At 54.6% G+C, this 111,629-nt stretch carries 111 protein-coding genes, 3 tRNA genes and 2 pseudogenes (1 of these 116 only partly in view); 66 read left to right on the forward strand and 50 right to left on the reverse strand.

What is annotated here, in order from left to right; translation table 11 throughout:
- The 4 genes in view from ABLV75_RS23870 to ilvD are tightly spaced (at most 52 nt apart) and all read right to left on the reverse strand, a layout consistent with a single transcriptional unit that may run on beyond the window.
- Positions 1–617, reverse strand: the 5' portion of a protein-coding gene (locus ABLV75_RS23870) for an aldolase/citrate lyase family protein (RefSeq protein WP_004103500.1). The gene continues 145 nt to the left of window position 1, outside the view; 617 of the gene's 762 nt are visible here — the first part of the coding sequence; its start codon is at positions 615–617; the stop codon falls past the left edge of the window.
- Position 618: 1 nt separating this feature from the next.
- Positions 619–1,515, reverse strand: coding sequence for an NAD(P)-binding domain-containing protein (locus ABLV75_RS23875; protein ID WP_004103498.1), 897 nt, complete (start codon positions 1,513–1,515; stop codon positions 619–621).
- A gap of 11 nt (positions 1,516–1,526) precedes the next feature.
- Positions 1,527–2,831 carry an FAD-dependent oxidoreductase gene (locus ABLV75_RS23880; RefSeq protein ID WP_004103496.1) on the reverse strand — a complete coding sequence of 435 codons (1,305 nt, stop codon included), beginning with the start codon at positions 2,829–2,831 and terminating at the stop codon, positions 1,527–1,529.
- Between the two features lie 52 nt (positions 2,832–2,883).
- Positions 2,884–4,596, reverse strand: a complete 1,713-nt coding sequence (gene ilvD / locus ABLV75_RS23885) for a dihydroxy-acid dehydratase (protein ID WP_004103495.1) — start codon at positions 4,594–4,596, stop codon at positions 2,884–2,886.
- Positions 4,597–4,868: 272 nt separating this feature from the next.
- Here ilvD and ABLV75_RS23890 point away from each other — a divergent pair, with 272 nt between their 5' ends.
- Positions 4,869–5,582 (forward strand): GntR family transcriptional regulator, encoded by a 714-nt coding sequence (locus tag ABLV75_RS23890; RefSeq protein ID WP_004103492.1) that lies wholly within the window; start codon positions 4,869–4,871, stop codon positions 5,580–5,582.
- Positions 5,583–5,782: 200 nt separating this feature from the next.
- Here the strand turns inward: ABLV75_RS23890 and ABLV75_RS23895 are convergent, their stop codons facing one another.
- From ABLV75_RS23895 to ABLV75_RS23925, 7 genes are all read right to left on the reverse strand, one after another.
- The gene (locus ABLV75_RS23895; protein ID WP_004103490.1) at positions 5,783–6,502 is read right to left on the reverse strand and encodes a dienelactone hydrolase family protein; all 720 of its coding nucleotides are present in this window, start codon (positions 6,500–6,502) and stop codon (positions 5,783–5,785) included.
- Between the two features lie 3 nt (positions 6,503–6,505).
- Positions 6,506–7,624, reverse strand: a complete 1,119-nt coding sequence (locus tag ABLV75_RS23900; RefSeq protein WP_029779349.1) for a mandelate racemase/muconate lactonizing enzyme family protein — start codon at positions 7,622–7,624, stop codon at positions 6,506–6,508.
- A gap of 9 nt (positions 7,625–7,633) precedes the next feature.
- Positions 7,634–8,515, reverse strand: a complete 882-nt coding sequence (locus ABLV75_RS23905; protein WP_004103486.1) for a D-hexose-6-phosphate mutarotase — start codon at positions 8,513–8,515, stop codon at positions 7,634–7,636.
- 4 nt (positions 8,516–8,519) lie between these two features.
- The gene (locus tag ABLV75_RS23910; protein WP_004103484.1) at positions 8,520–9,659 is read right to left on the reverse strand and encodes a mandelate racemase/muconate lactonizing enzyme family protein; all 1,140 of its coding nucleotides are present in this window, start codon (positions 9,657–9,659) and stop codon (positions 8,520–8,522) included.
- A 17-nt stretch (positions 9,660–9,676) separates the two neighbouring features.
- Complete coding sequence (locus tag ABLV75_RS23915; RefSeq protein WP_004103483.1) at positions 9,677–10,957, reverse strand: MFS transporter; 1,281 nt, start codon at positions 10,955–10,957, stop codon at positions 9,677–9,679.
- A gap of 87 nt (positions 10,958–11,044) precedes the next feature.
- Entirely contained in the window at positions 11,045–11,755 is a 711-nt protein-coding gene (locus ABLV75_RS23920) for an SDR family oxidoreductase (protein WP_004103482.1), read from the reverse strand.
- Between the two features lie 14 nt (positions 11,756–11,769).
- A complete protein-coding gene (locus ABLV75_RS23925) occupies positions 11,770–12,543 on the reverse strand; it encodes an SDR family NAD(P)-dependent oxidoreductase (protein WP_004103480.1) in 774 nt (257 codons plus the stop codon).
- 253 nt (positions 12,544–12,796) lie between these two features.
- Between ABLV75_RS23925 and ABLV75_RS23930 the strand changes: the two genes are divergently transcribed.
- Both ABLV75_RS23930 and ABLV75_RS23935 read left to right on the forward strand, forming a co-directional pair.
- Positions 12,797–13,447 (forward strand): GntR family transcriptional regulator, encoded by a 651-nt coding sequence (locus ABLV75_RS23930; protein WP_004103478.1) that lies wholly within the window; start codon positions 12,797–12,799, stop codon positions 13,445–13,447.
- A 19-nt stretch (positions 13,448–13,466) separates the two neighbouring features.
- Positions 13,467–13,961 (forward strand): very short patch repair endonuclease, encoded by a 495-nt coding sequence (locus ABLV75_RS23935; protein ID WP_004103475.1) that lies wholly within the window; start codon positions 13,467–13,469, stop codon positions 13,959–13,961.
- On the opposite strand, the gene yedA is transcribed toward ABLV75_RS23935, so the two are convergent.
- Positions 13,936–14,847 carry a drug/metabolite exporter YedA gene (gene yedA / locus ABLV75_RS23940; RefSeq protein ID WP_004103473.1) on the reverse strand — a complete coding sequence of 304 codons (912 nt, stop codon included), beginning with the start codon at positions 14,845–14,847 and terminating at the stop codon, positions 13,936–13,938. The genes ABLV75_RS23935 and yedA overlap by 26 nt on opposite strands.
- 183 nt (positions 14,848–15,030) lie before the next feature.
- Here yedA and ABLV75_RS23945 point away from each other — a divergent pair, with 183 nt between their 5' ends.
- The 3 genes from ABLV75_RS23945 (at position 15,031) to dgcQ (ending at position 17,972) form a co-directional block, all read left to right on the forward strand.
- On the forward strand, positions 15,031–15,942 hold the full coding sequence (locus ABLV75_RS23945) for a DUF808 domain-containing protein (RefSeq protein ID WP_004103471.1): 912 nt from the start codon (positions 15,031–15,033) through the stop codon (positions 15,940–15,942).
- 75 nt (positions 15,943–16,017) lie between these two features.
- Positions 16,018–16,197, forward strand: coding sequence for a DUF2158 domain-containing protein (locus tag ABLV75_RS23950; protein ID WP_004103469.1), 180 nt, complete (start codon positions 16,018–16,020; stop codon positions 16,195–16,197).
- A gap of 107 nt (positions 16,198–16,304) precedes the next feature.
- Positions 16,305–17,972 (forward strand): cellulose biosynthesis regulator diguanylate cyclase DgcQ, encoded by a 1,668-nt coding sequence (gene dgcQ / locus ABLV75_RS23955; RefSeq protein WP_004103468.1) that lies wholly within the window; start codon positions 16,305–16,307, stop codon positions 17,970–17,972.
- A gap of 329 nt (positions 17,973–18,301) precedes the next feature.
- Here the strand turns inward: dgcQ and yodD are convergent, their stop codons facing one another.
- Positions 18,302–18,517, reverse strand: a complete 216-nt coding sequence (gene yodD, locus ABLV75_RS23960; protein WP_004103467.1) for a YodD family peroxide/acid resistance protein — start codon at positions 18,515–18,517, stop codon at positions 18,302–18,304.
- A 132-nt stretch (positions 18,518–18,649) separates the two neighbouring features.
- Between yodD and dsrB the strand changes: the two genes are divergently transcribed.
- On the forward strand, positions 18,650–18,838 hold the full coding sequence (gene dsrB, locus ABLV75_RS23965) for a protein DsrB (RefSeq protein WP_004103466.1): 189 nt from the start codon (positions 18,650–18,652) through the stop codon (positions 18,836–18,838).
- A gap of 41 nt (positions 18,839–18,879) precedes the next feature.
- Here dsrB and rcsA read toward each other — a convergent pair whose 3' ends face one another.
- Entirely contained in the window at positions 18,880–19,503 is a 624-nt protein-coding gene (gene rcsA / locus ABLV75_RS23970) for a transcriptional regulator RcsA (RefSeq protein ID WP_004103465.1), read from the reverse strand.
- A 456-nt stretch (positions 19,504–19,959) separates the two neighbouring features.
- On the opposite strand from rcsA, the gene yedD reads away from it, so the two are divergent.
- Positions 19,960–20,376 carry a lipoprotein YedD gene (gene yedD, locus ABLV75_RS23975; RefSeq protein ID WP_160885925.1) on the forward strand — a complete coding sequence of 139 codons (417 nt, stop codon included), beginning with the start codon at positions 19,960–19,962 and terminating at the stop codon, positions 20,374–20,376.
- 38 nt (positions 20,377–20,414) lie between these two features.
- Here the strand turns inward: yedD and amyA are convergent, their stop codons facing one another.
- Positions 20,415–21,902: an alpha-amylase gene (gene amyA / locus ABLV75_RS23980; protein ID WP_004103463.1), complete on the reverse strand. Its 1,488-nt coding sequence runs from the start codon at positions 21,900–21,902 to the stop codon at positions 20,415–20,417.
- A 202-nt stretch (positions 21,903–22,104) separates the two neighbouring features.
- Between amyA and tcyJ the strand changes: the two genes are divergently transcribed.
- From tcyJ to sdiA, 5 genes are all read left to right on the forward strand, one after another.
- Positions 22,105–22,905, forward strand: a complete 801-nt coding sequence (gene tcyJ, locus ABLV75_RS23985; protein WP_004103462.1) for a cystine ABC transporter substrate-binding protein — start codon at positions 22,105–22,107, stop codon at positions 22,903–22,905.
- Between the two features lie 95 nt (positions 22,906–23,000).
- Positions 23,001–23,987 (forward strand): D-cysteine desulfhydrase, encoded by a 987-nt coding sequence (dcyD, locus tag ABLV75_RS23990; protein ID WP_004103459.1) that lies wholly within the window; start codon positions 23,001–23,003, stop codon positions 23,985–23,987.
- Positions 23,988–24,002: 15 nt separating this feature from the next.
- Complete coding sequence (tcyL, locus tag ABLV75_RS23995) at positions 24,003–24,671, forward strand: cystine ABC transporter permease (protein WP_004103458.1); 669 nt, start codon at positions 24,003–24,005, stop codon at positions 24,669–24,671.
- Entirely contained in the window at positions 24,668–25,420 is a 753-nt protein-coding gene (gene tcyN / locus ABLV75_RS24000; protein WP_004103457.1) for an L-cystine ABC transporter ATP-binding protein TcyN, read from the forward strand. Before tcyL ends, tcyN begins: the two co-directional genes overlap by 4 nt.
- Before the next feature lie 292 nt (positions 25,421–25,712).
- Entirely contained in the window at positions 25,713–26,435 is a 723-nt protein-coding gene (gene sdiA / locus ABLV75_RS24005) for a transcriptional regulator SdiA (RefSeq protein ID WP_004103456.1), read from the forward strand.
- 67 nt (positions 26,436–26,502) lie between these two features.
- Here the strand turns inward: sdiA and ABLV75_RS24010 are convergent, their stop codons facing one another.
- Positions 26,503–26,727: a DUF2594 family protein gene (locus tag ABLV75_RS24010; RefSeq protein WP_004103455.1), complete on the reverse strand. Its 225-nt coding sequence runs from the start codon at positions 26,725–26,727 to the stop codon at positions 26,503–26,505.
- A gap of 463 nt (positions 26,728–27,190) precedes the next feature.
- On the opposite strand from ABLV75_RS24010, the gene uvrY reads away from it, so the two are divergent.
- From uvrY to ABLV75_RS24050, 8 genes are all read left to right on the forward strand, one after another.
- Positions 27,191–27,847 carry a UvrY/SirA/GacA family response regulator transcription factor gene (gene uvrY, locus ABLV75_RS24015; RefSeq protein ID WP_004122102.1) on the forward strand — a complete coding sequence of 219 codons (657 nt, stop codon included), beginning with the start codon at positions 27,191–27,193 and terminating at the stop codon, positions 27,845–27,847.
- Entirely contained in the window at positions 27,844–29,676 is a 1,833-nt protein-coding gene (gene uvrC, locus ABLV75_RS24020) for an excinuclease ABC subunit UvrC (RefSeq protein ID WP_004103453.1), read from the forward strand. The genes uvrY and uvrC overlap by 4 nt, the downstream gene beginning before the upstream one ends.
- Positions 29,677–29,733: 57 nt before the next feature.
- Entirely contained in the window at positions 29,734–30,282 is a 549-nt protein-coding gene (gene pgsA / locus ABLV75_RS24025; RefSeq protein WP_004103452.1) for a CDP-diacylglycerol--glycerol-3-phosphate 3-phosphatidyltransferase, read from the forward strand.
- 151 nt (positions 30,283–30,433) lie between these two features.
- Positions 30,434–30,509: transfer RNA gene (locus ABLV75_RS24030), tRNA-Gly, on the forward strand.
- Positions 30,510–30,547: 38 nt separating this feature from the next.
- A tRNA-Cys gene (locus tag ABLV75_RS24035) sits at positions 30,548–30,621 on the forward strand.
- A gap of 13 nt (positions 30,622–30,634) precedes the next feature.
- A tRNA-Leu gene (locus ABLV75_RS24040) sits at positions 30,635–30,721 on the forward strand.
- Positions 30,722–30,921: 200 nt separating this feature from the next.
- Complete coding sequence (locus tag ABLV75_RS24045; RefSeq protein WP_004103451.1) at positions 30,922–31,809, forward strand: dihydrodipicolinate synthase family protein; 888 nt, start codon at positions 30,922–30,924, stop codon at positions 31,807–31,809.
- Between the two features lie 66 nt (positions 31,810–31,875).
- Complete coding sequence (locus ABLV75_RS24050) at positions 31,876–32,544, forward strand: YecA family protein (protein WP_004103450.1); 669 nt, start codon at positions 31,876–31,878, stop codon at positions 32,542–32,544.
- Positions 32,545–32,570: 26 nt separating this feature from the next.
- On the opposite strand, the gene tyrP is transcribed toward ABLV75_RS24050, so the two are convergent.
- Entirely contained in the window at positions 32,571–33,782 is a 1,212-nt protein-coding gene (tyrP, locus tag ABLV75_RS24055; protein WP_004103448.1) for a tyrosine transporter TyrP, read from the reverse strand.
- A 194-nt stretch (positions 33,783–33,976) separates the two neighbouring features.
- Here tyrP and ABLV75_RS24060 point away from each other — a divergent pair, with 194 nt between their 5' ends.
- A complete protein-coding gene (locus ABLV75_RS24060; RefSeq protein WP_004103446.1) occupies positions 33,977–34,216 on the forward strand; it encodes a YecH family metal-binding protein in 240 nt (79 codons plus the stop codon).
- A 37-nt stretch (positions 34,217–34,253) separates the two neighbouring features.
- On the opposite strand, the gene ftnA is transcribed toward ABLV75_RS24060, so the two are convergent.
- A complete protein-coding gene (gene ftnA / locus ABLV75_RS24065; RefSeq protein ID WP_004103444.1) occupies positions 34,254–34,751 on the reverse strand; it encodes a non-heme ferritin in 498 nt (165 codons plus the stop codon).
- A gap of 419 nt (positions 34,752–35,170) precedes the next feature.
- Here ftnA and ABLV75_RS24070 point away from each other — a divergent pair, with 419 nt between their 5' ends.
- On the forward strand, positions 35,171–35,809 hold the full coding sequence (locus tag ABLV75_RS24070) for an RpiB/LacA/LacB family sugar-phosphate isomerase (protein ID WP_004103442.1): 639 nt from the start codon (positions 35,171–35,173) through the stop codon (positions 35,807–35,809).
- A 49-nt stretch (positions 35,810–35,858) separates the two neighbouring features.
- On the opposite strand, the gene ABLV75_RS24075 is transcribed toward ABLV75_RS24070, so the two are convergent.
- Positions 35,859–37,280, reverse strand: a complete 1,422-nt coding sequence (locus tag ABLV75_RS24075; RefSeq protein ID WP_032704701.1) for an MFS transporter — start codon at positions 37,278–37,280, stop codon at positions 35,859–35,861.
- A gap of 208 nt (positions 37,281–37,488) precedes the next feature.
- Here ABLV75_RS24075 and azuC point away from each other — a divergent pair, with 208 nt between their 5' ends.
- Positions 37,489–37,572 carry a stress response protein AzuC gene (azuC, locus tag ABLV75_RS24080; protein WP_014229869.1) on the forward strand — a complete coding sequence of 28 codons (84 nt, stop codon included), beginning with the start codon at positions 37,489–37,491 and terminating at the stop codon, positions 37,570–37,572.
- Between the two features lie 79 nt (positions 37,573–37,651).
- Entirely contained in the window at positions 37,652–37,903 is a 252-nt protein-coding gene (locus ABLV75_RS24085; protein WP_004103438.1) for a DUF2766 family protein, read from the forward strand.
- Positions 37,904–37,949: 46 nt separating this feature from the next.
- On the opposite strand, the gene ABLV75_RS24090 is transcribed toward ABLV75_RS24085, so the two are convergent.
- The gene (locus tag ABLV75_RS24090) at positions 37,950–39,461 is read right to left on the reverse strand and encodes an MFS transporter (protein ID WP_032704871.1); all 1,512 of its coding nucleotides are present in this window, start codon (positions 39,459–39,461) and stop codon (positions 37,950–37,952) included.
- 283 nt (positions 39,462–39,744) lie between these two features.
- Entirely contained in the window at positions 39,745–40,287 is a 543-nt protein-coding gene (locus ABLV75_RS24095; RefSeq protein ID WP_016808317.1) for a non-heme ferritin-like protein, read from the reverse strand.
- A 547-nt stretch (positions 40,288–40,834) separates the two neighbouring features.
- On the opposite strand from ABLV75_RS24095, the gene ABLV75_RS24100 reads away from it, so the two are divergent.
- The 6 genes from ABLV75_RS24100 (at position 40,835) to otsA (ending at position 47,593) form a co-directional block, all read left to right on the forward strand.
- Positions 40,835–41,392 carry a DJ-1/PfpI family protein gene (locus tag ABLV75_RS24100; RefSeq protein WP_004103431.1) on the forward strand — a complete coding sequence of 186 codons (558 nt, stop codon included), beginning with the start codon at positions 40,835–40,837 and terminating at the stop codon, positions 41,390–41,392.
- Between the two features lie 288 nt (positions 41,393–41,680).
- The gene (locus ABLV75_RS24105; protein ID WP_004103429.1) at positions 41,681–42,661 is read left to right on the forward strand and encodes an arabinose ABC transporter substrate-binding protein; all 981 of its coding nucleotides are present in this window, start codon (positions 41,681–41,683) and stop codon (positions 42,659–42,661) included.
- 61 nt (positions 42,662–42,722) lie between these two features.
- Positions 42,723–44,237 (forward strand): L-arabinose ABC transporter ATP-binding protein AraG, encoded by a 1,515-nt coding sequence (gene araG, locus ABLV75_RS24110; protein ID WP_004103427.1) that lies wholly within the window; start codon positions 42,723–42,725, stop codon positions 44,235–44,237.
- Positions 44,238–44,251: 14 nt separating this feature from the next.
- Entirely contained in the window at positions 44,252–45,232 is a 981-nt protein-coding gene (araH, locus tag ABLV75_RS24115; RefSeq protein ID WP_004103425.1) for an L-arabinose ABC transporter permease AraH, read from the forward strand.
- Between the two features lie 158 nt (positions 45,233–45,390).
- Positions 45,391–46,194, forward strand: coding sequence for a trehalose-phosphatase (gene otsB, locus ABLV75_RS24120; RefSeq protein WP_004103423.1), 804 nt, complete (start codon positions 45,391–45,393; stop codon positions 46,192–46,194).
- Positions 46,169–47,593, forward strand: coding sequence for an alpha,alpha-trehalose-phosphate synthase (gene otsA, locus ABLV75_RS24125; RefSeq protein WP_004103421.1), 1,425 nt, complete (start codon positions 46,169–46,171; stop codon positions 47,591–47,593). The genes otsB and otsA overlap by 26 nt, the downstream gene beginning before the upstream one ends.
- 28 nt (positions 47,594–47,621) lie before the next feature.
- Here the strand turns inward: otsA and uspC are convergent, their stop codons facing one another.
- Positions 47,622–48,050 carry a universal stress protein UspC gene (uspC, locus tag ABLV75_RS24130; protein WP_004103417.1) on the reverse strand — a complete coding sequence of 143 codons (429 nt, stop codon included), beginning with the start codon at positions 48,048–48,050 and terminating at the stop codon, positions 47,622–47,624.
- A gap of 365 nt (positions 48,051–48,415) precedes the next feature.
- On the opposite strand from uspC, the gene ABLV75_RS24135 reads away from it, so the two are divergent.
- A complete protein-coding gene (locus tag ABLV75_RS24135; RefSeq protein ID WP_004103413.1) occupies positions 48,416–49,999 on the forward strand; it encodes an MFS transporter in 1,584 nt (527 codons plus the stop codon).
- 4 nt (positions 50,000–50,003) lie between these two features.
- Complete coding sequence (locus tag ABLV75_RS24140) at positions 50,004–51,143, forward strand: glycoside hydrolase family 88 protein (RefSeq protein WP_004103411.1); 1,140 nt, start codon at positions 50,004–50,006, stop codon at positions 51,141–51,143.
- 76 nt (positions 51,144–51,219) lie between these two features.
- On the opposite strand, the gene argS is transcribed toward ABLV75_RS24140, so the two are convergent.
- Complete coding sequence (gene argS / locus ABLV75_RS24145) at positions 51,220–52,953, reverse strand: arginine--tRNA ligase (RefSeq protein ID WP_004103410.1); 1,734 nt, start codon at positions 52,951–52,953, stop codon at positions 51,220–51,222.
- 229 nt (positions 52,954–53,182) lie between these two features.
- On the opposite strand from argS, the gene ABLV75_RS24150 reads away from it, so the two are divergent.
- On the forward strand, positions 53,183–53,752 hold the full coding sequence (locus ABLV75_RS24150) for a VOC family protein (protein WP_004103409.1): 570 nt from the start codon (positions 53,183–53,185) through the stop codon (positions 53,750–53,752).
- A 76-nt stretch (positions 53,753–53,828) separates the two neighbouring features.
- Positions 53,829–54,572 carry a copper homeostasis protein CutC gene (gene cutC, locus ABLV75_RS24155; protein WP_004103408.1) on the forward strand — a complete coding sequence of 248 codons (744 nt, stop codon included), beginning with the start codon at positions 53,829–53,831 and terminating at the stop codon, positions 54,570–54,572.
- A gap of 298 nt (positions 54,573–54,870) precedes the next feature.
- Here the strand turns inward: cutC and cmoB are convergent, their stop codons facing one another.
- Genes cmoB through ABLV75_RS24180 form a run of 5 tightly spaced genes read right to left on the reverse strand, consistent with a single transcriptional unit; the run spans position 54,871 to position 58,503 of the window.
- Positions 54,871–55,893: a tRNA 5-methoxyuridine(34)/uridine 5-oxyacetic acid(34) synthase CmoB gene (cmoB, locus tag ABLV75_RS24160; RefSeq protein WP_016808312.1), complete on the reverse strand. Its 1,023-nt coding sequence runs from the start codon at positions 55,891–55,893 to the stop codon at positions 54,871–54,873.
- Positions 55,890–56,633 carry a carboxy-S-adenosyl-L-methionine synthase CmoA gene (gene cmoA / locus ABLV75_RS24165; RefSeq protein WP_004103405.1) on the reverse strand — a complete coding sequence of 248 codons (744 nt, stop codon included), beginning with the start codon at positions 56,631–56,633 and terminating at the stop codon, positions 55,890–55,892. The genes cmoB and cmoA overlap by 4 nt, the downstream gene beginning before the upstream one ends.
- 39 nt (positions 56,634–56,672) lie before the next feature.
- On the reverse strand, positions 56,673–57,068 hold the full coding sequence (locus ABLV75_RS24170; RefSeq protein WP_004103403.1) for an MAPEG family protein: 396 nt from the start codon (positions 57,066–57,068) through the stop codon (positions 56,673–56,675).
- Positions 57,069–57,121: 53 nt separating this feature from the next.
- Positions 57,122–57,940: a DUF72 domain-containing protein gene (locus ABLV75_RS24175; RefSeq protein WP_004103402.1), complete on the reverse strand. Its 819-nt coding sequence runs from the start codon at positions 57,938–57,940 to the stop codon at positions 57,122–57,124.
- On the reverse strand, positions 57,937–58,503 hold the full coding sequence (locus ABLV75_RS24180; protein WP_004103401.1) for a hydrolase: 567 nt from the start codon (positions 58,501–58,503) through the stop codon (positions 57,937–57,939). The genes ABLV75_RS24175 and ABLV75_RS24180 overlap by 4 nt, the downstream gene beginning before the upstream one ends.
- Before the next feature lie 269 nt (positions 58,504–58,772).
- Between ABLV75_RS24180 and aspS the strand changes: the two genes are divergently transcribed.
- From aspS to ruvB, 7 genes are all read left to right on the forward strand, one after another.
- Positions 58,773–60,560, forward strand: coding sequence for an aspartate--tRNA ligase (gene aspS / locus ABLV75_RS24185; RefSeq protein ID WP_004103400.1), 1,788 nt, complete (start codon positions 58,773–58,775; stop codon positions 60,558–60,560).
- A gap of 1 nt (position 60,561) precedes the next feature.
- A complete protein-coding gene (nudB, locus tag ABLV75_RS24190; RefSeq protein ID WP_004103398.1) occupies positions 60,562–61,005 on the forward strand; it encodes a dihydroneopterin triphosphate diphosphatase in 444 nt (147 codons plus the stop codon).
- Positions 61,006–61,154: 149 nt separating this feature from the next.
- Positions 61,155–61,895 carry a YebC/PmpR family DNA-binding transcriptional regulator gene (locus ABLV75_RS24195; RefSeq protein WP_004103396.1) on the forward strand — a complete coding sequence of 247 codons (741 nt, stop codon included), beginning with the start codon at positions 61,155–61,157 and terminating at the stop codon, positions 61,893–61,895.
- Between the two features lie 154 nt (positions 61,896–62,049).
- Positions 62,050–62,571, forward strand: a complete 522-nt coding sequence (gene ruvC / locus ABLV75_RS24200; RefSeq protein WP_004103394.1) for a crossover junction endodeoxyribonuclease RuvC — start codon at positions 62,050–62,052, stop codon at positions 62,569–62,571.
- 113 nt (positions 62,572–62,684) lie between these two features.
- A complete protein-coding gene (locus ABLV75_RS24205) occupies positions 62,685–63,347 on the forward strand; it encodes a hypothetical protein (protein ID WP_004103392.1) in 663 nt (220 codons plus the stop codon).
- 123 nt (positions 63,348–63,470) lie between these two features.
- Positions 63,471–64,082: a Holliday junction branch migration protein RuvA gene (gene ruvA, locus ABLV75_RS24210; RefSeq protein WP_004103390.1), complete on the forward strand. Its 612-nt coding sequence runs from the start codon at positions 63,471–63,473 to the stop codon at positions 64,080–64,082.
- Positions 64,083–64,090: 8 nt separating this feature from the next.
- The gene (gene ruvB / locus ABLV75_RS24215) at positions 64,091–65,101 is read left to right on the forward strand and encodes a Holliday junction branch migration DNA helicase RuvB (protein ID WP_004103386.1); all 1,011 of its coding nucleotides are present in this window, start codon (positions 64,091–64,093) and stop codon (positions 65,099–65,101) included.
- A gap of 207 nt (positions 65,102–65,308) precedes the next feature.
- Here ruvB and znuB read toward each other — a convergent pair whose 3' ends face one another.
- On the reverse strand, positions 65,309–66,094 hold the full coding sequence (gene znuB, locus ABLV75_RS24220; protein ID WP_004103384.1) for a zinc ABC transporter permease subunit ZnuB: 786 nt from the start codon (positions 66,092–66,094) through the stop codon (positions 65,309–65,311).
- Complete coding sequence (znuC, locus tag ABLV75_RS24225) at positions 66,094–66,846, reverse strand: zinc ABC transporter ATP-binding protein ZnuC (RefSeq protein ID WP_004103383.1); 753 nt, start codon at positions 66,844–66,846, stop codon at positions 66,094–66,096. Before znuC ends, znuB begins: the two co-directional genes overlap by 1 nt.
- A gap of 78 nt (positions 66,847–66,924) precedes the next feature.
- On the opposite strand from znuC, the gene znuA reads away from it, so the two are divergent.
- The 3 genes from znuA (at position 66,925) to lpxM (ending at position 70,299) form a co-directional block, all read left to right on the forward strand.
- Positions 66,925–67,869 carry a zinc ABC transporter substrate-binding protein ZnuA gene (znuA, locus tag ABLV75_RS24230; RefSeq protein WP_016808309.1) on the forward strand — a complete coding sequence of 315 codons (945 nt, stop codon included), beginning with the start codon at positions 66,925–66,927 and terminating at the stop codon, positions 67,867–67,869.
- A gap of 15 nt (positions 67,870–67,884) precedes the next feature.
- On the forward strand, positions 67,885–69,207 hold the full coding sequence (gene mepM / locus ABLV75_RS24235) for a murein DD-endopeptidase MepM (protein WP_004103381.1): 1,323 nt from the start codon (positions 67,885–67,887) through the stop codon (positions 69,205–69,207).
- Positions 69,208–69,324: 117 nt separating this feature from the next.
- On the forward strand, positions 69,325–70,299 hold the full coding sequence (lpxM, locus tag ABLV75_RS24240; protein WP_004103380.1) for a lauroyl-Kdo(2)-lipid IV(A) myristoyltransferase: 975 nt from the start codon (positions 69,325–69,327) through the stop codon (positions 70,297–70,299).
- Positions 70,300–70,370: 71 nt separating this feature from the next.
- On the opposite strand, the gene pyk is transcribed toward lpxM, so the two are convergent.
- Positions 70,371–71,813: a pyruvate kinase gene (gene pyk / locus ABLV75_RS24245; RefSeq protein WP_004103379.1), complete on the reverse strand. Its 1,443-nt coding sequence runs from the start codon at positions 71,811–71,813 to the stop codon at positions 70,371–70,373.
- A gap of 125 nt (positions 71,814–71,938) precedes the next feature.
- Entirely contained in the window at positions 71,939–72,808 is an 870-nt protein-coding gene (locus ABLV75_RS24250; protein WP_004103378.1) for a MurR/RpiR family transcriptional regulator, read from the reverse strand.
- Between the two features lie 361 nt (positions 72,809–73,169).
- On the opposite strand from ABLV75_RS24250, the gene zwf reads away from it, so the two are divergent.
- The 3 genes from zwf to ABLV75_RS24265 all read left to right on the forward strand — a co-directional run bounded on the left by zwf (position 73,170) and on the right by ABLV75_RS24265 (position 77,356).
- The gene (zwf, locus tag ABLV75_RS24255) at positions 73,170–74,645 is read left to right on the forward strand and encodes a glucose-6-phosphate dehydrogenase (RefSeq protein WP_004103371.1); all 1,476 of its coding nucleotides are present in this window, start codon (positions 73,170–73,172) and stop codon (positions 74,643–74,645) included.
- A gap of 220 nt (positions 74,646–74,865) precedes the next feature.
- Positions 74,866–76,677, forward strand: coding sequence for a phosphogluconate dehydratase (edd, locus tag ABLV75_RS24260; RefSeq protein ID WP_004103369.1), 1,812 nt, complete (start codon positions 74,866–74,868; stop codon positions 76,675–76,677).
- 37 nt (positions 76,678–76,714) lie between these two features.
- Positions 76,715–77,356 carry a bifunctional 4-hydroxy-2-oxoglutarate aldolase/2-dehydro-3-deoxy-phosphogluconate aldolase gene (locus tag ABLV75_RS24265; RefSeq protein WP_004103368.1) on the forward strand — a complete coding sequence of 214 codons (642 nt, stop codon included), beginning with the start codon at positions 76,715–76,717 and terminating at the stop codon, positions 77,354–77,356.
- Between the two features lie 53 nt (positions 77,357–77,409).
- Here the strand turns inward: ABLV75_RS24265 and purT are convergent, their stop codons facing one another.
- Positions 77,410–78,588, reverse strand: coding sequence for a formate-dependent phosphoribosylglycinamide formyltransferase (gene purT / locus ABLV75_RS24270; RefSeq protein ID WP_004103366.1), 1,179 nt, complete (start codon positions 78,586–78,588; stop codon positions 77,410–77,412).
- A 135-nt stretch (positions 78,589–78,723) separates the two neighbouring features.
- Between purT and ABLV75_RS24275 the strand changes: the two genes are divergently transcribed.
- The 3 genes from ABLV75_RS24275 (at position 78,724) to ptrB (ending at position 82,108) form a co-directional block, all read left to right on the forward strand.
- Entirely contained in the window at positions 78,724–79,086 is a 363-nt protein-coding gene (locus ABLV75_RS24275) for a YebG family protein (protein ID WP_004103364.1), read from the forward strand.
- 148 nt (positions 79,087–79,234) lie between these two features.
- Complete coding sequence (locus ABLV75_RS24280; protein WP_004103363.1) at positions 79,235–79,915, forward strand: DUF533 domain-containing protein; 681 nt, start codon at positions 79,235–79,237, stop codon at positions 79,913–79,915.
- A 132-nt stretch (positions 79,916–80,047) separates the two neighbouring features.
- Positions 80,048–82,108: an oligopeptidase B gene (gene ptrB / locus ABLV75_RS24285; RefSeq protein WP_016808307.1), complete on the forward strand. Its 2,061-nt coding sequence runs from the start codon at positions 80,048–80,050 to the stop codon at positions 82,106–82,108.
- Positions 82,109–82,114: 6 nt separating this feature from the next.
- On the opposite strand, the gene exoX is transcribed toward ptrB, so the two are convergent.
- The gene (gene exoX, locus ABLV75_RS24290) at positions 82,115–82,774 is read right to left on the reverse strand and encodes an exodeoxyribonuclease X (protein WP_004103360.1); all 660 of its coding nucleotides are present in this window, start codon (positions 82,772–82,774) and stop codon (positions 82,115–82,117) included.
- A gap of 78 nt (positions 82,775–82,852) precedes the next feature.
- Positions 82,853–83,083, reverse strand: a complete 231-nt coding sequence (locus ABLV75_RS24295; RefSeq protein ID WP_004103351.1) for a DNA polymerase III subunit theta — start codon at positions 83,081–83,083, stop codon at positions 82,853–82,855.
- 135 nt (positions 83,084–83,218) lie between these two features.
- Here ABLV75_RS24295 and yobA point away from each other — a divergent pair, with 135 nt between their 5' ends.
- Genes yobA through ABLV75_RS24310 form a run of 3 tightly spaced genes read left to right on the forward strand, consistent with a single transcriptional unit; the run spans position 83,219 to position 84,822 of the window.
- On the forward strand, positions 83,219–83,593 hold the full coding sequence (yobA, locus tag ABLV75_RS24300; RefSeq protein WP_004103348.1) for a CopC domain-containing protein YobA: 375 nt from the start codon (positions 83,219–83,221) through the stop codon (positions 83,591–83,593).
- A 4-nt stretch (positions 83,594–83,597) separates the two neighbouring features.
- Entirely contained in the window at positions 83,598–84,467 is an 870-nt protein-coding gene (gene copD / locus ABLV75_RS24305; RefSeq protein ID WP_004103346.1) for a copper homeostasis membrane protein CopD, read from the forward strand.
- Between the two features lie 16 nt (positions 84,468–84,483).
- Positions 84,484–84,822: a YebY family protein gene (locus ABLV75_RS24310; RefSeq protein WP_004103344.1), complete on the forward strand. Its 339-nt coding sequence runs from the start codon at positions 84,484–84,486 to the stop codon at positions 84,820–84,822.
- Between the two features lie 386 nt (positions 84,823–85,208).
- On the opposite strand, the gene ABLV75_RS24315 is transcribed toward ABLV75_RS24310, so the two are convergent.
- From ABLV75_RS24315 to ABLV75_RS24345, 7 genes are all read right to left on the reverse strand, one after another.
- Entirely contained in the window at positions 85,209–86,168 is a 960-nt protein-coding gene (locus tag ABLV75_RS24315; RefSeq protein ID WP_004113762.1) for a spore coat protein U domain-containing protein, read from the reverse strand.
- A gap of 11 nt (positions 86,169–86,179) precedes the next feature.
- Entirely contained in the window at positions 86,180–88,513 is a 2,334-nt protein-coding gene (locus tag ABLV75_RS24320; protein ID WP_265776819.1) for a fimbria/pilus outer membrane usher protein, read from the reverse strand.
- A 2-nt stretch (positions 88,514–88,515) separates the two neighbouring features.
- Entirely contained in the window at positions 88,516–89,280 is a 765-nt protein-coding gene (locus ABLV75_RS24325; protein ID WP_004113760.1) for a molecular chaperone, read from the reverse strand.
- Positions 89,281–89,297: 17 nt separating this feature from the next.
- Positions 89,298–89,816, reverse strand: a complete 519-nt coding sequence (locus tag ABLV75_RS24330) for a spore coat U domain-containing protein (protein WP_023321220.1) — start codon at positions 89,814–89,816, stop codon at positions 89,298–89,300.
- A 22-nt stretch (positions 89,817–89,838) separates the two neighbouring features.
- The gene (locus ABLV75_RS24335) at positions 89,839–90,390 is read right to left on the reverse strand and encodes a spore coat U domain-containing protein (RefSeq protein WP_017145644.1); all 552 of its coding nucleotides are present in this window, start codon (positions 90,388–90,390) and stop codon (positions 89,839–89,841) included.
- 578 nt (positions 90,391–90,968) lie between these two features.
- Entirely contained in the window at positions 90,969–91,112 is a 144-nt protein-coding gene (locus tag ABLV75_RS24340; protein ID WP_142447463.1) for an Ecr family regulatory small membrane protein, read from the reverse strand.
- A gap of 111 nt (positions 91,113–91,223) precedes the next feature.
- Positions 91,224–92,168 (reverse strand): VirK/YbjX family protein, encoded by a 945-nt coding sequence (locus ABLV75_RS24345; protein ID WP_265776820.1) that lies wholly within the window; start codon positions 92,166–92,168, stop codon positions 91,224–91,226.
- Between the two features lie 165 nt (positions 92,169–92,333).
- Between ABLV75_RS24345 and pphA the strand changes: the two genes are divergently transcribed.
- Positions 92,334–92,987, forward strand: a complete 654-nt coding sequence (gene pphA / locus ABLV75_RS24350; protein ID WP_348855191.1) for a protein-serine/threonine phosphatase — start codon at positions 92,334–92,336, stop codon at positions 92,985–92,987.
- On the opposite strand, the gene ABLV75_RS24355 is transcribed toward pphA, so the two are convergent.
- From ABLV75_RS24355 to yebS, 5 genes are all read right to left on the reverse strand, one after another.
- Entirely contained in the window at positions 92,984–93,175 is a 192-nt protein-coding gene (locus ABLV75_RS24355) for a YebW family protein (RefSeq protein WP_004103330.1), read from the reverse strand. The two genes, pphA and ABLV75_RS24355, sit on opposite strands and share 4 nt — an antisense overlap.
- A 98-nt stretch (positions 93,176–93,273) precedes the next feature.
- Positions 93,274–93,513 (reverse strand): YebV family protein, encoded by a 240-nt coding sequence (locus ABLV75_RS24360; RefSeq protein ID WP_004103329.1) that lies wholly within the window; start codon positions 93,511–93,513, stop codon positions 93,274–93,276.
- A gap of 115 nt (positions 93,514–93,628) precedes the next feature.
- A complete protein-coding gene (gene rsmF, locus ABLV75_RS24365) occupies positions 93,629–95,062 on the reverse strand; it encodes a 16S rRNA (cytosine(1407)-C(5))-methyltransferase RsmF (protein ID WP_348855192.1) in 1,434 nt (477 codons plus the stop codon).
- A gap of 78 nt (positions 95,063–95,140) precedes the next feature.
- Positions 95,141–97,774, reverse strand: a complete 2,634-nt coding sequence (locus ABLV75_RS24370; RefSeq protein WP_016808295.1) for a PqiB family protein — start codon at positions 97,772–97,774, stop codon at positions 95,141–95,143.
- A complete protein-coding gene (gene yebS / locus ABLV75_RS24375) occupies positions 97,743–99,026 on the reverse strand; it encodes a membrane integrity lipid transport subunit YebS (RefSeq protein WP_348855193.1) in 1,284 nt (427 codons plus the stop codon). The genes ABLV75_RS24370 and yebS overlap by 32 nt, the downstream gene beginning before the upstream one ends.
- 132 nt (positions 99,027–99,158) lie before the next feature.
- Between yebS and ABLV75_RS24380 the strand changes: the two are divergent.
- The 4 genes and pseudogenes from ABLV75_RS24380 to htpX all read left to right on the forward strand — a co-directional run bounded on the left by ABLV75_RS24380 (position 99,159) and on the right by htpX (position 103,624).
- A pseudogene (locus ABLV75_RS24380) lies at positions 99,159–99,672 on the forward strand (GAF domain-containing protein).
- Between the two features lie 81 nt (positions 99,673–99,753).
- Positions 99,754–100,437: an RNA chaperone ProQ gene (gene proQ / locus ABLV75_RS24385; RefSeq protein ID WP_004103320.1), complete on the forward strand. Its 684-nt coding sequence runs from the start codon at positions 99,754–99,756 to the stop codon at positions 100,435–100,437.
- A 19-nt stretch (positions 100,438–100,456) separates the two neighbouring features.
- Positions 100,457–102,505 carry a carboxy terminal-processing peptidase gene (gene prc / locus ABLV75_RS24390; protein ID WP_004113745.1) on the forward strand — a complete coding sequence of 683 codons (2,049 nt, stop codon included), beginning with the start codon at positions 100,457–100,459 and terminating at the stop codon, positions 102,503–102,505.
- Positions 102,506–102,742: 237 nt separating this feature from the next.
- Positions 102,743–103,624, forward strand: coding sequence for a protease HtpX (htpX, locus tag ABLV75_RS24395; protein WP_004113743.1), 882 nt, complete (start codon positions 102,743–102,745; stop codon positions 103,622–103,624).
- A gap of 72 nt (positions 103,625–103,696) precedes the next feature.
- On the opposite strand, the gene ABLV75_RS24400 is transcribed toward htpX, so the two are convergent.
- Positions 103,697–105,070 (reverse strand): MFS transporter, encoded by a 1,374-nt coding sequence (locus ABLV75_RS24400; protein WP_004103315.1) that lies wholly within the window; start codon positions 105,068–105,070, stop codon positions 103,697–103,699.
- A gap of 177 nt (positions 105,071–105,247) precedes the next feature.
- On the opposite strand from ABLV75_RS24400, the gene kdgR reads away from it, so the two are divergent.
- Positions 105,248–106,039, forward strand: a complete 792-nt coding sequence (gene kdgR / locus ABLV75_RS24405; RefSeq protein WP_004103314.1) for a DNA-binding transcriptional regulator KdgR — start codon at positions 105,248–105,250, stop codon at positions 106,037–106,039.
- A gap of 45 nt (positions 106,040–106,084) precedes the next feature.
- Here kdgR and ABLV75_RS24410 read toward each other — a convergent pair whose 3' ends face one another.
- Complete coding sequence (locus tag ABLV75_RS24410) at positions 106,085–106,324, reverse strand: YobH family protein (protein WP_004103313.1); 240 nt, start codon at positions 106,322–106,324, stop codon at positions 106,085–106,087.
- A gap of 159 nt (positions 106,325–106,483) precedes the next feature.
- Between ABLV75_RS24410 and mgrB the strand changes: the two genes are divergently transcribed.
- From mgrB to rlmA, 6 genes and pseudogenes are all read left to right on the forward strand, one after another.
- Complete coding sequence (mgrB, locus tag ABLV75_RS24415; RefSeq protein ID WP_041146201.1) at positions 106,484–106,627, forward strand: PhoP/PhoQ regulator MgrB; 144 nt, start codon at positions 106,484–106,486, stop codon at positions 106,625–106,627.
- A gap of 74 nt (positions 106,628–106,701) precedes the next feature.
- Positions 106,702–106,992 (forward strand): YebO family protein, encoded by a 291-nt coding sequence (locus ABLV75_RS24420; protein ID WP_004103312.1) that lies wholly within the window; start codon positions 106,702–106,704, stop codon positions 106,990–106,992.
- Between the two features lie 612 nt (positions 106,993–107,604).
- Positions 107,605–107,749: pseudogene (locus tag ABLV75_RS24425) on the forward strand (DUF2627 domain-containing protein).
- 12 nt (positions 107,750–107,761) lie between these two features.
- Positions 107,762–107,971, forward strand: coding sequence for a transcription antiterminator/RNA stability regulator CspE (cspE, locus tag ABLV75_RS24430; RefSeq protein WP_001062678.1), 210 nt, complete (start codon positions 107,762–107,764; stop codon positions 107,969–107,971).
- A gap of 190 nt (positions 107,972–108,161) precedes the next feature.
- Positions 108,162–109,907 (forward strand): peptidoglycan glycosyltransferase FtsI, encoded by a 1,746-nt coding sequence (ftsI, locus tag ABLV75_RS24435; RefSeq protein WP_049591827.1) that lies wholly within the window; start codon positions 108,162–108,164, stop codon positions 109,905–109,907.
- A 60-nt stretch (positions 109,908–109,967) separates the two neighbouring features.
- The gene (rlmA, locus tag ABLV75_RS24440; RefSeq protein WP_024274396.1) at positions 109,968–110,768 is read left to right on the forward strand and encodes a 23S rRNA (guanine(745)-N(1))-methyltransferase; all 801 of its coding nucleotides are present in this window, start codon (positions 109,968–109,970) and stop codon (positions 110,766–110,768) included.
- On the opposite strand, the gene mntP is transcribed toward rlmA, so the two are convergent.
- Positions 110,765–111,331 carry a manganese efflux pump MntP gene (gene mntP / locus ABLV75_RS24445; protein ID WP_024274395.1) on the reverse strand — a complete coding sequence of 189 codons (567 nt, stop codon included), beginning with the start codon at positions 111,329–111,331 and terminating at the stop codon, positions 110,765–110,767. The genes rlmA and mntP overlap by 4 nt on opposite strands.
- Positions 111,332–111,629: the final 298 nt, after the last annotated feature.

The following is a 111,629-nucleotide window of genomic DNA, read 5'->3' on the forward strand; positions in this document are numbered from 1 at the left end:
GCGGCGATTTTGCGAATACAGCGCTCTATGGTTGCCAGCACATCGGGATGGTTGAGATCGTGTCCATAACCCATCGAAACGGCCAAATCCCCCGGCCCGATGAAGTAGACGTCGGCCAGCCCGGTGGCGAGGATCTCATCCAGGTTTTCTACCGCTTCTATTGTTTCAATATGTACCGATAGTATCCGCGAGGCGTTGGCTTCAGCCAGATAACGCGCTTTATCAGCGCACATTCCGTAGCTGGCTGCGCGCGGCAGGAAGGCAACTCCGCGTTCGCCCTGCGGGGGAAACAGCGTGGGCAGGGCGGCGGCGCGGGCATCTTCTACAGTATTGACCAGCGGTACCTGTACGCCATCGGCGCCGAAATCCAGCGCTTTGCGCATATATTCAGCCCGGTTGTATGGAACGCGCACCAGGCACGGCACCTGCTGACAATGAGAGGCGCGCACCATATCTTCCACCGTTTCCGGGTTCATATTGCCGTGCTCGTTATCGATAAGCACAAAATCAAATCCGATGGCAGCGGTAAATTCAGTTATTGCTGCTGAAGGGAAGGTAACAAAGCAGCCGTGTAACGGCCCGTCGCGGAGCCGTTGTTTCAAATCGGGAAAACGCATGTTAGCTCCTTGCTTTGACCTGGATGCCGGAGAGCTGCTCAAACACTTTTATGATGTTGGAGTGATCTTCGTTGCCAACGCCCTGCGCTATGCAGGTTTTATATAATTCGCGCACCAGGCTGGCGATTGGCATGGGGGAGTCAATACCCTGGCTGAGCTCCATTGCCAGATTGAGATCTTTGTACTGCAGACGAGTCATAAATCCGGGCTCGAAGTTACGCTCCAGCAGCAGGCTACCGCGAATATCCAGCGCGCCACAGCGGGCGTATCCGGCGGAGAGCACCTCGACGATTTTGGCCGGATCGACGCCAGCCTTTGCCCCCATCACCAGCGATTCCCCCAGCGCAGCCATAGTGGCGGCGGCCAGAACCTGGTTACAGGATTTCACCACCTGGCCTGCGCCGTTGTCGCCGACATGAGTGACGCGGCAGCCAAGCACTTCGAGTACCGGTTTACAGCGTTCAAAGACTTCGGTTTCGCCGCCCACCATAATTGACAGCGTACCGCCTTTCGCGCCTTTATCACCGCCGCTTACCGGGGCATCAAGCATTCGTGCTCCCAGCGACTTGATGGTGTCAGCAAATTGCTTTGTCGCCAGCGAAGAGATGGTGCTCATATCGATAACGACTTTACCTTCACGCAGCGCTGGTGCCAGGCCATTTTCACCGAACAGGACATCTTCCACCTGCGGCGTATTCGGTACCATGGTGATGGTGATATCTGCCGCTTCGGCGACCGCACGAGCGGATGCCTGACCGATAGCGCCATCACGGGCAATCTCTTCCACATCCTGCGCCACGATGCTGTAAATATGGACGCTGTAGCCTGCTTTCAGCAGATTGCGTACCATCGGTTTGCCCATAATGCCCAGACCAATAAAGCCTAAAACTGGTTTCATCTGTATCACCCTTAATAAGTTTGGTATTCAATAATGCTGCGCAGCTCCGCAACATCGATATCTGCGAATGCGCACCCTTCGCGATGGCTTAACCAGGCGGCCGTTCCGGCTGCGAAGCCCGTCAAAAAGCATTGCGCGGTGACGCGGGCCGAGGCCAACGCCTCATGCTCGGCGCTCAGCGTACGGCCTGCTGTAATTAGGTTGGGAACGTCTTCTGGCACCAATGTGTCGTACGGAATGTCGTACCAATCATTGTCGAGGTAGAACATAAAGATGCCGTCCTGGCCGTGTGCTTCGATGCACCAGGCGCTGCTGGCAACTTTGCGTTCGCTTTTGCGCGCCTGGAAAACATCGTCGTTGGTCAGGCGGTAGCGACCTGCAATGGTCCGACTCTGGCGGATGCCAATTTGCGCCGCGACATCGTTCAGGCGCGCCTGCTCGAATCCAGGAACCCAGGCGCGTAGGAAACGCTCGTATTCGCGTACCTGTTTGCGTCCCTTCAGTTCGGCAAACGTCAGATCCTCTGCGCAGGTGGCGTCAATCGGTCTGCCATCGTCGCGCAAAATGCTGGTGACGTTGCACATCACTTCGTCGGGGCGAGGTGAGGGCAGCAGATAGATATGCTTGCGCGGCAGGTGATATCCCTGTGCCTGCGCAGCTTCAACCCAGGCCTCCAGTTGGGCGACCGGGTGGCCAATGCCGCGTTCGATATCGACATTGCTCATACGAAACACCATGGTCGGATACTGGACCATACCGTTGCGCCCGCAGGTGTACGGGACGCCCGCTTTGACGCAGAGATCGCCATCGCCGGAGGCATCGATAAAGCGGCGGGCGGTTATTAACTGGCGTCCGCTTTTGTTCTCAATAATCACACCGAGCAGCTGATTGCCATCCATTACTACGTCAGTGGCAAGGGTGTGGAATAGCACCCGTGCGCCGCTGTCGGAGAGTAAATCGTCGGCCACCTCTTTCCAGGTGTGCGGCTCATGGACGACCAGCCGCGTTTCGCCAAACGGGAACGGTTCGCTGACGGCACCCCGGTGTTTCAGATGCTGGTAAAATTCACCGGCAAAACCGTGCACCAGCTGCTTATGGGGGCCTTTGCCGGAGGTAAACAGGCCGCAAATCGCGCCCGACATACCCGCTGTCGCCATACCACCGCAAAAACCGTAGCGTTCAATCAGCAGGGTATTTTCCCCAGCTCGCGCAGCGGCGGTGGCTGCCGCAACACCGGTTGGACCACCACCCACTACCAGAACATCAACGTCGTAGGTGACGGGGATCTTGTTGGCGACTTCGTGCCAGGTTTGCATGACGTGCCTCCTCTGTCATGAGGGTGAGACAGTCACCCTCATAATTTAATGATTAGTCGATATTTTTCGCGTGGATGCGTCGTTTCCCCAGCACTGCGCCCTGCGCAATCGGCTGGACCAGTTGGGCATATTGCGACAGATAGGTGCCGCTTCCGCCGCCCAGCGGCAGAGGTTTGGGCTGCCATTGCGCCAGACGGGCATCAATCACTTCCTGCGGAACATCCATATTGATGCTGAGGTCGGTGAAGTTGATATGTACGGTTTCGCCTTGTTCTATCACCGCCAGGGGCCCGCCTGCGGCGGCTTCAGGCATTAGTTGGCCAACGATAATTCCGCGATTCAGGCCCGAGAGTTCACCATCGGTGATCACCGCTACGTGCGCCGCGATTCCCGCGCCGTTGAGGGCTGCTACAAAGCTACAGGCAAACACCGTACCGGGGCCGCCAGCTGGACCCATATTGCGCAGAACAATCACGTCGCCTTTCTGTATTTTCCCTTCGCTCAACGCTTCAATGGCTTCGTCTTCACCTTCGTAGATATTGGCTGGACCGGTAAATTGTTCCAGCTCTCCCGGTACGGCGGAGAGCTTAACAATCGCGCCGTCCGGAGCGAGGTTGCCGCGCAGGATGGCGACGCCAGGGCGCTGGCTGACCGGGTTATCCAGCGTGCGGATCACCTCGTGATTTTTTACTACCGCGTCTTTAATGTTTTCACCGACGGTTTTTTGCGTGACCGTTAGTGCATCCAGATTGAGGAAGTCGCGCAGCTGATTCATCACCGCCGTAGTGCCGCCCGCCGCTTCCAGATCTTCAGTGCGGAAGGGACCGTTAGGGCGAACAGAGGTCAGCAACTTGATGTCTTTTCCGTATTTTTCATACAGGCTGACCACATCGATGGGGAGTTCCGCCTCGGTGGCAACCGCAGAAAGGTGGCGAACAGTATTGACTGAACCGCCGACCGCCAGCACGGTCATCACTGCGTTCTGAATCGCTTTTTCGGTAAGGATGTCGCGCGGCAAAACCTGTTGCTGAGTGAGTTCGACGATCCGCTTCCCGGCGGCCTGGGCGTACTCTTTTACCTTACGACCGTTGGCCCAGATCGGTGAGTTGCCCGGCAGCGTCATGCCTAATGCTTCGGCGACGATATGCATGGAGTTAGCGGTACCCAAACCGGCGCAGACGCCCGGCGACTGGATTGCGACATCGGTCATGTCGGTCAGTTCTTTTTCGCTGATGGCACCTGTTGCCAGCGCGCCAACCTGCTCGTAAACGTCATCAATATCGAAGAACTGATCGTCGAATTTTTCATTTGAACACTTGCCGCCCACCTGATAACCGCAGGTCAGCAGCAGGGAAGGGACATTCAGCCGCGCCGCCGACATCAGATGCGCTGGCGTGGTTTTATCGCAGGAGGAGAGGCAGATCATCCCGTCCAGCACCGCGCCTTCCATCATGCATTCCACTTCATTGACCATCAGGTCGCGGGTCGGCATCAGATAACGCGCTTTTTTCCCGGCGCTGGTGACGAAGTCGCTGGGGGCGACGGTGCGCACTTCAAACGGTAGTCCGCCTGCATCGCGGATTGCCTGCTCGACGATCCGGCACAGTTCATCCAGATGGACATAGCAGCAGGAGAGTTTGTTAGAGGTATTAATGATCGCGATCTTCGGTTTATACATGTCTTCTTCGCGGATCCCCATGCTGCGCCATTGCGCACGACGTACTGCCCAGCGGGTGGATCCCGGCTTGAAATTGCTTCTGTACATCTTGAATTCCTTTATCGGGTTGTGGTTTTACGATCCGAAATATCCTCTGTTTGGGTTGGTTGTCCAACCAATTTTTAAGGGAAATGTAATTAAGATCACATAACGGAGGATTTTTAGACGTTTTTGCCCATGAAGATGGAAAAATAGCGCACCTGGCAGTCAATAGTGGTACAGTGGTCCATCCAATTTATGATTGCAGTGATTGATGGCGACGCCGCGCAGGGAAAATAACCGCTTGTAAGCGCGAAACGTCGTTGGGAAGAGGTAACGGTATGCCGGACAAGAATAAATTTACGATGATCCCTATTAAGCGCACGGATGTTTTTCAGACGATCATTCAACACATTACAAATCTGCTCGACAGTAAGCAGATCAAACCCGGCGAGCGGCTGCCCTCGGAGCGCGAGCTTGCCGAGATGCTCAACGTCAGTCGCACGTCGGTGCGCCAGGCGCTGAAGGTGCTTGAATCCTCCGGGCGTATTGAGACTCGTGTGGGGAGCGGAACCTTCTTAACCGAGCCACCGGCGGTGTCGCTTAGCGATACTCATAGCCTGTCGAAGCTGATTGAAGGCGGGGTAACGAAAGAGTTTCTGCGCAATCTTATCGTGGCGCGGACCTCTATTGAACGAGCCATCTTTGAAGACTACGCCTGGCGCGCTAATAAAACGGGGATTAATCAACTGCGGGAGCTTATCGAGTTTAACCGGGAAAAGTTTTCGCGTCAGGATTGTGATGACGATGATAGCGCGCTGGATCTGAGCTTCGAGAAAAAAGTGGCGCAGCTCGGCGGTAACCCTATTTTGATCAACATGCAGGAACAGATCCATCATCTTTGGGTACTGGCGTGGAAACAGTATGGTTTTACTCCAGAGCAGACTCAGGTGCTGCATGAAGAACACTTAGGCATTCTGGATGCGCTGGCGGCGAAAAACTCGCAGCGGGTGGCGGATCTGATTGTGCAGCATGTAGATAAAGAGATTGACTGAGCTGGCCGTCATATGTGATTTTTCCCGGCTCGCGCTGCGCTTAGCCGGGCTACAGGTTCCCACTCGTCTGCGGGCGTGGTTTTTTCCCTGGCTCGCGCTGCGTTTAACAGGGCCACAGCTATCTGTAGATGGGGAGCCCGGATAAGGCTTTTACGCCGCGACCCGGGGATTCCCGGTATGACTGTACTGAGCTAATGTTGCTAAACCGGCAGAACCCGGTGGAAAAAATCGATGCCCGCCTCAACCGATTGCTGGTTGATTTTATGCCCCGACAGCGGATCGATAAGACAGGTGAGGTCGCCACTGCCGATGGCCTCTCTGAGGCGTTCAGCATATTTAACATCAACAACGGTGTCCTGCTGACCGTGCCAGACAAACAGCGGACGCTGCGCCAGGCGTTCTTCTTTCCCGGCAATGTCATAAGGTGCAATCCCATGCAGGCAGGCTGCCAATGCGCTGGCCGTTGGGGGATGGATCTCGCTTATTGCCTCGGTAAAATAACCACTTGCCATATAGGCTGCTCCGGCCTGAATTTCCGGATACTGCGCCATCGTCCCCAGTACAGCGAAACCGCCCATCGAAGTGCCCATTACGCCCAGTCGTGAAACATCACCGAGCTTTTCCTGCTGGCAAGCGGCCAGCAGCGCGGGAAATGTCTCTAACGAGTGCTGTAAAATTGACCAGAAAGAGGCGTCGCGAAGTGTAGTATCATCCCTGGCGCTATGCATCATCGCCTGCGGACACACCACGCTGTAGCCCGCCTGCGCCAGCATATATCCCAGATTGGCATCCAGTTCTCTGGATGCCATGAAGCGATGAAACAGAATGATAAGCGGCCTGTCACTGGCTGCGTCATCATCTGCCCGGAACCAAAGTACAGGTGTTTTTACCAGCAGGCGGTCTGAAATAACGATATCCATTGATTATCCCTGTGCAACCAGATGCCGTTCCAGCACATCGAAATCCGGATTAAAACCGAGACCCGGCGCGTTCGGCAGATTCATCACCGGCTGGAAGCGCATAAACGGATGCAGCGTTTGTTCGAACATCAGCCACGGCACTTCCAGCGGAACGGGCTCTGGCATCACGCTGAGCAGGTGAGCGCTGGCGAGCAGGCCAGGGCCGTAGTAAAAACAGTGCGGCAGCAGGCTGACGTTTTCATGCTCGCGCGCGCGTTTGATAATCTCCAGTACGGCGGAAATACCGCCAATTTTGGCTACGCTCGGTTGCAATACATCAACCGCGTCTAAGGCCATACTGAGCGCGAACTCCTCACTGTTATTGAAATTTTCGCCCGCAGCAATGTGCGCACCCGTTGTCTGGCGCAGATAGCGGAGCTGGCTTAAATTTTCCGGCGGAAAGGTGGGCTCTTCCACAAACGCGACGCCAGCCGCCTGCAGCTGCGGCAGGATGTGCTCCGCCTGCGGGACATCCCACGCGCAGTTGGTATCAACCATCAGGGTGATATTATCCGGCAGCGCCCTGGCGACTTCAGCAATTGCCAGGGGATCTCGTTCGTGCAGTTTTATATGTCTGTATCCCTTATGAATTAAAGGGTTAATACAATCCATTAATTTAGCGACATCACCATCGAAGCTGGTCAGGCTGGGATAGAGTTCCACCTGCGCACGGGTACCGCCGAGCAATTGCCACAGCGGCAGGTTCTCTGCTTTAGCGCGCAGATCCCACAAGGCGATATCCAGCGCGGAAAGCGCATACATCATCACCCCGCCGCGACCGTAGCTGTGAAAAGCGTAATGCGCTCTCTGCATTAACGCCGCCGGGTCAGCGCATTCCTCCCCCGTAAAGAAGGGGGCGAGGAGACCGCTGAGCAATGCCATGCTGGCCGGGTTACAGGCGTGGCCAAACGCCTCTCCCCAGCCCGTCAGGCCCGTATCGGTTTCGACTTTCACTAACAGCGAATCCAGCGTAGGATGCAGCGCCCGCGCGGCGTTAAAGCGCCCCTCTTTGTTGGTAGTGCGCGTCAGTGCTGGCGTATAAGGCAAACGGACCAGAAAGCTTTCTATGTTCGTAATACGCATAAAGTGTCCTTAATGATGTGATAGCGCGAACTGCACGCCTATTGACGCCGGATGTTGAGGCGTGCTGACAAGGGGGCTGTCGATAGCCGCCGTTTCAAGACAAACAAAGTTCTGCCAGCCATCGTCCGACATGTCGCTTATCTGTTCTGCCCGCTGCTGCCAGGGATTCCATACCACTACGTTGCTGTTATTAACATGGGTAAGCGTCAAGGTTCTGGCGGGCGTGACAAGTGCAGTTTGTTTTTTTGCCTGAGGGAAGATCGTGCCAAATTCCCCGCTGAGCGACAGGGGGGACGGCAGATTCTGCACGGGTTCCCCGGCGACCGTGTCGTAGCCTTGCATGCCCACGCCATAAATCTGCGTCGCTCGTATATCCGGCGTTGAGAGGTAGCTATGTAGGGCTGCGGTGGCGCTGAAACTCCCGTGGGCAGTGAGCAGCAATTCGCAAACCTCTGCGGTGAAGGTCAGCGTCATCTCCAGTTGAAAAGCGTGATCCCAGAGCTGTCGTGTTTGTGGAGTGTCATTGAGCGTCAACGTCAGCGCGAACGACGTTTTGTTGTTATCAAGCGCCGTCAGTCGCCACGGTAAAATGCGGGCAAAGCCGTGAAACGGTTCGCCGCCGAGATCGGTAAACCACGGCCAGCATACCGGCACGCCGCCGCGAATGGGCACGCCGATTTTAAACGGTGTGCAGTCACTCAACCACAGTACGGGGTATGCCTGTCGGGATGGTTTCCAGGTCAATAAATGCGCGCCCTGAAGCGCAATTGCGGCCTTGCAGAAGGGCGTCTGAATGACCACAACCTCCAGTTCATCCATTTTTCGCCGGGTAATACCGGGACTTAACGTCTCCAGTACCGGCAGGGTAAACAGCTGTTTAATCAGGCTCATTGGTTCAGACATCCGTGCGGGTAGTAATATTTTGCTGCCGAAGCTGCGTATCGTTTACGGCATAGCGCGCCAGCGTCCGGCTGTCGAACTCAATGCCGTGTCCTGGCTTTTCACCAGGGCGAATTGTGCCGTTCATTACCGGGCAAGGCGTCGTGATAATGCCCATTTCGCTCAGGCTCGCGCCTTTTAGCCCCTCAAACAGCTGGATATTGGGCAAGCCGCAGCCCAGATGCGCGATAAGCTCCATACCAAAATGCGGGATCACGGGAACGTTGTGGCTTTCGGCTAATTTTGCGATCTTCACGAATTCAGTAATCCCGCCCACGCGATAAACATCTGGTTGGATGTAGTCGCAAGCTTCTTGTCCAATCCAGTGGGCGAACTGGTATTTGGTGTACAGGCTTTCTCCCACGGCTATGGGGACCGGACATTTCTGGCGTAGCAAACGGTGGCCGTTGATATCGTCGCTGAGTAGCGGCTCTTCCAGCCAGTACACACCGGCATTTTTGAGTACCGCCATTCGGCGCACGGCATCGGCGGAAGACCACTTCTTGTTGGCATCCACGGCGATGTTGATCGCGGGTCCCACAAATTTGCGTACCGCCAGCAGACGCGCCAGATCGTCTTCGACGTTCTCACTACCGATTTTCATTTTGACCGTACGGTAGCCCGCGGTCAGAAACCCTTCCATCTGTGCGAGCAGGGCATCAATCGAGAGATGCAGGTTGACACCGCTGCCGTAACCGGGAAGCGATTCCCGGTAGCCGCCGAGCAGGCGGTAGAGCGGCTGATTTAGCTGCTGGCCAATCAGATCCCACAGCGCGATATCCACTGCGGCGATAGCGTGCGTTGTGATGCCCGCTGAGCCAATATCGTGGCTCTCCAGCCACATGCGGCTCCACAGTCGCTCGACGTTAAGCGGATCTTCGCCAATCACTTTGGCGACAAGATAATGGTCAATCAGGTTCTTAAACGCACTGCCGCCGATGCCCGTGCTGAATGTCCAGCCGGTACCCGTATGCCCGGTATCGCTTTTTAACCACAGCACGACAAATTCCAGACTGGAGAAGGCGTAGTTCGACGACCCCCAGTTTTCGGTAAGCGGCACGCGGTACAGCCCGGATTTAAAATCAATAATTTTCACGCTCTTCTCCTCCGGGATCAGGCCAGGGCTTTATGCTCATCGCGCTGGGCGGCTTTTTTGACGAACAAAGCCACTACGGTTGCACCCAGTACGCCGAGGCAGCCCGCAAGAATAAAGGCGGCAGAATAGGAGCCGGAGCCAACAATAAAGCCGGTGACGGTTGGCGCGACGATGCCGGAGATATTGGCCAGTCCATGCATCAGTCCGCCAGCGCTGCCAACGTACTCTTTCGGCGCAGCGTCCTGAATGAGTGTCCAGTAGGCCGGGGCGGCGATTTGCATAAAGCCGAAGGCGATAGTCATTAGTGTGACAGCACCCATGGCGGTCTGCGTCTGGCTGATCAGCCCTACGCAGATAGAACAGATGCCGAAGCAGGTCACTAGCACTACTTTACGGGAGAAAAGCTGCTTGCCGGTTTTACGGTAAATAAAGTCGATAATGAACCCGCCGGATACGTAGCCGAGCGTTCCGGCAACCCAGGGCAATACGCCGACCAGACTCATGTCTTTCAGGCTGATCCCGGTAGTATCAACAAGAAACGTCGGGAACCAGTTCATAAAGAAAAACAGGACATAGTTAAAGCAAAATAGCGACAGGGCGGTAGCCAGAATTGAGGGCTGGAGGATTGCGCTCCACATGGAGGGGGCAGGCGTTCCCGGTGCGGTCTGCGGAGCCACGTCTTCTTCTTCGCCTTCAATAAGCTGCGCTTCTGCCGCAGAAACGCGTTTGTTATCACGCGGCTTATCGGTCGCGATCAGCGCCCAGATGATGGCCCAGGTAATACCGATAAACGCAATAATGATAAATGAGATCCGCCAGTTAAACGTCAGGCACAGAAAGCCCACTACGGGGCCGGAAATGGCACCGCCCAGCGGGCCGCCGGCCTGGTTAATGCCGACCGCGCGTGCGCGCTCATTGAGCGGAAACCAGTTGTTGACCACTTTATTGGCCGTTGTGGAGATGGGGCCTTCTCCGGCGCCGAAAAAGGCGCGGGCAATAAACATGGTCCAGAAGTTAAAGCAGCCCGCTGTCAGGCCGCAGATAATTGACCAGACGGACATCGACCAGCAAAATACCCGCTTGGGGCCGAATTTATCGGCCAGTACGCCGCCGATAAAATTAAATAACGCATAGCCAATAGAGAAACTGCCAAAAATAATCCCTTTTTCCTCAGGCGTTAGATGAAAGTCTTTGGTAATAAAGGGCATTGCGTAAGCCAGCGCGGAACGGTCGAGGTAGTTAATAACCATCGCCAGCGTCAGCATAACTAAAATGACACGACGGAATTGCGTATTCATAGAGATACCTTTCACTAATATAGGGTTAGCGGTAAAAACAATGCACAATTTTCGTAATAATTATTTTTTATTATTATTTGAGGTTTATCACTCCCTGATGGGATCCAGGTAACGTATTTTCCGGGTGACATAAAAACCACCGTCAAGCGTTAACATCGCGCCATTAAAACTGTGAATTTGCGGATCGGTTAACAGCGCGCAGGTTTTGGCTATCTCCGTTGCGCCAGTATATTCCAGCAGCGGAATACCATCATCTTTATGTAACTCTCTGAGCTGCTCGACGAACGTTTTTTGCTGCGGATCCTCTCTGGTGAAACCGCGAAACAGGGTGTTGATTTTTATGCCATAGGATACCAGTTCCTGAATGCCGGAGCGGCAGGTATTCATCAGCGCTAGCTGGCTGGCGGCACCGTAAGAATAATACTCCGTCGGCACCAGCGCGGCGATGTGCGCCAGCGTGACGACGCGCCCCTCAACCCCCTGTTGCACCATCTTTTTACAGGCGCTTTGTACCCACCATAGTCCGCGTTCCAGGTCGTCGTTCATGGTGTTCGCAATAATATTATCATCGTTGTCCAGCATTGAGCCACGAAGCGGCGGCGGAGAAATATAAATGAAAGCGTTTAGCTTTCGCCCGTCAATAATAATGGTATTGATAGCCTGATTTATTTTTTCATATTCGGTTTGCTGGCTAAAATAAACCTCCCAACCCTGCTGTAAATACAGATTTTCCAGGGTGGATAGCAGTTCGGGTTCGGCCTTGCCGCCAGCAATCAGAATCGTATTTTTGTGTTCCATCGTCATTCTCCTGATTAAATACAGCGGATATGCTGGCCGCCATCAATTTTAATAAAATCACCGGTAACTACCGCGCCTTTGTCCCCGGCTAAATACACTGCAGCCGCGCCAAGCTCTTCGATGGTTGCTGGCTGACCAACAGGAATTGTCGCCAGCAGTTTCTTGCGCCCCTCGCGCGTGGCCAGTTCAGGTTTAGGATCGTTGATATTAGTATCGACAAACCCCGGCCAGAGCTGGTTCACCGTGATGCCGTAGCGTGCCAGCTCGAAGGCCATCGACTGACTCATCTGATCGATAGCAGCTTTGGTGGCAGCGTAGACTCCCATCAGCGCCATTGGACGGCGCGCGTGGCCTGAGGCAACGTTGATGATGCGCCCGCGGATCCTTTTTTTTACCATCATGCGGGCTGCGTGGCGGGCGCAGTCATAGGTTCCTTTAATATTGATATTCACCGCATGGTCAAAAGCCGGTTTACTGATTTCGAGGAACGGTTCCCAGACGCATACGCCGGCGTTGTTAACCAGAATATCGAGGCGTCCAAAGTGAGTATCGATATCATTAAACATTTGGCGTACTTGTTCAGGATTGGATATATCGGCCTGGACAAGCAGGGCGCGCCTTCCGAGTCCGCGGATAATGCCGGCAACTTGTTCTGCTTCTTCTGGATTCACAACGTAGTTGATGACGATATCAGCGCCAGCTTCGGCAAGGGCGCAGGCAATACCTTTGCCGATCCCTTTCATATTTCCCGCACCCGTCACCAGTGCGACCTGGTTATGTAGATTCACGACTTTCTCCTTTTAGTGTGCAACACATGATGAACGCATCCTGCGTTGACGATATCTTAGTCACTTAATCAACAACTGATATATTAGTTGGTTATTAGATTTGCACTTCGTGAAAAAAACATCCATCATCTGTTGGGCTAAATACGATGTCGATCACAAGTTTTGTCGTAACTGTTTAATTAACTGAGAATTTTCGATTTTCATTTTTGCTGTATTGCGCGGATAATGCTGCAATTCAGCAGGGAGAACGCTAATGAATCCACCCGTCAATAAAATGAATCAGGCCTATGAAGCCATTGAAAGCATGATTATTTTTCAGGATCTTGCGCCAGGCTCGATGGTGTCTGAAGCGCAGCTCATGGAGCTGACCGGCTTTGGTCGTAGCCCGGTAAGGGAAGCGTTACAGCGTCTGGCCAATGACCGACTGGTGGAAATCTATCCCTATAAGGGCGTATTTATTCCGGCGATTTCCGTTGAAGTACAGCTCAAGGTTCTGGAGCTACGCCGCTGTGTAGGCGAGTTCGCTGTGCGTCTTGCGACCCGGCGTGGCACGCACCAGCAGAAGAAAGAGATGCTGCTGCTGGCGGAATCTTTTGAGGCGATTAGCGATATTTCGCATATGCGGCAGTTCGGCGCGCTGTTGAAACAAACCTATGCCTTGATTGGCCTGGCCGCCGAGAACGAATATCTCCAGCCGTGCCTTTCTCCGCTACAGGGGCTTTCTAGTCGTTTCTGGTTTGCGCAGCTTAGCGCCAGCAACCAGCAAGAGCTGGTAAAAGCATCGCAGCTGAATGCCACCATGCTGCGTAATATCTGTCATGGTGACGAAGAACTGGCTGCCAGCGCGTCGAAAAACGTCAACGATTACTTCACCGAGTTTACCTATAAGTCTCTAACTCGCTGATTAAAATATGAGATTAACCATGGCCGACGTCCACGATAAAGCCACCCGTAGTAAAAACATGCGCGCGATCGGCACCCGCGATACGGCAATTGAGAAACGGCTGGCGGGGCTGCTGGCGCGTGCCGGTTTTTCCTTTACCGTACAGGACGCCGCGCTCCCCGGCCGCCCGGATTTTGTGGTATCAGACTATCAGTGCGTAATCTTTACTCACGGCTGCTTTTGGCACCATCACGACTGCTATCTGTTTAAGGTGCCCGCGACGAGAACCGAATTCTGGCTCGACAAGATAGCCAAAAACGTGGCGCGCGATCGCCGGGATATCGGGCGACTGGTGGAGCAGGGATGGCGGGTGCTGGTGGTCTGGGAATGCGCGCTGCGCGGGCGAAAGAAGCTTAACGACGAAGCGCTGGGCGAACGACTGGAAGAGTGGATCTGCGGCGGCGACCGGTGCGCGCAGATCGATACTCAAGGCATAGGTCTGTTAGACGTTACTTCTGCGCCTTACAGGACGTAATCTCGCGACGAACCGGGAACAGGTATTTGCCGAGCGTCACCAGAATGACCGCAAAAATTATGATGCCGAGCGCCAGCCACTCTACGGGAGATAAGCTTTCCCCGGCAAAACCGGTGCCCAGCAGGACGGCGACTACCGGGTTGACGTAGGCATAGCTGGTCGCCACGGCTGGCGTCACGTTACGAATTAAATACATATAGGCGTTGATGGCGATAAGCGATCCGAAGATAGCCAGATAGGCGACGGCAAAAATGCCGGACCATGAGGGTATCTGAGTTAACTTTTCACCGCTCAGCGCGGAGGCAATCATCAGCACAATCCCTGCCGCCAGCATTTCAACCGCGCCCGCCATCATACCGGTGGGGAGCTCAATCCGCGAACCGTAGACCGAACCAAAGGCCCAGCTCATCGAGCCGATCAGAATCAGCAGCGCTCCCCAGGGGTTACCGTTCAGGTTGCCGCCGCTATTAAGCAGAACAATACCTGCCAGACCTATCGCGATCCCTAACCACTCAAGCTTGCGGGTCGCAATACCAAAAAAACGGCTAAAACATAGGGTAAACAACGGTACCGTCGCGACCATGACTGCCGCAATACCTGAGGGGACGTGCTGGTGTTCGGCAAGCGTCACAAAACCATTGCCTACGGCCAGCAGCAAAACGCCGATCAGCGCCGCGTTGAGCAGCGGTTTGCGCGACGGGAGCTTATGGCCCGTGGCCAGCAACCAGGCGAGCAGCACCGCGCCAGCGGAAAGAAAGCGCACGCCAGCCATCATCAGCGGAGGCCAACTGGCGACGCCAACGGCGATAGCGAAATAGGTGGAACCCCAGATGATATACAGCGCAAACAACGCCCCGATGAGCGGCAACAGCTGACGGGTAGACATACTTCCTCACGACGGTGCAGAGATAGAAAGGAGACGTATAGTAAACGTGAAAACTATCGTGCTGGCGAGCGCTTTAGTTAGCCTGCCGCGGTTAAATTTATGTTGACTAAGGACGCCAGTGGGCGAAAAAGCGCTTTTGCTTCATACTTCATGAGGAACAATCATAAATGAAGGAATGCAATTTTGGCGGGAAGTAGTCTATTAACCTTATTGGATGATATTGCCACTTTACTCGATGATATTTCGGTCATGGGGAAACTGGCGGCAAAAAAAACGGCAGGCGTATTGGGTGATGATTTATCGCTTAATGCTCAGCAGGTAACCGGCGTGCGGGCCAACCGTGAATTGCCGGTGGTATGGGGCGTAGCTAAAGGCTCATTGATCAATAAAGTGATTCTGGTGCCGCTGGCGCTGTTGATTAGCGCTTTTATCCCGTGGGCGATTACGCCACTGCTGATGCTGGGTGGCGCCTTCTTGTGCTTTGAAGGCGTCGAGAAGGTGGTGCACACTCTGCAGGCGCGTAAACATAAAGAGGATCCGCAGGTTCGCCAGCAGCGGCTTGAAGCCCTGGCCAATCAGGACCCGATGGCGTTTGAACGAGATAAGGTAAAAGGCGCGGTGCGCACAGATTTTATTCTGTCTGCGGAAATTGTCGCGATTACCCTCGGGATTGTAGCTGAAGCGCCGTTATTAAATCAGATTCTGATTTTGTCCGGCATTGCGCTGCTGGTGACGGTGGGGGTGTACGGTCTGGTGGGGGTTATCGTCAAGCTTGATGATATGGGCTACTGGCTGGCGGAAAAAAGCAGTGCGCTGGCGCAGTGGACAGGGAAAGCTTTACTGGCGATTGCGCCTCGTCTGATGAAGGTGCTGTCCATCGTCGGCACCCTGGCGATGTTCCTGGTCGGCGGCGGCATTGTGGTCCACGGTCTCACGCCGCTGCACCATGCCATTGAAAATCTGGCTCAGGGGCAGAATGGCGTCATTGCCTCGCTGCTGCCAACGGCTGCAAATCTGGTGCTGGGATTCATTATTGGCGCCATCGTGCTGGCCGTGGTGAAAGCGATAGCCGCTCTTCGCGGTTCTACGAAGTAAATGTGCTATCTATCATGCAAAGTGGTTCACCTTCGTCTAAGGTAAATCTGTTTCTTCCTGATACCGGAGGCAAAAATGGTCTTGTTGGTCAGTGATGAAGTGAGACGCAAAAACGGCGGCCCCCGCATGGTCGTTACCGGATTCGCCAGCGGCATGGTGGAATGTCGTTGGTATGACGGTTACGGCGTAAAGCGCGAGGCATTTCGTGAGGATGAACTTATCCGTGGAGGAGGAAGGAAGCTGAACCGCACCTGACCCTCCATCAGCGCCCGGCATCCGTCGGGCGTTTTCATATTGTGAATTATTTTACCAACAGGGAGCGTGGATGAAGTTTGCTTCTTTAACCGTGCTGCGAGAAAACGATGGATAAGCTGATGTGGGTGAAAAAGCTGCGCCAGATTTTAAGCCCCGGATATGTGGTTAACCTCTGTTTTTTTATCGTCTTCTGCTTCTCTACGCTGTTGATATGGCGTGAGATCAAGGTTCTGGAAGAAGCCTACGTCGCTAACCAGCGCAACAACCTTGAAAACGTGGCACATGAATTTGACAGCCTGCTGCAATTTAATATCGACAGAATGATTTTTTTTCGTAACGGCATGCATTCCGCGCTGGAGACGCCGTTAGATTTTGCCGTGCTGCGCAAAGCCGAAGAGAGTTATTTAGCGAAGCGACACGATCCGATCTGGTCAGTTGAGATTCACAATCGACGAACGCTGCCGGTCTATGGCGTTGCCGATGCCTTTATCGACGGCGACGAACTTCTTTCCCGCGACACTCCCTTTTCCGGGAACGAGCTGATGGCTACCCTTGAACTCGGTTATATGCTGCGCCTGGCCAATAACAACCGGGGTTTCGCTAAGCGTATGCTGTACGTGTCGCGCAGCGGCTTTTTTATCACCACTGAGCCGCTGAAAAATTCGACGCAGGCGCTCGCGCTCTATTCCCAGGCTACGAGCGATGTCTGGTTTACCCGCCAAACGCAGCGTAATAACCCTGCTCGCGGTATCGTATGGCAAACGTTTCCCGGCGATGAATCGCCGCGTGAAATACCGGTCATAACGGCGTCTATTCCGCTTGATTTCCAGCGTTTCTGGCTCGGTGTCCTGGCGATGGACTTCTCGGTACAGGAGATGAAGGCGTTTCTGGTCAATGCGATAAAGACGGGTGAGGAAGGCGAGTATCAGCTTTATGATAATCAACTTAATTTGATAGCTTCTTCTGCGCCGGGCAACGTGCTGACGCTGCTGTCTGCGCATGAACAGGAGATGCTGAAGCGCGCTTTTGCTGGTGAGAATCAGGGGGGGATTCGCCTGGTTACCCGTTATATCAGCTGGGAGAAGATCCGCAATTTTGATGGGGTGCTAATCCGTATTCACACTATTCAGGAGGGGGTACGCGGCGACTTTGGCAGCATCACTATTGCCCTGATGCTGATGTGGTTAATGTTCACCCTGATGTTGATGATCTCGTGGTTCGTTATTCGGCGAATGGTGCGCAATATGAGTATGCTGCAGACCTCCCTCGAATGGCAGGCCTGGCATGATGCGTTGACCCGCCTGTTAAACCGGGGGGCGTTATTTGAACGTGCCACGGCAGCTGCTCGCCAGAGCGAACGCCTGAAGCGTCCAGTGGCGGTGATTCAACTCGATCTTGATTACTTTAAAAGCGTTAACGATCGGTACGGGCATCATGCGGGGGATCGCGTGCTGACGCTGGTGGCCAGTACTATCGCCAGCCATATTCGCGAAGGCGATTTTGCAGGGAGGGTTGGCGGAGAAGAATTCTGCATCGTCCTGCCTGATACCAGACTAAAAGAGGCGACGGCCATTGCAGAACGGATCCGTATACGGGTCAATAGTCGTGAAATTTTACTCGGCAACAGCGCCTCTTTACGTATCACCGCGTCGTTTGGAGTGAGCAGCAGTGAGGATTCCAGCGACTACAGCTTCGAGAACCTGCAGTCGGTCGCCGATCATCGTTTGTATCTTGCCAAGCAAAACGGGCGCAATCAGGTATGTGCGGACGGGTGATGTATCATTTATCGTGTGAATAAAATGAATTTAAATCATCCGTTTTGGCTATTTTAGTGAGATTATTCTTAAAAACATTGAGCGATACGCAAACGTTCGTGGAAGAATAAATAGCGAGAGTCCTTGCCTGGCGAGCTTTGCCAGCGCAGGCGTCTTTCTTGACCCCATTTTTCAATAATTTACTCCATGAATGTTTGTTGTCATGCAAAATAATTGAGGGTAATGTTTGTAGCGCATCGGATATCCTGGTGTAACGAATTTTCAAGTGCTTCTTGCATTAGCAAGTTTCATCCCGACTCCTGCGAGTCGGGATTTTTTTCGCGCAACGATCAGCGATTAGCTTCGGTAACGCTAAAGTCATGGATATCGAGTTCAAAGGCCTCGGCCAGCTCGCGCCAGGTATGGTAACCCCGGCCATCAATGCTGACGTGATGAGGATCGTCTTGCGTTCGCTGGACTTCACTTTCGCTGATTTCATTAATCGCCGCCAGCAGGGCGTCAACATCAACGCTTCCCGTGCCTTTGTGCTCTTTGGCGATTTTCATTTCGGCTACCTCGCTTAACTCAGACAGGGCTCCTTAAGTATAGACGGTCTACAAAAACAGCAGTTGCCCGGCCGGACACTGCGCGATCGGCAGTTTTGTTCTACACTGGCTCAAAAATAGAGGAGATGAGTTATGCAGGTAAACGATCGTGTCACGGTGAAGACCGATGGTGGCCCACGTCGGTCGGGCGTTGTGCTGGCAATAGAGTCGTTTAGCGAAGGGGTCATGTATCTGGTTTCGCTGGAGGATTATCCGCTGGGGATCTGGTTTTTTAACGAGCACGGCCATCCTGACGGTATATTCGTTGAGCGGGAAGAGTGATTCGCCGCGAGTGAACTGGCGGCAGCGGCCGCCAGCGTTTTTCAACGCAGGTTGACGTGAATTCCGGATGTGATGTTTTCGGTCAGGCGGACGATGTGATAAATCACCTGTTTATTGTGGGTTTGAATCTTCTTTTTAATATTGCCCTTGTGCGAGGACACGGTCTTGGCCTTAATGTTCATCTGCGCTGATATGTGAGAGGTTCCGTGTCCGGCCATCCACATCTGAAGCATATTTGATTCGGTCTGGCTTAAGGTCAGCGTGGGAATATTAATCCGGGCAGCACGATAGTTCTCATATTTAAGACGGTTGGCGAGAATGTCATCAAGGTCTTTTTCGGTCAGCGATTTCGAGCACACGAGTAAGTTTTTGCGCACCAGCAGGTAATGGTCGAAATGAATATTGGCCAGCGACATAAAGATAATGAATAGCGTGGCGGGATACTGGCTGATGATTTGTCGGACAAGCTGGTTGCTCTCTTCATGATGAATAAAACAATCTTCATTGATAAATACTACGGCAGGGCGGCTGGCCTCACACATTGCCTTCAGGTTTGACGCACTCTGTACTTCTGCGATCTCACGCTTCTTTACCCCCCTGCTTGTCAGGTACCCGGTTAATCCCAGCCGGGTGAAGCTGCATAAATCCATGATAATCGTTGACATGACCCATCCTCAATCAACACGTAACGATAATTTATCCCTCGCCGACAAGCGCGATGAAGTCCATTTTGTTAGCAATTAAAACGACCGCTGCCGTGGAACCATTAGGCAGCCTGAACTATTCCTTAATATGCCCCTAATTTGCCAGGAATATTCTCAAAGTAAAGACTACAAAAGGCTATGTGGAGGAAATAAAAACATTAAATACCCGTCATATATAAGTTTGCCATTTTTACGCTTTTTTAAAATAGGATTATCCTTATATTGAGTGGTTAAAATAACGTCTTCGAATTAATGGCATTAATGGGATGGATGAGAATAACTTAACATTCCATGGCTATTTTTTGCCAAATAACGCGGTGCAGGCGGGCACTCTGCTTAGCCTGTACTCGATCCCGGAAGAGTGGCGGGCTTACCGCTTTAATGCCACAATGCTTTTTTTATCGGTTTGTGGGATGAATGATGAAAAAGATGGTACTGGCTGGCGCGCTGCTAGCCCTGACTGGGTGCGTGCAGGTTGATAGCTACAGCGATGTTGTTAAAGCGCCGGCGCCTGCAGGGCTGGAGGGATACTGGCAATCGGCAGGCCCGCAGAGTGAAATGATGAGTCCTGACGCGATAGCGAGCCTTATCGTGACCAAAGAGGGTGATACGCTTGACTGTCGACAGTGGCAACGGGTGATCGTCCTGCCGGGGAAATTAATGAAGCGTGATGATGTGATCTATAACGTTACCTCCGCGTTAGATGTCTATCCGCTTGAGCGTGAAGGCAATACGCTGCGCTACGATCGTATGACGCTTAAACGGGTGGATCGCCTCACTCCGGAGTGTGAACTGGCGTGGAAAAAAGCGTCGGCTGATAAAAGCGGACGGTAAGCTTGATGCGGGCTGAATCCTTCTCAGCCCGCGAAGTTTTATAGTGCTTCCTCAATCACCCACACGCTTACGCTGCCGCCACTACAGGTGAAAGTCCCGTTTCCTTCATCGTCGGTTTCAATAACCTCATCGCGGTTGCCGAGAAAATCTCGCCAGCGTTTATTGCGGTAATTTTCGCCCAGAGGGAGCGTTTTTTCCCCATCGTCGCCGTTGGAGAGTACGACCACGCAGCCCGGATCATCCTCGGTGCCGCTCCGGCTGAAGGCAATACAGTTCGGATGATCGAACCAGAGCGTTTGTACACCGTGGGCAAAACGCTGGCGGGCGTCGATCAGTTCGTGTAGTTGTTCGATTACCGGCATCTCAATAGCGTAGCTCTCGCCATCGCCACCGGTATCTTCATAGCTGGCGCCGAAGAGATCGGCATAAAAGACCGAGGGAACGCCGTTTTCACGCAGCAGAATCAGCGCATACGCCAGCGGCTTGAACCAGGCCTCAACCGGCGCCTCGAGCGCCTGCAGCGGCTGAGTATCATGGTTGGTCACCAGGGTGACGGCGTGGAACGGGTCGGCTTCAACCAGCGTGCCGCTAAAAATCTGGCTCATGTCGTAATCGCGACCCTGCCGCGAAGCTTCATGAAATTTCATCTGCAGAGGGGCGTCGAACAGCATCGTCTTGCCGTCAACCATGGCGATATACTGCTGAAGCTTATCAACTTCGTGCGACCAGTATTCCGCGACGATAAACAGCGGTTTTGTCGCCACCTCCTGGACGTGTTCGATCCACTCTTTATAAAACCAGGCGGGGATATGTTTAACCGCATCAAGGCGGAAGCCATCGCACCCGGTCTGCTCCATTACCCAGCGCGCCCAGTATTTAATCTCCTCGGTAACCGCCCGATTGCGAAAATCGATATTTTCGCCCATCAGATAGTCGAAGTTGCCCATTTCATCATCGACCTGATCGTTCCATCCGTCGCCGGTGTAGTCATTGACGAGTTTAAACACACCATCTTCATCAGGATTCTCTATATGATCGATCCCGCTGAAGCACTTATAGTCCCAGATGAATTCAGAGTATTTACCGGCGCGGGCGGGGAAGGTGTAACGCGTCCAGGCCTCGCACTCAATAATCTCATCAGAGATTTGCGTACGATCGTTTTGATCAACGCGCTGAATGCGTACCGGCTCTTTTTCATCGGCCCCCATTTTGTGGTTAACCACAACGTCAAGCAGCACGGCGATATCGTGCTGGCGCAGCGCGGAGATTGCGGCGAGGAGCTGGTCTTTATCGCCATATTTGGTGGCGACTGAACCTTTTTGGTCAAACTCGCCGAGGTCAAACAGGTCGTAGCAATCATAGCCGACAGAGTAGCCGCCGGAGGCGCCCTTGTAGGCAGGAGGCAACCAAACCATGTTGATGCCGATTTCGTTAAGGTTTGGCGCGAGGGCTTCGACTTCACGCCATAATTCGCCGCCGGTTGGGTAGTACCAGTGAAAGCACTGCAGTAACGTGGGGTTTTTCATCTTCCTTGCTCCAGACGTCATCAAGCTGACCATTGCAGTATGAGAGATATCCAGCAAAACGGAGATGTTTTCGATACGTTTTCGCTATGCCCTAAAAGGCACCATATATAATAATTCGGAATAAGATGTAGCATATCGATGTTGGTGACTGAGGCTAAACGCCTTACACTGCAGCAAAATATCACTCTGTTAGGGGTATCTAATGAAATTAGCACTTCTGGGTCGTCAGGCGCTGATGGGCGCAATGGCCGTCGTTTTAATGGCTGGCGTCAGCGCAAAAACCTTTGCGGCTGAAAACCTGCTTAATCAGGTCAAAGAGCGTGGCACTCTACGCGTGGGTCTGGAAGGGACTTACCCGCCGTTCAGCTATCAGGGAGATGACGGTAAGCTGACCGGTTTCGAGGTGGATTTTGCCAACGAACTGGCGAAACATCTGGGCGTAAAGGCTGACCTTAAACCCACCAAGTGGGACGGCATGCTGGCTTCGCTGGATTCTAAACGTATCGATGTCGTGATAAACCAGGTCACCATTTCCGATCAACGTAAGAAAAAATATGATTTCTCGACGCCCTATACTGTTTCAGGGATTCAGGCGCTGGTGAAAAAAGGGAACGAGGGCGTGATTAAAACCGCCGCTGACCTGAAAGGTAAGAAAGTCGGCGTGGGTCTGGGCACCAACTATGAAGAGTGGCTGCGTCAGAACGTCCAGGGCGTCGACATTCGTACTTATGATGATGACCCGACGAAATATCAGGATCTGCGCGTGGGCCGTATCGACGCCATCCTGGTTGACCGCCTGGCGGCGCTGGATCTGGTGAAGAAAACCGGCAATACCCTTGCCGTCACTGGTGAAGCCTTCTCCCGCCAGGAGTCCGGCGTCGCGCTGCGTAAAGGTAACGAAGATCTGCTGAAAGCGGTTGATGGTGCCATTGCAGAGATGCAAAAAGATGGCAGCCTGAAGTCGCTATCGGAAAAATGGTTTGGCGCTGACGTCACGAAGTAACGGTCGGCGGTGAAAAAAGGCGCTCCTGATAGCGCCTTTTTTTATTTCGCGCCTCACAGCGTGCATAATTAAGGATAATTCAGTCAGGAGGTTTTATGTCACTGCAAAATTTAACCCTTTTCCCGCGTCTGGAGCTGATCGGCGCGCCGACGCCGCTTGAATATCTGCCGCGCCTTTCCGATTATCTCGGTCGTGAAATCTTCATCAAGCGTGATGACGTTACCCCGCATGCAATGGGCGGTAATAAGCTGCGCAAGCTTGAGTTTCTCGCGGCTGATGCGCTGCGGGAAGGTGCGGATACGCTGATTACCGCCGGAGCCATCCAGTCGAACCATGTCCGTCAGACGGCAGCGGTGGCGGCAAAACTTGGCCTGCACTGCGTGGCGCTGCTGGAAAACCCAATGGGTACCCGGGCTGAGAACTATCTGACTAACGGTAACCGATTGCTGCTTGATCTGTTCAATACCCAGGTCGAAATGTGCGACGCGCTGACCGATCCTGATGCTCAGCTGGAAGAGCTGGCGACCCGCATTGAAGCTCAGGGCTATCGTCCCTACGTGATTCCGGTGGGCGGTTCGAACGCGCTGGGCGCGCTGGGCTATGTGGAGAGCTCGCTGGAAATCGCTCAGCAGTGCGAAGGGGCGGTTGAGCTTTCCTCCGTGGTCGTCGCATCCGGCAGCGCCGGTACGCATGCCGGTCTTGCGGTGGGACTTGAACAGCTGATGCCAAATGTCGAGCTTATCGGCGTAACGGTGTCGCGCAAAGTAGCCGACCAGCTGCCAAAAGTCGCCGCGCTGCAGCAGGCAGTGGCAAATAGCCTGGAGCTGGAAGCAAAGGCTGGTATCCAGCTATGGGATGATTACTTTGCGCCGGGTTACGGGATACCGAACGACGAAGGAATGGCGGCGGTCAAGCTGCTGGCGCAGCTGGAAGGTATCCTGCTGGATCCGGTCTATACCGGAAAGGCAATGGCCGGACTGATTGATGGTATCAGCCAGAAGCGCTTTAAGGATGAAGGCCCAATCCTGTTTGTTCATACCGGCGGCGCGCCTGCGCTGTTCGCCTATCATCCTCATATCTGATGCAGAACACATAGAATGCAAGAGAGTATCCAACTGGTTATCGATTCCGCGCCTTTTCTACTGAAGGGCGCGGTATTTACGCTACAGCTCAGCATCGGCGGCATGTTTTTTGGCCTGGTGCTGGGGTTTATTCTGGCGCTGATGCGCATGTCACCCGTCTGGCCGATTAAATGGCTGGCGCGGATGTATATCTCCATCTTTCGCGGAACGCCGCTGATTGCGCAGCTGTTTATGATCTATTACGGCTTGCCGCAGTTCGGTATTGAGTTGGATCCTATTCCCGCAGCGATGATTGGCCTGTCTTTAAATACCGCGGCCTACGCGGCAGAAACGCTGCGCGCGGCGATCGCCTCCATTGATAAAGGGCAGTGGGAGGCGGCGGCGAGTATTGGTATGACGCGCTGGCAGGCGATGCGCCGCGCGATTCTTCCCCAGGCCGCGCGGGTGGCGCTGCCGCCGCTTTCCAACAGCTTTATCAGCCTGGTCAAAGATACCTCTTTGGCCGCGACTATCCAGGTGCCGGAGCTGTTCCGCCAGGCTCAGCTAATCACCTCGCGCACGCTGGAAGTTTTCACCATGTACCTGGCTGCTTCGCTGATTTACTGGGTAATGGCAACGGTGCTTTCCACGCTGCAAAACTATTTTGAAAATCAGCTGAACCGCCAGGAGCGTGATCCAAAATGAGTGCGATTGAAGTAAAAAACCTGGTGAAAAAATTCCATGGCCAAACGGTGCTTCACGGTATCGACCTTGAGGTTCAACAGGGCGAAGTGGTGGCGATTATCGGACCCAGTGGTTCAGGGAAAACCACGCTGCTGCGCAGTATTAATCTGCTGGAACAGCCGGAAAACGGTACCATTCGCGTCGGCGACGTGACCATCGATACCGCGCGCAGCCTCGGCCAGCAAAAAGCGGACATCCGCCGTCTGCGTCAGCATGTGGGCTTCGTGTTTCAGAACTTTAATCTTTTTCCCCACCGTACGGTGATGGAGAACATCATTGAAGGGCCGGTGATCGTCAAAGGGGAGGATAAAAATGAATCCATCGCCCGGGCGCGTGAGCTGCTGGCCAAGGTGGGGCTTACCGGTAAAGAAAACAGCTACCCGCGTCGTTTGTCCGGTGGGCAGCAGCAGCGCGTGGCAATTGCTCGCGCGCTGGCGATGCGCCCCAATGTCATCCTGTTTGATGAACCAACCTCGGCATTGGATCCCGAGCTGGTGGGGGAGGTGCTGAACACTATACGTCAGCTGGCGCAGGAGAAGCGTACGATGGTTATCGTTACCCATGAGATGAGCTTTGCCCGCGACGTAGCGGACCGCGCTATTTTTATGGATCAAGGGCGTATCGTTGAACAGGGAGACGCGAAATCTCTTTTTGCCAATCCTCAGCAGGCGCGTACCCGCCAGTTCCTCGAAAAATTTCTGATGCAATAATCTCAGTGCCCAGGCCGCTTCCGCTCAGGCTGAGGGGAGCGGCCTGCTAAACGACGATTAACCGAGTTTCGGTAAAAGTTAAAAGTCCAGCCTCAGGACATAATCAACGCCGATATATCTGTCAAGGTTTTGTGCCACAACTGTGGGCATACTTTTCACACATCAGGCGCTGTTGCCAGCCGCCATCTAATAAATGCGATGGCTACCATATTTTATACATATAAGCAGGATTTATGTGTTAGTTTTATGTATTTATAATAATGATTATCACTCAGGAGTTATTTGGTCAGTTATGAGGGACAATGATTTTTTCAGCTGGCGGCGGGAAATGCTGCAACAATTTCAGTCAGCTTCTGCAGGCGAAGGAGTTTTTCATCTACTCCAGCAGCAGGCACAAGCGCTGGAATATGACTACTTCGCGCTCTGCGTACGGCATCCCGTGCCTTTCACTCGCCCCAGGGTAACCCTGCAATCGACCTATCCTCCGGCCTGGATGTCGCATTATCAAGCCGAGAATTATTTCGCGATTGACCCGGTACTGCGCAAGGAGAATTTCCTTCGCGGGCATCTACCCTGGAACGATAAGCTATTCCAGGACACCCCTGAATTATGGGACGGTGCGCGCGATCATGGCTTACGCAAGGGGGTAACGCAGTGCCTGACGCTGCCTAACCATGCACACGGATTCTTATCCGTCTCAGGAATCAGCCACAGCCAGGGGCCCTTTGAGGAAGATGAACTGGAGATGCGCTTAAGAACCCTGACCGAACTGAGTCTGCTGACGCTCTTGCGGCTGGAGGACGAAATGGTTATGCCGCCGGAAATGAAATTTAGTCGACGTGAACTGGAGATTTTGAAATGGACAGCGGAAGGCAAAACCTCGGCTGAGGTCGCAATGATTCTGTCTATCTCAGAAAATACCGTCAATTTTCATCAGAAGAATATGCAGCGAAAATTCAATGCGCCAAACAAAACGCAAATTGCCTGCTACGCGGTAGCGACGGGATTAATTTGATCTTATAGGTTGTTCTGCGTGCCAGACGTAAGACCGGCTGTTAGTCATACCTTCAGCCGGTGAATCATTACTGACGATATGCCTGCTTAATTTGCTTAACGGTGCTGGAGAATACGGCAGCCTGAGCCACATCTTCCATCTGCGCAATTTGCTTTTCCATTTTAATAATCACTCGGCCTGCATCAGCCTGACCCATGGCCTGCAGCATCAGCGTCATCATCGCTTTCAGGCACGAAACTTCCTGTGCCAGTTCTTGATTATTTTCCGCAGTGGAAAAATCTGGTGTGCTCATCGATATCCTCGTTTGCTTTCTGCGCAAATGCGCATGTCTAAAAGTGAAGGCGGCGCAGTATACCACAAGCAAAGGAAAAAAAAGGAGTGCTTGATTTTCGTTCTCTCATTTGAATGGTGAATGTTTTAATTGGCTGAATAATACGTAATCATGAGAGGTAAGCAGCTTAATTTTTTCCATGACGCCGTTTCACTGTTAATATTTGTTACATATTCAGGCGCGTATTTCTCATCTACGCAGAGTGTTGTGTTTTTACGTAATCTGTGTGATGAATGTTAAAAAACAACCGTTTCGCAACTCTATGTTAAGTATGGCTTTCCAGCAGGTGTGCAGGCAGATTTCCATAATTGCCTAAGAAATCTTTTCCAGGACATTTTTTGACTTTTAAAGTTACGCTAAAACCCGGTAATATGTAGGAGATAAGCTATCAGTGGCGTTATCCCTAATTCTGGAGAATATTCCTTTGATCAACGTCCTTCTTGTTGATGACCACGAACTAGTGCGCGCAGGGATACGACGCATTCTGGAAGATATAAAAGGGATTAAAGTTGCCGGCGAGGCCTGCTGCGGTGAGGATGCCGTGAAATGGTGCCGCGCAAATCCCGTTGATGTAGTCCTGATGGATATGAACATGCCGGGAATCGGCGGCCTTGAGGCCACGCGAAAAATTGCCCGTTCCGTTGCTGATGCCAAAGTGATTATGCTGACCGTGCATACGGAAAATCCGCTGCCGGCGAAAGTCATGCAGGCCGGCGCCGCTGGCTACCTTAGTAAAGGCGCTGCGCCGCAGGAGGTAGTCAATGCGATTCGTTGCGTGGCTTCGGGTCAGCGTTATATCGCATCCGATATCGCTCAGCAGATGGCGCTCAGCCAGATTGAACCGGAAAAGGCCGAATCGCCGTTTGCCAGTTTGTCTGAGCGAGAATTGCAGATTATGCTAATGATTACTAAAGGTCAGAAGGTCAACGAGATCTCAGAGCAGTTAAATCTGAGTCCCAAGACCGTGAACAGCTACCGCTATCGCATGTTCAGTAAATTGAACATTCACGGCGATGTGGAGCTGACGCACCTGGCAATTCGCCATGGCCTGTGCAATGCGGAGTCGTTAGCAAGTCAGTGAGTGATGTTTTTGATGCAAAAGCTTTCCTGAAAACCGTAACCAGCCAGCCGGGCGTCTATCGTATGTATGATGCTGGCGGTACTGTTATCTATGTAGGCAAAGCAAAAGATCTGAAAAAGCGGCTTAGCAGCTATTTTCGCAGCAACCTGGCTTCGCGTAAAACCGAAGCGCTGGTGGCGCTTATTGCCCAGATTGACGTTACCGTGACCCACACCGAAACGGAAGCGCTGCTGCTTGAGCATAACTATATTAAGCTTTATCAGCCGCGCTACAACGTGCTGCTGCGCGATGATAAATCCTACCCCTTTATTTTTCTTAGCGGCGATACGCATCCCCGCCTGGCGACGCATCGTGGAGCCAAGCATGCGAAAGGCGAATATTTCGGTCCGTTCCCCAACGGCTACGCCGTTCGCGAGACGTTAGCGCTGCTGCAAAAGATCTTTCCTGTCCGCCAGTGCGAAAACAGCGTTTATCGCAACCGCTCGCGGCCGTGCCTGCAGTACCAAATTGGCCGTTGTCTCGGGCCATGCGTTGCCGGGCTGGTGAGTGAGGAAGAGTATGCCCAACAGGTCGACTACGTACGCCTGTTCCTGGCGGGTAAAGACGATCAGGTACTGACTCAGCTGATTACCCGCATGGAAAAAGCCAGCCAGGCGCTGGAGTTTGAAGAGGCTGCGCGGATCCGCGACCAGATTCAAGCCGTCCGTCGGGTAACGGAGAAGCAGTTCGTCTCCAATACCGGGGACGATCTCGATGTTATCGGCGTGTCGTTTGATGCCGGAATGGCTTGCGTCCACGTGCTGTTTATACGCCAGGGGAAAGTCCTTGGCAGCCGCAGCTATTTCCCCAAAGTGCCGAATGGTACCGAATTGGGTGAAGTGGTGGAAACGTTTGTCGGGCAGTTCTATTTACAGGGCAGCCAGATGCGGACGCTGCCGAGCGAGATCCTGCTGGATTTCAACCTCGGCGACAAAACCCTGCTGGCGGATTCGCTCTCAGAACTGGCCGGACGCCGGGTTAACGTACAGACCAAACCTCGCGGCGATCGCGCCCGCTATCTGAAACTGGCGCGGACTAACGCCGCGACGGCGCTGACCACCAGGCTTTCTCAGCATTCAACGATAACTCAGCGCCTGCAGGCGCTCGCGACGCTACTCAAACTCCCCGCCGTCAATCGGATGGAATGTTTTGATATCAGCCATACGATGGGCGAACAGACCGTCGCGTCGTGCGTGGTTTTCGATAGCAACGGACCGCTGCGTGCGGAATATCGCCGCTACAATATCACTGGCATCACGCCCGGGGACGATTATGCGGCGATGAATCAGGTGCTTCGTCGTCGGTACGGCAAGGCAATAGAAGAGAGTAAGATCCCCGATGTCATCCTGATCGACGGCGGTAAAGGCCAGCTTGGCCAGGCGAAAACGGTCTTTGCCGAGCTGGACGTGCCGTGGGATAAAAGTCATCCGCTGTTATTAGGCGTGGCAAAAGGCAGCGATCGCAAAGCGGGCCTGGAGACGTTGTTTTTCGAACCGGAAGGCGAGGGCTTTAGCCTGCCGCCGGATTCCCCCGCGCTGCATGTCATACAGCATATTCGCGACGAGTCGCACGATCACGCCATTACCGGCCACCGTAAAAAACGGGCAAAAGTAAAAAGCACCAGCACGCTGGAAACCATCGAAGGGGTGGGGCCAAAACGCCGACAGATGCTGCTGAAATATATGGGTGGTCTGCAGGGACTGCAGAAGGCCAGCGTCGAAGAGATTGCGAAAGTACCGGGTATATCTCACGGTCTGGCAGAAAAGATCTTCTACTCGTTGAAACATTAGGGGCTCTGTAGCAACATAGGGCTAATTTTTACTTACAACAGATAGTTACCCGTTACCATGCAATTTAATATCCCTACGTTGCTTACTCTGTTTCGCGTCATTCTTATTCCATTCTTTGTACTGGCGTTTTATCTCCCGTTTAGCTGGGCTCCTTTTGCCTGCGCGCTGATTTTCTTCGTCGCGGCGGTGACCGACTGGTTTGATGGCTACCTGGCGCGTCGCTGGAATCAGAGCACTCGTTTCGGCGCTTTCCTCGATCCGGTTGCGGACAAAGTCATGGTAGCGATTGCGATGGTGCTGGTGGCCGAGCATTATCATACCTGGTGGGTAACGTTACCGGCCGCTACGATGATCGCGCGCGAAATCATCATCTCCGCGCTGCGCGAGTGGATGGCTGAACTGGGTAAGCGCAGCAGCGTAGCGGTATCATGGATTGGTAAAGTAAAAACCACGGCCCAGATGGCGGCGCTGGTGTGGATGCTGTGGCGGCCAAATATCTGGGTTGAATGGGCGGGGATAGGGCTATTCCTCGTGGCGGCGGTGCTGACGCTGTGGTCGATGCTGCAATATCTGAACGCCGCGCGCGGGGATTTGCTTGATCAGTGATCGTTTCGGCGCAATTTTCAGCAAACAACACAAGGTTTTGAAAAATATCGTTGACTCATTGCGCCAGGTAAGTAGAATGCATCGCATCGAACGGCAGCACAGTCTGGCAGACGATAACAAAATCAACTAATTAGCAAATTAGCTTGATGATGCGGGAATAGCTCAGTTGGTAGAGCACGACCTTGCCAAGGTCGGGGTCGCGAGTTCGAGTCTCGTTTCCCGCTCCAGTTTAAGACATCGGCAGTTGCGGGTGTTAAAGCATTAAGGCGCGTTAGCAAAGCGGTTATGTAGCGGATTGCAAATCCGTCTAGTCCGGTTCGACTCCGGAACGCGCCTCCAATTTCTATCCCGAGCCCGGATGGTGGAATCGGTAGACACAAGGGATTTAAAATCCCTCGGCGTTCGCGCTGTGCGGGTTCAAGTCCCGCTCCGGGTACCATTGGGATAAAAGCAGAATAATCAAAGCAATAAGCAGTGTCGTGAAACCACCTACGGGTGGTTTTTTTGTTTTTGTCCCTTACGAAAAACCGCTTCAGCGCTACCTCTCGATCGTCGGGTACATTTTGTCATAGGACAAAATACTTTTCTGTTGCTATTATCTGCCAGCACTCAATCATTATCTCAATAAGTGGGGATGAAATGTTCACTGGCCTCTGCGCTTTTCCTCTGACTCCGTTACATCCACATGGCGTTGATGAAACGGCATTTGCCCGAATTGTCACTCGTCTCGTCGAATCTGAGGTCGATTCCCTCGGCGTACTTGGCTCCACCGGAAGCTATGCCTGGCTTAGCCGTGAGCAGAGAATGCAGGTGGTGCGCCAGGCAAAATCGCATGCCGGACTCATTCCGTTAATGGTCGGCATAGGGGCGCTGGGGACCGATCAGGTTCTCCGTCTGGCTGAAGACGCGCAGATGGCAGGCGCCAGCGCGCTGCTTCTGCCAGTAATGGCTTATCAACCCCTGACAGACGAGGAGATTTTGACTTTTTACCATACTGTCACCCAACAGGTCTCCGTCCCCGTCTGCGTTTACGACAATCCCGTTACCACGCATGTGACGACTTCGGATGAACTTAAAGGCGCGATCGCCGCGCTACCCGGGATCGCCTCAATTAAAATCCCCGGCCCCGCGAAAAATGAAACCGTCCGCCGGATTCAGAGCCTGCGGCGCCAGCTACCGGCAGGGGTGAGTATTGGCATTAGCGGGGACGCCTGCGCGGCCGATGGCCTGAATGCCGGCTGCGAAGTCTGGTATTCGGTGTGCGGCGGCCTTTTCCCGCAGGTCGCCAAAGAGATAACCGCGGCGGCAGCGCGAGGGGACGCTGAGCAGGCGACGGCAATCAGCGCCAGGCTCGCGCCGCTGTGGATGTTATTCAGTAAATATGGTGGCAGCCTGCGAGTGACCGCCGCAGCGGCAAGTATCCTCGGGCTGTGCGGGGAGGATTGCTTACCGCGACCGCTGCTCCCGCTTTCGTCGGATGCCTTTAGCGAAATTGCGGAAACACTTCGCACGCTGAAGCTCCTGTAGCCGGGTAGTTTTCTTTCGCTATTTCCGCTACTGTAAGCGCCATTTTTTACGACGATGAGCCTGTTTATGAAAACTGGACCCCTGAACGAAAGCGAAGTGGAATGGCTGGATGATATCCTGTCGAAATACGCGGTAGAAGGCACCATCATGGATGTTGCTGAACTGGATGGCCTACTGACGGCCATACTCTCCGGGCCGACCGAGATTGAGCCCGCGCAGTGGCTGATTGCTATCTGGGGCGGAGCGGATAATGTGCCGCGCTGGGCCAACGATCGCGAGCGAGACCGTTTCGTCAACCTGACGCTGCAGCATATGAGCGATATTGCCGAGCGTTTAAGCGACTATCCCGATCAGTTCGAACCGATGTTCGGCAGCCGGGAAGAGGAGGGGCAGGAGCTCACCATTGTTGAGGAGTGGTGCTTTGGCTATATGCGCGGCGTGGGATTAAGCGACTGGTCAGCTCTGCCTGCCGAGCTGCAGGCAGATCTGGACGCCATCGCTCTGCACGGTACCGAAGAGCGCTTCGAGGCGCTGGATGAACTATCCGCGGAAGAGTTTATCGCCAGCGTTGAGCGAATTCGTCCTGCGGCCCTGGCGCTTTACAACTACTGGACTGAGCACGCTCAGCCTGCACAAGTTCAGCAGCCCATCAGGAATGAGAGCAAGATTGGGCGCAACGATCCTTGCCCGTGCGGCAGCGGTAAGAAATATAAGCAGTGCTGTTTAACGAAGTAACATCAGGGGCCGAATTGGCCCCTTTTTTATCCCACCGCCGGCAGTAATCCTGCGACTATCGCAAACTGAATCACTACGATAGCGATCCCGCAGAGCAGGACAAGCCACAGCGCCGCTGAACCGCCTGCGACCCGCCACGGGGCATCAGGGTGCTGTTGGCGGCTCTTCATTACCAGCAGCGAAGGCAGCATGAGCGCGAGCACGGCCAGCGCAACGCCCGCATAGCCTAACGCCATCACGAAGCCACGCGGATAAAATAGCGCGAAGGCCAGCGGAGGCAAAAAGGTAATCAGACCGCTCTGTAGCCGTCCACCGGCGCTGTTCTGGCGTTGAAACAGATCGGCCAGATAGTCGAACAACCCAAGCGCCACCCCGAGAAATGATGTCGCCAGCGCCAGGTCGGCGAACAGATGGACCGCCAGCTCAACGTGCGACGATGCCACCACTTCACGGATGGCCTCCAGCAGGCCATTGAGCCCGGCATTTTGCGCCAGCAGCGCGGTAAACGCAGGAGAGTCAATGCTGCCCAGCGTCGCCAGCTGCCAGAAAATATAGGCGACCAGAGGAATAAAGCTTCCGATGATAAATACCCGGCGCAGCTTGCGAATATCGCCGCCCAGGTAGCTCACAATACTGGGTATGCTGCCGTGAAAACCAAAGGAAGTAAAAATCACCGGAATGGCCGACAGCGCCAGCCCCTGCTGTAGCGGCAGAGTCAGCAGGTTTATCTGGTGAATGTGCGGCAGCAGAAGCGCGAGCATGATGGCGAGGAAAATAATCTTTGCGCTGAATAAAAAGCGGTTAAAAAGATCGACCAGCGAAGTCCCGATGCAGACGACCGTCCCACCGATAGCGGTAAAGATCAGAACGCCTGCCGCAGGAGGCAGCGTCCAGTCCAGCCACTGATTGAGGCTTGAGGCCAGCAGTTCGCCGGCGCCGCTGATATAGGCTGCCGTGAGCGCGTAAAGCAGAAACAGCATGCAAAAGCCGGTTGCCCATTGCCCGTATCGGCCCAGATAGCGTGCCGCCAGCGAACCCAGACCCATGTCGGCCGGCACGTGCTGATAGACTTCCAGCAGCAGCAAAGCGGTATAACACATTAGCGCCCAAAGCGTTATCAGCAAAGCTAACGTCACGCCGAAACCTACGCCCGCCGATGCCAATGGCATGGCTAACATCCCTGCGCCGATGGTGGTGCCGGCGACGATTAAAATACTACCCAGAGTGCGGTTCTTCACGCTTTTCACTATCCATTACGGCATTCACAATTCATTATGCCGCGCAGAGTATGTGAAATCAGTCGCTTCGTCAAATGAGGGTTACAGGCGTTGTAATGAGAACTTTACAGTAGCAGAGGTTTGCTTCAAAGCTGCGCTGGCGCAAGAATTCGCCGCCCGGGCTGGTATATTCTGCGGACTTTACGGGAGAGAATATGCCATCGATTCATGGTCACGAAGTGCTGCAAATGATGATCGCCTCAGGCGAAACTTACACCGTGGCGACGCTTGAAGCGGCCATCGTCGCGCGTTTCGGTAAAGAAGCCCGATTCCACACCTGCTCGGCGGAAAATCTGAGTGCGGCGGAACTGGTGGCGTTTTTGCAGAAAAAAGGCAAGTTTATTGTCGCTGAAGAAGGGTTTAATACGCACGAAAGTAAAATTTGCCGCCATTAATACGGCAGCGGGCGCTGGAGCCTCGCTGCCGGCCTAATTAATTTTGCGTGTCGAGCGTTGCTAGCTCTTTATCAATAAAGTACAGACCTTCGCCGCTTTTACCTGCGAGGGTTAATTTATCAATAACCGATTTAAACAGCTTCTCTTCTTCGTGCTGTTCAGCAACGTACCACTGCAGGAAATTAAACGTCGGATAATCCTGACTGGTCATTGCCGCATGTGCCAGTTCATTAATTTTTTGCGTAATTAACTGTTCATGTTCGTAGGTCGCACGGAATAGCTCGTCAAGAGAGGCATACTCAGCAAACGGCGACGCGATAGCCGTGATGCAGGGCAGACTACCGGTATCGGTCAGGTAATCGAAAAGGCGCTGCATATGGGACATCTCTTCCTGCGCGTGGCGACGAAGAAACGCCGCCGCGCCTTCAAAGCTGTGGTAACTACACCAGGCGCTCATTTGCTGATAAAGCAGAGAGGAATAAAGTTCAAGATTCATCTGCGCATTAAGCTTATCGATCATTTCAGTTTTTAGCATCTGGCTGCTCCGGGAAAAAAGAAATAAGTTTTAGTGCGCACACTATAATTTGTTATTAATTTATTTGCAAAAAGTAAATTAATAAATTCATTTATTAATAATGCTAATGGGAATAACACGCATTGGCACTTTTAAAATAATGAGAATGGTTTTAATTCCTTATTTCGTTCACTTCGCCGTTGGGCCAAATTTCGCCGTGTTAATCCGATCCCCCGCACACAGACCTGGCCTGAGATGACGCGACTTGCCTCAGGATGAGGCGGCGTCCTGGCAGGACGGAAGGCAAAAGTGTGAGGCGAGATGCAATTTATAAAACAACTTTTCATAAAATTTGAAAGTATGTTCGTAAGGTAGTATTGTCATAGCAACGCTAACGAACTATCGCGGGAAAACCCGCACAGCATTCAGGAGAGTAAAGCATGAAAATCGCACTGATGATGGAAAACAGCCAGGCGAACAAAAACGCCATCATCCTCAATGAATTAAACGCCGTTGCTGACGAGAAGGGCTTCCCGGTTTACAACGTCGGGATGAGCGATGAAAACGACCATCACCTGACCTATATCCATCTGGGCATTATGGCCAGCATCCTGCTGAATTCGAAGGCGGTCGACTTTGTGGTTACCGGCTGCGGCACTGGTCAGGGCGCGCTAATGTCGTTAAATATTCATCCGGGCGTAGTTTGTGGCTACTGCATCGACCCTGCGGACGCCTTCCTGTTTGCGCAGATCAATAACGGTAACGCGCTGTCTCTGCCGTTTGCGAAAGGATTTGGCTGGGGTGCAGAGCTGAACGTACGCTTTATCTTTGAAAAAGCCTTCACCGGCCGCAAAGGCGAAGGCTATCCGCCGGAGCGTAAAGAGCCTCAGGTGCGTAACGCCGGCATCCTGAACGCGGTCAAAGCCGCGGTGGTTAAGGAAAACTATCTGGATACGCTGCGTGCGATCGATCCGGAGCTGGTGAAAACTGCCGTTTCCGGCCCTCGCTTCCAGCAGTGTTTCTTTGAGAACTGCCAGGATAAAGAGATCGAAGCGTTCGTTCGCCAGATCATCGGTTAATCGATTAACACATCCTATGCAAGGCCAGCTCTGCTGGCCTTTTCTTTATCTATTTCTTTTTGTTCGATACGCTGCTACCCGCATCTTTTGTCAGATGCAGAGTATCAATCATGCCGACCAGGCAAATCAGCGCAATAAAGATAAACGACAGACGGAAGCTGATGCCCGGAAGGTGAGAAAGCGTAAGCCATTCACTGAACTCTTCCCCAATACGAATACCTATCGCTCCAAGCGTTATCCCAAGTCCAACGGCCAGCTGGGATGCGGTGCTGAACAGCGTATTGGCATAGCTCATTTGTCCGGAAGGAACATCGGCAAAAGCGAGGGTGCTGATGCCGGTAAATTGAATCGATCGGAAGACCCCGCCGAGATAGAGAATTACAAAGATGAGCCAAACCGGCGTATGCGGGGTTAAAAAAGCGCAGGCCAGCAGCGATAATACGTTTAATGCGCCATTGATCAGCAGCAGACGGCGAAAACCCAGCCAGCGAATCAGCGGCGTTGTAAGGGGCTTGATGGTGAAGTTGCCGACGAACACCGCCAGCACCAGCAGCCCCGAGTGGAAGGGATCCATGCCGAAGCCGACCTGGAAAAGCAGCGGCAGCAGAAACGGAACGGCGCTGATGGAGGAGCGGAACAGCGAACCGCCGTACATGGTGACCCTGAAGGTGGGGATCTCCAGCGCATCAAGGCGCACCATCGGCCATTCAGCGCGGCGGAAGTGCCGTAACGAGAAAAGCATGCAGCCCAGGCCTAACGCCAGCAGCGCCAGGGTCTGCCAGCCCAGAGGCTGACGATCGCCGAGAAGCTCCATGGCGGCAACCAGGCTAACCATCGCCACCGAGGTCGCAAGAAAACCGGAAAGATCGAACGGGCGGCGCTCTTCTTCCCGAATATCCGGGATGATGCGCAGCGCCAGGGCAATCGCCACAAGCCCAAGCGGCACGTTAATAAAGAAGATCCAGTGCCAGCTGGCGTAGCTGGTGATAAATCCGCCCAACGGTGGGCCAATAATAGGCGCCACCAGCGCCGGCCAGGTCAGAGTGGCAATCGCTTTAATCAGCTGATGCTTCGGTGTGGTGCGCAACACCGCCAGGCGGCCCACGGGCACCATCAGCGCGCCGCCAATTCCCTGAAGAATACGCATGGCGACAAACACATCGACATTGGTCGACAACCCGCAAAACACCGAGGCGAGGGTAAAAATCGCCAGCGCCAGGCTAAAGATTTTCCGCGCGCCGAAGCGATCGGCGATCCAGCCGCTGGCGGGTATCAGCACCGCAAGGGTAATAAGGTAGGCGCTAATTCCAATGTTGAGATCCACTGCCGTTACGCCGAAGTCTTTCGCCATGTCGGGCAGGGCGGTGGCGATGACTGTGCCGTCGAGGAACTCCATAAAAAACGCGCCAGCCACCAGCAGAGCAGGTGCTGAAAAAGAGCGGTCGTCCCTGGAAAAGATGCTTGTACTCATCGTTGTATCGCTGCCATTGCTAAGCGATCCCGGATTCACCTGGAGCCCGCAGCTCTTAACTATCCGAAATAACTCACTTTTGTTGAATGTTTAAATTTATTTTGTAAATAAAACGTGATTTATCGCACATTGAGATTGATTTTTGTGATGCAGGTCATATTATAGCCGTGTAGATATTAACACCTGCATAACAAAAATGGAGCCAACCATGAAACTGCGCAAAATTCTGAAGAGCATGTTCGAAAACTACTGCAAAACCTTTAAAGACGTACCGCCTGGCGCTATGTTCTGATAAAAAAACCTGCTGCGGCAGGTTTTTTTATATCCGAGGAATTAGGGTACTATTACGCTCCTGAAAAAAGGAGTGAAAAATGTCTCAACATCTTACCGAACACGACGAACTGGTCTCTGACGTTGTTGCCTGCCAGTTAGTTATCAAGCAGATCCTCGACGTCATCGATATCATCGCCCCTGTCGAGGTGCGCGAAAAAATGACTACCCAGCTGAAAGCCATCGATTTTGCCAGCCACCCGGCCTCGGCTGACCCGGTGACGCTGCGGGCGGTACAAAAAGCCATCGCGCTGATTGAGCTGAAATTCACCCCGCAGGAAGAAGCGCACTAGCGGCGTGAGCCCCGCCATCAACGCGATAGCGGGGCGTTATTGCTGATTAATGGGACACGGCGGTTTGAATGACGTTCCCCTGCGCATTCTTGAACAGTTTGCTGTTGCCCCAGCACTCTTCATAACGATGGCCAACTAAATCTTCCACGATAAGGCGAACGTCCGGCGCGATGTCGGCAATTTTGCCTCCCGCTTTAATGCGCGCGACTTCCTGTAGCACCACCAGGTGCGCCTTGCGATCGAGCTTCATCTGTTTACTGAACACGATGGCTGCCAGAGCCAGTAAAATCACCCCTGCACAGAATACCACCGCAATCGCGGTGACCGCACTTTCCGGCTGCGTATGCGCCTTTGACTGGAACCCGTAGAAGCTGAGGATAGCTCCCATTGTAAAGACGATAATCGAGCGCAAAATTTTACCTGAGAAGGTCATGGCGCCTGCATAGATCCCCTCGCGACGGCGGCCGGTGTAAATTTCATCGACATCAGCCAAAAAGGTGTAAACGGTCCAGGGAATGTAGTAGACGCCGCCGGTGCCGAGACCGAACAGCACCGTGATGCCAAACATCAGGATGGTGGCCAGGCTTGAAGGCAGGTGGAAGAACCACAGCGAGGTGTAGAGCAGCACGGCAAAGATGACCACGCTCAGCGCCAGAATATACGGCTTACTGAAGCCTTTCTTCACGCACAGGCCGATAAACAGGGCCGTTGATACCAGCTGCAGAATTGAGTTCAGGCTGTTGAGCCCGGCCACCATGGCCGGATCGTGTTGCAGCACGAAGATGACGAAGTAAGTGAAGATCGACGCAAACAGCCATTCGGCGCCGAAACCGCAGAGATACATACCAAGGTGTTTACGGAATACGCGCAGATAAAAGGTTGAGCGCATATCTTTGGCCAGCATAAGCAGCGTATTGAGTAGCCCCTTTTTCTCCCCCGAGCTTTTTTCCTCTTCGCGCGGTCGTTCCCAGCTGCAGTACCACAAACAGGAGATGGCCACGATAAGAATGACACCGTAGGTCAGTCCGGTAAGAAAAAACGGGGTGGCGGATTCTTTGCCATAAAGCAGGATGAACTGCCCGGGGATAAATGCCGCGAGGAAGTTAGCCAGTTTGCCGAATATCGCTTTATAACCGGTGAGTTTCGAACGCAGTGAGAAATCATCAGTCATTTCGGTCGCCAATGTTTCATAGGGGACCATAATCGAGGTATAAATGATTTCAAAGACGACGTAGGTGCACAGGTAGTACCAGAAACCGAGACCTTCTACCCACAGCAGCGGGTAGAACATCATTAGCGGAATGCCTATCAATAAAAAGAAGCGACGGCGGCCAAAGCGTTTACCGAGCCGGGTTTTGCCAAAGTTATCGGTGAGGTAGCCCATCAGCGGGTTACTAATCGCGTCGATAATGCTGGCGACGGAGAAAATAAAGGAGGCTTCGATCAGCGTCAGCCCACAGAATGTTGTATAAAAATAGAGCAGCCAGGCACCGCTGATCGCCAGTGCGCCGCTTCCCAGCAAATTTCCGCCGCCGTAGGCTAACTGATGGCGTAACAAAATCGGTCTTCCCTGCAGCCCGTTTGAGGCTGAAGCCGTATATCTTGCCATTAAAATAAACTCCGTGTTTTAAATTTTTGAAACACTGTTTTTATATTATCAACCCAGAGTTTTAAACGTGATCCAGATCACCAATACCCTGCTAATTCCTCCGGCTGAGCGGGAATGAGATCTGGTTAAAAGTTTTTAATGCCTTTCAGGAATAAAAACGGCGCCGAAGCGCCGAAAAAGATTGGTTCGCTGAGGGGCGATGAGGGCATTAAAGGCAGAAACACGCCTCTTTTTACGCTTTATCGCGCGTTCCGGTATTTGCCGACATGACGCTGGCGTACTGTTGGCTGACCAGTTCAAGCAGGTGACGATCGGTTTGCTGTTCGCTGGTCCCGGCCTGGTCCGCGCAGCGGACTTCATCCAGAATGGTCTCCAGCAGCATGCCATCCAGCTGCTGTTCTTTCGCCAGCAGCGCGAGGAAGCGTAGGGTTGATTCGTCGCTTTGCGCCTTCGCCTCTGCCGTCAGGCCGGAAAGCATGCTGCTGCGCTGCTGATAATCAGCAACGGTTTTGCTAAACAGGTCTTCAAGAGAGGCGCATTCCGCGCTGCAGGCTTCGTCTGCTTTAACCACGGGCCAGGCGCCGGAACTTTTCATAAAATCAAAGACCCGCATCATCTGCGTTATGCTGGATTGCGCTCGATTACGCAGAAAAGTGGCGGTACCGTTCAACCGTTGCTGAATACACCACTCGCTTAACTGCAGATACAAGTTGGAGGTATGGAACTCAAGATTCAATTGGTTATTCAGCTTTTGCACCATTCCTGGAACGACCATAACAATATCCTTATTTACTGTGCGGGAAGCGCCTGCGTCATATCCAGACGCGATTGTGACCAAGAGAGTTTGCGAAATTAAAACCAACAGATGAAAAGCTCAGAATAATTCTATTCAGAACTTAAGCCCGAACCATGGAATTAAATTTCTTGTCTCAACGAAGATAGAATAGCGCTATATCTGAATTAAGAAAACTCTCAATGGTGGTTATTTACATTATGTTACAACATCTGGATTTAACTTTATACAGGCTGAAAATGTAATAGTAATTGCTTACTGTAGTACATTGTTATTTATATTAACCTTATGATTTAACAGCTCTTTTAATGGCTTTCTGATTAAAAGGTAGTATCTCTAATATTTTTAGTGAAATTATGTTTTAAAAATAACGATTCAAAATTCCTTTTTGTGATATCGTGCGTCATCAAAGCGAAGGCTGCACTGGTTCATCTTTTCGCCTGGGTAACTGAAAAGATGATGATAATTTAAAAAAAGATGTTTTTTTGTAAAAGGCTTATGACTACCACGCTAACGAAAGGAGACTGAAATGAAAAAAGTTGCGGTGCTACTGGCGTCGGGTTTTGAAGAGGGAGAGGCGATTGTGGTGGTTGATATCCTCCGCCGTCTGCATCTGGATGTGGAGCTTCTCTCCTGCGCCGAATCGCGCGCGGTGGTGAGCTACCACGATATCCCAATGGTTGCGGATAGCACTTTAGCCGAACGCGCAGGGATGCTGTACGACGCGGTGGTTCTGCCCGGCGGTCCGCAGGGAAGCGTCAACCTTGCCGCCAGCCAGGACGTCGTAGCGTTTATTACGGCCCACGATAAAGCAGGAATGCTGATCTGTCCGATCTGTTCGGCAGCCGCAAGGGTTCTCGGCGGCAATGGGCTGCTCAGGGGGCGACGCTACGTCTGTTCGGGGGAGTTATGGCAGAACGTGGCGGACGGGGAGTATGTTGATCAACCCGTAGTGGAAGACGGTAATTTGATCAGCGGTAAAGGGTTAGGCCATGTTTTTGATTTTTCTTTTACCGTTGCCGCTCGTTTATTGGGGGATGAGGTGCCGGTACGCAATCATGCGGAGCATATTTATTGCCGCTGGTAATATCGACAAGGATAACTCTGCTGATGATATAGAGAATATTGCTACAGCCCGCGCTAATTGTCTGACAATTAGCGTTTTTTTTATGTCTTTTTCCGCTGTTTTTATGTACGCAATTACTGTAATTCCGCGATGTGATTGCGCTCTCGTATGGAGAAATAATTTCCGGTTAATACTATTTTAACAACGGCGGTCTTGATTGAGACTTTCCTAATGCCTTGTTTTGCGTCCGATAAAAAAATTAACTCTTAATTTTCCCTACATAAAAGCGAATTAAAGCTGGAGTTTACCATGCACAAATTTACTAAAGCGCTGGCGGCGATCGGTCTCGCCGCAGTTATGTCACAATCAGCTATGGCCGAGACGCTTAAGCTGGGTTTTCTGGTCAAACAGCCTGAAGAGCCATGGTTTCAAACAGAGTGGAAATTTGCCGATAAGGCCGGTAAAAATTTAGGTTTCGACGTCATCAAAATTGCCGTCCCCGACGGTGAGAAAACCCTTAACGCCATTGATAGCCTGGCGGCTAGCGGAGCCAAAGGCTTTGTTATCTGTACGCCCGATCCCAAACTCGGGGCGGCCATAGTCGCCAAAGCGCGCGGCTATGATATGAAAGTCATTACCGTCGATGACCAGTTCGTTAACGCCAAAGGCAAACCGATGGAGAGCGTACCGCTGGTGATGATGGCGGCCAGTGAGATCGGCGCACGTCAAGGGCAGGAGCTCTATAAAGAGATGCAAAAACGCGGCTGGGACGTGAAGGATACCGCCGTCATGGCCATCACTTCCGACGAGCTGGACACCGCCCGTCGTCGCACTACCGGATCGATGGACGCCCTGAAAGCTGCCGGTTTCCCGGAGCAACAAATCTACCGTGTGCCAACGAAATCTAACGACATTCCCGGCGCTTTTGATGCCGGTAACTCTATGCTGGTTCAGCATCCGAACGTCAAACACTGGCTGATCGTCGGCATGAACGACAATACCGTTCTGGGCGGCGTACGCGCCACCGAAGGCCAGGGCTTTAAAGCGCCTGACGTTATCGGTATCGGTATTAATGGCGTTGATGCAGTGAACGAACTCTCTAAAGCGCAGGCCACCGGTTTCTACGGCTCTCTGCTGCCAAGCCCGGATATTCACGGCTATAAAACCAGCGAGATGCTTTATAACTGGGTGACAAAAGATGTCGAACCGCCAAAATTCACCGCGGTGACCGACGTGGTGCTGATTACCCGCGACAATTTTAAAGAAGAGCTGGCTAAAAAAGGGCTGTAAGGCCGGTTGACCGGGCCTCTTGCCTTGAGCGAGAGGCCCTGTACAGAAAAGCGGAGTCGTTATGCAACAGTCTACCCCTTATCTCTCATTCCACGGCATCACCATGACATTCCCGGGCGTTAAAGCGCTGTCCGATATTAGCTTTGACTGCTATGCCGGACAGGTCCACGCCCTGATGGGAGAAAACGGCGCCGGGAAATCCACGTTGCTCAAAATCCTCAGCGGCAACTACGTACCCACTGCCGGCAGCCTACAGATCCAAGGCCAGCAGATGACCTTTACCCACACCACCGAGGCGCTGAACGCCGGGGTGGCGATTATCTATCAGGAGCTGCATCTGATCCCGGAAATGACCGTGGCGGAAAATATCTACCTCGGCCAATTGCCGCACAAGGGCGGGATTGTGAATCGGTCGCTGCTGAATTATGAAGCCGGCCTGCAGCTGCAGCATCTGGGGCTGGATATCGACCCGGAAACGCCGTTGAAGTATTTGTCGATTGGCCAGTGGCAGATGGTGGAGATCGCCAAGGCGCTGGCGCGGAACGCCAAAATCATCGCTTTTGACGAGCCCACCAGCTCACTGTCGGCCAGGGAAATCGACAATCTGTTTCGGGTCATCCGCGAGCTGCGCCAGGAAGGGCGGGTGATCATTTACGTTTCCCACCGGATGGAAGAGATCTTTGCGTTAAGTGACGCCATCACGGTCTTCAAAGATGGTCGCTACGTGCGCACCTTTGACAATATGCAAGAGGTTAACCACGACGCTCTGGTACAGGCGATGGTCGGTCGCGAGCTGGGCGATATCTACGGCTGGCAGCCCCGTGAATATGGCAAAGAGCGTTTGCGCCTCGATCGGGTGAAGGCGCCTGGCGTACGGCAACCCGTTAGCCTTTCGGTGCGTAGCGGAGAAATCGTCGGCCTGTTTGGGCTGGTTGGCGCCGGACGCAGCGAACTGATGAAAGGCCTGTTCGGCGGCAGCAGAATAACCGCCGGTCAGGTTTATATCGACGGCGAGGCCATTGATATCCGCAAGCCGGCTCAGGCGATTCAGGCCGGGATGATGCTCTGCCCGGAAGACCGCAAAGCAGAGGGGATTATTCCGGTTCACTCGGTTCGCGACAACATCAATATCAGCGCCCGCCGCAAGCACATTCTCGCGGGCTGCGTCATCAATAACGCCTGGGAAGCGCAGAACGCCGACCAGCATATTAAATCGTTGAATATCAAAACGCCCGGCGCAGAGCAGCTGATTATGAATCTCTCCGGTGGCAATCAGCAAAAGGCGATTCTCGGCCGCTGGCTGTCGGAGGAGATGAAAGTCATCCTGCTTGACGAGCCCACGCGCGGCATTGATGTGGGCGCTAAGCATGAGATCTATAACGTTATTTACGCATTAGCGGCATCGGGCGTCGCGGTGGTCTTTGCCTCCAGCGATTTACCGGAAGTTCTCGGCGTAGCCGATCGCATCGTGGTGATGCGCGAGGGTGAGATTGCCGGAGAGCTGCTGCATGAACATGCCAATGAACAGCAGGCATTGAGCCTTGCCATGCCAAAAGTGAGCCAGGCAGTCGCCTGAGTAAGGAGTCTATGATGTCATCAGTTACCACTTCAGGTACTTCCCGGTCGGCTTTTAGTTTCTCCCGTATCTGGGATCAGTTCGGCATGCTGGTCGTTTTCGCGGTGCTGTTTATTGGCTGCGTAATTTTTGTGCCCAATTTTGCCTCGTTTATTAATATGAAAGGTCTGGGGTTGGCTATTTCTATGTCCGGAATGGTCGCCTGTGGGATGCTGTTTTGCCTGGCGTCCGGCGATTTCGATCTGTCGGTCGCCTCGGTTATTGCCTGCGCCGGCGTGACCACGGCGGTGGTGATTAATCTGACTGAAAGCATGTGGGTTGGCATTGGCGCCGGTCTGCTGCTTGGCGCTGTGAGCGGCCTGGTCAACGGTTTTGTCATTGCCCGCTTAAAGATTAATGCTCTGATTACCACCCTCGCCACGATGCAGATCGTCCGCGGTCTTGCCTATATCATCTCCGACGGTAAAGCGGTAGGGATTGAAGATGAGCGCTTTTTTACCCTCGGCTATGCCAACTGGTTTGGTCTGCCTGCGCCTATCTGGTTAACCGTTGCCTGCCTGATTGTATTCGGTCTGCTGCTGAATAAAACCACCTTTGGCCGAAACACGCTGGCGATAGGGGGTAATGAAGAAGCGGCTCGTCTGGCCGGCGTTCCGGTGGTGCGGACGAAAATTATTATTTTCGTCCTTTCAGGGCTGGTTTCCGCAGCAGCGGGCATTATCCTGGCATCCCGTATGACCAGCGGTCAGCCGATGACGTCCATTGGCTATGAGCTGATTGTCATTTCGGCCTGCGTGCTCGGGGGCGTATCGCTGAAGGGCGGGATCGGCAAGATCTCCTACGTGGTAGCCGGGATCCTGATTCTGGGAACGGTGGAGAATGCGATGAACCTGCTGAACATTTCGCCGTTCTCGCAGTACGTTGTGCGCGGCGTGATTTTGCTGGCTGCGGTGATCTTCGACCGCTATAAACAGAAAGCGAAGCGAGCGGTTTAATTCGTCCAACTTTTCAGTTTAATCCTAAACCCTCGCCAGCGCCCGTTGCGCTGGCGATGACTATCAAAAATGGCGATGCTGGTCACACTGTCTATACTTACATGGCTACAATAATTTAACACCCAGCATGTTGCTGGCCATGATAAGGAGGAAACAGGGTGGCTGACCAGATTTATGTACCGCCTGCGTTAACCGGAAACTACGCTTTTTTCTTTGACCTCGATGGTACCCTTGCCGGTATCAAATCCCATCCCGATCAGGTGGTCATCCCAACCGATGTTCTGCAGTCGCTGCGCCAGCTTGTGCAGCAGCAAAACGGCGCGGTGGCATTGATTTCAGGGCGCTCAATGGTTGAGCTGGATGAGCTTACCCGTCCTTACCGGCTACCGCTTGCCGGTGTCCACGGGGCTGAACGCCGTGACATCAATGGTAAAACGCATATTGTCTCTTTACCGGATTCACTTCTGAAGGCGCTCTCTGCGCAGTTGACGACGGAACTGGATGCTTTGCCGGGATGCGAACTGGAAAGTAAGGGGATGGCTTTTGCTTTGCACTATCGACAGGCGCCGGAGCAGCAGCAAGCGGTGCTGGCGCTGGCGCAATCTATCGTCCAGCGCCATCCCATTCTGGCCCTGCAGCCGGGTAAGTGCGTGGTGGAGATCAAACCGCGTGGAGTGAATAAAGGTGAAGCGATAGCCGCTTTTATGCAGGAAGCTCCATTCAAAGGACGCAAGCCGGTGTTTGTTGGTGATGACTTAACCGATGAAGCTGGTTTTAGCGTTGTGAATCAATTGAATGGCGTATCGGTCAAAGTGGGCGGCGGCGAAACGCAAGCGCGTTGGCGTTTGCCTGACGTGCCCGCCGTTCATCTTTGGATTAGTAACATCGCGAATCATGGGCAACAACCAGATGCGCTAACCGACAGGAGAGATGGCTATGAGTCGCTTAGTCGTAGTATCTAATCGTATTGCCCCGCCGGATGACAAAAAGGCCAGCGCCGGTGGCCTTGCCGTGGGGATTATGGGGGCATTAAAAGCAGCCGGAGGTTTGTGGTTCGGCTGGAGTGGGGAAATCGGTGACGACCAACAGCCGTTAAAAAAAGTGACTCAGGGCAATATCACCTGGGCCTCTTTCAATCTTAGCGAGCAGGATCACGACGAATATTACAACCGCTTTTCCAATGCCGTTTTATGGCCCGCATTCCATTATCGTCTTGACCTGGTTGATTTTCAGCGTGAAGCCTGGGAGGGCTATCAGCGCGTTAATGCGACCCTGGCGGATAAACTGCTGCCGCTGATTGAACCTGACGATATCGTCTGGATCCACGATTATCACCTGCTGCCGTTGGCCAGCGAACTGCGCCAGCGCGGCGTCAATAATCGTATCGGCTTCTTTTTGCATATTCCGTTCCCGACGCCGGAAGTGTTTAATGCGTTACCGCCGCATGCGGAACTGCTTGAACAGCTTTGCGATTACGATTTACTGGGTTTCCAGACCGAAAGCGACCGACTGGCGTTTCTGGATTGCGTATCGATGCAAACCCGCCTGACGACGCGCGACGGTAAAAAGCATGTGGCCTGGGGAAAACCTTTCCAGACCGAAGTCTATCCGATCGGTATCGATCCGGAAGAGATTGCGCGCAGCGCAAAAGGGCCGCTGCCGCCGAAGCTGGCGCAGCTGAAGAGCGAGCTCAAAAGCGTCCAAAATATCTTTTCCGTTGAACGGCTGGACTATTCGAAGGGGCTGCCGGAGCGTTTTCTCGCTTATGAAGCTCTGCTGGAGAACTATCCGCAGCATCACGGCAAGATTCGCTATACCCAGATTGCGCCGACTTCACGCGGGGACGTTCAGGCCTATCAGGATATTCGTCATCAGCTGGAAAACGCAGCCGGCCGTATCAATGGCCAGTATGGCCAGCTGGGCTGGACGCCGCTTTACTACCTTAACCAGCACTTTGAACGCAAGCTGCTGATGAAAATCTTCCGCTACTCCGACGTTGGTCTGGTTACCCCGCTGCGCGATGGTATGAACCTGGTGGCGAAAGAGTATGTTGCCGCGCAGGACCCGCAAAATCCGGGCGTGCTGGTGCTGTCGCAGTTTGCCGGCGCGGCCAACGAGCTCCCGACGGCCTTAATCGTTAATCCTTACGATCGCGATGAGGTCGCTGCGGCGCTGGATAAGGCATTAACCATGCCTCTGGCCGAGCGTATTGCCCGCCATTCGGCCATGCTGGCGGTGATTAAGGAAAACGATATTCATCGCTGGCAGGAGCGGTTTATTGCCGATCTAAAGGAGATTGAGCCAGGGAGCGAGGAGAGCCACTTAGAGCGCAAGGTCGCCACTTTCCCTAAACTCGCCTGAGGCCAAGACGGTTAGCGCCTCCCCGGCGCTAGCCTTTTTCCAGACAAACCAGCAGTACATCGACGCCGCTGCTGCCAACAATATCTTTTGCCGAACAGGTGGCGCGAGAAAACAGACTCTGGTTGTGGTTACCGCAAATCACCAGGTCAACGCGATGCTGTCGGCAAAAATCCTGCACGTGGTGAGCAATTCCGCCGCTGGCAATGGTCATTTTCTCTATAGGATAGTCGGCGTGGCGGGCCAGCTCGGCCAGAAATCCGCGCGTCTCCTCCTGCATCACTTCGCGTAAGTTTTCCATCATGGGCGCCGCAAACTGATTATACAGCTCCGGATCCGTCGCCAGCGTAATCAGGCTGACTTTTGCATTGACCGGACGTGCGATGGAGACGGCTTTTTGAATGAGGACCCGGCTTTCCGGGGTTGGCGCCACGGCGACCAGCAGATGTGAGTAGGGCATCAAGCCTCCTTGATATACGCGAAACAACCCTTTTCTTATTGTCTTTACTCCCATTCCTTAGCATTCGCAAGGTTTATCCGCAGCGAAATACATCGCCCAAATTTCATTCCACGACGCGCCGTTTCGGTGGCCACATCTCAGTTTTTGGTCCGATCTTTTGTATTAAAAGAAACGATGTTTTATAAATCAGTGAAGCGTGTTCATCGACTCTTTGTGTTTTTGCCAGTGAACGCTTTTGGCTGGCAAAAATGAAAAGGTAACGCCGTTCCCATGTTCTTACTGTAGCCATGTATCAACCCCCTTTTGGCGGAATGGGCCAAAAAGCGGTTCGGAGTTCTCAAAAAAAAGACACAGGATTTACGGCGATGAAAACACGTAAAATCGGTTTGGTTAACTACCTTGCCTATGGATCGGGCGATTTTCTTGGTGCGGGAACAACTGCACTCACGGCAGCCTGGCTGCTCTACTTCTACACCACCTTTTGCGGACTTTCGCCTATCGAGGCGACGCTCATTTTTGCCACTGCCAGAGTTCTGGATGCGGTAATCAGCCCGCTGATGGGCTTTCTGACGGATAACTTTGGCTCGACCTGGCTGGGAAAACGTTTTGGCAGGCGTAAGTTCTTTATCCTGCTCGGCATCCCTTGCGTGTTTAGCTACTCCATTATGTGGGTAGGGGATATGGGGTTCTGGTACTACCTGCTGACCTATCTGCTGTTTGACATCGTCTATACCATGATTCTGGTGCCGTATGAAACGCTGGTGCCGGAAATGACCGACGATTTTAAACAGAAAACCAAATTCTCCGGCGCGCGTATTTCTATGGCGCAGATGTCGGCGATCCTGGCTTCTTTCCTGCCGGGCATTCTGCTGACCATCTTCGGCAAAGACAACGCCGTCTCTTTCTTCTACGCCAGCCTGGTGTTCTCGGTGCTGTGCGCAATGATGTTAACTTTTGTCTGGTTCTTTACCTGGGAGCGCCCGCGTGAAGAGTGGACGGAGGCTGCGCTGCGCGCCGAAGAGGAGAAACAGAACCTGAGCTTGTCTCAGAGTCTTAATCGCCTGTTTATTGAATTAAGTTCGACCCTGCGCATTAAAATTTTCCGTCAGCATTTGGGGATGTATCTGGGGGGCTATATCGCCCAGGATGTCTTCAATGCGGTCTTTACTTACTATGTGGTGTTTGTCCTGATGCAGGAAGCCTCAATGGCCTCCAACCTGCTGGGGACCATGGCGATCTTCCAGTTTATTGCGGTTATTGCGATGATCCCGCTGTGTATTCGCTTCGGTCCGGCGCCATCGTACCGCATGGTGGTAGTGCTGTTCGGGCTGAGTTCGCTCTCTTACGCGGTACTGTACTACGCTGGCCTCAGCGATGTTTATTCGCTGCTGCTGCTGATTTCCGCAGTGGCGGGTCTGGGCCGCGGCGGCATCAACTATGTTCCGTGGAACACCTATACGTATATTGCCGACGTGGACGAAGTGATCACCGGCCAGCGTCGCGAAGGCATCTTTGCCGGGATTATGACTCTGACGCGTAAGGCTTCCCAGGCCGGGGCGGTGATGCTGGTAGGGATCATCATGCAGATGTCCGGCTTTGTCTCCGGGCAGAAAACGCAGCCTTATGAAGTGAGCCATACCATTCTGCTGATCCTCAGCGTCGGCACTTTGCTGGTGCTGGCCTGCGGCTTCCTCGTTTCCCTGCGCTTTAAACTCAATCTGCAAACCCACAGCGTCCTGCGTGCGGAAACGCTCAAAATGCGTGAATCCGGACGCGCTCAGCCGGAACTGGCCAGCGCCCAGGATCGTGAAGTAGTCGAGATGCTGGCCGGGATGCCGTACGACTCACTGTGGGGAAACAACAATATTGGTTATCTGAATCGTAATAAACCCGCCGCGCCATCGCTGAAACAGCGTTCTGCCATGAATTCGACATATAACAGAGGTTAAGGATATGAAAGTTTGGCCTGTCAAACATAGCCCACTACTGCGCCAGCCTGAGCGCTTTATCGCCCGCAATGAACTGCAGGCGCTGATTCAGAAGGTCACGCAAAATCTGGTCAACATTAAAGATGAAAGCGGGCAATTTTTACTGCGGCTGGACGACGGGCGCATCATTGATACGAAAGGGTGGAACGGCTGGGAGTGGACTCACGGCGTCGGCCTGTACGGCATCTGGCAGTATTACCAGCAGACCGGCGATATCGCGATGCGCGATATTATCGATGGCTGGTTTGCCGATCGCTTTGCCGAGGGGGCGACCACCAAAAACGTCAACACCATGGCGCCGTTTCTCACCCTCGCTTATCGCTATGAAGAGACGGGCAACGCCGCGTATCTGCCCTGGCTCGATAGCTGGGCCGAGTGGGCGATGAACGAGATGCCGCGCACGGAGTCTGGCGGCATGCAGCACATCACGCTGGCGGAAGAAAATCATCAGCAAATGTGGGACGACACGCTGATGATGACCGTTCTGCCGCTGGCGAAAATCGGTAAGCTGCTTAATCGCCCCGAATACGTAGAGGAGGCGGTGTATCAGTTTCTGCTGCACGTGCAGAATCTGATGGACCGCGAGACCGGTCTGTGGTTTCACGGCTGGAACTACGAGGGGCGACATAATTTCGCTCGCGCCCGCTGGGCGCGCGGCAATAGCTGGCTGACGATCGTGATCCCGGATTTCCTGGAGCTGGTGGATTTACCCGAACACAGCGCGGTGCGACGTTACCTGGTGCAGGTGTTGGATACGCAGATTGCGGCGCTGGCCCGCTGTCAGGACGATAGCGGCCTGTGGCATACGCTACTTGATGACCCTGACTCCTATCTGGAAGCGTCGGCGACCGCCGGTTTTGCGTATGGGATCCTCAAGGCGGTGCGCAAGCGCTACGTGAGTCAGGCGTATACGGAGGTTGCGGAAAAAGCGATTCGCGGCATTGTGGCGAATATCTCTGCGCAAGGGGAACTGCTGCAAACGTCCTTCGGTACCGGGATGGGGTCGGATCTCGATTTTTATCGCGACATCCCGCTGACGTCGATGCCGTATGGCCAGGCGATGGCGATCCTGTGTCTGACGGAGTATCTGCGGAAGTATTTTTGAATCAGGTGAGAACAGCCGGGTGTGGCGTCAGCCGCCGCCCGGCAAACCCGGCGTTAAGCCGGGTTCTTTCGACACATTACATCCGTTCTACGGTTTCGATACCCAGGGTATCAAGACCCAGCTTCAGCGTTTTCGCCGTCAGCAGAGCCAGTTTCAGGCGGCTGTTGCGCGTCTCTTCGCTTTCAGCGCTCAGGATCGGGCAGTGCTCGTAGAAACCGGAGAACAGACCCGCCAGATCGTACAGGTAAGAACACATAACGTGCGGCGTGCCTTCACGGGCAACGACCGTAAGGGTTTCTTCAAACTGCAGCAGACGGGCCGCCAGCTGGGCTTCGCGGTCTTCGATGATGACCACCGGCGCCGCCACCAGCGCGCTTTCATCAATATCCGCTTTGCGGAACACGGAGAGCACGCGGGTATAGGCATACTGCATATAAGGCGCTGTATTGCCCTCAAAGGCCAGCATGTTATCCCAGTCGAAGATATAGTCAGTGGTGCGGTTTTTTGACAAGTCGGCATACTTAACCGCGCCAATCCCGACCGCGTTCGCCAGTTTTTCCAGTTCATCGGCGGGCATATCCGGGTTTTTCTCCGCCACCAGACGGCGGGCGCGTTCCAGCGCTTCGTCCAGCAGGTCGGCGAGCTTCACGGTACCGCCGGCGCGGGTTTTGAACGGTTTGCCGTCCTTGCCGAGCATCATGCCGAACATGTGGTGCTCCAGCGGTACGGACTCCGGCACGTAGCCGGCTTTACGTACGATAGTCCACGCCTGCATCAGGTGCTGATGCTGGCGAGAGTCGATGTAGTAAAGCACGCGATCCGCATGCAGATTCTCGTAGCGGTATTTTGCGCAGGCGATATCGGTAGTGGTGTAAAGGTAGCCGCCATCCTTCTTCTGGATGATGACGCCCATCGGTTCACCTTCCTTGTTTTTGTACTCATCAAGGAATACCACCGTCGCGCCTTCGCTTTCTACCGCCAGCCCTTTGTCCTTCAGGTCGGCCACGATACCCGGCAGCATCGGGTTATAAAGGCTTTCGCCCATAACATCATCGCGGGTCAGGGTGACGTTCAGGCGGTTATAGGTTAACTGGTTTTGCGACATGGTGATGTCGACCAGCTTGCGCCACATTTCGCGGAAATATTCGTCGCCGCCCTGCAGCTTAACGACGTAGCTGCGCGCGCGCTCGGCGAAGGCTTCATCTTCATCGTAGTGTTTTTTCGCTTCACGATAGAAACCTTCGAGGTCGGCCAGCGCCATTTCACCGGCGTTCTCCTGCTGCTGTTTTTCCAGGTACGCGATAAGCATACCGAACTGGGTACCCCAGTCGCCCACGTGGTTAGCGCGGATCACTTTATGCCCGAGAAACTCCAGCGTACGCACCGCGGCATCGCCAATGATGGTGGAGCGCAGATGGCCTACGTGCATCTCTTTCGCCACGTTCGGCGCAGAGTAATCGACCACCACGGTTTGTGCCGGCGGCTGAGCCACGCCCAGACGTTCCGATTTCAGCGCGCTGCTGACATTTTCCGCGAGGAAGGCCGGATCGAGGAAAATATTAATAAAGCCAGGGCCGGCGATCTCTACCTTATTGGCAATCCCGCTCAGATCGAGATGAGACAGTACCTGCTCTGCAAGTTGTCGCGGCGCCATGCCCAGTTTTTTGGCAACGGCCATCACGCCGTTGGCCTGATAGTCGCCGAACTGGACTTTTGCTGACTGGCGGACCTGAGGTTCGCAATCGGCAGACGCGCCTGCTGCGATCAGGGCCTGACTGACTTTTTCTGAGAGAAGAGCCTGAATATTCACCGAAACACCTTACGTTAACACGCCGTCACCCTGATGGGGCGGCGCGGGAATGTGGACAAATTAGGGCAGGAGTATACTGCATTTGCACCCACGCGTCAGCACCGCACGGAGGTTGCTGAGCCTCGCGCTCAACGAATAACCGTTCGCCGGACGTCGCCGACGATTGCCGGTTGGTCGGATGCGGAAAACGCGATAGATTAGCGCTTTTTAGCGCATACCGAGGCTTACGATGGCGAACTGGCAGCAGATTAATGAATTAAACGATATTTCCGCGGACCTGCCGCGCTTTACCGAGGCGCTAAACGCGCTTGCTCATCGGCTTGGTCTCGATATTACGTCACTTGATGCCGACCATATTTCCCTGCGCTGTCACCAGAACGCCACGGCGGAGCGCTGGCGTCGCGGCTTTGAGCAATGCGGCACGCTGCTGTCGGAAAATGTCATTAACGGCCGCCCCATCTGCCTGTTCAGGCTGGATGAGCCAGCGATCGTGGCGCACTGGCGTTTTAGCATTGTTGAACTGCCGTGGCCGGGCGAAAAGCGCTATCCGCATGAAGGCTGGGAGCATATTGAAATCGTTCTGCCTGGCGAGCCCGAAACGCTCAATACCCGCGCCCTGGCGCTGCTTTCCGATGATGGATTGAGCCAACCGGGCATTTTTGTAAAGACCAGCGCGCCAAAAGGAGAGCATGAGCGCTTGCCGAATCCAACTCTGGCGGTTACCGATGGCAAAGTGACGATCAAATTTCACCCGTGGTCGATTGAGCAAATTGTCGCCAGCGAACAATCAGAACGATAACAGTGTGAAGCTACGCGGCGTCTGTCGGAAGAAATCGTGACATTCTGTCGTGTCTGCCATATCGACGGAGAGAAGAATGACCTTACTGGAAGTCTGTTGTTACAGCATGGAGTGCGCGCTGGAAGCCCAGCGCTGCGGCGCCGACCGCATCGAGCTATGCGCCGCGCCGCAGGAGGGAGGGCTGACGCCTTCCTCGGGCGTCCTTAAAACGGTGCGTGAGTCGGTGACCATCCCCGTTCATCCAATTATTCGTCCGCGCGGCGGTGACTTTTGCTATACCGCTGGCGAATTTGCCGCAATGCTTGATGATGTGGCTGCGGTGAGAGATCTCGGCTTTCCCGGCATGGTGATCGGCATCCTGGACGCCGACGGTCAGGTAGATAGGGCGCGAATGAAAAAAATAATGGCGGCGGCGGGAATGATGGCCGTCACCTTTCACCGTGCCTTTGATATGTGCGCCAACCCGCGCCAGGCCAGCGTTGAGCTGGCTGATCTCGGCGTTCAGCGGATCCTGACTTCGGGCCAGCAGCCATCAGCCGAAAAAGGAATTTCATTAATCAGGGAACTTATTTCCCAAAGCGACACTCCTATTATTATGGCCGGCGCAGGAGTGCGTGCCGCCAACCTGCCGCTGTTTTTGCAGGCTGGGGTAAAAGAGGTCCACAGCTCGGCAGGCCAGTGGCTACCGTCCCCGATGCGCTTTCGTAATCCCGGGTTGTCGATGTCTACGGATGCCGATGCTGATGAATACTTACGCTACGCCGTCAATGGCGAAGCGGTAGCGGAAATGAAGAAGATTATTTCCGCACAGAGAGATTAAAACCCTAAATAATTCGAGTTGCGAGAAGGCGGCGACGCAGGGAAACCCCAGGAGCTTACTCAAGTAAGTGACTGGGGTGAGCGACAAATCTGTCTGGAACAGATTTGAACGCCGTATCCCGGCGGCCCGTAAGGGCGAGGCTCATGGATGAGCCGAGTAACAAAGCCAGCGCACATGCAACTTGAAGTATGACGGGGATAAACCGTTTTTTGCTGCACATCATGTCGCCCAATATGATGATTGCCCGTACCAGGCCCCTGCCCATTAAACAGGGGCCTTTTTTTATGCTAAAAACGCGTCAACCGGCCCGCTTGTCGGCACGTTTTTTCGCTGCCAGAGACTGTTCCGTTTCCGGTTTGGTGGCAATAATCACCGCGCGCAGCGGGGCGGGATAGCCTTCGCGGGTTTTGCTACTGTCCTCTGGATCGAGGAAGTCGGCCAGCGACTCGGTGGTCATCCACTCGGTGCGGCGCTGCTCTTCGGTCGAGGTCACGCACGCATCGACGATGCGTACATCGACAAATCCGCACTTCTCCAGCCACTGCTTCAGCGCGGCGGCAGAGGGAATAAAGTAGACGTTGCGCATCTGCGCATAGCGATCGCCCGGCACCAGCACGGTATTTTCGTCGCCTTCAACGACCAGCGTCTCCAGCACCAGCTCGCCGCCGGGAACCAGCTGATCTTTTAGCTGCCAAAGGTGATCGAGCGGGGAACGACGATGGTACAGCACGCCCATCGAAAAAACGGTATCAAAGGCGTTCAGCGCCGGAAGCTGTTCAATTCCCAGCGGCAGCAGATGCGCCCGCTGGTCGTTGCCCAGCAGTTTACGTACGGCTTCAAACTGGCAAAGGAACAGTTGGGTGGGATCGATGCCTACCGCCAGATGAGCGCCGGCGCCAATCATCCGCCACATGTGATATCCGCTGCCGCAGCCGACATCAAGAATAGTCCGTCCGGTCAGGTCGGAAAGGTGCGGCAGTACGCGCTCCCACTTCCAGTCGGAACGCCATTCGGTATCGATATTCACGCCGTAAAGGGAGAAGGGCCCTTTACGCCAGGGCATCAGATTCTTCAGCAGGTTTTCAAGGCGCAGGCGCTGGCCTTCACCGAGCGGCGTTTCGCTCTCGGCGGTGACGCTATGCAGCAGGTCGAGGCGGTAGGGCGCAAACTCGGGCAGAAACTCGACGGCCCGTTCCCACTCCCGGTATTTGCCGTGCAGCGCTTCACGTTGCCAGGCCGCGACCTGAGCGGGTAGCGTCTCCAGCCAGTGTGACAGCGGGCTTTTGGCAATCAATTGATAAAAGTTGCTGAAATCAATCATGCCGGTTCCCCGGATTTTACGGCGATTAACGATCCGAAGTTAAAGCACTGGAACCACAATTCGGCATGTTCGAAACCGGCCTTGCGCAGGCGGGCTTTGTGGGTTTCCACGGAATCGGTGAGCATGACGTTTTCCAGCATGCTGCGCTTCTGGCTGATTTCCAGCTCGCTGTAGCCGTTGGCGCGCTTGAAGTCGTGATGCATGTTGAACAGAAGTTCGCCGACGTTGTCATCCTCGAAGCTGAATTTTTCTGATAGCACCAGCGCACCGCCCGGATTCAGCCCCTGATAAACCTTATCAAGAATGGCCTGGCGTTCGCCCGGCTCGAGAAACTGAATGGTGAAATTCAGCACCACCATCGAAGCATTTTCGATAGTGACGTGACGGATATCGCCTTCAATAACTTCGACCGGCGTCGGCGCTTTATAGGCGTCAATATGGCGACGGCAGCGTTCGACCATCGCCGGTGAGTTATCAACGGCGATAATTTTACAGCCGGCATGGGCAATGTTGCGGCGCACGGACAGCGTGGCTGCGCCAAGCGAGCAGCCGAGATCGTAAACCTGGGTATCCGGCTGAACGAAACGTTCCGCCAGCATGCCGATCATTGAAATAATGTTGGAATAGCCGGGAACAGAGCGCTGGATCATATCCGGGAAGACTTCAGCAACCCGTTCATCAAAGGTCCAGTCGCCGAGACTGGCAATCGGCGCGGAAAAAAGCGTATCGCGGTGAGACATAATGTTAAACCCGAAAAATCGAAAACGGCGTATTGTGCGCTAACGGACGGAGAAAACCAACTCCCAGGGCATATACCAGAAGTTCGCCAGCACCATCAGCAACAATGAACACCACGTCGCGCTCATGCCGGAGCGGCGCCAGCGATACAGGCGATGATGGAAACCATAAGAGTGCATCAGGCGCCCGACAATCAGCAAAATACCGCAGACGTGGACCATCCAGGTTTGCGCGCCGTTCATTTCCATAAACAGCAGCAGAATCAGGCCAATGGGAACGTATTCCACCGCGTTGCCGTGCACGCGAATAGCAACCTGCAGCTCGCTAAAACCACCGTCGCCGTAGCCAACGCGATATTGCGTCCTCAGGCGTACGACATCGTAAGAAAACTTTATTAGCAATAACGCACCTAAAACCGCATACAGCGCGCTGACCATACTCAAAACTCCCTTTTATTCCATCCGGTGGCTCAGTTGAGGATAGCAGGATATCAGAAAAGAGAGGTTTGCTGCGGAATTGACGGCGCATCACCTATTTCCGGTAGGGCGGCGCGCAGATCGCTCCACAGGATGTCGACCAGCTGCGGAGCCTGGGCGATATCCGGTGTGTGGAGGAACAGGTAGGGTGTTGTGGTTTGCACCCATTTTGGCAGCGTCCTTATCCACACGCTAAAAAGCTCGCGATTTTGCGCCATATCGTCGCTGCCAATAAAGCGCACCATCGGGTGCCGGGCCGTCACCAGCGCATGGACGGGGACTTTGGGCTTTTTGTTTTGTGCTTCGATCATTGCCTGACTGCGGGCGATGGCGCTGTGAACCGGACGGCTATCGAGGATAACGCGGTTGACGTTTCGCTGATGCAAGCCGCGATTAAGCTGCTGTTCCGCTTCCCCCTTGGCGAAAAATTCCGCATGCCTTACTTCGACGCCGTAGCTGAATTCACGCGGCAGACTATCAAGAAAGTGCCAGAGGGCGGGAAGGTCTCGGGGGCCAAACGTCGCCGGCAGCTGTAGCCAGTATTGGCCGATGCGCGAAGACAGCGGCGCCAGACGAGTAAAAAACTCCTGGCTTAAGTCGTCGCAGTTGCGCAGCGCCGCCTGGTGCGAAATGGTGGCCGGAAACTTGAAGCAGAAGCGAAAATCGTCGTGGGTCTGTTCATACCATCGGCTGACAATCTCCGCTTTTGGTAACGCGTACAGGGTGGTGTTGCCCTCCACGCAATTAAAGTGGCGGGCATACTCTTCAAGGCTGGTGATACCCAGGCGCACCCACTTCGGGTGCGCCCATTGGGGAAGCCCAATATAGATCATAAGGCGGCAAGTACCTCCTCGGTACTGCGCACGCGAGCAATACGCGGGAAGATGTGCGTCATGCTGCCCTGATGCTGTTCGGCCGACGCCGCGCTGCAGGCATCTTCAACCAGAATCAGATTAAATCCCAGCTCCCAGGCGTTGCGCGCCGTGGATTCGACGCCGATGTTGGTGGATATTCCGCACAGAATGATGGTGTCGATGCCGCGACGGCGAAGCTGCAGCTCGAGGTCAGTGCCGTAAAAAGCGCCCCACTGACGTTTAGTAACTTCGATATCGCTTTCCTGTTTTTCCAGCGCGAGCGGGTAGGTCCACCAGTTTTCCGGTAGCGTATGGGCGCCAGCCTCGGCATCGACCGGCTGTTTCAGCGCTTCGGCGAAATCCGCTGACCAGCCGACGCGAACCATCACTACGGGGGAGCCCTGCTGGCGACACTTTTTCGCCAGCTTCGCGGCCCGCTCAACCACTTCATCAGCGCGATGAGGGCCGCCGGCAAACGGTAAAATACCTTCCTGCAGGTCAATAATGACCAGCGCGGTGTTTTTTGCATTGAGTTCTAACATAATATCCCCGTATCTTCTCCAGGTGGTCAGGTCGCTACAATACCGTTGCCGATTCTGCCCAAGGGTAACAATTTTTGTTAATTTTTGTGAGTGCAGGCACTAAGCGCACAGCAAAGCAACGCTGCGCGCTGCGCCGGGCTTATCGTGCGGCATAATTTCCAGTATAATAGCCGCCTTTTTTCATTCAGTAGTGACATCAGCTAAAGCTGCGACCTCGTCGCCTGCAAGGCAGGCAACAATCCGCCTGCGGCTAAGTTAAGGGATATCTCATGCGTACAGAATATTGCGGACAGCTCGGTCTGTCCCACGTAGGGCAGCAAGTGACTCTGTGTGGTTGGGTCAACCGTCGTCGTGATCTTGGTAGCCTTATCTTTATTGATATGCGCGACCGCGAAGGCATCGTGCAGGTGTTTTTCGATCCGGATCGCGCGGATGCATTAAAGCTGGCCTCCGAACTGCGTAATGAGTTCTGCATTCAGGTCACCGGTACCGTGCGCGCGCGTGACGAAAAGAACGTCAATAATGATATGGCCACCGGCGCCATTGAAGTGCTGGCAACCGACCTGACGATCATCAACCGTGCTGAAGCGCTGCCGCTGGATTCCAACCACGTCAACACCGAAGAAGCGCGTCTGAAATACCGTTACCTGGACCTGCGTCGTCCGGAAATGGCGCAGCGCCTGAAAACCCGCGCGAAGATTACCAGCCTCGTTCGCCGTTTTATGGACGACCACGGTTTCCTCGATATCGAAACCCCGATGCTGACCAAAGCGACCCCGGAAGGCGCGCGCGACTATCTCGTGCCTTCTCGTGTGCATAAAGGCAAATTCTACGCGCTCCCGCAGTCTCCGCAGCTGTTTAAACAGCTGCTGATGATGTCCGGTTTTGACCGCTACTATCAGATTGTTAAATGCTTCCGCGACGAAGATCTGCGCGCTGACCGCCAGCCGGAATTCACCCAGATCGACGTCGAGACTTCCTTTATGACTGCCCCGCAGGTGCGCGAAGTGATGGAAGCGCTGGTGCGTAATCTGTGGCAGGAAGTGAAGGGCGTGGATCTGGGTGATTTTCCGATCATGACCTTTGCCGAAGCCGAGCGCCGCTATGGTTCTGACAAACCGGACCTGCGTAACCCGATGGAGCTGGTGGACGTCGCCGATCTGGTGAAAGCGGTGGAATTCGCCGTCTTTGCGGGCCCGGCTAACGACGCCAAAGGCCGCGTTGCCGCGCTGCGCGTGCCTGGCGGCGCTGCGCTGAGCCGTAAGCAAATCGACGAATACGGTAAGTTTGTCCAAATCTACGGTGCCAAAGGTCTGGCATACATTAAAGTCAACGAACGGGCTAAAGGCCTTGAAGGTATCAACAGCCCGGTGGCTAAATTCCTCAACGCCGACATCGTTGAAGCGATCCTTGAGCGCACCGGCGCGCAGGATGGCGATATGATCTTCTTCGGCGCGGATAACAAAAAAGTGGTTGCCGATGCGCTGGGCGCGCTGCGTCTGAAGCTGGGTAAAGATCTGAACCTGACCGATGAAGAGAAATGGGCGCCGCTGTGGGTGATCGACTTCCCGATGTTTGAAGACGACGGAGAAGGCGGCCTGACCGCGATGCACCATCCGTTTACCTCGCCGAAAGATATGACCGCCGCAGAGCTAAAAGCCGCGCCGGAAGATGCGGTAGCTAACGCTTACGACATGGTAATTAACGGCTATGAAGTTGGCGGCGGTTCCGTGCGTATTCACAGCGGTGAGATGCAGCAGACCGTATTCGGTATTCTGGGAATTAACGAGCAGGAGCAGCGCGAGAAGTTTGGCTTCCTGCTGGATGCGCTAAAATACGGTACTCCACCGCATGCGGGTCTGGCTTTTGGCCTTGACCGTTTGACCATGCTGCTGACCGGCACCGATAATATCCGTGACGTTATCGCCTTCCCGAAAACGACGGCGGCGGCCTGCCTGATGACCGAAGCCCCGAGCTTTGCAAATCCTGCATCGCTGAGCGAGCTCGGTATTCAGGTGGTGGCGAAAGAGGCAAAAGAGTCTCCGGAGAATAAGTAAGATGTCATTCAAGCTCCCCGTTTCCGTTCTGGTGGTGATTTATGCCGAAGATACGAAGCGGGTGCTGATGTTGCAGCGTCGCGACGATCCCGCCTTCTGGCAGTCGGTTACCGGCAGCCTGGAGGAGGGGGAAACCGCGCCGCAAGCTGCCGCGCGTGAAGTAATGGAAGAGGTCGCCATTGACGTTGCCTGCGAGCAGCTGGCTTTGGTTGATTGTCAGCGAACGGTAGAGTTCGAGATATTTTCTCATTTACGTCATCGCTATGCGCCGGGCGTTGAGCGCAATACGGAGTTTTGGTTCCGTCTTGCGCTCCCCCATGAACGCCAGATTGTCTTTACGGAACATCTGGACTATCGCTGGGTTGATGCGACGGAAGCCGCCACGTTGACCAAGTCCTGGAGCAACCGGCAGGCGATTGAAGAATTTGTAATTAACGCCAACTAATTTCCCCCAGAATTTTAGTTATCAGGAAGGCGGCCAGTTGGGATATCACCCGGAGCTTACTTGCGTAGGTAATGGGTGTGAAACAACGCAGCCAGTGCTCCTGAGAGCTAAAAGGCGCCGGGAAAAGGCTTTTTTGGAGATATTATTTTATGGCAGGTCATAGTAAATGGGCCAACACCAAACACCGCAAAGCGGCACAGGATGCCAAACGCGGTAAGATCTTTACGAAAATTATTCGCGAGCTGGTCACCGCGGCCCGTCTTGGCGGCGGCGATGCGGGCTCAAACCCGCGTCTGCGCGCAGCGATCGACAAAGCGCTGAGCAACAACATGACCCGTGACACCCTGAACCGCGCTATTGCCCGCGGCGTCGGCGGCGATGATGATGCGAACATGGAAACCATCATTTATGAAGGTTACGGTCCTGGCGGTACGGCGGTAATGGTTGAATGTCTGTCCGACAACCGCAACCGTACCGTTGCTGAAGTACGTCACGCGTTCAGCAAAACCGGCGGTAACCTGGGCACCGACGGCTCCGTTTCCTACCTGTTCAGCAAAAAAGGCGTCATCTCCTTCGAGCAAGGCGATGAAGATGCGATCATGGAAGCAGCGCTGGAAGCGGGCGCGGAAGACGTGGTGACCTATGACGACGGCGCAATTGACGTCTACACCGCCTGGGAAGAGATGGGTGCGGTACGCGATGCGCTGGAAGCTGCCGGTCTGAAAGCGGACGCCGCTGAAGTCTCCATGATCCCGTCAACCAAAGCGGATATGGACGCGGAAACTGCGCCGAAACTGCTGCGTCTGATCGATATGCTGGAAGATTGCGACGACGTGCAGGAAGTCTATCATAACGGCGAGATCTCTGATGAGGTCGCCGCAACCCTGTGATACCCGTACACTTTCAGCCCACAGCGGTGTTGGCGCTCCTCGCTTACCCCGGTCACGTAGTGAATCTACGCTCCCGGGGATGCGCTGCGTGGTCGCCTGGCTGTGAACTGAAATCGTTAGGGTCTCACGAGTTAGTTATGACCGGGGGCGCGTGATGGCTATTATTCTCGGTATTGACCCGGGGTCGCGCGTCACTGGTTATGGCGTTATCCGTCAGGTTGGACGCCAGCTGAGCTACCTCGGCAGCGGCTGTATACGCACGAAAGTGGATGATTTACCGTCCCGCCTGAAGCTTATCTATGCCGGTGTTACGGAAATTATCACCCAGTTCCAGCCGGACTACTTCGCCATCGAACAAGTTTTTATGGCCAAAAACGCCGACTCGGCGCTGAAGCTCGGCCAGGCGCGCGGAGTGGCCATCGTCGCGGCGACGAATCAGGACCTGCCGGTCTTTGAGTACGCCGCCAGGCAGGTGAAGCAGACCGTTGTCGGGATTGGCAGCGCGGAAAAGAGCCAGGTGCAGCATATGGTGCGCACGTTGCTCAAGCTTCCGGCCAACCCACAGGCGGATGCGGCGGATGCTTTAGCTATCGCCATCACTCATTGCCACGTCAGCCAGAACGTAGCTCAGATCAGTGAAAGTCGCCTGAACCTGGCGCGCGGACGCCTCCGCTAATCTACACCGCCCCGGCGCTTGTTGCCCGGGGCGTTTTACTTTCCTCACTGACATCGTTAACTAAAAAGAGTAAGGATGCAGATTATTCGGCATAGCGTTGGATAGTCAGTTGAATGATGAAAATCCGGGTGGTGAAATCTCTCTTTTTTATGCTGCTAATTATCGTCAGTGGATATTATTTACTGACCGAATATCAGTATTACCATCAGAGTTCGACGGTTTTCGGCACAGTCGTCAATACCCGCACTGTCAGCAGCGCAGAGCGGCGCCTGGCCGACGCCTGCACCACATTTCGCGGACGCGAAGATTGTTCCGCGCTCTTTGAGTATGATATTACCTGGCTGTCAGGCGGTCACTCCTACCGCTATCACGTTGCAAAGGCCTGGTCTCCGCCCGCAGACAGACTTTGTATGAATATCGTGCAGGGAAAACCCGCTATTGCCAAACCATGTGACGCTCTCTTTTTTAACGTCAGCCGGCTCCCGGGTCTGATAGCAATCTGGGTTATCGTGGCTTTTATTACTTTGACGCTATTTTTATACCGTAAGCGTTACGCTATTTCTCGTCAGTGGCCTGCGCAGACGCTTTATCGGATTTATCACCGCAGGCACAGGCTGATGCTGGAAACCCCGGATGAACAAGAAGCGCTAAAGTTCATCAACAGCGGTTATCGAATAAGCGAAACTTTCCACCATCAGAAAGTCGTTGGGTCGGGTCGTCAAAGACGCGTCATTCACTACATCATCTACCTTGTACGGGGTAAAAAGAGCGCATAAAAGCGCAAGCCAGGCTCGCGCCCCACCGATGTACGGGAATTACGTGTTTTTCATCTGGATATCTATCCAGCCTTTTTTTATGATACCGCATTAGACTTTCGGCCCTTAATCCAGGAGCTCCATGTGATAGGCAGACTCAGAGGCATTATTCTCGAAAAACAACCCCCGCTGGTTTTACTCGAAACGGGAGGCGTAGGCTATGAGGTTCATCTGCCGATGACCTGCTTCTATGAGCTGCCGGACGTGGGCAAAGAGGCGATCATTTTCACCCACTTTATCGTTCGTGAAGATGCGCAGCTGCTGTATGGCTTTAACAATAAGCAGGAGCGCACGCTGTTTAAAGAGCTGATTAAAACTAACGGCGTCGGTCCAAAACTGGCGCTGGCAATCCTTTCCGGCATGTCCGCGCAGCAGTTTGTCAATGCCGTTGAGCGTGAAGAGCTGGCGGCGCTGGTCAAACTGCCGGGGATCGGTAAGAAAACCGCGGAACGCCTGATTGTCGAGATGAAAGACCGCTTCAAAGGACTGCATGGCGATCTGTTCACTCCGGCAGCCGATCTGGTTCTGACGTCGCCGGCCGGGCCGTCTGACGATGATGCTGAACAGGAAGCGGTTGCTGCGCTGGTGGCGCTGGGCTATAAACCTCAGGAAGCCAGCCGGATGGTCAGCAAAATCGTGCGTCCGGATGCCAACAGTGAAACGCTAATTCGCGAAGCGCTCCGCGCCGCGTTGTGAGGTAAGGGATGATAGAAGCAGACAGGCTGGTATCGGCAGACAGCAGCGGCTTTGAAGAGGCGGCGGACCGCGCAATCCGCCCCAAACTGCTGGAAGAGTATGTAGGCCAGCCGCACGTCCGTTCGCAAATGGAGATCTTTATCCAGGCGGCGAAACTGCGCGGCGACGCGCTCGATCACCTGCTGATTTTTGGTCCTCCAGGGCTGGGAAAAACCACGCTGGCGAACATCGTCGCTAACGAAATGGGCGTTAACCTGCGCACGACCTCCGGCCCGGTGCTGGAGAAAGCGGGCGATCTGGCGGCGATGTTGACCAACCTTGAACCACACGACGTTCTGTTTATCGACGAGATTCATCGCCTTTCACCGGTTGTCGAAGAAGTCCTGTATCCGGCAATGGAAGATTACCAGCTGGATATCATGATTGGTGAAGGGCCTGCGGCGCGTTCAATCAAAATCGATCTTCCGCCGTTTACCCTGATTGGCGCGACCACTCGCGCCGGCTCGCTGACTTCGCCGCTGCGCGACCGCTTCGGTATCGTCCAGCGCCTGGAGTTCTACCAGATCCCTGACCTGCAGCATATCGTCAGCCGCAGCGCCCGCTATATGGGGCTGGAGATGAGCGAAGAGGGAGCGCTGGAAGTTGCACGTCGCGCGCGCGGTACGCCGCGAATCGCTAACCGCCTGCTGCGCAGGGTGCGCGATTTTGCCGAAGTCCGCTACGATGGACGTATCTCAGAGGATATTGCCGCTCAGGCGCTGGATATGCTCAACGTGGATGCCGAAGGATTTGACTATATGGACCGTAAGCTGCTGCTGGCGGTCATCGATAAATTCTTTGGCGGGCCGGTTGGGCTGGATAACCTGGCGGCGGCAATAGGTGAAGAGCGTGAAACCATCGAGGACGTGCTGGAACCGTATCTGATTCAGCAAGGTTTTCTACAACGCACCCCGCGCGGACGTATGGCGACGGTACGGGCCTGGACCCACTTTGGCATTACGCCGCCTGAAATGCCTTAATCCTTGTCGGTGTTTAAAACAACAGACCGCAAGGGTCGGTAGCCCGGCTAAGCGCAGCGCAAGCCGGGGAAATTGTTGGAGGGGTATTGCGGTTGATGACCCGGCTTGCGGCGTGAACGCCTCAGCCGGGCGACAAAGTCCGCAGACAGCTGTGACCCCATAGCAATCTGCCGAGTTTTGATGGCGGTTGAGGCGGGCGCATAAGCGTCAGGCGGCCCGCTTCTTGCTCATGCTGATGATAAACAGCACCGCAGCGCACAGCACCACGGAAGGCCCGGCTGGCGTGTCGTAAAACGCTGAAAAGGTCAGTCCGCCGGTGACGGCAATCATCCCCATTCCTACCGCAATACCCGCCATTTGCTCCGGCGTACGGGCAAAGCGACGCGCCGTGGCTGCGGGAATAATCAGCAAAGACGTAATGATCAGCGCCCCGACGAACTTCATCGCCACGCCGATGGTCAGCGCGGTGACCAGCATCAACAGCAGTTTAACCCTTTGTAGCTTAACGCCGTCAACGAAGGCCAGATCCGGACTAATGGTCATCGATAGCAGATTACGCCACTGCCAGAGCAGGATCGCCAGCACGATCGCTACGCCAATCGCGATGGATATTAAATCCTCCGGTGTAACCGCCAACAGGTCGCCAAACAGATAGGCCATCAGATCGACGCGCACGTTCGACATCAGACTGACTACCACCAGGCCCAAAGACAGCGCGCTGTGGGCCATGATACCGAGTAGCGTATCTACCGCCAGATGAGGACGTTTTTCCAGCCATACCAGCCCGCCCGCCAGCAGCAACGTCACCACGATGACCGCATAAAAAGGATTAACGTTCAGCAGCAAACCAAAAGCGACGCCGAGCAGAGAGGCATGGGCCAGGGTATCGCCAAAGTAGGACATGCGGCGCCAGACGACAAACGACCCCAGCGGACCCGCCGCACAGGCGAGCATCATCCCGGCCAGCCAGCCGGGGAGCAGTAATTCAATCATTAACGGTCATTTCCCCGACGCAGTACAATCCGCCCCTGCAGGTCGTGGCGGTGATTATGATGATGGCGATAAATACCCAGCTGTTCCGCGCCGCGCTGGCCGAACATTGAGATAAATTCCGGATGCATGGAGACCACTTCCGGCGCGCCGGAGCAGCAGATATGCTGATTGAGACACAGTACTTCATCGGTTTTCGCCATCACCAGGTGCAGGTCGTGGGAAACCATCAGCACGGCACAATCAAGCTCCTGGCGCAGCTGATTAATCAGATCGTACAGCGCCACCTGACCATTCACGTCAACGCCCTGCGTTGGCTCGTCGAGCACCAGCAGCTGCGGTTGATTGAGCAGCGCGCGCGCCAGAAGTACCCGCTGAGTCTCGCCGCCAGAAAGCTTTTGCATAGGCGCGTCAATCAGATGACCGGCCTGCACGCGCTTCAGCGCCGGCAGTATGTCGCGCTTGTGCGTTCCCGGCCGCAACAGCATAAAGCGGCTGACGGTGAGCGGCATCGTGGCATCAAGGTGCAGCTTTTGCGGGACATAGCCTATCCGCAGATGTCCCTCGCGTTTGATAACCCCTTCTGTAGGTGCTACCAGCCCAAGAACGACTCTGACGAGGGTCGATTTACCGGCGCCGTTGGGGCCCAGCAGAGTTAAAATTTTGCCCGGCTTAAGCGTGAGCGAAATGTCAGACAGCACGCGCCTTTGGCCATAGACGACCGCGACGTTTTCCAGAGTTACAAGATTTGTCATATCAAATTAGAGGTTGCACAAGCCAGTGAATGTTATAATATCACATCTTTCTCATTCATTACGATGATTAGACGCATTATGTTACATAAAAATACGCTTCTTTGCGCTGGACTTAGCGCCGCTTTTTTGTTCGCTCATGCACCGCTGGCAAGCGCCGCGGTCGTCACCTCGCTTAAACCGCTGGGCTTTATAGCATCAGCCATTGCTGATGGGGTAACAGAGACCCAGGTACTGCTGCCTGACGGGGCATCGGAGCATGATTATTCACTGCGTCCATCGGATGCAAAACGCTTACAGAACGCAGACTTAGTGGTCTGGATTGGTCCAGAGATGGAGGCGTTTATGGATAAGTCAACGCAAAGCATTGCGCCGAACAAAAAGGTGACGATTGCCGAGCTTGACGGCGTGAAACCGTTACTCATGAAAGGCGTCGACGACGACGATGACCATCACGGTCACGATCATGGCGCCGGGGAAAATAGTGACGACGATCACCATCACGGCATCTATAACATGCATCTATGGCTTTCCCCAGAGATAGCGCGCCTTTCGGCGGTTGCAATCCACGATAAATTATTGGAACTTATGCCGCAGAGTCGAGCCAAACTTGACGCCAACCTGAAGGATTTTGAGGCAAAATTAGCCGCAACCGACAAGCAGGTTGGGACCGAGCTGGCACCGCTGAAAGGGAAGGGGTATTTCGTTTTTCATGACGCCTACGGCTACTTTGAAAAACACTACGGTTTGACCTCCTTAGGTCATTTTACTGTCAACCCTGAAATCCAGCCTGGTGCGCAGCGTTTACACGAAATCAGAACACAGCTGGTTGAGCAAAAAGCAACTTGCGTTTTTGCTGAGCCACAGTTCAGGCCAGCGGTTATAGAAGCTGTTGCCAGGGGGACGTCCGTGCGCATGGGAACCCTGGATCCACTTGGAATCGGAATTAAGCTGGGTAAAGAGAGTTATCCGCAATTCCTGAGCCAGATGGCAAATCAGTATTCAAGCTGCCTGAAAGGAGAATAACGAGGAAGTGAATACGTGCAACAGATAGCCCGCGCTGTCACTCAGGCATTTAACAATCTGCCACGACCTCACCGCGTTATGCTGGGGTCGCTTAGCGTTCTTACCTTAGCGGTCGCCGTCTGGCGACCCTACATTTACCACCATCCCGAAACGGCTCCCATCTCCAGAACCATCGAGCTGGAACAAAGCGAAATTCGTTCTCTGCTGCCAGAGGCCTCGGAACCTATCGATCAGGCGCCTCAGGAAGAAGAAGCCATCCCTCAGGATGAGCTGGATGATAAAGCGGACAGCGATTCCGGCGGCCATGAATATGTGGTGTCGACCGGGGATACGCTCAGCAGCATTCTTAATCAGTACGGTATTGATATGGGCGATATCGCCCGGCTCTCCTCGGTGGATAAAGAGCTGCGTAATCTGAAAATCGGCCAACAGCTCTCCTGGACGCTGACGGCGGATGGCGATTTACAAAGCCTGACCTGGGAGATGTCGCGCCGCGAAACCCGTACCTACGACCGGGTGGCCAACGGTTTCAAAATGAGCAGCGAGCTGCAAAAAGGCGACTGGGTCAATAACGTACTGAAAGGTACCGTGGGCGGAAGCTTTGTCGCCAGCGCTCGCGATGCCGGCCTGACCAGCACCGAAATTAGCGCGGTGATCAAAGCCATGCAGTGGCAGATGGACTTCCGTAAGCTGAAAAAAGGCGATGAGTTTTCCGTACTGATGTCGCGTGAAATGCTGGACGGTAAGCGTGAGCAAAGCCAGCTGCTTGGCGTACGCCTGCGTTCGGATGGCAAAGACTATTACGCGATCCGCGCTGAGGATGGCAAATTCTACGATCGCAACGGTACAGGCCTTGCGAAGGGCTTCCTGCGTTTCCCGACCGCCCGCCAGTTCCGCGTCTCATCAAACTTTAACCCGCGTCGTCTGAACCCGGTCACCGGCCGCGTCGCTCCGCATCGTGGCGTCGATTTTGCGATGCCGCAGGGCACCCCAGTGCTCTCGGTTGGCGATGGCGAAGTGGTAGTGGCTAAACGTAGCGGTGCGGCAGGTTATTACGTTGCCGTCCGCCACGGTCGTACCTATACCACCCGCTATATGCACCTGCGTAAGCTGCTGGTCAAACCCGGGCAGAAGGTGAAACGCGGCGATCGCATCGCGCTGTCGGGCAATACCGGCCGTTCGACCGGTCCGCATCTGCATTATGAAGTGTGGATCAACCAGCAGGCGGTTAACCCGCTGACGGCGAAACTGCCGCGTACGGAAGGGCTCAGCGGTTCTGACCGTACCGATTTCCTGGCGCAGGCCAAACAGGTGATTCCGCAGCTGCGGTTTGATTAACCTCACGCCAGTTAAAGCCGGTGCCTTCTGCGCGCCGGCTTTTTCTTTTGTACGTTACTCCACGTATCGCTAAACTAACCCATTATCTTTACTGAGCGGAAATTCTGCGGATTGGGCATGGAAACGAAAAAAAATAATATTGAGTTTATTCCAAAATTTGAAAAATCCTTTTTACTGCCGCGCTACTGGGGCGCGTGGTTCGGCGTTTTTGCCTTCGGCGCCATTGCCCTGACGCCCGCGTCTTTCCGCGATCCGATCCTGGGTAAACTGGGGCGTTTTGTTGGTCGTCTGGCAAAGAGTTCGCGCCGCCGGGCGCAAATTAACCTGCTGTACTGCTTTCCGGAAAAAAGCGAGCAGGAACGTGAAGAAATAATTGATGCCATGTATGCCTCCGCGCCGCAGGCGATGGTGATGATGGCCGAGTTAGGCCTACGCGATCCGCAGCGGATTCTTTCCCGCGTCGACTGGCAGGGCAAAGAAATTATCGATGAGATGCAGCGCAACAACGAGAAAGTTATCTTCCTGGTTCCTCATGCCTGGGGAGTGGACATCCCGGCGATGCTGATGGCGTCCGGCGGGCAAAAAATGGCGGCGATGTTTCATAACCAGGGCAACCCGGTATTCGATTACGTCTGGAATACCGTGCGTCGTCGTTTCGGCGGTCGTATGCACGCGCGCAACGACGGCATCAAACCCTTCATTCAGTCGGTACGTCAGGGATACTGGGGCTACTATCTGCCGGATCAGGATCACGGGGCCGAACACAGTGAATTTGTTGATTTCTTTGCCACCTACAAGGCGACGCTCCCGGCAATTGGTCGTTTAATGAAAGTATGTCGCGCCCGGGTTGTCCCGCTGTTCCCGGTTTACGATGGCGAAACGCATCGCCTGACGGTGCTGGTGCGCCCGCCGATGGACGATCTGCTGGAAGCGGACGACAATACCATTGCCCGACGGATGAATGAAGAGGTAGAGATTTTCGTTAAGCCGCATACCGAGCAGTATACGTGGATCCTTAAACTACTCAAAACGCGCAAACCCGGCGAAATCGAACCGTACAAGCGCAAAGAGCTGTATCCGAAGAAGAAATAGTCCGCGTAGACGCTGCGGGCAAAAAAAAACCTGCCGACAACTGCCGGCAGGTTTTTTTATGGCGCAGCAAATTACTCGACGGTCAGAATACGGGTGGTGTTGGTGCTGCCTATGGTGCTCATTACGTCGCCCTGAGTGACGATAACCAGGTCACCGGTCACCAGATAGCCTTTATCACGCAGCAGCGTTACCGCATCGTGCGCGGCGGCGACGCCGTCGCTTGCGCTATCGAAATAAACCGGAGTCACGCCGCGATACAGCGCAGTCAGGTTCAGCGTACGCTCGTGGCGAGACAGCGCGAAAATCGGCAGGCCGGAGCTGATACGGGAAGTCATCAGCGCGGTACGCCCGGATTCCGTCATGGTTATGATAGCGGTGACGCCCTTGAGGTGGTTCGCCGCGTACATAGCCGACATCGCAATGGCTTCTTCAACATTATCGAACTGAACGTCCAGACGGTGTTTGGAGACGTTGAGGCTGGGGATTTTTTCCGCGCCCAGGCAAACGCGCGCCATCGCGGCAACGGTCTCAGACGGATACTGGCCCGCGGCGGTTTCTGCAGACAGCATGACGGCGTCGGTACCATCCAGCACGGCGTTCGCCACGTCCATCACTTCGGCGCGGGTTGGCATCGGGTTGGTGATCATCGACTCCATCATCTGCGTCGCGGTAATGACCGAGCGGTTGAGCTGACGAGCGCGGCGGATTAATGCTTTCTGGATGCCGACCAACTCCGGGTCGCCAATTTCTACGCCGAGGTCGCCGCGGGCTACCATGACAACGTCGGAGGCCAGGATCACGTCATCCATCGCGTCCTGATCGCATACCGCTTCCGCACGCTCTACTTTGGCCACGATTTTTGCATCGCAGCCCGCATCGCGCGCCAGACGACGCGCGTAGTTCAGGTCTTCGCCGCAGCGCGGGAAGGAGACGGCCAGATAGTCGACGCCGATTTTGGCGGCGGTGATGATGTCTGCTTTGTCTTTTTCAGTCAGCGCTTCGGCAGAGAGGCCACCGCCCAGCTTGTTGATACCTTTGTTGTTAGACAATGGTCCGCCGACGGTGACTTCGGTGAACACTTTCATGCCCTGAACTTCCAGGACTTTCAGCTGCACGCGCCCGTCGTCCAGCAGCAGGATATCGCCAGGAACCACGTCAGCCGGCAGGCCTTTATAATCGATGCCGACTTTTTCTTTATCGCCTTCGCCTTTACCCAGGTTCGCATCGAGCAGGAATTTATCACCGATATTGAGGAAAATTTTGCCTTCTTTGAAGGTAGAGACGCGAATTTTCGGCCCCTGAAGGTCACCGAGAATAGCGACATGACGGCCCAGTTTTGCCGCAATCTCACGGACTTTATCCGCACGGAGCTGGTGATCTTCCGCGGTGCCGTGAGAGAAGTTCATACGTACCACGTTAGCGCCTGCGGCGATAACCTTTTCAAGGTTGTTATCGCGATCGGTAGCCGGGCCTAAGGTGGTAACGATTTTGGTTCTGCGAAGCCTTCTGGACATGTAATACTCCGTTGACTGAAACAACTTTGGTGTTGCGTGAACATGGATTCGGTAGCGCCAGCGAGCAAAGTCGCTATACCGGAACATTACCGACGTTGTAATAGGATACTGCTTTGTTTCTACTTTTATTGGTCATTACTGTGTAAGCTGAGCTCTTTATCAAAGCGCGATTCCTTCAGCGCTTCCTTGACCCTCTTCAAGTTATCTCTGAATTTCGCTCCCCGACGAAGGGTAAAGCCGGTTGCCAGTACGTCAATCACCGTCAGCTGCGCTAAGCGGGAAACCATTGGCATATAGATATCGGTATCTTCCGGGACATCCAGCGTAATGGCCAGCGTCGACTCGCGGGAAAGCGGGGTGCCCGGCGAAGTAATGGCGATCACCATCGCATCATTTTCGCGCGCCAGCTGCGCCAGCTCTACCAGGCTTTTGGTCCTGCCGGTATGCGAAATAATCACCACCACGTCATCGTCATTACAGTTCATACAGCTCATGCGTTGCAGGACGATGTCGTCGGAATAAATCACCGGCACATTAAAGCGGAAAAATTTGTTCATCGCATCGTGGGCGACGGCTGCCGATGAGCCCAGGCCGAAGAAGGCGATTTTCTTGGCCTGAGTGAGAAGGTCCACTGCCCGGTTGATCGCTGACATATCGAGAGAATGATGGACCTGATCTAAACTGGCCATAGCCGATTCAAATATCTTACCCGTATAGGACTCAACGCTGTCGTCTTCATCGACGTTGCGGTTAACATAGAGGGTACCGTGCGCCAGGCTTTGCGCCAGATGCAGTTTGAAATCCGGGAAACCGCGGGTTTCCAGACTGCGGCAGAAACGGTTGACCGTAGGCTCGCTGACGCCGGCTTCCAGCGCCAGGGCAGCAATACTTGAATGAATGGCCTGCGCGGGGGTTGCAAGAATGACTTCCGCCACTTTGCGTTCAGATTTGCTAAGGTGTTCCAGTCGGGACTGGATTTTTTCCAGCATATTCATGGGTAATCAGGCGCTCATCAATGGAAACGATTTCATTAATGGGTGAAATCATCAGGCGTTTTAGCAAGAATATACCCCTCCGTAGTCGGAAACGGTGAGGAATGACTTTAAAATATGTTGTTTTTTTTCATTACATGATCAGAGTCGTATTTTACTAACTGATAATCGGTCGAAACAACGAACAATACTAGCCGCATGCCCAAAAACTCAGCCCATATTTTCCTCCCTGTGCGATTTAGCCGCGGGAACGGGAGCGGAGGGTTTCGGGAAATTCGTAAACACAGTACGATGCAGTGAAAGAAAATTACAAATACAACTATAGCCTGGCATAAGCACCGGGCTATCAACTAAGGAGAATGACATGGCGGTAACGCAAACGGCCCAGGCATGCGATCTGGTCATTTTCGGCGCGAAGGGTGACCTGGCGCGACGTAAATTGCTGCCTTCCCTGTATCAGCTTGAAAAAGCTGGCCAGATCCACCCTGATACCCGCATCATCGGCGTCGGGCGTGCCGACTGGGATAAAGACGCTTACACCAAGGTAGTGCGTGAAGCGATGGAAACCTTCATGAAGGAGAAAATTGATGAAGGTTTGTGGGAGACCCTGAGCGGGCGTCTGGATTTTTGTAACCTGGATGTCAACGATACCAAAGCGTTTACTCGTCTGGGCAAAATGCTCGATCAGAAAGAGCGGGTGACGATCAACTATTTCGCCATGCCGCCAAGTACCTTCGGCGCGATTTGTAAAGGCCTGGGCGAAGCGAAGCTGAACGCCAAGCCGGCCCGCGTGGTGATGGAAAAACCGCTGGGTACCTCGCTTGAAACGTCCCGCGAGATTAACGATCGGGTGGGCGAGTTCTTCGAGGAGTGCCAGGTCTATCGCATCGACCATTATCTGGGTAAAGAGACGGTGCTGAACCTGCTGGCGCTGCGCTTTGCTAACTCGCTGTTCGTCAATAACTGGGATAGCCGCACCATCGATCACGTTGAGATCACCGTAGCGGAAGAGGTAGGCATTGAAGGTCGCTGGGGCTACTTCGATCAGGCCGGGCAGATGCGCGACATGATCCAGAACCACCTGCTGCAGATCCTGTGCATGATCGCCATGTCCCCGCCGTCGGATCTGAGCGCCGACAGCATCCGCGATGAAAAAGTGAAGGTGCTGAAATCTCTGCGCCGCATCGACCGCACCAACGTGCGTGAAAAAACGGTGCGTGGTCAGTACACCGCCGGCTTCGCGCAGGGCAAAAAAGTGCCTGGCTACCTCGAAGAAGAGGGGGCGAATAAATCCAGCCATACGGAAACTTTCGTGGCCATCCGCGTCGATATCGACAACTGGCGCTGGGCGGGCGTACCGTTCTACCTGCGCACCGGTAAACGTCTGCCGACCAAGTGTTCTGAAGTTGTGGTGTACTTTAAAACGCCGGAACTCAACCTGTTCAAAGAGACCTGGCAAGAGCTGCCGCAGAATAAGCTGACCATTCGTCTGCAGCCGGATGAAGGGGTGGATATTCAGGTACTTAATAAAGTTCCTGGCCTTGACCATAAGCACAATCTGCAAATCACCAAGCTGGATCTGAGCTACTCAGAAACCTTTAATCAAACCCATCTGGCGGATGCCTATGAGCGTCTGCTGCTGGAGACCATGCGCGGTATCCAGGCGCTGTTCGTCCGTCGCGACGAAGTGGAAGAGGCGTGGAAGTGGGTCGATTCTATCACCGAAGCCTGGGCTGCCGATCGCGATTCGCCGAAACCTTATCAGGCGGGCACCTGGGGGCCGGTTGCCTCCGTGGCGATGATCACCCGCGATGGTCGTTCGTGGAATGAATTTGAGTAATCGCCAGCTCCTCCGTCAGGGTTATTTTACCGGTAACATGATCTGACGCAGCAAGTCGCGTAATTTTTAATCTTTTAAGCCCCGGAGGATTCACCCCCGGGGCTTTTTTTATTACACTGGCTGCAGATATTTTGCCCCTGAGCCCCAGTACTTGTGCCTTGAGTCCCAAAAAGTACCGCTAAAGCGCTGCGGCCGGACAGATGAAATTTGAGGAGCCTTTATGAATTCTGAAATGTTACGGGTAACAAATCGCATCATCGAACGTTCGCGCGCTACCCGCGAAGCCTACCTCGCGCGGATTAACCAGGCCAAAACTGACACCGTTCATCGCGCCCAGCTGGCATGCGGTAACCTGGCCCACGGTTTCGCCGCCTGCCAGGCGGATGACAAAGCCTCGTTGAAAAGCATGCTGCGCAATAACATCGCTATCATCACCTCCTACAACGATATGCTTTCCGCCCACCAGCCCTATGAGCGCTATCCGGAGATTATTCGCAAAGCGCTGCACTCCGCGAACGCGGTAGGCCAGGTCGCAGGGGGCGTTCCGGCGATGTGTGATGGCGTTACGCAGGGACAGGACGGAATGGAGCTGTCGCTGCTCAGCCGCGAAGTGATTGCCATGTCCGCGGCGATTGGTCTGTCGCACAACATGTTTGACGGCGCGCTCTATCTCGGGGTCTGCGATAAAATTGTTCCCGGCCTGGCGATGGCTGCGCTCTCCTTCGGCCATCTGCCGTCTATCTTTATTCCTTCCGGTCCGATGGCCAGTGGCCTGGCAAATAAAGAAAAAGTGCGCATTCGCCAGCTGTATGCGGAAGGCAAAGTGGATCGTATGGCGCTGCTGGAGTCCGAAGCTGCGTCTTACCATGCGCCTGGCACCTGCACCTTCTACGGCACCGCCAATACCAACCAGATGGTGGTTGAGTTTATGGGGATGCAGCTGCCCGGATCGTCATTTGTGCATCCGGATGCGCCGCTGCGCGAAGCGCTGACCGCCGCCGCCGCCCGCCAGGTGACTCGTCTGACCGGCAACGGTAATGAGTGGATGCCGCTGGGCAAAATGTTTGATGAAAAAGTGGTGGTTAACGGGATTGTCGCGCTGCTGGCAACCGGCGGCTCCACCAACCACACCATGCACCTGGTGGCCATGGCGCGGGCGGCGGGGATCATCATCAATTGGGATGATTTCTCCGATCTCTCTGACGTGGTGCCGCTGCTGGCGCGTCTCTACCCGAACGGCCCGGCGGATATTAACCACTTCCAGGCGGCTGGCGGGGTACCGGTGCTGGTTCGCGAACTGCTGAAAGGCGGACTGCTGCATGAAGATGTTCACACCGTGGCCGGCTTCGGCCTCTCTCGCTACACCCTGGAGCCCTGGCTTAATAACGGCGAACTTGACTGGCGCGAAGGGGCGACCGCTCCGCTGGACGAACAGGTTATCGCCACCTTTGACAAACCGTTCTCTCGCCACGGCGGCACCAAAGTCCTGAGCGGCAATCTCGGCCGCGCGGTGATGAAAACTTCCGCCGTGCCGGTTGAAAACCAGATTATAGAAGCCCCGGCGGTCGTCTTCGAGAGCCAGCATGATGTGCTGCCTGCCTTTGAAGCGGGCCTGCTCGACAAAGATTGCGTGGTTGTCGTCCGCCATCAGGGGCCAAAAGCGAACGGCATGCCAGAATTACATAAACTTATGCCGCCACTTGGTGTATTATTGGACCGCCGTTTCAAAATCGCGCTGGTGACCGATGGTCGACTCTCCGGCGCGTCAGGCAAAGTACCATCGGCAATCCACGTGACGCCTGAGGCGTACGATGGTGGCCTGCTGGCGAAGGTACGCGATGGCGATATCATCCGCGTCAATGGTCAGACGGGCGAGCTAACGCTGATGGTCGATGACGCTGAGCTGGCCGCGCGTCAGCCCCATATTCCTGACCTGAGCGGTTCGCGTGTGGGAACCGGCCGGGAAATGTTCGGTGCGCTGCGTGAGAAACTCTCCGGAGCTGAACAGGGCGCAACCTGCATCAATTTTTAAGACGATTCGATTTATAGATCTGGCGAGAGAAAATCTGATGAAAAACTGGAAAACAACTGCAGAAGCAATCCTCACCTCCGGCCCGGTTGTACCGGTAATCGTGGTGAAAAAGCTGGAACACGCTGTGCCAATGGCGAAAGCGCTGGTTGCAGGCGGCGTACGCGTACTGGAAGTCACCCTGCGTACCGAGTGTGCGATGGACGCTATCCGCGCAATCGCCAAAGAAGTCCCGGAAGCGATCGTCGGTGCCGGGACCGTCACCAACGTTGAGCAGTTGAAAGAAGTGACCGAAGCGGGCGCGCAGTTTGCTATCAGCCCGGGCCTGACCGAATCTCTGCTGAAAGCGGCGACCGGTGAAGGCACCATTCCGCTGATCCCGGGGATCAGCACCGTATCCGAGCTGATGCTGGGTATGCAGTATGGCCTGAAAGAGTTCAAATTCTTCCCGGCTGAAGCGAACGGCGGCGTGAAAGCGCTGCAGGCGATTGGTGGTCCGTTCGCGCACATTCGTTTCTGCCCGACTGGCGGCATCTCTCCGGCAAACTATCGCGATTATCTGGCGCTGAACAGCGTACTGTGCATCGGCGGTTCCTGGCTGGTTCCGGCGGATGCGCTGGAAGCCGGTGATTACGACCGTATCACCAAACTGGCTCGTGAAGCGGTAGAAGGCGCGAAGTAATCTTCGCGCGCTTACCCGAGGCCCGGTCTGCAGTCCATGCGACCGGGCTTTTTTTATCCTTCGACGACGACCGCTGAAGCCGCCGCTTTAGCCCGCGCAACCGCTTCTTCGACGTTATCGGCTATCGCCAGTGTTACGCCCAGGCGACGTGAGCCGTCAATTTCCGGCTTACCGAACAGACGCAGCTGCAGACCCGCGCCGACCGCTGCCTGGAGGTTGCTGAAGGTGACGTTCTGGCTGCTCATCTGCGGCAGAATGACCGCAGAGGCCGCCGGGCCGTACTGGCGAATCGCGCCAATCGGCAGGCCGAGAAAGGCGCGGACGTGCAGGGCGAACTCGGATAAATCCTGCGAAATCAGTGTGACCATACCGGTATCGTGCGGGCGCGGCGAGACTTCGCTAAAAATCACCTCATCGCCGCAGACGAATAGCTCAACGCCGAACAGGCCGTAACCGCCCAGCGCCAGCACCACCTGACGGGCGATGTCCTGCGCGCGTTCCTGCGCCAGCGCGCTCATCTGCTGCGGCTGCCAGGATTCACGATAGTCGCCATCTTCCTGGCGGTGGCCGACCGGCGCGCAGAAGTGCACGCCGTCCACGGCGCTGACGGTGAGAAGGGTAATTTCAAAATCAAAATTCACCACGCCTTCAACGATAACGCGACCGGCCCCGGCACGGCCGCCCTGCTGCGCATACTGCCAGGCCTCAGCCAGCTGTTCGTGGGTACGAATAAAGCTCTGGCCCTTTCCCGATGAGCTCATTACCGGCTTGACGATGCACGGCAGTCCTGTCTCGGCGACGGCCTCGCGGAAGGCGGATTCGCTGTCGGCAAAACGGTAGGCGGAGGTCGGCAGCTTCAGTTCCTCAGCGGCCAGGCGGCGGATCCCTTCACGGTTCATGGTGAGCTTCGCCGCGCGCGCGGTAGGGACGACTTTTTGCCCGGCCTGTTCCAGCGCCACCAGGGTATCGGTGGCGATGGCCTCGATTTCCGGCACGATAAAGTCAGGCTTTTCCTGCTCAATCAGCGCTTGTAAGGCTTCGCCGTGCAGCATATTAATGACGTGTGAGCGGTGCGCGACCTGCATGGCCGGCGCATCAGGGTAACGATCGACGGCGATGGTCTCAATTCCCAGGCGCTGGCATTCGATGGCCACTTCTTTACCCAGCTCGCCGGAACCTAACAGCATAACCTTTGTTGCCGCAGGGCGCAGCGCCGTACCTAATACAGTCATAACTCTCTTCCGCAGTAAAAAAACATGCGCCGCATTATAAACGAAAACGTTTGCGCATGTCTTTATGTGCATCATTTGAGTTCGCGGAAGAAATTTGATATACTGTATAAAAACACAGTACTGAGAGGCTGCATCATGGCGGTTGAAATTAAATATGTAGTGATTCGTGAAGGTGAGGAAAAAATGTCTTTTGCCAGCAAAAAAGAGGCCGATGCTTACGACAAAATGCTCGATCTGGCGGAAGTACTGAACGGCTGGCTGGTTGAGTGCCCGCTTACGCTCGATGAAGAGCAGCGCGATAGCATGGCGATGTGGCTTGCCGAGCGCAAAGACACCCTCAACCATATTCTGCGTTCCGGTAAGCTGCCGGAAGCTGAGGGCAGCGCCGATGCGCCAGCCGCGCGCGCAGAAGAAGCAGAAGAGGGTGACAAACCCGAAGAGGTCGTCGAATCGGCAGCCTCGGCACCGGCCAGGCCGCGCAAAGCGAAAGCCGCCTGAGCCATGCTGCCGCCGACACTCGTTCTGGCGGTTGGCTCCCGCGCCGCGCGCCCGGCGCGACATTTGCTCATCTTTAGCTGACGATAACGTTTCCTGACGCCGCGTCGTTTAGGCTGGTGGTATCGCTTATCGCGCAACGAGGAAATGTATGGCTAACTGGCTTAATCAACTGCAGTCTTTGCTGGGTCAGCAAGGGCAATCTTCTTCATCTGACGATCGGTCACACGGCAAAGACTTCCTGCTGCCGGGCGCGCTTGGCGGCCTGGCCGGGCTGCTGGTTGCCAGCAAATCATCGCGCAAGCTGTTAGCCAAATACGGCACCGGTGCGCTGCTGGTCGGCGGCGGCGCGGTTGCAGGCAGCGTATTGTGGAATAAATATCAGCAGAAATTGCGTACCAGCGGGCAGCAGACATCGGCGGCGCCCACGCCCGCAACTGCGGCGTCCTCCGCGCCAGCCGAACTTGATGCCCGCAGCGAAAGGCTGATTATGGCGCTGGTTTTCGCTGCTAAAAGCGATGGGCATATTGACGAACGCGAGCGGGCAAATATTGAAGCGCAGCTGCGCGCGGCGAACGTTGACGTGCAGGGGCGTGTGTTAATTGACCAGGCGCTGGCGCAGCCCCTCGACCCGCAGAGCCTGGCGCAGGGTATCAGCAGCGAGCAAGAGGCGCTGGAAGTTTACTATATCAGCTGCGCGGTCATTGATATTGACCACTTTATGGAACGCAGCTATCTGAACGCCCTCGGCGAAGCGCTGAAGCTCCCGCAGGAAGTGCGTGAAGATATCGAACGGGATATCCAGGCGCAAAAACAGGCCGTAACGCTCTAAATCCGCACGTTTCGCTTGCATCGCTGGCGACTTTTGCCACCCTTATATATTGTGTAGTCACGTCACCCTTCAGGCTGCTGTGAGCAGCCTGAAAATTTTAGTACTCAATACAAGCCGCAGAAGAATAAGCAGATGCCACCAAAAGCGAAACGGATCCCCCATGCCATGACATTACATGGCGACACGCGAATCGATAATTACTACTGGCTGCGCGATGACGATCGCGCACAGCCGGAAGTGCTTGATTATCTGCGCCAGGAAAATGAGTACGGTAAAAAAGTGATGTCTTCGCAAAGTAGCCTGCAGGACAGGGTACTCAAGGAGATTATCGACCGTATTCCGCAGCGCGAAGTGTCGGCCCCCTATAGCAAAAATGGCTATCGTTACCGTCAGGTCTATGAGCCTGGCTGCGAGTATGCGATTTATCAACGCCAGCCGGTCGTAAAAGAAGAGTGGGATGAATGGGAGGTCCTGCTTGACGGTAACCAGCGCGCGGCCGGCAGCGAATTCTACACCCTCGGGGGGTTAGGGGTTTCTCCTGACAACAACATGATGGCGGTGGCGGAAGACTATCTCTCCCGCCGGCAATATAGCCTGCGCTTCTACCCTTTAAACGACGGCGATGAATTTGCGGAAGTTCTTGAGAACGTCTCGCCTGATTTTGCCTGGAGTAATGATTCGCAGACCCTGTGGTACGTGCGTAAGCATCCTACCACGCTGCTGCCGTATCAGGTCTGGCGCCATCGCCTGGGCACACCGGCCAGTGCGGATGTTCTGGTGTATGAAGAGCAGGACGATACATTTTACGTCAGCGTACACAAGACGACTTCCCAGCAGTTTGTGGTGATTTATCTGGCCAGCGCGACCACCAGCGAAGTGCTGCTGCTTAACGCGGAAATGACCGACGCCGAGCCGGTCTGTTTTCTACCGCGGCGCAAAGACCATGAATATAGCCTCGATCACTATCAGCACGCTTTTTATCTGCGATCCAACCGTGAAGGGAAAAACTTCGGCCTTTATCGCACTACCCTGCGCGATGAGCAGCAGTGGGAGACCCTGATCGCGCCGCGTCAGGAAGTGATGCTGGAAGGATTTACTCTGTTTACCGACTGGCTGGTTGTGGAAGAGCGCCAGCGGGGGCTGACCAGCCTGCGGCAGATCAATCGTAAAACAAGAGAGTCCCAGGGCATTGCCTTTGACGATCCGGCCTATGTGACCTGGCTTGCCTATAATCCAGAGCCGGAAACCGCTCGTCTGCGCTACGGCTACTCCTCCATGACGACGCCGGATACGCTATTTGAACTGGATATGAATACCGGCGAGCGGCGGGTACTAAAACAGCAGGAAGTCAAAGGGTTTGATGCCAGCCATTATCGCAGCGAGCATTTGTGGATTAAAGCCCGCGACGGCGTCGAAGTCCCGGTCTCGCTGGTCTACCGTCATGAACATTTCCGTAAAGGCGCCAGTCCACTGCTGGTGTACGGCTACGGCTCCTATGGCGCAAGCATGGATGCGGATTTCAGCGCCAGCCGCCTGAGCTTGCTCGACCGCGGTTTTGTGTTCGCTATCGCCCATATTCGCGGCGGCGGCGAACTGGGCCAGCAGTGGTATGAAGACGGAAAGTTTTTGTGCAAGAAGAACACCTTCAACGATTATCTCGACGTCTGCGATGCGCTGCTGGCTCAGGGCTATGGCGATCCGCGCTTTTGCTACGGCATGGGCGGCAGCGCCGGCGGCATGCTGATGGGCGTGGCGGTGAACCAGCGGCCGGAGCTTTTCCACGGCGTGGTAGCCCAGGTTCCCTTTGTCGATGTCCTCACCACCATGCTCGATGAGTCGATTCCGCTAACCACCGGTGAGTTTGAGGAATGGGGGAATCCGCAGGATGAAGAGTATTACCGCTATATGAAAAGCTACAGCCCGTACGACGGCGTGCAGGCTCAGGCGTATCCGCATCTGCTGGTTACCACGGGCCTGCATGATTCGCAGGTTCAATACTGGGAGCCGGCAAAATGGGTGGCAAAACTGCGCGAGCTAAAAACGGACGATAACCTGCTGCTGCTCTGTACCGATATGGATTCCGGCCACGGCGGTAAATCCGGACGCTTCAAAAGCTATGAAGGCGTGGCGCTGGAGTTTGCGTTTCTGATTGGCCTGGCGCAGGGGACGCTGCCGGGCCAGGCGGAGGTATAGCGCCGGTTACTCCCCGAGATAGTGCTTCAGCGTCAGGCGCAGCTCGGGGCTCATGCGCTCCAGGTTATTAAACAGCCAGCGTAAATAGCCGGGATCGTTTTCCGCAACCTCGGAAACCGGCTTGCCGCGATATTTGCCGAAGGTAAAGGTGGATAGTAGCGCCGGGCGGCCGGTAATGGTCGCCATTTCCTCAGGCGTCCAGCCGGAGGTGTTGATAATATCGAGCAGCAGGGCGGCGGTGATATAGCAATCATAAAGCGCCCGGTGATGATGCAGTCCCGGTGGCGTCGTGACGCTGAGCTTGCGCGACTTATATAGCCCCATATTGCTGTACTTGATGCCTGGCCACAGGCGGCGCGCCAGCTTCATCGTGCAGATCCATTCGCCCTGCATCTCTGGCAACACCCGACGGTCAAAGCTGGCGTTATGGGCGACATACCACGGACTGCCCATATACAGCGGCACAATCTCCTCGATCCACGGCTTATCGGCGACCATCTCTTCGGTGATACGGTGAATCGCCATCGCCTGCGGACTGATGGGGCGGTCGGGGCGAACCAGATGGCTCATGGGATTGGTAATTTGTCCGTCGACAATATCAACCGAGGCGATTTCAACAATGCCTCCCTGCAATCCGCAGGTTTCTGTATCGATTACGCGCAGCATGGCTCGCTCCAGGCCAAAGAAACCAGCGTAATGCAACACGCGGGTCTTGCCAACTCGGATGTCCGCAGGGGACGGGAATTATTTCTGTTTCGGTTCATAGGGCAGGCGAGAGAGCGAAACGGAGGCCAGTCGATGGGCAATCAGACGTTCGCGAAACCAGCCGCGCAGATGTTCGGGCTGTTCTCTTTCGACTAAATCGGCAACCACCGGCATATTGTAGCGTTCTTTAAACGCAACGCCCGCCGCGGCGAGATCGACATTCACTTTGTCCATCTCCTCCTGGGATAGTTTAGCCAGGTTCTTTTCCATCGGTTTCTCCTCTGATAACGCCGCAAAAAGTACTAAGCACGCGGCAAAAAGGCAAGTCTCAGACGCTTAGCTCGACTGCGCCATTATACAGGGTTATTCTCTGTGCTACATACATAACAAAAAGGAATGACAACTATGCCAATCATCGCCGGACGCGCGCTGCGTCTGTCTCTGTTTCTCGCCGGTTGCCTCAGCGCAGCAGGCGCATTCGCCCACGCCCATTTGCAACAGCAGCTTCCGGCCGCCGGCGCGGTGGTGGCGGCTTCACCCCAGGCGCTGACCCTCAACTTCTCTGAAGGCATCGAAACGCAGTTTAGCGGCGTGACCCTCACCGGGCCGCAGCAGAATACCATCACCCTTGGTAAACCTGTCCGCAGCGACAGTAATAAGGCCGAGCTGACGGTACCGGTTGAGCAGGCGCTGACGCCGGGCGAATATACCGTTGACTGGCACGTGGTCTCCGTTGATGGCCATAAGACGAAAGGACAATACACCTTTACCGTGAAGTAAGCCGATGCTGAGTGGAGTCTATGTCAGCTTACGCTTTATCCATTTTATCTCGCTGATCGTCGCTTTCGGCTGTGTCCTCTATGGGACATGGTGGGCGCCGGTAACCTTGCGCCGCTTAATGATGCAGCGTTTCTACCCGCTAATGCGCCATTTATTGCTGGCGAGCGCGCTGTCGGCGCTGCTGATGCTGATGGCGCAGGGTGGGCTGATGGGCAGCGGCTGGCCGGACGTCTGGCAGCCGGCTATCTGGCAGGCGGTTGCCGGAACGCAGTTCGGTAGCGTGTGGATATGGCAGATTTTACTCGCCCTTGTGGCGCTGGCGGTGGTCTGGCTGAAGCCCCGACGATCGGGACGTTTGCTGCTGGTCCTGTTTTGCGCACAGCTGCTGCTGTTGGCCGGCGTCGGTCATGCCGCGATGAACGACGGCTGGCTGGGGATAGTGCAGCGGACCAACCATGCTATTCATCTGTTTTGTGTTGCCAGCTGGGTTGGCGGTCTGCTGCCGTTTATCTACTGTCTTCGCCTGGCGCACGGTCGCTGGCGGCAGGCGGCGATTGCCACCATGATGCGTTTTTCACGCTACGGGCATCTGGCGGTTGCTGGCGCTATCGCCAGCGGCGCAGTGAATGCGCTGTTGATCCAGGGCGGGCTCATCAGCGCCTCGCCCTGGGGGCGTATGCTGTTGCTCAAATGTGCGCTGGTGGCGGCAATGGTGGTAATTGCGCTGGTGAACCGGTATGTTCTGGTGCCACGCATGTCGGCAGGCGGAACGCGAGCGGAGCAGCTTATCGTGCGGACCACGCAGATAGAAATTGCGCTGGGGGCGCTGGCGCTATTTGCCGTCAGCCTGTTTGCCACCTGGGAACCTTTCTGAATAAACTGGTTAAATCATGAAAAAAATCGTTCTGACAATGTTGTTATTGGCAAGTTCTGGCGCTGCGCTGGCGGCGCCGCAGGTGATTACCGTGAGCCGCTTTGAAGTGGGTAAGGAGAGCTGGGCGTTTAATCGGGAAGAGGTGATGCTGACCTGCCGTCCGGGCAACGCGCTGTTTGCCATCAATCCGAGCACGCTGGTGCAGTACCCGTTAAACGACATCGCCGAGCAGCAGATGAAAGACGGTAAGACCAACGCGCAGCCGATTTCTGTGATCCAGATTGACGATCCGCAGCAGCCGGGACAAAAAATGAGCCTGGCGCCATTTATTGAGCGCGCGCAGAAACTCTGCTGATCGATATTTTCATCCTACTGTTTTTACATAAAAATAACCGCCATCTCCCCATTCCGGGAGCGGCGGTTTTTTGTAGGCATACGCAATCCTGAGAGGAATTATTGGTTCCCTTTTGTCACGGACTGGAAAACCTGACACGGTAAACTATTCTTATAAGGCAAGGCGACTTAGCCTGCATTAATGCCAACTTTTAGCGCACGGCTCTCTCCCAAGAGCCATTTCCCTGGACCGAATACAGGAATCGTGTTCGGTCTTTTTTTATCTTTTTTTCAGCAATCGCAGATTCCCTTCTAAAAACCCCAGCAGCTTTTTTCGGGGCTTTTTTCTTATACCACAACAATAATTTCCTAAACATTTCTTTTACAAAAAAATCGCCTGCTAACCTTTTAATAGCTCACCGTCACCAGGACGGTATCGCTGTAGGTTCCCGCAGGCTGGTTGCTCTGGTTCGGGTTAATCTTCAGGGTGTAGCTTGCAGATTGCGCGGCGCCGGAGCCGGTCACGCTGAGATTGTTATTTTCCGTCCAGGCGCTGCCGTTGGGCTGGTAAAATTGATACTGCAAAAAGGCAGTCGGTTGGTTAGCGATGGGCTGGCTCATCTGCCGCCAGTCGCCGACGCTGGCGTTAGTACTGGCGAGATTGACGGTGTAGGCCGCGTTTTTTGTGCAGCGAATGGCAAGCTGGCCGCTGTAGGAACTAAAACCGGACGGGAGGGCGGCAGGGGCAAACTCGACGTCCGGCGCGCTGTCGATATAGCAAAAATTGGTCACCCTCACCGATACGTTGACCGTAGAGACCAGGGTGCCGTTATTCGGAATACATATCTTAATGCCCAGTAGATCGAGCCCGACGTAGCAAAAACGATACACCCAGGTAATGGTTAAGACATCGCTATAGGTTCCGGCGGGCACGTTGGCTCCCGGGGTGGTTCTGAAGTAGAGCGGCATGGTGCCATCGCTCGAGTTAAATAGCCCCAGCAGCTCAAGCAGCGTTGTCCTGGACCAGCTTATTACGCCGCCATCCTGATAGGCCGGCGAGCAGGATGCGTCAGAACAGATGCTGTAAGGGATGGCATCGCCGGCGCCGTTAAGCAGCCGGGGCACTCTGTTGCTCTGGTTAGCCGACGCCAGGGTAGCGCTTAGCGTGTTGGTCGAGTTCAGCGCCACCAGTTCCGGGGTGCAGTAAAACCCCGCGCCCGCCATCACGCCCTGAGGCGCGCTGTAGAGCGTAAAGGAATCGACAGGGCCGATCGCTGGCGCACTGGTTTTGATGCTGCAGGCGGCCAGCGCGTTGCTGGCTTGCCCAAGCGCTAAAAGCATCACGAATACCCGGATGATATTTTTCAATCTTATCTCCGCTATGAAGAGGGACAGCTGACCGGGCCTATCCGCTGCGGAACCGGCGTGGTCTCCGGAAGCTCGAACGGGATGCTGCATCGAAGCTCTCCGGCATTTATTTTGACTTCGTTAATGCGCCCGAGGTGCGAGAACCAGACCACGCCGTCGTAGCCCACCAGGGCGCGCTGTTGACTATTAACTTCCTCCACCGGCGTACCGACCGGTAGCGGTTGTCCCTGAGCATCGACGAAGATGAGCGTTGCCGAGCGCACGCGGTTAACCGGGAAATCAACCAGCGCGCCGCTGCCTTCGCGTACGGCGATGCGTTTTTCCACCGTGACGGCTTCGGTATCCGTGGGCAACGGCAGCGTATCGAGGGTGACCTTTCCCGGATACCAGGCCGAAGCCCAGGGGATCAGCAGATGACCATTTTTATCGGTCACGCCGACTTTGCGGTTTTCATAATTCACCGCAATGTTTGGATAGTTGCCGGTAGAAACGACGATAAAGGCGTCGTTAATTTGCCGGGCGAAAAACAGACTGTTATCCATCAGCACGACCGAGCCTGCGGCCTCAAACCAGCTGTGATGATCGTCACGCGACCCGTAATAGCCACCGCTCAGCGTGGACACGCGATTAATCCAGGTCAGATCCGCCTGACTATAGTTATTGCCGCCGATCGAATGGGCGAGGTTCCAGCCCAGCCCGCCTTCCGCCGGGGCAGAGCGACTAACGTTGATATTTTCCCCCCATTGGCCTGAGCTGGATCGTTGACCGCTTAGCTGCACGGAGCTTTGCGAATCGAAAGGGATAATGATTTGCAACATGCTGGCGTAGCTATTGTCCTGCAGATCGCGGTTTACGCTCAGGTTGAGGCTGCTGCTTTGCCACAGGCTGCGGCTCCAGGAGAGGTTCATGAGCCGGGTATGTGAATTATCCTCGGCTTTGATATCAAAATAGCCAATGCTGAAAGATCCGAGCGCTCTGTCCCATGGGCTCAGGCTCAGCGTCGCCTGATCTGACTGATGGCTTAATGCGGCGACAGAACCGTAGGTGCTGAGGTTGTTGTAGTCGGCGCTGCGGCGAATATGCTGATAGTTCACTCCCCAGCTGCTGGCGTAATAAGAGTATCCGGCGGTGAGTTGATTGCCGCTGCCGTCGCCCCGGCTGGCGCTGGTCGACAGGCTGAGGGTGCCCAGGTTCCCCACGCCGATATCGCTGCCTATTCCGGCATTGGTTAATCCTTTGCGGTCTTCCGTATGCGTCGACAGCGTGAGCCAGTTGTTGACTCCATAGCGATAAATTGCGCTCAGCGCGCCGGCGCCATAATCGGCACTCTTGATACCGTAGTTGTTGCGCAGGGCCCCAAGGGAGAAATCAAAATCACTCAGGCCTTCGCGTAGCAGGGTGTTGGAGACATAAAAAGGAATGCTGGTGGACACCTGACGACCCAGGGCATCGGTGGTCACCACGGTAGCTTCGCCGGCGCCGCTGATCCAGGGAACGTTGGTCAGCGTATAGGGGCCACCATTGATTTGCGCGGAGCTGGTTTTATAGCCGTTAATAAACAGATCGACGCTTGAAGGAACCGCCGCGCTGCCGGATAAATTGAGCAGCGGATACGTCACCAGATCCGGGCGAACGCTGAAGTTACGGCTCAGCCGGAGTCCTCCCATTCGTACTGAACTGCTCCAGGTCAGGGCGTTACTGACCACATCCCCGGCCTGGTAGCTAATCATCTGTTCGCTGTCGCTGTATTTCCACAGGGTGTCGTAACGCATAAAGCCCTGCTGCTCGTAGCCCGTCGAAGACCAGTTTTGCCGGATGACGGCATTGTTAGAAAGAACGCCTGGCGGCCCGAAGAGGCGCGTCTCGGTATAGGTGCTGGTGGTTTGCGTTCCGCCGGACGAGAAGAGGCTGTAAGCGTCATAGTTAAATAACATGCCGGGACTGCTTATCGCGGCCTGGTAGTTTTGTCCCGTCGTCTCCCCGATGCGCTGCTCGGGAAGCCAATTGTCCGGCACCCGGAGATTGAGCATTTGCCCCGGCCGATCGTATTCCACTTTAACCGAGGGGATCGTCGTCACGTCAACCAGCGCATCTTGGGTCTGTAAGGGAATATGCGCCTGGCGCAAAACCTCGGCGGCGATCCAATAGCGACCCGCAATAACCTTTACAGGAGCGGCGCTCGCCAGGAGATTCCCGTTGACCGATACGCTGAGATACAGCTCATACTCCTGCTTATCGCTGTATGAAGCTGCTGGCGCAGGCAACGAATCATAGGTCGCAGCGCAGGCCGTTACCGACGCTAGTGCCAACAGCCCTCCGGTCGCTGCCCTTTTCAGATCGCGCATTATCAACGATCCGCCGGAATTTCCACCGCCTGGCCGTTATCTGTTAATTTCGCGAACAGGTGCATGCCTGAGGGGACTGAAGCGTTTCCCACCAGCGGGAAACAGCTCTTTTTCTGCGCCAGCACGTAGCCGAGCAGGCCATTGGCCTGAGCTATCTGGCCCTTGCCACCGGCATTGGCCCAGTAAACCGCGCTGAGCCGGGCATGCTGATTGCCGGTATTGTCGATGCACAGCGTCTGGCGGCTATTTTGCCGCGAGAGCGACCAGCGCAGCGTGGTTCTTACCGCTTCCACGGATCCATTGTTCTTCAGCGGGTTGATGCCCTGTCCGTAGGTAAACAACGGCAGGACATAGCGCATGCGCATTTTCAGTCCGGCGGAATTCTGTTCCTTCTGCGCCGTCGGTTCAGCGGCAGGGATCTCATCGATAACAATACGGTAGGATTGTTCTTTGCCAGCCGTGACGGGGGCGATGCGCATCAACCGTACCAGCTGACGCTGGCCGGGCGCGACGGTGGTAAAAGGTGGGCTGGCGACGACGTCACGCTGATCGGCATAGGCATCGGACGACCCTTTTTGGTCCCAGGAAAAAACGCGCAGCTGTAAATTAACCGGGGTAGCGCCGCGGTTTTCCAGCCACAGCTCTGACCCCTTTTCGTGGCTTTCGATAGTCTGGAAGATGGGCCAAACGAGGACGGAGCTTGCGGCCATAACGGAGCAGGGGAGAGATAAAGCGAATGTAAACAGCGCAAATCTACAGCGAATCATAGTTAACCTGTGATGATTTAATAGGTCAGCGTGACGGTGACCGTGTCGGTATAGGAGCCCACCGCCGGGAAGCCATTCGTGGCAAAAAGGCGGCCATAAACCGTATAGGTTTGCGTGGAGCTCGGAAATGATGCAACGCTCAGGGCCAGAGTACTGTTGCCCCAAACGTTAGCGCGGTTGGCATCCTGATAAAGCTGATAGGCCAGCGTGTTGCCGCCGCCGTTCGACATATAGCGCCGGGTGGCCGAACCGCCGTTTACGCCATAGTCGAGAGCGATTGAGATAGCGGTGCCGGGGGTACAGGTCACGATGATTGAGCCGGCGCCGGAAGTACTGGCGACATCAACATTGTTATAAAGCGATGACAGAGTGCCAAAACTCAAGGTGCCGAAATCCGTCGTTTGGGAGCCATCCCCCGCGCCAAGCGCGCAGCCAGCGGTTATCTGCGCGGAGACTTTGAAGGTCTTCTGGACAGTAGCGGCGTGGGCGCCCGAGGTAAAAAGCAGAAATAATATAAGCCACTCTGGTCGAAGCATGACGCCCATTTTCCTTATGCGATTACCAGGTTAACGTTGCGGTTACGATGTCGTCATACACATCGGCTGTCGGCGCGTTGACGCTCTGGTCTTCGGGGCGAATACGGGCAAAAACGGGGATAGCCTGCGGGTTGCCTGTGCCTACGATAGCGATTGTTCCGCCGGGTAAAATTTCCTGACTGCGGCCGGCATCGGCATAGAGCCGATAAGCAATCTGCTGGTTTCCTGCCGCGTTTTTCATGTAACGCAGAGCAGCATCGCCATACTGGCCGCCGTCCAGCGTCAGCGTTGAGTCAAGATCTTCGGTACAGGTCACGGTAAGCGCGTTACCTCCGCCGCTTCCGGTGACGCTTGCATCAATGGAGTTGGCTAAATCACCGTAGGCGCCGAAATTAATCGTGCCCCAGCGGTTGTTTTCTCCATTTCGGACGTTCGATACGCTGCAGCCGCTGCCAAGTGTGACCTGAACACTAATCTGGCCGCTTAATGTTCCCGCTGCGGAAGCCGGTTGCGTAAGAACTATGGCGCTCAGTAAGCCGCCCAGGATACTGCGCGATATCGTTTTCACGTTCATCGAAAACCTCTTAGTGGAAAGCCGCTGAAGAAAAACAACAATGTAGCGATAGTCGTGGGTCACCGTTTAACAACCACGGTTTTGTTGGTTAACGTATAGCTACTTCTGTGGGATATGGGTAACTTTGCGTTTATGACTGTGTTTTGGTTGTGAAATAGTTTTTTAGTCTGATTTATTGCTATTCTGTTGAAATAAAATTCCTTATGTTAATATTTTGTTGGTTTTATGTGTTTCCTTTGTTTTTTGAAGGAGCGAAAAGAGAATGCGATTTTTTTAAAATCACAATCGGGCGCAAAGTTTGAAACAAAAAATCTGGACAAAAAGGCGTGTGTAGACACTTACCGTGCGGTTGAGCGACAACGAGGAGAAAACACCTGCACGAAATCAGGCCCATAGTGCAGGTGAACTTTACGGGCCAACATCGGAAGTGACCCAGTATACACATTTGTATGACAAATAGAATAATAGATAAGAAAACGCCTTAAATTTTTTGCCTATTATTTTAACGGCGCTTGTCCGAGGTATTGCAAAGAAAGGATAGGCAGCTTAGAGGCGACAAAGAAATAACGCCCAGGGCATTATTCTGGCGTCACAAAAGAGGGGTACAGCGTTGTTTCAAGGTAGCTAACAATGAACCATATTTCGTCACTAAAAATAAACCAGAGAGCAGCGGACAAAATAATCAACAGGATAGCCAGCAGGAGTATTTCTGTTTTGCTCATAACTTCACTAGCCGTCCGCAAGGAGTACAACGAAGTTATGATAGTAACTAAAGCGGCGTAGAAGATGCAAACGCCGCTGTGCTATACGGCGTTGATGAAACGTTTGCAGCGTTAATCCATGATAATTGTCATCTGCGCAGCCATATCATCCAGCAGCTGGAAGCGGCGACGATATTCAGCGCGCTTCTTACTGGCAATGCTCTCAAGCGTCTTTCTTTCCAGCTTCAGTGGTAAGCGCCAGCGCCATGCAGTGTCGGCTACCCCTTCGATAGATTGCCAGAATTCATCATAGCTGGCGTGGAAATGGCGCCCTTTGCTCAGACGATAGCGCAGCGCGCGGAAGACGTGACCGTTATCGCTGACTCCGTAAATATGTTGAATGCCGCAACGCGCCGCCATTAGCCAGATAAACTCCATCAGCAGGCGTTTCGGGAACAGACCGTAGCAGGCGCGGGTTGCTCGTTTAATCACTTCATGCGAAATATTGCTACGCGGCCCCTGCAGGCCGCCAATAGTCAACTGCCAGCAATCCTGCTGACGGGAAACGCTAAAAGTCGCGCTGGCGAGCACGATCCCATCGCCATCGCGCAGCCATAGGGTCGTTTCACCCTCGCGTTCAGCTTTGCCCGCCGAAGAGGCGGAAAGCGTAAACCGGCTGTCGTCCTTGCCTGCCAGCTCAAGCAGCGGCAGCTCATTCGCTGCGGTCATGGCATCAGCCAGGCGCGATCCGCCCAGCGAGTCGACAAACTGGTAGTGGCTGATAATCGCGTGCGCGCGCTGGCTGGCGTTGAGCCCGCGGGTTAAATACTGACGATGAACCTTGCCCGGCAGAGTCACCTGAGCGGTCAGTAGCTGATTGAAGTCCGCGCGCGCCGACAGGCTCTCCAGCATGCTGCGCGTTGGCGCATAAAATAATGCCGTGCGCAGTAAAAACTTCAGCCGGTAATTACGTTTTTGCCAGATGGGTGCAGGGGTGAGTCGCCCCATCACCAGGTCGGCAATAAGATTGGGGCGTCGTTCAACGACCCCGGCTGAATGCAGGCTGTTATCCGTCACGATGAATACCTCGTTGTTATTTAGCCTCTATTCTAGGGATATATCGTGAGGAGCTTAATGCCCTGGCGGACTATATTTGGCTTTCGTTTAAACTCGATTGAGGTGGCAATATTACGCCCGCGGCAGCGGGAGAATTTTCCTATAATTAGGTCAGGAGGACGAAATATGTATCAGCGTATTAACGGTTCCGCCTGGCGTAATATCTGGCTGGTTGGCGACCTGCACGGCTGCTTTGCGCGGCTGATGGAAGCCCTTCGCGAGCGCAGGTTCGATCCTTACCAGGACCTGCTTCTTTCCGTGGGCGATCTGATCGATCGTGGGCCGCAAAGCGCGGAGTGTCTGGATTTACTGCGCTATCGCTGGTTTTTCGCGGTGCGCGGCAACCATGAACAGATGGCGCTGGATACGCTTGCCGATGGCGAACCGATGCTCTGGGAAATGAACGGCGGTGGCTGGTATACGCAACGCTCAGAACAGCAGAAAGAGCGCCTCGCGCCGCTTATCGCCCGCTGCCGTCATCTGCCGCTGATTATTGAGCTCCACAGCGCTGAGCAAGTCGATGTTATCGCCCATGCGGATTATCCGGCGACGCTTTATCGCTGGCAGCAGGCGGTGGATGAGCATCAGGTGCTGTGGAGCCGACAGCGTCTTACCGATCATCTCTCCGGGCGTCACGGCGCGATTGCCGGTGCTGACCACTTCTGGTTCGGCCATACGCCGCTTAAACGGCGTTACGACTACGATAATCAGCACTATATTGATACCGGGGCGGTATTTGGCGGGGAGTTAACCCTGGCGGCGCTACAGAGGACGGGCTAAAAGTCACTGTACTCCTGGGCGGGCAGCCAGAAACTATCGATAAAATCCTCTACCGGAAAGCAGCCGCCGTGACGTATTCGCTGATCGTCCATCGCTGCGGTGCACTGCCGTTCGTTATCGTACACATCCACAACGATATCTTCACAGCCTCCGTCGAGGTAACAAATAAACAGCACTAAGGCAAACATCCCGGTCTCATATCCTGAAAAACATAGTTATAAGTGTAGGAGATGTCGGGAAAGCAGGGGGAATAAATAACCCGTCTCAGGCGACGGGTTCCTTTGAATCAGGCGAGACGCATGATCCAGGCATCGGACTGACGATCGTAGTGCTTACGGTAGAGGACGGAATGTTCACCATCAAGTATGGCGGGTACGCTGGTGTCCGCGTCCCATGCATCTAGCTGCATACATAAATCCGGATCGGATTTGCAGGGTATGCTTAACGTTCGCTCTCCCTGCTGTTCGCCGTGCAGTTCGGCGTCGTCTATTTCAAACGCGCCGATACGTACGCTGGTTTTACTCATAAATTCACCCCGTTGATCTGCTGATTTGTGGTACGACCAGTTAAGGCCGCCATTTTTCAGCGTAGACAAAGGTGCGCAAAGCGCCAGTGAAAAAATGCTGTTTTTCCGTTCGTCATCACGCTTTAGTGCTAAAAAGCTTTCCGTCGCGCACCAGTTCACGGGGATAGCTGTTTTTTAAACGCGAGCCGATTTTTTTCGCCAGCCCCAGCGGCGCGCCCTGAAACGTGACAATAACATCATCCTGCTGCGGCGGTACTGCAGGATAGACGTCACGACCGCGGTACCACTCTTCCGCTTCGGCCTGGGTCAGCTCAAAAGGGGCATCAGGCGCGGCAAGCGCAATGACCGCTTCGTGCTGCCAGCGATAGCCTTTGTTGTGGGTTTCGGCAAGACGGATACCGATGCGGGAAAAGCGCACTTTGCCGAATAGCGACTCGAGCGCCTGAGGGAATAGCCAGATTTCTTTATCCCGCTGCCAGAGCGTATGGTCAGCGCCCCAATGCAGGCCAACGGCGGCAGCGGCGGTCGCAATGGCGGCCGATTCGCGGCTTTTAAGCGGGATAAAGGGGAATTTACCGACCTTATAACCCGGCGCCGGCAGCGGTGCGATGGCGGCGGTTTTACGCAGACGGGCGACGAAGAAGCCTTCGCAATCGAAAATCTGCGGGAACACGTGCAGGAAACCCTCTTCGGTTAGCGCCTCGCTGGCCTGCGGGAACAGCGAACCGAGCGGCAGTACCTCTGCCGCCTGCGGATAGCGCGCCAGTAGTACGTTGACCACGTCTTCGTTTTCTTGCCGGTTCAGGGTACAGGTAGAGTAGACCAGCGTGCCGCCGGGGCGAAGCGCATGAAACGCGCTGTCGATAAGCTCGCGCTGGGTCTCGGCGATACTGGCGTTGCTTTCCGGCGACCAGTTTTTTAACGCATCGGGGTCTTTCCGTACCACGCCTTCGCCGGAGCAGGGGGCGTCGAGGAGAATCGCATCAAAACACTCCGGCAGCGCGGCGCCGAATACGCGCCCATCAAAATGGGTCAGCGCCACGTTGCCGATCCCGCAGCGGCTGATATTGGCGTGCAGCACTTTAACCCGGCTGGCGGAATATTCGTTGGCCAGGATCCCGCCTTTATTGCCCATGCGCGCGGCGATCTGGGTGGTTTTTGACCCCGGCGCGGCGGCGACGTCCATCACCCGGTTCGGCATATTTCCGTCGGCAAACAGCGCGGCGACCGGCAGCATGGAGCTCGCTTCCTGGATGTAAAACAGCCCGCTGAGATGTTCAGCGGTGCTGCCCAGCGGCAGGGCGTCGTCTTCCTCGCGATCGATCCAAAAACCCTCCTCACACCAGGGTACCGGCGTTAGCTGCCAGCCGTAGGGGGCGACCAGCTGCAAAAAGTCAGCCACGCTGATTTTTAGCGTATTTACGCGAAGGCTTCGGCGCAGGGGGCGCTGGCAGGCGGCGATAAAGTCAGCGAAAGAGAGATGCGTCGGCATTGCCGTACGCATTTGAGCGAGGAATTCTTCAGGAAGATAGACAGCGTTTTGAGCCACGGGGAGCGCACCACAACGAAAAAAGGGGGCGTAGTTTACCATAAAGGCTCCGGCGACGGACACCGGAGCCTGTTATGCTTAGCGCGGCAGGGCGGTACCCCATTCGCGCCACTCTTTCGGTTCACTCTCCAGCAGCAGGAAGTGTTTACCATCCTGCGCTTTCGGCGCCAGCGGCGTACCCGGAGGCGTCGCAAAAGCGATGCCGCCGCGAATGAACTGATTGAAGGTACCGGTTTTCACCACGCCGCCGATCAGGCCAAAGTCGAGGCTATAGCCGGAAGCCAGCCAGAACACCGAGTTGTTGCGCACCAGATACTGATAACGTTTACTGATACGCAGCTGTACCATGACGCGATCCGACATCGAACCGAGCATCAGGCCGGTAACCGTACCGACTTCAAGCCCGCGGAACAGCACCGGCGTGCCGATACCCAGCGAACCGGCTTCGGGTACTTCGACGATAATGCTCAGGCCGTCGATATAACGTGAGTCGCTAATCGTGGTTTCCTGAATTTCAAAATCACGGCGCGGCGCACCGCGTCCCGGCTCCACGTTAATATAGGCCTGGAAGAGCGTATCCAGATGCTCGACGCCCGCTGCGGAAATCTGCGGAGTAATCACCGAGAAACGCGTGCCGGCGCGGGCGAAGGTGTTGACGTATTCCGGATAGAGAACCGCTTTCGCCTGCACTTCGTTTTTCGCGGTAATTAAATTCAGCGATTGGATCTGCCCAATATCAATCCCCAGGTAGCGAATCGGCATACCTTCGGCGATTTTACCGGCGTCGAAGGCGTGCAGGGTTATCTGGCCACCCACCGCGCGGGCGGCGGTTTCCGACGCATACAGCACGCGTTTATTATCGATACGCGCGCTGGCGCTGGCGCCGCTCAGATTATCAAAGCTTATCGCGCCTTTCAGCGCGCGGGAGAGCGGGGAGGCCTGAACCGTCAGGCCGCTGCCGTTAAGCTGCACTTTCGCGCCGCCTTCGGCCCAGAACACGCTGTTACTGGTGAGCAGATGGCGATATTCCGGTTTGATATGGATGTTGATCTCAAAAGCGTTCTTGCGCGGCTGAACGGTGATGATTTCCCCGACTGCGAATTTACGATACAGCACCACCGATCCTGCCTGGACGTCCGGCAGCGTCTCAGCTGAGAGCGTGAGAGTGGTGGTCGGCAGATCGCTCATGCTGTTTTCCAGCGCTTTTTCCTGGTTGGCGTACAGCGGATAGCGGCTTTGCATCGCCCCTTTGTCGCCCGGAATAATGCGGATCCCGCCGTTGACCCATTCGCTGGCGCTGGCGCCGAGGAACTCCACGCCATCAATACCGACTTTGACGTCGATACGGCTATTGACCACGAATTTGCTGTCGCCGCGCACCAGTGAACGGTACTCGGGCATGACTGCGACCTGGAAAGTGACGCCGTCGGCGTTTAGCTTGCGCTCCAGAACCTGGCCAATCTGAACGCCGTGCAGGATCAGCGGCTGCCCGGCATCAATACCGTAGCTTTCCGGCGCGGTGAGCGTGACGGTTGCGACATCCGGCTCTTCCAGGATGGATTTATCGGCTGGCAGCACCGCAAACTGGTTGCGCGGTTCACCCTCGCCGGGGACCAGCTCAAAGGTGGTACCGGTCAGCAGGGCGCTGACGCTGGGATTATCCAGCGAGATTTTCGGCTTCTTCATCTGAATCAGCGTCTTCTCGCGCAGCAAGCTGACGACGCTGGGATCGACGGTCATTTCGCCGGTGACTTTCCCGTCAGCATTGAGATTCAGTTTACTGAGCTGGCCGACCTCCAGACCCTGATACATCAGCGGTGTAGAGCCCGCTTTTAACCCTGCGCCGTCCGGAAGGTCCAGTTTAACCACCACTCCGCGCTGGCTGTGCGCCAGGTCTTCGTATAAGTGATAATCGGTATTCTGCTGAGCCTGCGGAGAATCATCGGGGGAATCAAAGGCGATAGCGCCGTTCACCAGCGCGGAGAGGCTGTCCAGCTGAACTTTAGCTCCGCTCAGGCTGACGTCCGCCTTTACGCCAGATACGTTCCAGAAGCGGCTCTCTTTTTTCACCAGATTGGTGAAACGCCGCTCGATCAGTACATCAATCGTGACGCCCTGATTGTTCGGATTAATGGCGTAGTCATACACCCGGCCGACCGGAATCTTACGGAAGTAGACCAGCGAACCGCTGGTTAACGAGCCTAAATCCGCTGACTTGAGATGGATCATCAGCTCGCCGTTATTAATGTGGTACTTCGGCTGGGTATCGAGGGCGACAAAATGATCCTCGGGCTCGCCCTGACCTGGCATCATGCCGATATAGTTGCCGCCAACCAGCGCATCCAGGCCGGACACGCCGGCAAGCGAGGCTTTCGGCGTCACCAGCCAGAACTGGGTCTCCTTGCGCAGCGCATCTTTCATATCGCCTTTGACGCTGGCAGAAACCTCGATTTTACTCAGATCTTTGCTTAGCGAGATATTCTCGACCGTACCGACTTCTACCCCCTGATAGCGGATAGGCGTCCGTCCCGGAACGATGCCGTTGGCCGACTGGAAGTCGATGACGATCGTCGTACCGCGATCCTGATAGCTGGTCCAAATCAGCCAACCGGCAATCAGCAGCGCGATGACCGGCAGCAGCCAGAACGGTGAAATGCGGCGTTTAGTTTTAATCTTGGCTTCAGTCGGCGAAGCGGGCGTTTCCTGACTCATGTGCGTCCCAAAGTAAGCGGCTGTCCAGCCATTCAACAGCAAGGATAGTTAAAATTACCGCGGCGCCAAAATAGACCGCGGCGGGCCCCATCGTAAACGCGAGGAGCTGATCGCGGTTGATCAGCGACATGGTTAATGCGATGACAAAAAGATCCAACATAGACCAGCGGCCGATCCAGGTAATCAGCCGCAGCAGCAGGATGCGGGTACGTAGCCCCTGTTCACACTTGAATTGTATGCTGACCAGCAGGGTAAACAATACAATAACTTTGGTGAATGGGACCAGAATACTGGCGATGAACACCACCCCGGCGATGGCGACGTTGCTGCTGGCCAGCGACATAATGCCGGAAAGGATGGTGTCTTCCTGACGCGCGCCGTTGACGTAGATGATCGAGATCGGCAGCAGGTTGGCAGGAAGCAGGAAAACCAGTGATGCGATCAGCGCAGCCCAGCTCTTTTGCAGGCTTTGCCGGCGTCGATGGCGCAGAGGCGTGTGGCAGCGGCGGCAGCGCCCGCGCGCATCGCGATGTCCGGTATAATGGCAGCCCAGACAGACCTGAAGATTTTCATCCGGGCGCAGCGCCGGGCGCTGGGGATAAAAACGCTCCCAGAGCTCTTCAACGTTCATATGGATAAGCGTCAGGATACTGAGCAGCGTGAGGGAAATATAGGCGACAAGCCCGATACCCGGCTGCAGGAAGGCGTAATCCTGCACTTTAATGGAGGCGACGCCGATGCCGACCAGGTAAATATCCAGCATTACCCACTCCTTGAGCCGCTCCAGCATCAGCAGTATCGGTCGCAGATTCATGCCCAGCACGTTGCCCAACCACAGGTAGGCGATTGACACCACCAGCAGCACCGGCGCGACGACCGCGCAAAAGAGCACCATCGCCGCCGTGAGCGGATCGCCCTGGCCGGTCATTTGCCAGATGCCCTGAAGGACGTTAGCGTCGATACGCACGCCCAGCAGATGCAAACGTAGCAGCGGTTCGCTCCACGCAAAAGGCATCAGCAGCAGCATAGCGATCGCCATGCTGCCCAGCCGGGTAAGCGACCAGTCGCGGCCATCGCGCACTTTGGCGTTGCAGCGAGGGCACCAGGCGCTTTGATCCTTTTTGAGGACCGGTAAACTAAACAGCAGGTCGCACTGTGGGCAGCGCTGATAGTGAGCGTGCGCAACAGGGGCGCTGACCGAGTAGACGATCATCTTTTTTGCTGGCGTAATCCTGGGTGTTTTTAGTGGCATTTATAACTTACAGAAATGAATGTATCTCTCTATCTTAACTCAGGAATGAATTCATCTTGAGCATGAATGCATTTAAAGCTTATTTTATTAGGCTGTAAGTGTAAGGCAGTAAGACAACTAAGCGATCATATAATGAACAAATCAGAATTCTACGCGGATTTAAACCGCGATTTTCAGGCGTTAATGGCAGGCGAAACCAGCTTCCTGGCGATGATCTCAAATACCAGCGCGCTGTTATTTGAACGACTGGCGGAAGTGAACTGGGCCGGTTTCTATCTGCTGGAAGGCGATACTCTCATCCTCGGGCCGTTCCAGGGCAAGCTGGCCTGCGTGCGTATTCCGGTAGGACGCGGCGTATGCGGGACTGCCGTCGCGCAGAATCGCGTGCAGCGGGTCGAGGATGTTCACGCCTTTGATGGCCACATCGCCTGCGATGCCGCCAGCAATTCGGAAATTGTCTTCCCGCTACGGGTGAACAATCAAACCATCGGCGTCCTGGACATCGATAGCACGGCGCATTCCCGCTTCACCGTTGAAGACGAGCGGGGTCTGGCAGAACTGGTCTCGCATCTGGAAAAACTCATTTCTGCCACGGATTATCAAAAAATATTCACCCGCGTCGCAGGATAATCAACGGATAACGTAGCATTTACCGAGGACGTCATTATAATGACGCCTGTTCATGCCTGCGGCTTGTTGGCTACGTCCGTTGTAATCAGGAAATTTCATGGAAAATCAACCTAAGTTGAATAGCAGTAAAGAAGTCATTGCGTTTCTGGCCGAACGTTTCCCTCAGTGCTTTAGCGCTGAAGGCGAAGCTCGCCCCCTGAAAGTCGGTATTTTTCAGGATCTCGTTGAGCGCGTTGGCGGAGAGATGAATCTCAGCAAAACCCAACTTCGCGCTGCTTTGCGTCTTTATACTTCGAGCTGGCGCTATCTGTACGGCGTTAAGCCAGGCGCTGTCCGCGTTGACCTTGACGGCAACCCGTGCGGCGAACTGGAAGAGCAGCATGTCGCTCATGCCCGCCAGCAGCTTGAAGAAGCAAAAGCCCGCGTTCAGGCGCAGCGCGAAGCGCAGCAGGCCAAAAAACGTGAAGCCGCTGCCGCGGCAGGCCAGCCGGAAGAGGGAGCACGTCGCGAGCGTAAACCGCGTCCTCAGCCTCAGGCTCGTCGCAAAGAAGGCGCTGAGCAGCGTAAACCACGCCCGGCAGCAGCAGCCAAAGCGCCGCGCGAAGAGCGTCATACCCCTGTATCAGATGTGTCTGTATTGACCGTTGGCCAGGCACTGAAGGTGAAAGCAGGCAATAATGCAATGGACGCCACCGTCCTGGAAATCACCAAAGATGGCGTTCGTGTACAGCTGACTTCTGGTATGTCAATGATTGTACGCGCAGAACACCTGGTGTTCTGAAACGGAGGCCGGGCCAGGCATGAACAAATTCTTTAAGCTCACCGCGTTGGCGGGCCTGCTGGTAATAGCAGGCCAGTCGTTCGCCGTGGACGATATAACCCGGGTCGATCAAATCCCCGTGCTGAAAGAAGAGCCGCAGCACGCGACGGTGAGCGAGCGCGTAACATCGCGCTTTACCCGCTCTCACTACCGCCAGTTCGATCTCGACAATGCCTTTTCGGCGAAAATTTTCGATCGCTACCTGAACCTGCTGGATTACAGCCATAACGTACTGTTAGCCAGCGACGTCAACCAGTTTGCCGCGAAAAAGAATCAAATCGGCGATGAACTGCGCAGTGGGAAGCTGGACGTATTTTACGACCTGTATAACCTGGCGCAGAAGCGTCGCTTTGAGCGCTATCAATATGCGCTGAAAGTGCTGGAACGGCCGATGGATTTTACCGGCCACGATAATTTCAACCTTGACCGTAGCAAGTCGCCTTGGCCGAAAGATGAAGCCGAGCTGAACGCGCTGTGGGATGCCAAGGTGAAGTTTGACCAGCTAAGCCTGAAGCTGGCTGGCAAAGATGATAAAGAGATTCGCGAAACCTTAACCCGCCGCTACAAGTTTGCTATCCGCCGTCTGGCGCAAACCAATAGCGAAGACGTGTTCTCACTGGCGATGACCGCCTTTGCGCGTGAAATCGACCCGCATACAAACTATCTCTCACCGCGCAACACCGAGCAGTTCAATACTGAAATGAGCCTGTCTCTGGAAGGTATCGGCGCGGTGCTGCAGATGGACGACGACTACACGGTGATCAATTCTCTGGTCGCGGGCGGTCCGGCGGCGAAGAGTAAAGCCATCAGCGTGGGCGATCGCATCGTTGGCGTCGGCCAGCCTGGTAAAGGCATGGTCGATGTGATCGGCTGGCGTCTTGATGATGTCGTCGCGCTGATTAAAGGTCCAAAGGGCAGCAAGGTTCGCCTGGAGATTCTCCCGGCGGGTAAAGGCGCCAAAACGCGTATTGTGACCCTCACGCGTGAACGCATTCGTCTAGAAGACCGTGCGGTTAAGATGTCAGTCAAAACCGTTGGCAAAGAAAAAGTTGGCGTGCTGGATATTCCTGGCTTCTATGTTGGCCTGACGGATGACGTTAAAGTTCAGCTGCAAAAGCTGGAGAAACAAAACGTTAGCAGTATCGTCATCGATCTGCGCAGCAACGGCGGCGGGGCGCTGACCGAAGCGGTTTCGCTTTCTGGCCTGTTTATCCCCTCCGGCCCGGTTGTCCAGGTTCGCGATAATAACGGTAAAGTCCGTGAAGACAGCGATACCGATGGCGTGGTGTACTACAAAGGTCCACTGGTCGTCCTGGTCGATCGTTTCAGCGCCTCGGCTTCCGAAATTTTCGCCGCTGCGATGCAGGATTATGGCCGCGCGCTGATCGTCGGAGAGCCGACCTTCGGTAAAGGGACCGTCCAGCAGTATCGTTCGCTGAACCGTATCTACGATCAGATGCTGCGTCCTGACTGGCCGGCGCTGGGTTCCGTACAGTACACTATCCAGAAATTCTATCGCATCAACGGCGGTAGTACTCAGCGCAAGGGTGTAACGCCGGATATCATGATGCCGACCGGAACCGAAGAGCGTGAGACCGGCGAGCAGTATGAAGACAACGCGCTGCCGTGGGATAGCGTCAATGCGGCAACCTTCGTGAAATATGGCGATTTGACGCCGTTTGGACCGGAACTGCTGAAGCGTCACGATGCGCGTATTGCCAAAGATCCTGAGTTCCAGTACATCATGAAGGATATTGCTCGCTATAACGCGATGAAAGACAAACGCAACATCGTTTCCCTGAACTACGCGCAGCGTGAAAAGGAGAACGAAGAAGATGATGCGATTCGTCTGGCCCGCGTTAACGATCGCCTGAAACGCGAAGGTAAGCCGTTACTGAAAAAGCTGGAAGATCTGCCGAAGGATTACCAGGAGCCCGATCCGTATCTTGATGAAACGGTTCATATTGCGCTCGACCTGGCCCATGAGGAAAAGGATCGGCCAGCGGTAGAGCCCCCGGCCAGTAAATAATCCCCCCAACGGGCACAATGATTTGTGCCCGTTTTCTTTCGCTTCTTTCCCAACGTTCATTGCCTGATTTCAACAAAATGTCAACGCTTTTGCCCAGCGTCAGCAATATGCTACAAAATGTAAAGTTGTGTCTTTCTCGTGACTTAGCGGGGGCTGATGGTTGAAAATTAGCGTTCTACCCATACCATGTGGGTAATCGCATAGTGCGTTTTGTTAAATCGAGGTAAAAAGAAAATTATGATGCGAATCGCGCTTTTCCTGCTGACCAACCTGGCAGTGATGGTGGTGTTCGGGCTGGTGCTAAGCCTGACGGGAATTCAGTCAAGCAGCATGACCGGGCTGCTGATCATGGCGCTGTTGTTTGGCTTCGGCGGTTCAATCGTTTCGCTGCTGATGTCGAAATGGATGGCGTTGAAATCGGTGGGTGGGGAAGTCATTGAGCAGCCGCGTAACGAAACCGAGCGCTGGTTGATGAATACCGTCGCGCAGCAGGCGCGCCAGGCGGGAATTGCCATGCCGCAGGTCGCGGTCTACCATGCGCCGGATATTAACGCCTTCGCGACCGGCGCGCGCCGCGATGCGTCGCTGGTTGCGGTCAGCACCGGGCTGTTGCAGAACATGAGCCGTGATGAAGCGGAAGCGGTTATCGCCCATGAGATTAGCCACATCGCTAACGGCGATATGGTCACGATGACGCTGATTCAGGGGGTAGTGAACACCTTCGTTATCTTTATCTCGCGCGTTATCGCGCAGATTGCGGCGGGCTTCCTCGGCGGCAACCGCGATGAAGGTGAAAGCAGCAACGGCAACCCGCTGATCTACTTTGCGGTTGCTACGGTACTGGAGCTGGTGTTTGGTATTCTGGCCAGCATCATCACCATGTGGTTCTCCCGCTACCGCGAATTCCATGCGGACGCTGGCTCAGCGAAACTGGTGGGGCGTGAGAAAATGATCGCTGCGCTGCAGCGTCTGAAAACCAGCTATGAGCCGCAGGAGGCCAGCAGCATGATGGCATTCTGCATTAACGGTAAAGCGAAATCCATGAGCGAGCTGTTTATGACTCACCCGCCTCTGGATAAGCGTATTGAAGCCCTGCGCAGCGGCGAATACCTGAAGTAATCGCCGCTCCCGGCCCTGAAAACAAAAATCCGCAACCTTCGGGCTGCGGATTTTTTTATGTCGATTCTTTGCCTACAGCCTGGCGCGCGGCTGCGTGACGCGTAGCCCGCTGACGGCAGCGGCGACGACGGCTAGGATCCCGGCCAGCAGAAGTGCGGTATGAGTTCCGCTATTGCCCAGCAGGTTAAACAGCAGCGCCACCAGCGCGGCGCCTGTACTCTGGCCAAGCAGACGGGCGGTACCCAACATGCCGCTTGCTCCGCCGCTGCGGTGAGCCGGCGCTGAAGAGACGATCGTATGGTTGTTGGGTGACTGGAACAGGCCAAAGCCCGCGCCGCAGAGCGCCATTCGCCAGATAATATCCAGATCCGTGGGTGTGGAGGGGAGCATCGCCAGACCGAACAGGCCACAGGCCATTACCAGCAGACCAATCGCCCCCAGCAGACCGGCGTGAAATTTCTCTATCAAATAGCCTGCCAGCGGCGCCATTACCATGGTTGCCAGCGGCCACGGCGTCAGGAGCAGACCGGTTTCCACCTCGCTGCGTCCAAGCATCGACTGCAGGAAGAATGGTAGCGAAACCATGGCCAGCATCTGGGCGCAGAAGGAGCATATCGAGGTGCAGATGGACAGGGAAAAAATCGGAATGCGCAGCAGATCGACGGGTAGCAGGGGAACCGGCATTCTGAGCTGACGGCGGACAAAAAAGAATCCAACGACCAGCATCGCAATAACCTCCGCCAGCACCAGCTCGCCGGATTGGCCCTGTGCGAACCCGCCGAGAGCGGTAATTAATAAGCCGAAAGTGAGAGCATTCATGATGGCGCTGGGCAGATCGAAGCGGGTGACCTTGCTCCCGCCGACATTGGCGGGCAGGTAGCGCATCGCGAGAACCAGTGAGATAACGCCCAGCGGAACGTTAATGAGAAACAGCCATTGCCATGAAGCCATCGACAGGATAGCGGCGGCAATGGTCGGGCCCGCAGCGGATGAGACGGCGACAACAAAAGAGTTGATCCCCATTCCGCGGCCGAGAAAGCGGCGGGGATAAATCAGGCGAATCAGCGCGGTATTAACGCTCATTAGCGCCGCGCCGCCAAGACCCTGCGCAACGCGCGCCAGCGTCAACATTTCCAGGCTGCGGGAGAGCGCGCAGGCTAAAGAGGTGAAGGTGAATACGACCAGGCCGATTTTATAAATGCGCCGATAACCGACCATATCGCCGAGGAAAGAGAGCGGCAGAAGCGCAATAACAATGGCAATTTGATAGGCGTTTACTATCCAGATTGAGGATGCCGGTGACGCGTTTAAATCGCTGGCGATCGTCGGAAGCGCTACGTTGGCGATAGCGCCGTCCAGCACGGCCATCGTCAGGCCTAATACAATGGTCAGGATGGCGCCGTAACGCTGCGGTGCTGGCAGCCCATCGGGGAGGTTTTTATCCATATAAAGTGTATGTCTTATCGGGAACTATTAACTGGATAATGATTTTAGCATTGAATATTCAGCGGCATGTCGCAGATTTGTAACGAATGGGCAGAAGAACGATTGCGGGTAACGGGATGCGAATTTATAATAAAAACCGGTTCTAATTTTTATAAAACAGTTGCGATGAGGTGATAAATGGCAGTTGCAGATTTGGATAAACAGCCAGATTCTGTCTCTTCGGTATTGAAGGTTTTTGGCATCCTGCAGGCGCTTGGCGAAGAGCGTGAAATTGGCATTACCGAACTGTCCCAGCGCGTCATGATGTCAAAAAGCACCGTTTATCGCTTTTTGCAGACCATGAAATCGCTGGGGTACGTAGCGCAGGAAGGGGAATCTGAGAAGTATTCTTTAACCCTGAAACTCTTCGAACTCGGCGCGCGGGCTTTGCAGAACGTCGATCTGGTGCGCAGCGCCGACATTCAGATGCGCGAGCTATCACGCCTGACGAAAGAGACCGTCCACCTGGGCGCCCTGGATGAAGACAGCATTGTTTACATCCATAAAATCGACTCAATGTACAATTTGCGCATGTATTCGCGCATCGGACGCCGTAACCCGCTGTACAGCACCGCGATCGGTAAGGTGCTGCTGGCATGGCGCGATCGCGCGGAAGTTGAGCAGATTCTGGAAGGCGTTGAGTACAAACGCAGTACCGACCGGACCATCACCAGCACCGAAGAGCTGCTGGCGGTTCTGGATAAGGTCCGCGAGCAGGGCTACGGCGAAGATAACGAAGAACAGGAAGAAGGGCTGCGCTGCATCGGGGTGCCGGTTTTCGACCGCTTCGGCGTGGTTATCGCCGGCCTGAGTATCTCTTTCCCGACGCTACGTTTCTCCGAAGAGCGCCTGAACGAGTATGTTGCGATGCTGCACACGGCGGCGCGTAAAATTTCTGAGCAGATGGGCTACAACGATTATCCGTTCTGATTCACTATCCTATTCGGGCTACCGTTGCTGTAGCCCGAAACATGACTAGCCGTTATCCACTACCGTGACGCTTTTTCGCAGAACAGGGCAATCGGTAATGCCGATAATACCGCTGCTGGAGTGAACATATTGTGCGGTGCTGATGCCGCGAGCGGTGAGATATTTGCACTGCAATCCTAACCCACCGGCATTCTCACTGCTGCCTATTAACACGCCGTAGCCGCTTAATAATACGCCAATCCATAAGATAGCCAGCACCACAATGGTACGAATGATCAATCGCATTGTTGCCTCAATATTTGTATTATCCCTGCGTCTATTCTGTCATGCACACGAGTTGAAACAAGTCTATGATTCCTAAACTTGCCTTTCGTATTACAGTTAGCCGCGGTTTAAGATGGTCATGTTATCCTGGCGACATTTGATACTGATGCGGAGTGTGGAGTGAAAAAATTACGGTGGGTTTTGCTGATAGTCGTTATTGCAGGATGTTTACTGCTATGGACTCAGATGCTTAACGTAATGTGCGATCAGGATGTACAGTTCTTCAGCGGCATCTGCACTATCAATAAGTTTATTCCCTGGTAAGACATTTTTTATATGACTGATTTTCTTCTGCCGCGCGGGTGGTAGAATGAACGCCTTCTCTTTGAGGTGGTGAAATGAGTGAGTTACTAAATCCCGGGATTGTAAGCCTGGCATCCGTGGCGCTGTCTGTCGTGCTGTTGCTTGTCGGCCTGTTATTATGGTTTTTTGTTAATCGCGCCAGTTCGCGCGCAAATGAGCAGATCGCGCTACTGCAGGCGCTTCTGGATCAGCAAAAGCGGCAAAACGCGCTGCTGCGCCGTCTCTGCGAGGCCAATGAGCCTGAGAAGGAGAGTGCAGCAGAACCTTCCATAGCCGAGAAGGGGAAAGGCGACGACGACTTCATTCGTCTGGTCGCAGAGCGCTAATCTGATTGTCAGGCGTGCATCCTAGGGTGTGCGCCTGTATCTCACCCCAGTCTATAACTTATCCTTATCAATAAATCTTCTGCTGACGGTTATCCGGCGTGCCGGCAAGCGGACGCTGTGCGTTAATCGCGCCTCTTTAATTAGTTTGTTTAATTAATCAAATAAAAGGACAGAAACGGCCTGACTGTCATCAGGACTTCATTATTGCCGTGCAGTATAGACAATATTTTAAGTTATTCCATTTACGCGCTTCGATATTATGCAATGGTCCTGCAAAGCAATTTTTCAGCTATCGATATGAGCTTTTAAATGCATCTTTATGCAATACTTTTTGTTGCCCCCTAAAATTGGCAGTTTAGCTTTGAGCGGGGCGGGGTACGCCGAAGTTGTTGAGGAATGGCGGATAAACTCTCTTTCCGGAGCCAGTCTCTACGGCACAGACGCGGGGCGGAAAGGATAAGGCAGAGGGAGCAAAGTCGCATAAATGTGCAGGTGATCAAATGATTCCCTTATAATTTGTGCGAGCGATCGAGACCCATCTAAAAATGGCTTGCCATTATTAACGTAGTATGTGATAACACGTTTCGGGTTAAACGAGGTACAGTTCTGTTTATGTGTGGCATTTTCAGTAAAGAAGTCCTGAGTAAACACGTTGTCGTTGAATACCGCTTCTCTGCCGAACCTTATATTAGTGCCTCATGCAGTCATGTGTCAGTTTTATCTATGTAAGTGCCCACGGGCGAAGAAAACAGTCTAAGGAATTTTGCAAATGGCAAAGATTAAAGGTCAAGTTAAGTGGTTCAACGAGTCTAAAGGTTTTGGCTTCATTACTCCGGCTGATGGCAGCAAAGATGTGTTCGTACACTTCTCCGCTATCCAGGGTAACGGCTTCAAAACTCTGGCTGAAGGCCAGAACGTTGAGTTCGAAATTCAGGACGGCCAGAAAGGTCCAGCTGCAGTTAACGTAACTGCTATCTGATTCAAGACCACTGAATCTTGTAAGAAAGCCTCGCGACCGCGGGGCTTTTTAGGTTTTATTGCAAATCATGTCAATTATCCTCCCACCGTTGCGCTTTGTTGCAAAACAACATCCTTATTAGCACTGTTTAGCAATCTGTTTTGTATATATCTGTTAAATCAGGTGGTTGCAAAATAATGATGGAGCTAAGGTGCAAAAGAACAAACTTAAGTCAGCCGCCAACTTTACCCCTTTGCGGTTCGGGTTGCTATGCGTGGCCATTCTTTGCTGTATGGGGCTGCTGCTGGTCCGGGTAGGCTGGCTGCAAATTGTCTCTCCTGACAATTTGGTGAAACAAGAAGATATGCGCTCCTTGCGCGAAGAGCCTATCGACGTACAGCGCGGCATGATTAGCGATCGCGAGGGCCGCCCGCTGGCGGTTAGCGTTCCGGTAAGCGCCATCTGGATCGATCCGCAAACAACGCTCGCAAAAGGCGGCGTCGGATATGGCCCGCGCTGGCAGGCCATGGCGCAAGCTTTACATCTCAACCTTAGCGAGCTGGCTCATCGCGTGCAGGCGCATCCTCACGCGCGCTTTCTCTATCTCGCGCGCCAGATAAATCCTGAGCAGGCAGAGTGGATCGACAAGCTGCGCCTGCCGGGTATCAATCTGCGCGATGAGTCGCGCCGTTTTTATCCCGCTGGACACGTTGCTGCTAACCTGCTGGGCTTTACCAACATCGATAATCAGGGGATCGAGGGAGTCGAGAAAAGCTTTAATGCTCAGCTGACCGGTCAACCCGGGCGTCGGCTGGTGCGCAAAGATCGTCACGGCAACGTCATCGAAAATATCACGGAAGTTCCGGCAGTCCCGGCCCATAATTTGCAGCTCAGTATCGACGAGCGTCTACAAACGGTGACCGAAGACGCGTTGGATAACGCCGTGCGCTGGAACAAAGCAGAATCGGGGGCGGCGGTATTAATTAAAATTGATACCGGGGAAATTCTGTCGATGGCCAGCTACCCTGATTTCAACCCTAACAATCGCGATGATGCAAAGCTGGATGATTTCCGCAATCGCGCGATTAGCGATACTTTCGAGCCGGGGTCGACGGTTAAACCGCTGGTGCTGATGACTGCCCTCCAGCAAGGCATTGTTCAGCCGGATAGCGTGGTGGATACCCATCCGTTTATCCTCGACGGCCATCGCATTCGCGACGTGGGTTACTATCCAGAATTAACCCTCACCGGCATCCTGCAAAAATCCAGCGATACCGGCGTTTCACATCTGTCGCTGGCGATGCCCATTCAGCATCTCATCGATACCTATAAAGCGTTCGGTTTCGGCGATTCTACCGGCCTGGGATTAACCGGTGAAAGCGCCGGGCTGATGCCGCAGCGCCGCTATTGGGGACAGCTCGACCGGGCGACCTTCGCCTTCGGCTATGGTCTGATGGTCACGCCGCTGCAGCTGGCGCACGTATACGCTACCATCGGCAGCTACGGTATTGAACGTCCGCTATCGATCACGCGTATCGATCCGCCGGTCATGGGGACCCGAGTGATGCCGGAGCAGATAGTGCATGAAGTCGAGCATATGATGGAGAGCGTTGCCTTGCCGGGCGGCGGGGGGACCAAAGCGGCGGTGCGCGACTATCGGGTGGCGGTAAAAACCGGTACCGCCAAGAAAATCGGCCCTGACGGGAAATATATCGACAAATACGTTGCCTATACCGCAGGCGTTGCGCCGGCCAGCAATCCGAAATTCGCCCTGGTGGTGGTGATGAACGACCCCAGCAACGGTTCATATTACGGCGGAGCGGTGTCGGCGCCGGTATTCAGTCAAATTATGGGCGATGTGCTGCGCCTGGAAAACGTCATGCCCGATGGAATGCCGGAGAGCTCGGAAAACCTGATCGTCATGCATCACGACGGCGTTCTGCCGCCTGCGCTGTAACGGTGGCCTGGAAGGGCGAATAGCGCTACACTTTCGCCCTTTCAGCACACCGGAGTTGCCATGTCTTACAGTTGCCCTCTTTGCCACGCGCCGCTTGCGCGCCGCGATAATAGCTTTATCTGCCCGCAGCGGCATCAGTTCGATCTGGCGAAGGAAGGGTACGTCAATTTGCTGCCGGTACAGTTTAAGCGCTCCCGCGATCCGGGCGACAGCGCCGAAATGATGCAGGCGCGGCGAGAGTTTCTCGATGCGGGTCATTACCAGCCGCTTCGTGAGGCGGTCAGCGCTTATCTGCACACCTTTGCGCCAACGGATTTACTGGATATAGGCTGTGGGGAAGGCTACTACACTCATGCCTTCGCCGCTATCGCCGGCCGCTGTTGGGGACTGGACGTGTCGAAATCGGCGATTCGCGCGGCGGCAAAGCGCTATCCGCAGGTCAGCTTTTGCGTCGCCTCCAGCCAGCGATTACCGTTTGAGGATGCAAGCCTGGATGCGATAGTGCGTATTTATGCCCCCTGTAACGCGCTTGAACTGGCGCGCGTTGTCCGTACCGGCGGCTGGGTCATCACCGCGACGCCGGGACCTCGTCACCTGATGGAACTAAAAGGGTTGATCTACGACGAAGTGCGTTTGCACGAGCAAAACACGGAAGCGCTTGAGGGTTTCACGCTACGTCATCAGCAGCAGCTGGCCTATCCGATGCGCCTCAAAGGCAGCGAGGCGGAAGCTTTACTGCAAATGACGCCGTTTGCGTGGCGGGCAAAACCGCCGGTTCGGGAAACGCTGCGCCAGCAGGCGCTATTCAGCTGCCAGACCGATTTCATGATTCACTGCTGGCAGCGCGACGCTGAGGGTTAGCCGGCAAAATGGCTCCAGAGTATTTGGGCGCCGATGCCGATCAGCACGATACCGCCGAGGATTTCCGCCCGTTTGCCGAGCAGCGGGCCGATAAAACGTCCTACCATAATGCCCAGCGTTGACATTATCAGCGTCGCGCAGCCGATAGCCAGCGCGGTGGCGATAATGTTGACCTGCAAAAACGCCAGGCCAACGCCGACGGCCATAGCGTCAAGGCTGGTGGCGAAAGCGGTGGTGACCAGCAGCCAGAAACCGTGACGGCGCGGAGCTTCACACTCCTCGCCATCGCCGCCGCGAACCCCTTCGATAACCATTCGGCCGCCGAGAAATACCAGCAATATAAAGGCTATCCAGTGGTTCCACTCGAGCACGAACTGGCTGGCGAGCATCCCCATTCCCCACCCGAACAGCGGAGTGAGCGTTTCGATAGCGCCAAAGATGAGACCGGTGCGCAGAGCTTCGGAAAATTTAGGTTTATGGAGAGTCGCGCCTTTACCAATAGAGGCCGCGAAGGCGTCCATGGACATGCCGAAGGCAAGAAGAATTGTAGCGGATACATTCATGAGAGCGTCCTGACCGGGGATAATCCATATGACACATCGCCGCCCCCAGTAAAAATACGCAGCCCATCCTGAAGATGAGGCGCCGCGTACAGCAGCGATGCGTCTATGGTCTCGCCTGGTTGAAGACGTTCTTCTTCAACCCGCACGTGCCACGTTTTGCAACGAGTATGTTGACACGTACATTTTCCGACAGGCAGAAAATTGGCTACTCCCCAACGACGGGCGCAACCTTAACATAATTTTAGAATATAAAACAATAACAGAATCGCGTTATTTTAATAACCAAATGATAACGATT

The organism is Klebsiella sp. CN_Kp066, assembly GCF_040065135.1.
Lineage (GTDB): Bacteria > Pseudomonadota > Gammaproteobacteria > Enterobacterales > Enterobacteriaceae > Klebsiella > Klebsiella oxytoca.

What these genes read in the sequence shown, in the direction of transcription:
- ABLV75_RS23875 (WP_004103498.1), bottom strand. Translation starts at nt 1,515, where the DNA reads ATGAAACCAGTTTTAGGCTTTATTGGTCTGGGCATTATGGGCAAACCG.
- ABLV75_RS23880 (WP_004103496.1), bottom strand. Translation starts at nt 2,831, where the DNA reads ATGCAAACCTGGCACGAAGTCGCCAACAAGATCCCCGTCACCTACGAC.
- ilvD (WP_004103495.1), bottom strand. Translation starts at nt 4,596, where the DNA reads ATGTACAGAAGCAATTTCAAGCCGGGATCCACCCGCTGGGCAGTACGT.
- ABLV75_RS23890 (WP_004103492.1), top strand. Translation starts at nt 4,869, where the DNA reads ATGCCGGACAAGAATAAATTTACGATGATCCCTATTAAGCGCACGGAT.
- ABLV75_RS23895 (WP_004103490.1), bottom strand. Translation starts at nt 6,502, where the DNA reads ATGGATATCGTTATTTCAGACCGCCTGCTGGTAAAAACACCTGTACTT.
- ABLV75_RS23900 (WP_029779349.1), bottom strand. Translation starts at nt 7,624, where the DNA reads ATGCGTATTACGAACATAGAAAGCTTTCTGGTCCGTTTGCCTTATACG.
- ABLV75_RS23905 (WP_004103486.1), bottom strand. Translation starts at nt 8,515, where the DNA reads ATGAGCCTGATTAAACAGCTGTTTACCCTGCCGGTACTGGAGACGTTA.
- ABLV75_RS23915 (WP_004103483.1), bottom strand. Translation starts at nt 10,957, where the DNA reads ATGAATACGCAATTCCGTCGTGTCATTTTAGTTATGCTGACGCTGGCG.
- ABLV75_RS23920 (WP_004103482.1), bottom strand. Translation starts at nt 11,755, where the DNA reads ATGGAACACAAAAATACGATTCTGATTGCTGGCGGCAAGGCCGAACCC.
- ABLV75_RS23930 (WP_004103478.1), top strand. Translation starts at nt 12,797, where the DNA reads ATGAATCCACCCGTCAATAAAATGAATCAGGCCTATGAAGCCATTGAA.
- ABLV75_RS23935 (WP_004103475.1), top strand. Translation starts at nt 13,467, where the DNA reads ATGGCCGACGTCCACGATAAAGCCACCCGTAGTAAAAACATGCGCGCG.
- yedA (WP_004103473.1), bottom strand. Translation starts at nt 14,847, where the DNA reads ATGTCTACCCGTCAGCTGTTGCCGCTCATCGGGGCGTTGTTTGCGCTG.
- ABLV75_RS23950 (WP_004103469.1), top strand. Translation starts at nt 16,018, where the DNA reads ATGGTCTTGTTGGTCAGTGATGAAGTGAGACGCAAAAACGGCGGCCCC.
- dgcQ (WP_004103468.1), top strand. Translation starts at nt 16,305, where the DNA reads ATGGATAAGCTGATGTGGGTGAAAAAGCTGCGCCAGATTTTAAGCCCC.
- yodD (WP_004103467.1), bottom strand. Translation starts at nt 18,517, where the DNA reads ATGAAAATCGCCAAAGAGCACAAAGGCACGGGAAGCGTTGATGTTGAC.
- dsrB (WP_004103466.1), top strand. Translation starts at nt 18,650, where the DNA reads ATGCAGGTAAACGATCGTGTCACGGTGAAGACCGATGGTGGCCCACGT.
- rcsA (WP_004103465.1), bottom strand. Translation starts at nt 19,503, where the DNA reads ATGTCAACGATTATCATGGATTTATGCAGCTTCACCCGGCTGGGATTA.
- yedD (WP_160885925.1), top strand. Translation starts at nt 19,960, where the DNA reads ATGATGAAAAAGATGGTACTGGCTGGCGCGCTGCTAGCCCTGACTGGG.
- amyA (WP_004103463.1), bottom strand. Translation starts at nt 21,902, where the DNA reads ATGAAAAACCCCACGTTACTGCAGTGCTTTCACTGGTACTACCCAACC.
- tcyJ (WP_004103462.1), top strand. Translation starts at nt 22,105, where the DNA reads ATGAAATTAGCACTTCTGGGTCGTCAGGCGCTGATGGGCGCAATGGCC.
- dcyD (WP_004103459.1), top strand. Translation starts at nt 23,001, where the DNA reads ATGTCACTGCAAAATTTAACCCTTTTCCCGCGTCTGGAGCTGATCGGC.
- tcyL (WP_004103458.1), top strand. Translation starts at nt 24,003, where the DNA reads ATGCAAGAGAGTATCCAACTGGTTATCGATTCCGCGCCTTTTCTACTG.
- tcyN (WP_004103457.1), top strand. Translation starts at nt 24,668, where the DNA reads ATGAGTGCGATTGAAGTAAAAAACCTGGTGAAAAAATTCCATGGCCAA.
- sdiA (WP_004103456.1), top strand. Translation starts at nt 25,713, where the DNA reads ATGAGGGACAATGATTTTTTCAGCTGGCGGCGGGAAATGCTGCAACAA.
- ABLV75_RS24010 (WP_004103455.1), bottom strand. Translation starts at nt 26,727, where the DNA reads ATGAGCACACCAGATTTTTCCACTGCGGAAAATAATCAAGAACTGGCA.
- pgsA (WP_004103452.1), top strand. Translation starts at nt 29,734, where the DNA reads ATGCAATTTAATATCCCTACGTTGCTTACTCTGTTTCGCGTCATTCTT.
- ABLV75_RS24045 (WP_004103451.1), top strand. Translation starts at nt 30,922, where the DNA reads ATGTTCACTGGCCTCTGCGCTTTTCCTCTGACTCCGTTACATCCACAT.
- ABLV75_RS24050 (WP_004103450.1), top strand. Translation starts at nt 31,876, where the DNA reads ATGAAAACTGGACCCCTGAACGAAAGCGAAGTGGAATGGCTGGATGAT.
- ABLV75_RS24060 (WP_004103446.1), top strand. Translation starts at nt 33,977, where the DNA reads ATGCCATCGATTCATGGTCACGAAGTGCTGCAAATGATGATCGCCTCA.
- ftnA (WP_004103444.1), bottom strand. Translation starts at nt 34,751, where the DNA reads ATGCTAAAAACTGAAATGATCGATAAGCTTAATGCGCAGATGAATCTT.
- ABLV75_RS24070 (WP_004103442.1), top strand. Translation starts at nt 35,171, where the DNA reads ATGAAAATCGCACTGATGATGGAAAACAGCCAGGCGAACAAAAACGCC.
- ABLV75_RS24075 (WP_032704701.1), bottom strand. Translation starts at nt 37,280, where the DNA reads ATGAGTACAAGCATCTTTTCCAGGGACGACCGCTCTTTTTCAGCACCT.
- azuC (WP_014229869.1), top strand. Translation starts at nt 37,489, where the DNA reads ATGAAACTGCGCAAAATTCTGAAGAGCATGTTCGAAAACTACTGCAAA.
- ABLV75_RS24085 (WP_004103438.1), top strand. Translation starts at nt 37,652, where the DNA reads ATGTCTCAACATCTTACCGAACACGACGAACTGGTCTCTGACGTTGTT.
- ABLV75_RS24095 (WP_016808317.1), bottom strand. Translation starts at nt 40,287, where the DNA reads ATGGTCGTTCCAGGAATGGTGCAAAAGCTGAATAACCAATTGAATCTT.
- ABLV75_RS24100 (WP_004103431.1), top strand. Translation starts at nt 40,835, where the DNA reads ATGAAAAAAGTTGCGGTGCTACTGGCGTCGGGTTTTGAAGAGGGAGAG.
- ABLV75_RS24105 (WP_004103429.1), top strand. Translation starts at nt 41,681, where the DNA reads ATGCACAAATTTACTAAAGCGCTGGCGGCGATCGGTCTCGCCGCAGTT.
- araG (WP_004103427.1), top strand. Translation starts at nt 42,723, where the DNA reads ATGCAACAGTCTACCCCTTATCTCTCATTCCACGGCATCACCATGACA.
- araH (WP_004103425.1), top strand. Translation starts at nt 44,252, where the DNA reads ATGTCATCAGTTACCACTTCAGGTACTTCCCGGTCGGCTTTTAGTTTC.
- otsA (WP_004103421.1), top strand. Translation starts at nt 46,169, where the DNA reads ATGAGTCGCTTAGTCGTAGTATCTAATCGTATTGCCCCGCCGGATGAC.
- uspC (WP_004103417.1), bottom strand. Translation starts at nt 48,050, where the DNA reads ATGCCCTACTCACATCTGCTGGTCGCCGTGGCGCCAACCCCGGAAAGC.
- ABLV75_RS24135 (WP_004103413.1), top strand. Translation starts at nt 48,416, where the DNA reads ATGAAAACACGTAAAATCGGTTTGGTTAACTACCTTGCCTATGGATCG.
- ABLV75_RS24140 (WP_004103411.1), top strand. Translation starts at nt 50,004, where the DNA reads ATGAAAGTTTGGCCTGTCAAACATAGCCCACTACTGCGCCAGCCTGAG.
- ABLV75_RS24150 (WP_004103409.1), top strand. Translation starts at nt 53,183, where the DNA reads ATGGCGAACTGGCAGCAGATTAATGAATTAAACGATATTTCCGCGGAC.
- cutC (WP_004103408.1), top strand. Translation starts at nt 53,829, where the DNA reads ATGACCTTACTGGAAGTCTGTTGTTACAGCATGGAGTGCGCGCTGGAA.
- cmoB (WP_016808312.1), bottom strand. Translation starts at nt 55,893, where the DNA reads ATGATTGATTTCAGCAACTTTTATCAATTGATTGCCAAAAGCCCGCTG.
- cmoA (WP_004103405.1), bottom strand. Translation starts at nt 56,633, where the DNA reads ATGTCTCACCGCGATACGCTTTTTTCCGCGCCGATTGCCAGTCTCGGC.
- ABLV75_RS24170 (WP_004103403.1), bottom strand. Translation starts at nt 57,068, where the DNA reads ATGGTCAGCGCGCTGTATGCGGTTTTAGGTGCGTTATTGCTAATAAAG.
- ABLV75_RS24175 (WP_004103402.1), bottom strand. Translation starts at nt 57,940, where the DNA reads ATGATCTATATTGGGCTTCCCCAATGGGCGCACCCGAAGTGGGTGCGC.
- ABLV75_RS24180 (WP_004103401.1), bottom strand. Translation starts at nt 58,503, where the DNA reads ATGTTAGAACTCAATGCAAAAAACACCGCGCTGGTCATTATTGACCTG.
- aspS (WP_004103400.1), top strand. Translation starts at nt 58,773, where the DNA reads ATGCGTACAGAATATTGCGGACAGCTCGGTCTGTCCCACGTAGGGCAG.
- nudB (WP_004103398.1), top strand. Translation starts at nt 60,562, where the DNA reads ATGTCATTCAAGCTCCCCGTTTCCGTTCTGGTGGTGATTTATGCCGAA.
- ABLV75_RS24195 (WP_004103396.1), top strand. Translation starts at nt 61,155, where the DNA reads ATGGCAGGTCATAGTAAATGGGCCAACACCAAACACCGCAAAGCGGCA.
- ruvC (WP_004103394.1), top strand. Translation starts at nt 62,050, where the DNA reads ATGGCTATTATTCTCGGTATTGACCCGGGGTCGCGCGTCACTGGTTAT.
- ABLV75_RS24205 (WP_004103392.1), top strand. Translation starts at nt 62,685, where the DNA reads ATGATGAAAATCCGGGTGGTGAAATCTCTCTTTTTTATGCTGCTAATT.
- ruvB (WP_004103386.1), top strand. Translation starts at nt 64,091, where the DNA reads ATGATAGAAGCAGACAGGCTGGTATCGGCAGACAGCAGCGGCTTTGAA.
- znuB (WP_004103384.1), bottom strand. Translation starts at nt 66,094, where the DNA reads ATGATTGAATTACTGCTCCCCGGCTGGCTGGCCGGGATGATGCTCGCC.
- znuC (WP_004103383.1), bottom strand. Translation starts at nt 66,846, where the DNA reads ATGACAAATCTTGTAACTCTGGAAAACGTCGCGGTCGTCTATGGCCAA.
- znuA (WP_016808309.1), top strand. Translation starts at nt 66,925, where the DNA reads ATGTTACATAAAAATACGCTTCTTTGCGCTGGACTTAGCGCCGCTTTT.
- lpxM (WP_004103380.1), top strand. Translation starts at nt 69,325, where the DNA reads ATGGAAACGAAAAAAAATAATATTGAGTTTATTCCAAAATTTGAAAAA.
- pyk (WP_004103379.1), bottom strand. Translation starts at nt 71,813, where the DNA reads ATGTCCAGAAGGCTTCGCAGAACCAAAATCGTTACCACCTTAGGCCCG.
- ABLV75_RS24250 (WP_004103378.1), bottom strand. Translation starts at nt 72,808, where the DNA reads ATGAATATGCTGGAAAAAATCCAGTCCCGACTGGAACACCTTAGCAAA.
- zwf (WP_004103371.1), top strand. Translation starts at nt 73,170, where the DNA reads ATGGCGGTAACGCAAACGGCCCAGGCATGCGATCTGGTCATTTTCGGC.
- edd (WP_004103369.1), top strand. Translation starts at nt 74,866, where the DNA reads ATGAATTCTGAAATGTTACGGGTAACAAATCGCATCATCGAACGTTCG.
- ABLV75_RS24265 (WP_004103368.1), top strand. Translation starts at nt 76,715, where the DNA reads ATGAAAAACTGGAAAACAACTGCAGAAGCAATCCTCACCTCCGGCCCG.
- purT (WP_004103366.1), bottom strand. Translation starts at nt 78,588, where the DNA reads ATGACTGTATTAGGTACGGCGCTGCGCCCTGCGGCAACAAAGGTTATG.
- ABLV75_RS24275 (WP_004103364.1), top strand. Translation starts at nt 78,724, where the DNA reads ATGGCGGTTGAAATTAAATATGTAGTGATTCGTGAAGGTGAGGAAAAA.
- ABLV75_RS24280 (WP_004103363.1), top strand. Translation starts at nt 79,235, where the DNA reads ATGGCTAACTGGCTTAATCAACTGCAGTCTTTGCTGGGTCAGCAAGGG.
- ptrB (WP_016808307.1), top strand. Translation starts at nt 80,048, where the DNA reads ATGCCACCAAAAGCGAAACGGATCCCCCATGCCATGACATTACATGGC.
- exoX (WP_004103360.1), bottom strand. Translation starts at nt 82,774, where the DNA reads ATGCTGCGCGTAATCGATACAGAAACCTGCGGATTGCAGGGAGGCATT.
- ABLV75_RS24295 (WP_004103351.1), bottom strand. Translation starts at nt 83,083, where the DNA reads ATGGAAAAGAACCTGGCTAAACTATCCCAGGAGGAGATGGACAAAGTG.
- yobA (WP_004103348.1), top strand. Translation starts at nt 83,219, where the DNA reads ATGCCAATCATCGCCGGACGCGCGCTGCGTCTGTCTCTGTTTCTCGCC.
- copD (WP_004103346.1), top strand. Translation starts at nt 83,598, where the DNA reads ATGCTGAGTGGAGTCTATGTCAGCTTACGCTTTATCCATTTTATCTCG.
- ABLV75_RS24310 (WP_004103344.1), top strand. Translation starts at nt 84,484, where the DNA reads ATGAAAAAAATCGTTCTGACAATGTTGTTATTGGCAAGTTCTGGCGCT.
- ABLV75_RS24320 (WP_265776819.1), bottom strand. Translation starts at nt 88,513, where the DNA reads ATGCGCGATCTGAAAAGGGCAGCGACCGGAGGGCTGTTGGCACTAGCG.
- ABLV75_RS24325 (WP_004113760.1), bottom strand. Translation starts at nt 89,280, where the DNA reads ATGATTCGCTGTAGATTTGCGCTGTTTACATTCGCTTTATCTCTCCCC.
- ABLV75_RS24330 (WP_023321220.1), bottom strand. Translation starts at nt 89,816, where the DNA reads ATGCTTCGACCAGAGTGGCTTATATTATTTCTGCTTTTTACCTCGGGC.
- ABLV75_RS24335 (WP_017145644.1), bottom strand. Translation starts at nt 90,390, where the DNA reads ATGAACGTGAAAACGATATCGCGCAGTATCCTGGGCGGCTTACTGAGC.
- ABLV75_RS24340 (WP_142447463.1), bottom strand. Translation starts at nt 91,112, where the DNA reads ATGAGCAAAACAGAAATACTCCTGCTGGCTATCCTGTTGATTATTTTG.
- pphA (WP_348855191.1), top strand. Translation starts at nt 92,334, where the DNA reads ATGTATCAGCGTATTAACGGTTCCGCCTGGCGTAATATCTGGCTGGTT.
- ABLV75_RS24355 (WP_004103330.1), bottom strand. Translation starts at nt 93,175, where the DNA reads ATGTTTGCCTTAGTGCTGTTTATTTGTTACCTCGACGGAGGCTGTGAA.
- ABLV75_RS24360 (WP_004103329.1), bottom strand. Translation starts at nt 93,513, where the DNA reads ATGAGTAAAACCAGCGTACGTATCGGCGCGTTTGAAATAGACGACGCC.
- ABLV75_RS24370 (WP_016808295.1), bottom strand. Translation starts at nt 97,774, where the DNA reads ATGAGTCAGGAAACGCCCGCTTCGCCGACTGAAGCCAAGATTAAAACT.
- yebS (WP_348855193.1), bottom strand. Translation starts at nt 99,026, where the DNA reads ATGCCACTAAAAACACCCAGGATTACGCCAGCAAAAAAGATGATCGTC.
- proQ (WP_004103320.1), top strand. Translation starts at nt 99,754, where the DNA reads ATGGAAAATCAACCTAAGTTGAATAGCAGTAAAGAAGTCATTGCGTTT.
- prc (WP_004113745.1), top strand. Translation starts at nt 100,457, where the DNA reads ATGAACAAATTCTTTAAGCTCACCGCGTTGGCGGGCCTGCTGGTAATA.
- htpX (WP_004113743.1), top strand. Translation starts at nt 102,743, where the DNA reads ATGATGCGAATCGCGCTTTTCCTGCTGACCAACCTGGCAGTGATGGTG.
- ABLV75_RS24400 (WP_004103315.1), bottom strand. Translation starts at nt 105,070, where the DNA reads ATGGATAAAAACCTCCCCGATGGGCTGCCAGCACCGCAGCGTTACGGC.
- kdgR (WP_004103314.1), top strand. Translation starts at nt 105,248, where the DNA reads ATGGCAGTTGCAGATTTGGATAAACAGCCAGATTCTGTCTCTTCGGTA.
- ABLV75_RS24410 (WP_004103313.1), bottom strand. Translation starts at nt 106,324, where the DNA reads ATGCGATTGATCATTCGTACCATTGTGGTGCTGGCTATCTTATGGATT.
- ABLV75_RS24420 (WP_004103312.1), top strand. Translation starts at nt 106,702, where the DNA reads ATGAGTGAGTTACTAAATCCCGGGATTGTAAGCCTGGCATCCGTGGCG.
- cspE (WP_001062678.1), top strand. Translation starts at nt 107,762, where the DNA reads ATGGCAAAGATTAAAGGTCAAGTTAAGTGGTTCAACGAGTCTAAAGGT.
- rlmA (WP_024274396.1), top strand. Translation starts at nt 109,968, where the DNA reads ATGTCTTACAGTTGCCCTCTTTGCCACGCGCCGCTTGCGCGCCGCGAT.
- mntP (WP_024274395.1), bottom strand. Translation starts at nt 111,331, where the DNA reads ATGAATGTATCCGCTACAATTCTTCTTGCCTTCGGCATGTCCATGGAC.